Source organism: Anaerobacillus sp. QJM3NY_32, assembly GCF_056173645.1.
In genome coordinates, this window is record NZ_CM149684.1 from 2,934,363 (window position 1) to 3,049,705 (window position 115,343).

Consider the following 115,343-nt stretch of genomic DNA (forward strand, 5'->3'; position numbering starts at 1 on the left):
TACTTTCTCAATCGCTAAAAGCCGATCTTCTTTCAATGAGTAATTGAGCGTTCGTCCCTCCATTGTTTTCATACAGGCAAAATATACTCCCCCGTCTTCCTTAAGCCAATCGCCATCTGGAAATGGAATGAAAGTAATAAAAGAATCTGAACAGTGATGTGAGAGGTGTATTTGTTTTCTTAACGTTTCCTTTTTTACAGATCCTTTCATATAAACCGATACGCCAGTAATCAATCTGCCCTTCCAAACAAATGAATTAACACGTTCTAAATGAAGAAAAAAAGGACGTACCCTTTCCAGGATACCGTCCTCTTTTTCCTTAGCGTGATTCTGCATAGCTACTTTCCATGCCCATGTAATCATCCATCATTGGCGCTTTATTCGCTCCCTGAACAAATCCCGGATTCGCATATTGCGGCATTTGGTGATATGGTGAAACGTTCGGATTCCCACCACATCCACAGTCGTGCTGTTGATAAGGTGATACCATTGGCTGGTTCGGATAACCCGGAGGCATCATCATGCCTGCTACGTTCTCATTTGGATAGCCATAAGCTCCCATTACAGCTTCAGGATATTCTTCATTTCCTTTATGGCCATAAGGTGATGGCATACCATTCCCATTCATTGAAGCACCTGCGACGTTTGGGTAGCCCATATTCATTTGCGGATAACCGGAAGCTGCACCTGCTACAGCACCTGGGTATCCACCATTGTTCCCTTTGTGTCCGTAACCTTCATACGCACCCGCTACGTTTTGATTTGAATAACCCTGGTTCCCATCATATTGCATGCCACCTACTGAGCCTGGGTACCCACCATTGTTATCTTTGTGCCCATAACCATCATACGCACCCGCTACGTTTTGATTTGGATAACCCTGGTTCCCATCATATTGCATGCCACCTACTGAGCCTGGGTACCCACCATTGTTATCTTTGTGCCCATAACCATCATACGCACCCGCTACGTTTTGATTTGGATAACCCTGGTTCCCATCATATTGCATGCCACCTACAGAGCCTGGGTACCCACCATTGTTATCTTTGTGCCCATAACCATCATACGCACCCGCTACGTTTTGATTTGGATAACCCTGGTTCCCATCATATTGCATGCCACCTACTGAGCCTGGATAACCACCATTGTTCCCTTTGTGCCCGTAACCTTCATACACACCCGCTACGTTTTGATTTGGGTAACCCTGATTCCCATCATATTGCATGCCTCCTACTGAGCCTGGATAGCCTGACATTTGTTGATTGGCTTTATGACCGTAGCTTGCTCCTGCTACATCTGAACTTTCTTCGCCCATTCCATAATTACTTTTATTGGCCCCACCGACCGAACTTTTATTTCCATATTGATATGCGCCTGCTACATTCTGATTAGGATAGCCGTTACCTTGATTATACGCGCCTGCTACATTCCCAGAAGGCGCACCGAAATTCGGCTGACCATACCCTTCATAAGCCCCAGCTACTTCAGAGCTTTCCTCTCCTTTATGGCCGTAATTATTCATTTCTGCTCCTGCAACTGAACCTGGATAGCCACCTTTATTTCCATAGCCTTGATACATCCCAGCCACTTCTCCTGGAGAGCCATTTTGATTACTTTTGTTCCCATAACCATCATATACACCAGCAATATTCTGGTTGTTAGGGAAGCCCATATGCGCTCCGCCTACAGAAGTTGGATACCCCGGGTAACCTCCATTGTATTCTTTGTTCGCATAATTCGTTGCACCCGCTACATTATTAGGATAGCCCTGGTTCATTGGCGGTGGGGGCATTTCCATTGATGAGGATTCAAATTCGCTCAGCACTTCTTCGTCATTCATTGGATAGAATAAATTTTCTGCTTTCTTCGCTTTCTCAACAGGTTTCTTCGCAGCTGCCTTTTTCTCTTCTACTTTCTTCTCAGCCTTCTTTTCAATAGGCTTCATTTTCTTTTCAGGCTTTATTTCTTTTGGCTTAACCTTTTTAGGCTTCTCTTCTTGAGGCATCATGTTCATATTCATGTTCATGTTCATATTCAATTCATTGTTGATCGGCATTGTCATTGAAGGCTTCTCTTTCGGCTTCATCATTGGCTTTTCTTTTTTCTTAGGCATTTCTTTTTTCATTTCTTTAATCGGCATTTCCTTCTTCTTTACCGGAACACCGCCAGATGGTATTTTCACTTTCATACCAGGCATAATCATATTAGGATTGTTAAGCTGTGAATTAACAGCTTTTAGTTGTTCAAAATCAACACCATATTTTTTAGCGATTTTCCACAAAGTATCGCCTTTTTGAACGACATGTATTTTCAAGCTAAAAAACTCCCTCCTGTAATCAGTACAATGAAATTCAGTACAGTGTATGCGTGACTGGGCAGATTGCTACCTTTTTTAAAGGATAAGATCATCACATTAATATGCAGGAGTAAGTGTAGCTATGTATAGTGTCTCTCTCTTCAATAAAAAAAGGAATCAAACATCAAGTCTGATTCCTTATCCATCATGCTCGATCAAGCATTCGATTCAATGCTTTAATTGCGTAGAAAGATGTTTCTTGATCAACGATTATTTGATTCGTTTTCTTTCCACTTTGTACTTCTTCAAGCGCCCAAAGAAGGTGGGGCATATCGATTCGATTCATTGTAAGACAAGGACACATATTTGGGTTTAAAGAAACAATTCTTTTATCTGGATGTTGTTGAATGATCCGATTCACAAGATTCATTTCTGTTCCGATTGCCCATTTCGTACCTGGCTCTGCTTCCTCAATGGTTTCAATAATCATTTTAGTAGATCCTGATAAGTCAGAACGTTTAACAACGTCAAAACTGCATTCTGGATGAACAATGACGGACATATCAGGATCATTCTCTCGAATTTGTGCGATGTTTTGAACTGTAAACTTTTCATGGACGGAACAATGACCTTTCCAAAGAATCACCTTAATTGCATCATAATCTCCTTTATATTCAAGCGTATCCGTTATTGGATCCCACACTGCCATCGCTTCAAGTGGAACACCAAGGTCGTAAGCTGTATTCCGCCCAAGATGCTGATCAGGTAAAAATAGGATACGTTCTTTTTGAGTAAAACCCCACTCAACCATTGCTACAGCATTTGAAGATGTAACAGTTGCCCCTCCGTTTCTTCCAACAAATCCTTTAATAGCTGCCGTTGAATTTACATAAGTTAGGGGGAGAATGGTCTCTCCAAAAAGATTAATGAGATGGCTCCAAGCACGTTCAGTTTGATAAATATTCGCCATATCAGCCATCGAACACCCCGCTCGCATATCAGGTAAAATAACCGTTTGATCTTCTTCAGTTAAAATATCTGCTGTTTCGGCCATAAAATGAACACCACAAAAGACTATTGCTTCTGCCTTCTTATTCCGAGCGGCAAGCTGGGCAAGTTGAAGTGAATCTCCGGTATCATCTGCAAATTGAATGACTTCATCTTTTTGATAGTGATGGGCAGGTAAATACAAACGATCCCCCATCTCTGCTTTAATCGCTGTGATTTTTTCTACCATCTCTTGATCTGATAGTTCTTTGTATCGATCAGGAAGTCCGTTCGATCGCTTCAACGCATCTAAAATACTCATTTCTCTTCCCCTTTCATTCGTAAGCTAATATCAAGGCTTTTAACAGAGTGTGTTAAGCAGCCGAGTGAAATAAACTGAACACCTGAATCACGATAAGTTGCAAGGTTCTTAAGCGTGATGCCCCCAGAAGCTTCAGTTATAATGTGGTCAGGTACTAACTGCGCGTATGAAGAGACTTCTGTAGGAGAACAATTATCAAACATAATAATATCTGCTCCCGCATTCACCGCTTGACGAACTTCTATTTCAGATGACGTCTCAACTTCAATTTTGGTCATATGCCCTAAGCGACCTTTCACATGTGCTACAGCCTGTTCGATACTACCAAACTGGGCAATGTGATTATCTTTTAACATTACCCCGCTATCAAGTGTCATTCGATGATTAAATCCTCCTCCACTCCTTACTGCATACTTCTCATACATTCTTAACCCAGGCGTCGTTTTGCGTGTATCACAGATCCGAATCGATGAATCCCCCAAAATTTCCACAGCATGAGAAGTCATCGTTGCAATACCGCTCATTCGCTGTATCATATTTAAAACAACCCGTTCTCCCGTTAATATTGTGCGAACATTTCCTTTCACAGAAGCAATTACTTCACCAGTTTGAACGTGATCGCCATCTTCGACGTAAACCTCGACACAAATATCCCGATCAAGAAGTTCAAACCCGGTCTCGATTACCTGATGCCCACAAAAAACGCCAGCCTCTTTCATTACAAATAACGCCTCAGCTTGATCCTCTGAACGAAATAACAACTCACTTGATAAATCAACATTTCCAATGTCTTCAATAAAAAACTGTTCGAGATCTTTTTTGACTTTCAGCCCAATCATCGTAATATATCCCCCTGAGTATTCTTTTTTGCTTCCACTCTTGCTTCTGATCTGGATAATCTGCGCGATAATGCCCTCCTCTGCTTTCTTCACGAAGAAAAGCTGAAGTTGCCATTAACCACCCTACCTGAAACATATTGTATCGCTCGATTGACTCTATTTTTAAATCCTCAACTAGCCTCATTTCATCCAGCTGAAGCATTCTTAGCGAGTAAGCTAACCCATCACTTGTTCTCACCATTCCTACATGTTGCTCCATTATGTTTTTTAACTCATTTGTTGTTAACAAAGGTTCATGAAGTTGAAAATGTGAGCTCTCCAATTTACCTTCCGTAACGTTCCGTTTATTTTGAAGAATCCACTCCGACGCTTCACTAGCAAATACAATTCCCTCCAAAAGAGAATTGCTTGCAAGACGGTTAGCACCGTGCACACCTGTATGAGCGACCTCACCAAGAGCAAATAAACCTTCTATGGATGTTCTACCAACCTGGTCCGTCATTACTCCGCCCATAAGAAAATGGGCGCCTGGTTTCACGGGAATGAGTCCCTCAGCTAATCTTACGGCATGACTTTGACACTGCTTAGCGATTGTTGGAAATCGTTCTTCAAACTGTGAAACCTTTGATATGTCAAGGTATACAGTCGAAGCCTCTTGTTGAATCTCTCTCGCAACGACATCTCTTGGGGCGAGATCTAATTGGTCATGCTTACCTTCCATTAAACGCTTGCCTTCAGACGTTACTAAAATGCCGCCTTCTCCTCGGACAGCTTCTGAAATAAGGAACGATTGCTCGGTGTCTCCTGCATACATTGTAGGATGAAACTGCATAAATTCTAGGTCGGCTAGAACGGCTCCGGCACGATAAGCCATCGCAAGACCATCGCCCGTTATTGATAGTTCATTTGAAGTAACAGGGTAAAGTTGCCCCGCTCCTCCAGTAGCGAGAATAGTGTACGCTGCATTAATAAGCATTCTTTCACCTTCTTGATTGATCGCTTCAGCTCCAATACACTGCCCATCTTTCATTGTTAAGTCAACGATTTGATGATGCTCAATGATCGTACACTTTCTTTGAACACGCTTCATTAGCGTTAAAACAATTTCTCTCCCCGTCGCATCTCCCCCAGAATGATAAATACGTGAAACACTATGAGCTCCTTCTTTACACCTTTTATACTTTCCATCAGCTTCTTGATCAAAATGAACCCCTAAGTTTATGAGCTGATCGATTTGATCTGGTCCTTTTCTGACCAAAAGTTCCGTTAGTTCTTCATTATTATGAAAAACCCCGGCACGAATCGTATCAAAAAAATGATTTGTCCAGCTGTCTTCATCAGCTGTAGCTGCGGCAATTCCTCCTTGTGCAAGCATTGAATTGCTTTGTCCAAACTTAGACTTTGTGATAACAGTCACATTCTTTTGCGCCGAAAGAAGTTCGGCCACCATCAATCCACTCACGCCGCTTCCAATTACTAATACATCTGTTTTTAGCTGATTCATGAAATCCCTTCTCTCGCTGAACAATATGGAGATTACACCAAAGTAAATTAACATGTGTCTTGACACCTATATTTACATATATTTAAATAAATAACAAGACAGAATATAAGCGAGGAGATTAAAATGATTTATTTAGACTACGCAGCTTCAACACCGATGTCAGAAGCTGCAATTGAGGCATATACTCATGCCGCACAGCATTTCTATGCAAATACACAAAGTTCTCATGATGCTGGCACCAACGCTTCTCATTTACTAGAAGCTGCGCGTAGTTCAATCGCCTCTCACATAAATGGCGAACCATCAGGAGTTTATTTTACATCTGGTGGAACAGAATCAAATATACTTGCTCTTAGAAGTTTAGTAAAAATGTATGCTAAAGGACATTTGATTACTTGTGCTGCAGAGCATTCTTCCGTTTTGCATACATTCTCTCAGCTAGAACAGGAAGGATATGAGGTAACATATCTTTCTTATGATCATAATGGGCATGTATTACTTAGTGAATTGTTAAAGACTATTCGTGAAGACACGATTTTAGTATCGGTCGCCTTTGGCAATAGTGAAATAGGATCCGTTCAGTCAATGAAAGAAATCGGAGAAGAACTTGCGAAGCGTCACATTCTTTTCCATACAGATGCGGTACAGGCTTTCGGCAAAATCGCGATTAATGTCAAGGAGATGCATATCTCTGCATTATCCGTTTCATCCCATAAGGTATATGGACCAAAAGGTGTCGGTGCATGCTATATTGCACCGTCTTTAGCATGGAGGCAGAATTTACCCGGAACCGTTCATGAAAAAGGATTTCGCCCTGGTACCGTAAATGTTCCAGGTATAATGTCCTTTGCTGCAGCAGCAGAAGAAACGATTCATGCGTTGAACTCGAACCAAACAAAATATACAAACTTACGTGCCTACCTCGTGAATAAACTTACTCATCCGAATATTGTCATCGAGGGAGAGCAAGGACTACCACACATTATCGGACTTCGAATCAAAGGGATGGAAGGACAATATGTCATGCTAGAGCTGAATCGCAAAGGAATTGCTATTTCAACTGGATCAGCCTGTTCAGTTGGCCAACAACAGGCTTCAAAGACATTGCGAGCAATGGGGAGATCGGATGATGAAGCTAGAGAGTTAATTCGTATAAGCTTTGGAAAAAGAACTACACAGAAAGAAATCGAGAAAATAGCAGACGTATTTCATGAAATCCTTACACACACTTCCGTAACAAAGATATAATAAGGGTACACATCGTGGTCTTCGAAAGGGGTTTTCAATAGTGGGACAAGAAGGAGAAAAGATTCTAGGTGAGAACAGGAGGTTACTCATTCTTCAATGGCTAAAAGAGAGCGAAAAGCCTTTAACAGGAAGTGATTTATCAAAACGAACCAATGTCAGCAGACAAGTGATTGTCCAGGATATTTCTTTGTTAAAAGCAAGAAATGAACCGATTATCGCTACTTCCCAAGGATATGTCATGTTCTCTTCAGATCGGAAAGATACAAAGCAAGAACAAGTGATTGCATGCAAGCATTTACCAGAAGATACAAAAAATGAACTCTATACAATAGTTGATAACGGAGGGACTGTGAAAGACGTCACCGTTGAGCACCCTCTTTATGGACACTTAACAGCTTCACTTTACGTTGGAAATCGCTTTGAAGCAGATCAATTTCTTTCTAAGCTCTCTATGACAAATGCTTCTCTTTTGTCCGAGCTTACTTCTGGTGTTCATCTTCATACAATCGAAGCAAACTCTAAATCACAGCTTGAGGCTGTTATCAACGCATTAAAACACGAAGGGTTTCTTTTAGAACAGGACTAATTCTAAAAACTTTATTTTCCAATAAAAAAGAACGGCTCAGATGCCGTTCCTTTTTATTGCATTCCTATCGCTATTTATTCGTTACAACAAAGCAGGGGTACTCTCCTAATACAGAAATACCAATACCAAGCGCTTGAATTTCTTCCATTACACCTTTTAAGAGTACATCGCGGTTAGGACGTTCGACATCAATAATAAAGAAATAGTTACCAAGTCCTGTTTTCATTGGGCGAGACTCGATTTTCGTTAAATTGAGATTACGCCATGCAAATGCCGCAAGCACTTGATGGAGGGCTCCAGGATAATCTGAAGGAAGAATAATCTTGTAAGTGACGCGGTCTTCCCGAAATAGGTTAGTTCTCGGGAGTGGTTCAGCCGTTTGATGTAAAACAAGAAAGCGAGTATCATTATCTTCTGTATCATGTATGTCAGCCTGTGCAATGGTTAATCCGTATTTTTCTGCAGCAAGTTCATTACCAATTGCTGCCTCTTCGATCTTTCCGGTACTCTGCACATATTCCGCTGCAGCACTTGTAGACGCTGCATTACTAAGCTCAGCTTGAGCTAACTCCTTTTGGAGAAAAACATGGCATTGGGCTATCGCGTGCGGATGCGAAAGAACTCGAGTAATCTTTGTCCAATCGTTTTGATCAGGATGGATCAGTAAGTGCTGTCGAATTGGCAATACAAGCTCTCCTACGATTGGAAGTGAAACTTGCTGCGAAAGAAGATCAAGCGTCATATTAACGGAGCCTTCAATTGTATTCTCTAGAGGAACAACGCCATAGTCAACAGAACCATTTTCTACTGCTTCAAGGCATGCGCGAATCGTAGGAAAAGGTGTCCGATCCTCGTCTTGAAATAACGTTTTTGCTGCGATTTCTGTAAAAGTTCCTTCTGGTCCAAGAAAACCTATCTTCTTTTGATTATCCATTTTCTCCCCCTATGCTCCAGATCCAATAATTTCAGCATTGTTTACGGCTTCGATGTCTTTAATTTTCTCAAGCAAATTGCTTAAGCGTAAGTTTGTTTCACCAATTTCCATTGTTAAAATAACCGTAGCATAGCCCTGTAGGGGAATCGTCTGGTTAATCGTCAATAAATTGCAACCAAGTGAGGCTACTGTGCTAAGCACTCTAGAAAGCGCTCCTGAACGATCTTCCAAATGAACCGAGAGCGTTACGATCTGTTCAATGATCATCGTATGAAACGGTAAGATTGTGTCACGATATTTATAGAATGCACTCCGACTTACGCCAACTTCATCAATGGCTTCTCGAACTGATTCCACAGTGCCACTTTCAAGAAGAAGCTTGGCTTGCAGCGTTTTCAACATCGAATCAGATAGGACATCTTCCCGAACGAGATAAAAATTCTTATCGTCTTTGCTCATTCTTCCCCTCTCCTCTATCGCGGCCAGCTACGACCGATAATCGTCTACCATTTGGTTTGCTATGTTCATGTAGCTCTATGTAAAAAAAGACCGCCCTTCCATGAGGACAGTCTTCTCCGTTTATCAGTCTACGAACTCAAATTCGAACTCCAGAATTCGAACCGCATCTCCATCCTCAGCTCCACGCTCTCTTAGCGCATCATCAATTCCCATGCTACGCATTTGTTGCGCGAACCTGCGAACATTGTCTTCTCGGTTAAAGTCTGTCATCTTGAATAGCTTTTCAATTCGTGGTCCGTTAACAACGAATGTTCCGTCGCTATCACGCGTTACAAAGAACTCAGGTGCACCTTTTTCGTGACGGTACATCACGCGAGTCTCTTCTTCCTTCTCTTCATCAAGAGGGAACTCAGGTGTTGTCTCAAGCTTGTCTGCAATTTCAAACAATACTTCCTGGACACCTTGTCGCGTTACAGCAGAAATCGGATAAATCGGGAAATCTTCCTCAAGCTTTTCCTTGAAAATTTCAAGATTTTCTTCAGAATCTGGAAGATCCATTTTATTAGCGACAATGATTTGCGGACGTTCCATTAGACGCATTTTATATTGCTTTAACTCATCATTGATCTTCAAGTAGTCTTCATAAGGGTCTCGCCCTTCCATACCAGACATATCAATGACGTGAACGATAACTCGTGTTCGTTCAATGTGTCGAAGGAACTGATGGCCAAGGCCAACGCCTTCATGAGCGCCCTCAATTAATCCAGGTAAATCAGCCATAACGAAACTGCGTCCATCTTTTGTATCAACAACACCTAGATTGGGTGCAATCGTTGTAAAATGGTATGCTGCAATCTTGGGCTTCGCTGCTGATACTACGGATAGAAGCGTTGACTTACCTACACTAGGAAACCCAACAAGTCCAACATCAGCTAGAACCTTAAGCTCTAAAGTAACATCTTTTTCTTCCCCAGGTTCACCATTCTCTGAAAGCTCTGGTGCCGGGTTAGAAGGTGATGCAAAGCGTGAATTCCCACGTCCGCCTCGACCGCCACGCGCTACAGTTGCTCGTTGCCCATGCTCAGTTAGATCCGCAATAACTTCTCCCGTTTCCGCATTAGATACAATTGTACCAGGTGGGACCTTTACAACCATATCTTCTGAATTACGGCCATGCTGATTCTTCGAGCGACCATGCTCACCTGTTTTGGCTTTAAAATGACGATTGTAACGGAAATCCATAAGCGTACGAAGACCTTCTTCTACTTCGAAAATGACGCTTGCGCCTTTTCCTCCATCGCCTCCTGCTGGACCGCCATCCGGTACATATTTCTCTCGACGGAAGGCAACCATACCATTTCCGCCATCGCCTGCTTTAACAAATACTTTGACCTGATCTACAAACATACTTTCACCTCATTTAATCAAAAACGTGCTAACTAGCTCCTGACCCGTTTGCTCTAATTCAATCAATTTAGCGCTTTTCACCTCAGGATTTTCGAACGCCAGCTTGAGCTTGTTTTGATCGGAAACTTCACCTTGAAAATCAAAAACAAGATGAATTTCTTCGTGGTACAACTGAAGCGTTAATAACAAGTGATGATCTGATGGAACTTTTACATGAGAATCAAGCACTGTTGTACATCGAGAGATTAACTCGATAAGATCCGCTTCATAAACGCAAATATCATACTCGTCTCCGATCACTTCAAAATCCAACTGAAATAAATGGTTACACCAGTTAAACGTTAATATATATTCTGCAAGTTTCGGAGCATTTAAATTCGATAATTTTGCTTCCTGTCTCGACTGGATAATAATTTCTTCGATAATTTCCTTTGCCCTGTCTACATGATCCAGCGCAAGGTTTCCCTTGATCAGCTGCAAACGATTTAACCAATCATGACGAGAATGGCGCAGAACGTCAAAGGTATTCCAATTTTTAGACATAATTGCACTCCCAATGCTCTAACCATTTCCTTCATTATAACAATAGATCTTTTCTGTATGTTACTTTGGATTAAAAGAAAACAATCTTACGCGAATTCATTGTGCATCGTCACTTATCCATCTCATTTTCTCCATTATATCAAAAAACTCTAACCGTTCGGTTAGAGTTTTTCTTAAGTTGCTTATGCTTCCTTAGCAACTGGATATACACTTACTTGTTTACGGTCACGTCCAAGACGCTCGAATTTCACGACGCCGTCGATTTTCGCATATAGAGTGTCGTCTCCACCGCGGCCAACGTTTGTACCAGGGTAGATCTTAGTTCCGCGTTGACGGAAAAGAATCGAACCGCCGGATACGAACTCGCCGTCTGCGCTCTTCGCGCCAAGACGCTTGGAGATTGAATCACGGCCGTTTTTTGTACTACCTACACCCTTTTTCGATGCGAAAAACTGTAGATTCATTTTCAACATATTGTCCCACCTCCTATGTGTGAGTAATTTGGATGTGCTTGCCATATTCCTTGGCAATAGCAGAAATGGATACTTCCATTCCTTGAAGGAGAAGTTGAACATTCTCATCTATACGTTGTTCCAGATGATCCGGAACAGTACAGCTGAGGTAGCCGCCTTCATCCTCCATATCAACTATGAGAGTTACATCGCAAAGGGATTCAATCGCATTCACCGTCCCAATCGACACAGCAGAAACACCTGCACAAACTAAATCATAGCCATAAGGGCCAGAATCAGCGTGTCCAGAAAGGGAAAATGAAAGGATGCGATTGTTAGAATCTCGCTTCACCTTGAAACGTATCATCTTAGATATCCTTAAGCGTTAATTTTGTCGATAACTACTTTAGTGTAAGGTTGACGGTGTCCTTGCTTACGACGGTAGTTTTTCTTTGGCTTATATTTATAAACCGTGATCTTCTTACCTTTACCGTGCTTATCAACTTTACCAGTTACAGTAGCGCCATCTAGCATAGGAGAACCAACTTTAATGTCATCTCCACCTACCATTAGCACACAGTCAAAAGTAACCGTTTCACCAGCTTCAGTGTTTAGAAGCTCGATGTAGATTTCTTGACCTTCAGTAACCTTGATTTGTTTACCACCAGTTTCAATAATTGCGTACATACGTGCACCTCCTCTAATACTAAGACTCGCCATTGCAGGTGCTAGAAACTAGCTTAAAAACCTGTTCTTGAGCGGTTGTAGCTCTTTGGGTGCTTCCAAACGAACTAACCACTAAATCATACCACAGCTAAAATTGCCATGTCAATGCGATTAACGTGACTTATTTTACACAAACCGACTTAACGGAAGTCCGGACTTTTTACGTTGCATCTCAAATAGTCCTAGCTTTGTAAATCCTCCAACTTTTAAGCGTTTATCTGTTTCTTCTTTGCTTTTCATTAACGCATGAAGGTTCTGTTGCTCTTCTTTCTCGACTCGTAAAAAATCGACGACAATCAATCCACTAATGTTGCGAAGTCGAAGCTGTTTCGCAATTTCGTCCACCGCTAATCGATTCACTTCGAAATGAGTTTCATTTTTCGTCCCAAGCTTTACTCCTCCAGTATCGACGTCAATAGCTGTCAATGCATGCGTTTCTTCAATATGAAGATTCGCTTTCCCCATTTTAATGGTTTTCTTCATATTCAGAATGGTATCTTCAAGCTTATCAAGCTTTTTTTTCTTCTCATTCAATTCCATCAGGGTCGCATTCTTTGATAAAAGCGGAAAAAACGAGCTAACCGCTTCGGAGGAATTTGCCGCTAAACTACTCACCCGATGAAGGGGGTATAGTTTGCTCACTTCCTCCCCAAGGCCACTGTTTTTTTTCACCATACTAGGCGCTCGTTGTGAAGAGGATTGTTCGAGAATACGCAGCCATTCTTTACGATGAGACTGTAATTCCGCTAAAAGAGCTTCTTCCTTTATGTATCCTGCACTAGTTCTAAAGATAACACCTTCTTGCTCTATACAATATTTATCTGCAAATTGGAGTAGTTCTTCACGATTTGTAGTTAACTGCTTCGATACAGCTGAGTATCCTGCATAAGGCATGTAGACTAAGTGATCCAACGTCAGCTTAATTAGCTCTGTAACAATTGGGCCCTTCCGATCAACGCCTGGATGCTTTACTTGAACAAGAATAGCCTGTCCTTCTTGAACGCATTCAGAAACAGCCGGTAATGGTTCTCCAGCTGTCTTTTTCCCTTGCGCTAAAACAAATTCTTCTCCATTTAATAACCCGGGTTTTCCACTGCCTAAAGAGATAAAGGCGGCGTTTTTGCCATCTAATACGGAAGACACTTTTCCGAGAATAATATCTCCTTGAGAAGGCTTCCTATTCGTCAACGTTTCCGCCCATATATCTGTAAATTCATTATTTATTTCAATAGCTGCTGCCCGCCATTGATTTCTCTCAAGAACAATTAATCGCATAGCCGTTCTCCTTTAGTAGCTTTTCTTTAGTTTACCTAAATAGCGTTCCCACTGCACAGGCAATTTGATTTTTTTTGAAATAAGCCTCCAGTAAGAAATGTTCATCTGTTTCAATATTCAAATCTTGTATGAGGATATGGTAATGCTTCCCTCGTGAAAAGGTTGCTAGCAAGTCATTTAAGCGCATATCTGGAGCAATTGTAACAACCTGTTTTTTCCCATTAAACGATTTAGAATAGCGTTCAAGTAAAAATCTAAAATAAATATAAGGATGATGTTTCCATTCTTTAAATTGTGATACAGACAGAAACACAATCACCATCCACAAATTAAGATGAAAAGGAAATAATATCGCTGTTAAAATAATAAGAAGTGAAAAGCAAAACAACGAAGAATATAGCATCATTTTGTGAGCCGATTTAAAGGGAAGACGCAAAGAATAAAGAAGAAAGAGGAGCTTCCCGCCATCGAGTGGCCAAATCGGCAGCAAATTAAACAAAAGAATCATGATATTATGAAGCATAAAGAGATCGAACATGTCATTCCATATTCCCATATAATGGAGCGTCGCGCCAACCCCCATCATCCAAACATGCTGTAACGGCCCTGCGAGAATGACAATAAGCTCTTCTTTCAAGGGACGATTCCCATGTTCATCAACTACGGCTACGCCCCCAAATGGTAATAAAACGATCTCATTGATACGCCATCCTAAAATACGGGCTGCCCCCGCATGCCCTAACTCGTGAATGAGGACAACTAAGAAGAGCAGCAGCATCTCTCTAAACCTACCTGTTAAGATGGAAAGACCAATCGTCATCCAAAATAGTGGATGGATCGTTATCATTTTCACCATTATTTGATTGGCACAACTTGAAGCGGATCAATAAATGCTTCGTTCTTCTTAATGGCAAAATAGAACGTTCCTGTCTTCCCATCATCAGAATTCGACACGCTTCCAAGTTGATCCTTTGTTTGAACAAAATCATAGATCGATACATCCACCGAATCTAGCATCCCATACCATGATTCACTACCATCCGTATGCTGAATCACTACTGTTTGGCCAATTCCTTCTTTCTCACCTGCATATGTCACTACTCCTGCATCGATTGCTTCAACATCGGAGCTTAAAACCGTTTCAACCATGATTCCTTTGCCCGTCGATTCAAAGCTTTCAAGTACTTTTCCGCTCGCAGGAAGGGCATAGCTAGGTGCTTCCCCTACTGAATCAGTTTCAGGCGCTGTCGGGAACAATGCCACAGGATTCCCAAACTTTCCTTCATACCAACTTTTCACAGTGGCAAACTGAAATTCTTCTACCATCATGTCTGACACATACTCCTGAACAGGCGCAACCTTATCGCTCTCTGCTTTAAATAGTATTCCTGCAGCAAGAAACAAGCATGCCGCAACCATCGAGCGCATTAAAAAACTTTGCCTGTTAAAGAGAGGATGGATTTTGACCTCCGTGTTTTGAAAAGAAGATGAAGGGATAGCATCATGACGTCTTTCCATTTGGGGAACTGGTCGCCGCTGTCTTTTTCTTGAATGAAGTCGTTTCCTTACATCATCTAGGTCTCTCCGCATTCTTCACCCAACCTTCCTATAAGTAGTACTCAGTTTATGACTTGTCCTGTGGGGATATGTCATTGAGAATACTTTCTTTCACAAGGAATTGAATGAAATGAAGATCACACAACCGATCAAAAGCCGTCTTACTTTGATAAGGAAGAAGGAATAGCAAGAAACAAAAAAATCCCGGCCGCAGCCGAGATTTAGGAACGCATTCCAAAGAATTTCTTCACTTTACTAAACATCCCTCGTTCTTCCTGGAGAGAAAGAAGCGGAACAGATTCACCTAAAATTCGTCTCGCGATATTGCGATAGGCAATGGATGCTTTTGAACTAGGGTCGAGCGCAATGGGCTCTCCTTTGTTAGATGCTGTAATAACTGTATCGTCATCGCCAACAATGCCAAGTAGATCGATAGCAAGAATAGAAACGATTTCATCTACATCTAGCATTTCTCCACTTTCCATCATATGGTTTCGGATACGATTAACAACAAGTTTTGGTGCTTCAATACCTTCTTCTTTTTCAAGAAGGCCTATAATACGATCAGCATCTCGAACAGCCGACGTTTCGGGAGTTGTGACTACAACCGATTTATCCGCGCCTGCAATCGCATTCTTAAAGCCCTGCTCAATGCCAGCAGGACAGTCAATGAGAACATAGTCATAATCCTGCTTTAACTCACCAATAATCTTCTTCATTTGCTCTGGCTGCACAGCAGATTTATCTTTCGTTTGAGCTGCAGGTAGCATATAAAGCGCTTCAAAACGCTTATCTTTTATTAACGCTTGATGTAGTCGACATCGCTCTTCAGCAACATCGACAAGATCGTAAATAATACGATTTTCAAGTCCCATGACTACATCAAGATTTCGAAGACCTATATCTGTATCTACCAGACATACTTTTTTCCCCGATAGTGCAAGAGCTGTCCCAATGTTTGCTGTCGTTGTGGTCTTACCCACACCACCTTTTCCGGAAGTAATGACGATAGCGTCTCCCACACAACATTCCCCTTTCTGTCTACAACCTAGTCAAATTCGGTCGAACTTTAGTCAGTATTTGAACGCGATCAACGCTAATTTCAGATTGCCCGTCCTTAACAAAAGCACATTCTGCTTCATGAATACTTACTCCTGCTTGATCAGGTGGCCTGCTTATTAGTTCAGCGATTTTCAACTGAGATGGCTTCATAACAGATGCCGTAATCACGGCATTTATATCGCCATAAGCCCCTGCATGTGCGATGCCTCTAAGCGAACCCATTACGAATATATTCCCTGCAGCCATTACGGTGCCACCAGGATTAACGTCGCCAATCAAAAGAAGGTCTCCTTCTACTTCAAGTACCTGTCCGGAACGAACGGTTCTCGAAACAGATGTTACAGTTGTTCTTTTTCGCTCTGCTTCCGCTTCACTCCGAGAGATGACATTTGAATCAATCCGATCAACTTCAAGGTTTTGCTTAGATTGAATCATGGCACGAAGCTCTTCTTCTTGTTTGTCTGTTAAATATCGATTACCCAATTTAAGGGTAACAGTAATCGTATGACCTTCCGTCTGCTGTATATGACGAGCGGAAAGTTTTTCATCAAGTTCATTTATAACATCACGAAAAGCGCAAGAATCATCTAGAATCAGATTCAAGCCATCTTTCGTTCCTTTAATCGTGACAAAATGCTGTGTTTGCTTTTGTACCATAGACAATTTCATTCACCTCAACATAGAATAATTCAACGTTGCTAAAGGAAACTCCTTCTTTTGGCCTGATTTTCTTGTCTACGGTTTTCCGATAAATCATCCAGCAACCGTTTAACAGGATAGTAAACAATAAGCAAAAAGATTCCATTTAAAAGTAATGAAGGAAGATAGCGTTTGTAGAAAAAGGAAGAGAAAGAAAGATCCGTTACATTAATAAGTGAAAATAGTTCATACACATAGAATTCCACCAATGATACGCCCAGTAAACCGAGGATAAGCGTTGTAAACCAATTCAGGTGAAATACTTTCGATAAATAACCGATTATGTAGGCTGCAACAGACATTCCAAACATATAGACACCAACAAGATCCGTGTAGATCAAATCGTGCAATAGACCAAATACGACACCGTACACTACTCCATAAGCAGGGGAGAGAATCATTCCAATCATAATCACAATCACCGTAACAAAACGTGGGATTAATTGAAATTCAAATCCAAATTGCTCAGGGGCAAACACCTGAAAAACGGTACCTTCAAGAAGAAAAAGAACAAATAGCGTTCCAATTAGAAGAAAACGCCTCATTCCTCTTCACCTTCTCCGACATCAGGCGTAACATCCTGCGCTCCACGATCGATTACCATAACATTGTTAATATCATATAAATCGGCCGCTGGTTTCACATAAGCCGTCTGAGTCGTTCCAACGTTGTCTGTTTCAACATCTACAATTTCCCCGATGACAATACCTCGTGGAAAAATGCCTCCATTACCTGCCGTAATAACAGTTTGACCTTTTTCAACCTTTGTATCTACTGGAATTTTCGAGAACATAAGCACTTCTTTTTCAGTATCATAACCTTCTATTGTACCGAAAACGTTCTTATCTTCTTGAGTCATAGCAGCGATTCGATTCGTCCGGTCTACATCACTCACTAGCTGGACAGTCGATGAAAAAGGCTGAACGTTTTTCACTTTACCGATTAATCCATCCGGTGTGGCAACAGCCATATCCGCTTCTACCCCGTCCTGTTTACCTTTATCAATCGTTAATAAATCATTCCACCGATCTGGAGATCTTGCAATCATATTTGCGTGAAATGTTTGATAGCTAGCTAACCCAGTTGATGAATCGATGTTTAATTCGCTTTTTAAGTCTTCATTTTCCTTCTTCACTGTTTTGAGCTCTTCTGAGACAGCAACAAATTCATTAAGTCTCGATTTCAATAGCTCATTTTCTTCGTACATGTCCTTCATATCACCAATACTCTCAAATAAACCCGCTACTGAATTAGCGGGTTTATAGAAGATTGATTGAAGCCAGCCAACGGAATCTTTGAAAAATTGCTCCGGCATCGTGAGAGCATCACGTTCTTTCATAGACGTCCCAATTAACGCTACAAGAATAATGATACTAACAAGTAATACAATGAGTCGTTTATTCGAAAAAAATTGTGGCATGCCTTACACCTTCCAACTACTTCTGTTTTGAGCGGGAAGTAATACCAGCTCTAGATTTGAACAGATGAATATTTTCTAGCGCACGCCCAGTACCAATCGCTACGCACTCAAGCGGATTCTCAGCTACAATAACAGGCATTTTTGTTTCATCGCTAATCACCTGATCCAAGTTACGAAGCAATGCACCACCGCCTGTAAGAACAATTCCACGATCCATAATATCTGCTGCAAGTTCTGGCGGTGTTTTCTCAAGTGTTACTTTAACAGCTTCCATAATGCTATTAACCGTATCACGAAGAGCGCCCGACACTTCATCAGCGGATACGCTGATCGTCTTTGGAAGACCCGTTACAAGGTCACGTCCACGAATATCCATCGCTTCAATACCTTCTGTCGTTCCAGCAGATCCGATTTCAAGCTTAAGCTGTTCAGCTGTACGCTCACCAATCATTAAATTGTATGTTTTCTTCACATATTGAATGATAGACTCGTCCATCTCATCACCAGCAATGCGAATCGATTCACTTGTAACGATTCCACCTAATGAGATGATCGCAACTTCTGTTGTTCCTCCACCAATATCGACAACCATACTACCAGTTGGTTCCCAAACTGGTAGATCAGCTCCGATTGCGGCTGCAAACGGCTCTTCAATTGTATAAGGTTCACGTGCTCCAGCTTGACGAGTTGCATCTTCTACTGCTCTTTTTTCGACAGCAGTGATCCCTGAAGGTACACAAACCATCACGTTTGGCTTACGTGCGAACACAGAACGGTTTTTCTGTGCCTGTTGAATAAAATATTTTAGCATTGTAGCCGTTGTTTCAAAATCAGCAATAACGCCATCTTTCATTGGACGAAGTGCAACGATATTACCCGGTGTACGTCCAATCATGTTCTTTGCGTCGTTTCCGACTGCTTCAATAGAACCTGTATCTGTACGAAGTGCCACAACTGATGGCTCTCGAACAACAACGCCTTTTCCTTTTACATATGCCAGCGTATTAGCTGTACCTAAATCTATTCCCATATCTCTTGAAAATCCACCAAACATTTATGTTAAATCTCCCTTCAATTCAAGCAAAACTCATAAATATGATTATACTGCATCAGTATTGAAAACGGTAGTGGGAAAACGTGCTATCCCACGTCCGATTTATACATACCCTTTTTCTTTTAAACTAATAAACTTCTGATCTCCGATAATAATATGATCTAGCATATCAATACCAAGCATTTTACCACATTCTGCAAGACGTTTTGTCACTTCAATATCTTCTCTGCTCGGTGTTGGATCACCGCTCGGATGATTATGAAAACAAATTAATGAAGCTGCCGACCGCCTAAATGCTTCACGAAAGACCTCACGCGGATGAACAATCGATGCGTTTAGACTTCCAACAAAGACAGTTTGACGATGCAGTACCTGATTCTTCGTATTTAAGTATAAGCAAACAAAATGTTCTTGTGATAGGAAGCGCATGTCTTCCATCACATAATTCGCACCATCTTCAGGAGAACGAATCGTATAGCGCTCTTCTAATTGAAGGCGGCTAACTCTTCTACCGAGCTCCATCGCTGCGATTAGCTGAACCGCTTTAGCAGTTCCAACGCCGTTTAGAGACGTTAACTCTTCAATACTTGCATCTTTCAGAAGTCGAAGTCCTTCAAAGTTCTGGATAATGCGATAAGAAAGCTGAAGTACTGACTCCTGCTTTGTTCCTGTCCTGAGGATAATAGCTAATAATTCTTGATTGGATAAGGTCTCAGGACCATCCTTCATCAGACGCTCTCTCGGTCGCTCTTCTTCAGGATAATCTCGAATCATTAAAGGTGTTTTCAACAACACGCTTCCTCCCTGGATTCATCTTCATGACTGACTACCGCTGAATCTCCGGAACAATTCCAAACGCACGAAGCTCTCGTAGCGTTTTCGAAATAGGAAGCCCTACCACACTATAATAATCACCATGAATTCGCTTCACAAAGGCGGCACCGAAACCCTGTATGCCATAACCTCCCGCTTTATCAAAAGGCTCTCCTGTATCCAGATAGTTCTCAATCTCCTGATCTGTTAACTCCCAGAATTCTACTTCAGTTGCTTCAAAGAATTGAGAACTTCGTTCACTGGATAGAATGGCCACACCTGAATAAACGACGTGAGATCGTCCTGATAAGGCTTTAAGCATCTGCCTCGCATGCTCGCGGCTATCAGGCTTTCCAAGGACCTCATGGTCGAGTGTAACAACCGTATCTGCACCTAGCACGACAGCATCTGAAGTATTTGTATACACTTCATTTGCTTTCCCTAAGGCAAGCTGTTTCACAAGTTCTGAAGGTGGGACAGATTGAGAGAGATGCTCTTCAAAGCGGCTAACGATAATCTCAAATTGGAGATTCATTTGATCTAGAAGTTCTTTTCTTCGTGGAGACCCTGAGGCTAAGACGAGGCGCTTCATTTTACCACCCTTTTTGTAAGTGATTCATAAGTGGGAAAAGGGCTTGATAACAGCTTATCAAATCCCTTTTCTTTCCACAATTTAATTTTCTAACGTTCCTCTACATTTTTCGTTTTCTTTCGTTTCTGTATGTGCATACAGTTTAAATTTGTTTAATCTTATTTTAATTCGTTAAGAAAAAGTCGTTAGGGAGGGTCGCTCCCAATACTCATATCGTACCGTTAATTGAGAATCTCCGCAAATAACTGATTATTTCAACCTTTCCACTACATTTTGAAATGCTACCATCCCGTCTAATAAATGCTGCTGAGCAACCCATAAAGACGGTACTGTTTCGTCAGAAGCGTACATTTCAAGTTCCTCCAAAGCACTGTTCAGACTTTGTTCAAGCTCTTTCCCGCCGATTTTATCCCACTCTTTTCTCCCCGAGCCACTCTCATTCCAGGCTTCAACTTCTTTTTTTATGTCACTCATTTCAGCTTCTTTCAGCTTTCCATCAGATAATGCGACAAGATCTAGCGTCGTTAATTTTTCGAGCAACGCTTTGCCTTCCTTCATCTGACCCGCCATTTCGTCACTCACAGATGCTTTCTGACCATCAATCGACCACACCTTCTTATAGACATCCTGTCCTTTTCCTTCATAATAAGCTCCAAGTGCATCCTGTCCTTCAGCAGAAGGAGATACACCTATAAACAAATAGTATTTCTCTCCTTTAAAAATAGCTGCCGGAAATCCATTCTCTTTTAACTTGTCTTGAAACTCCTTCGCAGACTCCTCTGTTTCATAAGCTCCAGATTGAACTACGTGAAAATCTAATGATAAGTCCAAATCCGTGGTCGTTGTAGCTACTTCTTCATATCCATCATCTATCGTCGCCACGCTATCCCCACTGAATACCATTAATAAACCAAATCCAAATAAAATCCCAAGAATAATAGCAAAAGCAGCGGAAGCCACCACTTTCTTTTGTAGTGTAATAATAGGTTTCTTATTAACTAAGTGTTTTTTCTTTTTGCGTCCGACTGGGAGCCTTGGACTTTTCTTTTCATAAAAAGCTCCAGCTTTTTTTTGAATGTGCCTCTTTTTAAGTTCTACTATTTTCATCGAATCACGCCGTTCGGGTAAAATCCACTCAAATTCCTTCTCCTCAGCTGCTGCGCTTTCTTCTTTATGTGTTTCGGGAGGCTCGCTTTTCTCCTCATCATTTAATCGAATTGAAATCGTCCGTCTCTCCTTATCCATAATCATCCTCCTCGGTACCGGCTTGTACTACAGTCTATGAATTCTGACGAAATACTAGAACTGAAAATACTAGAGTAGATCAGGATAATTCAGACGATAAAAAGAAGCCTTTGTTAACCGACAAAGGCTTCCTCCACTTGCTATATCACTTGTGATTATAAAAACATCATTACTCCGAAGCTTCTTCTTTATCAACCTTTTCATACAATGGATTGTCTTTATCTGCAGGTTCTGGATAATCAATCGATGGCGTTTGCTCTGCTAGATCCGTTAAGGTGGAATGTAAAAAGTAGCTACATCAGCCGTATATATTAACTCATTTTTCTCAGCTTCATCTAGCAACACAGCATCCGTTTCACTAATCTACTTATAACCAAAACAAAATTCAGAAAAAGAAACGTTATGATCGCCTCAATTTAAAGTTACAAGTAGCCTCTAATGTCATCTTTAGAAATGGCCCGCCGAATCTTCTCATGTCAGAGAGCAAGATAGGCATCAGGCACAAGAAAAAAACCTGCTTCCCTTTAATACCCCACTCTTCTAAAATCACGAAGAGCGTATCACACTCCATAATTTTCCGTCCTTAACAAACCCTTCAGGTATAAATCGTTCCTGATAAGAACGAATCCCCATCGTAGAAGGCGCGAGCTCTACCACCCGAATCACATGATCATGCAGAATCAAACTAATCTGCTTTGTTTTTGGCTTGAAATTAAAAAGTCCTATCGTTTATTCCCTCCATCATGAAAGAAAACTAAAATACCAGCGCAAAATTTGTTCGCCATAAAAATACGTTAAGATCGCGCCAAGCGCTATCGATGGCCCAAACGGAATGTGCTGCTTTCGCTTTACTCTCCCAGTCGATAGCGCTGTTACGCCAATGATCGTGCCACATAAAGTAGAAAAGAAAAACACAAGAAGTAATTCCTGATAACCAAAAACGAGCCCAAGCACTGCGAACAATTTAATGTCACCGCCCCCCATTCCCCCTTTACTAATAACAGCAATGAGAAGGAGCAATAAAAATCCTCCAGCCGCTCCAATAAAAGGGCTATACCACGGATCCATTGGAACAAGGATTCGACCAACAATAAAGTAAGCAGCAAAAAAGAGAAGAATACGATCTGGAATAAGCATATAGGTGATATCTGAAACAAAAATAATCACAAGAAGCGAAATCAATCCATAAGAAATGATCAATTCTTTTGACCATCCCACTAAAAACGGTGCAATCGTAAAAAGAAGTGCCGTAGCGAATTCAACACTGGCGTAAATAGGTGAAATGCGTGACGCACAGCCTTTGCATTTCCCGCGCTGGAATAAATATGAGAAAACCGGCACAAGCTCAAGCGGTGAAAGCTCTCGTTCACATGTTGGACAGGATGAGCGAGGGGCCACAATCGATCGTTTGACAGGCACCCGCAGACCTACGACATTATAAAAAGACCCAAGCGCAAGCCCAACTAGAAATAAATAACTATGTAAAATGCCCCCCATATGTTCCCCCCTCTTCGAAAGAGTTTAGTAGGTTAAGAAAAACGGTATGTATATAAAGTGATTTCAGGATTAATAGTTGTTTTAATGCTATTAAAGTGAAACGAAAATCACCTTACCCATATATCAACAAATATTAGAAATGCGGTTATGGCTATTTCCAACAAAGAAATTTTCAAGAAAATGTACCCCCACCGACTACAAATCACTTACCAACCAACGATACTCAGAACATCTTCCTACTTCAAGACCGTACACCCCTGTGTTTTAAGTAAATTGTTGAACCCGTTCCAATTGAACGTTCCAAAAGGAATTCTTATAAAATCCCCGTTCTTCACAATTCGTGAAGAACGGGGATTTTCTTATTTATCCAACATAGCTCGCAACGCGGTTTCGCCCCTGCTGCTTTGCTCCAGTGTACATCGCTCGATCCGCGTTTCGTATCAACGTTTGCGCATCCTCTCCCTGATCAGGAGCCGTGGCCACACCAATACTAGCCGTTACGTAAATAACCTGGCGATTGCCGTTATCGAGATCATTATAAATTTCAAATGGACGATCCGCGATGGAACATCGTAAATCTTCTGCTACTTGAACACTCTTCTTATGAGAATGATTTTCTAGCAAAACGACAAACTCTTCTCCACCAAATCTTGCAACGGTGCCTCTGCCTCCAATTTCTTCTTCAAGTCGATTTGCTACCCCACAAAGCACTTCATTTCCACTATGATGACCAAACGTGTCATTCACTTTCTTGAAATGATCCAGGTCGAGCAGAATGATAGAGAACGGATCAGGCGTTTTGTCAAAACGCTTGTATTTCTCATCCAATAACTCCCCAAAAAACCTGAAGTTGTATAAATTCGTTAATGGACATCGTTCACTTCGCCTTTTCGTCTCTTCATAATGCCTAGCATTATCAACAGCAACGGCTAAATAGTTAGCTAGTATTTGCAGGACAAGAATGTGATGTTTCTCATAAGAACGGACGCGGTCTGAAGCAAGAGTAATGATGCCTACAACATTTTTATTCCGCTTCATTGGGACGGAGATTACTGAGTTGGCAGCATCAGAAAGCACACCTTCCGTAAGATTCTTCCACTGAGACCTCTTCGTATACAAGCGGCTTCGTCCGCTTCGCCACACCCTTGAACTGATACCTTCCTGGTATAGGTTACTTTCTTCTTTTGAAACGATGCCACGCTCATTCTCATATCGTTTAATAACCGTTAGTCGCTTCACATGTTCGGCATCCATAATATAAGCATAATCCACAAGAAACATATCTTTCACTTCATTTAAGAAGACATTTAATATTTCATCAGTATCGAGAGATTGTGTGATTTGCTGTCCTATTTCACTTGTCTGCTGAAGAAGATTATTTACTTTTTGGCTGGAATAATAGAGCCTGAGCATAAGAGAAGCCAGTATAAATGGTACGCCTACAAAGAAAATAGCGACTGTACCTAGATATGTATGTAGCATATATAGTAAGAAGCCAACAGGAAGAGTCACCCCAGTTGATATCGCTTCCCAGAGCATATCTTTACCAAAAAATTTAGTATCAGCTTCTTTGTAAATATAAATTTTTAAAAAATGTAGGAGAATTTGATTTACAACTATAAGCGATAAGATGTATGCAATTGAAGGAACGAGCTGCGTAATCGCATCACCAGAGAATTCACCTACTGAACCACCGAGTAAATAGAAAAGTCCTCCGGAAACGAGTGAAACAAGCATAAACATCAGCATGTTAACAGGATAACGATGACTATCTTTTTTTGTGACACGTAAGTTTAAAAGAAAAACGAGTATCGCTAACTGAGTTAAGATCATTTCGACAAATAGACCATACCTTAAGAACACAGCAAGCGAGATCCCCTGGATAAAAAAAAGGTCAGTCCCCTTTACATTAATTGGCATCATAGCAACAACAGCAAGAAGCACAAACAATGCAAGAACATCTGCCCAATTTCCTGATAATACAGGAGGAAAGAAATAGAACGTTGCAAAAATGAGTAGTGGCCAGAACAAAAGCCATACCAACCAAACTTTACGTTTCATTAATGCAGTCAATTGTTTCCCCCTCCATCTTCCAAACTCAGGAAGAATATTTTTCCATATTAATGTGGTTAAGTTCTATTTTAGCAAAAAATGGCGAAAAAGTCCTAGCTTTTTCTATAAAATTCTAATTTTTTAGAAAACGGCGAACTTCAGAGACAAAGTAAAGAGAGCCCGTTATCAGAAGCAGGTCATTTTCAATCATCTCATCCATCATCACCTGGATGGCTTTCCGCCAGTTTTCCTCATATCTCTTATTAGCAAAAGTCGCTTTATTCGACAACTCCTCACCTGATATAGCTCTTGGAAATTCAAAGGTAGTAAACGAAATAGTCTCAATTAGAGGATAAAGTGGTTTTAGCATCGATTCAATATCTTTATCACCAAGAGCACTAAAGATAACATGTATGCGTGTCTCAGGGTAATGCTGCTTAAGCGTGTTAGCAAGACTTTCGACACCTTCCGGATTGTGCGCACCGTCCACAACAATAGTCGGATTTGAACGAAGCTGTTCAAATCGACCTGGCCACGTTGCTCTCTCCAGTCCGCGCTGAATCATATCCTGTTCAATATGTAGACCATAGAAAACACGTAAATATTCAAGTGTCATAAGCGCTGCGCCTGCATTTTTTACCTGGTGCTCACCCTTCATCTGAATGTGTAGATCTTCTAGTTTACGGTAAGGTGATTGAAAAGAAAAACGCTCCCCTTCCTTATCACTCATTTGCTCCTTAACAGAAAACTCTTCATTCAATCGATAAATTTTCGTCTTTTTCGATTTGGTCGTTTCATGTAAAAGAGTGAGCACCTCTTCTTTTTCAGCAGTTGTCACAAGAGGAACCCCTGACTTAATGATCCCCGCTTTTTCATAAGCGATTTGCTTAATATCACTCCCAAGGATGTGCGTATGATCGTATCCGACATTTGTAATCACACTTACAAGCGGGTGAATAATATTGGTTGAATCAAATCGTCCGCCAAGACCAACTTCCATCAAAACAAGGTCTGGATAGGCAATTGTCCCAAAATATAAGAGAGCGATAACCGTAATCACTTCAAATTCAGTTGGTGACCCAAGCGGAGAGACAGCCGCCATCTCAACAAGAGGCTGAACACGATTGCATAGAGCAACTAAGTCTTCTTCATTAATCGGTTGTCCATTAATAGCGATTCGTTCGCTAAACGATTCAATATAAGGAGAAGTAAAGCTTCCTACTTCATATCCTGACTCTTCGAGCACCGTTCGCAAGTACGTAACGGTTGATCCTTTTCCGTTCGTTCCGCCAACGTGTACCGTTTTTAACCGTCTTTCTGGATGATCGAGCTGATCCAGCATCCATTCCATACGCTCTAAACCTGGTTTTATGCCATGATTTAATAAACTATGAATCCAACTCACCGCTTCGTCATATGAGTGAAACATGCGTCCCGCTCCTTCCTTAAAAGAAGACGAATCTCTAAAAGAGATTCGTCATTTTCTTATTTTTTTAGTTCGTTTATACGAGCTTCTACGTTGCTTCGTCTCTCAAGATAATCCTTTTCTTTCGCTCGTTCTTCTTCGACGACTTTCTCAGGAGCTTTGCTAATAAAGCGTTCATTAGCGAGCTTCTTCTGAACACGATCAACTTCAGAATCTAGCTTCTTCATTTCTCCTTTTAGACGCTCGATTTCTTCATCAATATTGATTAACCCTTCAAGCGGCAAGAATAATTCAGCTCCAGATACAACAGCCGTCATCGATTTTTCCGGTGCCTGAAGTTCCGCTGAAATAGTCAAGGTTTCTGGGTTACAGAAGCGTTCGATGTATTGACTATTTTGCTCAAGCTGTTTCTGAGTATCAGCTGATTTCGGCTTAATACGAAGTTCAATCGGCTTGCTTGGTGCCACATTCATTTCAGCTCGAATGTTACGTACTGAACGAATAACTTCCGTTAGAAGCGCCATATCAGCAGCAGCTTCTTGGAAGTGAAGTTCTTCGTTCTTTACTGGCCAGCTTGCAACGGTGATCGATTCACCTTCATGAGGAAGGTGTTGCCAGATTTCTTCAGTAAGATAAGGCATGAATGGATGCAGAAGACGCATCGTTTGATCAAGTACATAAGCTAGAACAGAACGAGTTGTTTTCTTAGCTACTTCGTCTTCACCATAGAGCGGTAGTTTAGCCATTTCAATATACCAATCACAGAAGTCATCCCAGATAAAGTTGTAAAGGTAGCGACCCACTTCACCAAACTCATAGTTATTAATCAGGCGCGTCACTTGTTCAATCGTATCGTTTAAGCGAGTTAAAATCCATTTATCAGCTGTCGATTTTTCACCTGTTAAATCAAGTTCTTCATACGTCATGCCATCCATATTCATTAAAGCAAAACGAGAAGCGTTCCAAATTTTATTAGCAAAGTTCCACGTAGACTCTACCTTTTCCCAATAGAAACGGAGATCCTGACCTGGTGATGAGCCAGTGGATAGGAAGAAACGAAGGGAATCAGCACCGTACTTCTCAATGACATCCATTGGATCGACACCGTTACCGAGCGATTTACTCATCTTACGTCCTTCAGAATCACGTACAAGTCCATGAATGAGGACGTCGTTAAACGGGCGCTGCTCTGTAAATTCAATACCCTGGAAGATCATACGAGCTACCCAGAAATAAATAATGTCATAACCCGTTACTAGAACGTTTGTTGGGTAGAAACGGTTAAAGTCTTCAGCGTCTTCGTTTGGCCATCCCATTGTAGAAAAAGGCCAAAGCGCTGAACTAAACCACGTATCTAGAACATCAACGTCTTGCTCCCAGTTCTCAATATCAGCTGGCTCTTCCAGTCCAACGTGGATCTCTCCAGTTTCTTTATGATGCCACGCCGGAATACGATGCCCCCACCAAAGCTGTCTTGAAATACACCAGTCACGAATGTTCTCAATCCAATTTAAATACGTTTTTTCAAAACGCTCAGGTACAAAGTTCACTTTGTCGTCTGACTTCTGAAGAGCAATCGCCTGCTCAGCAAGAGGCCCCATTTTAACAAACCACTGTGTTGAAAGATAAGGTTCGACAACAGCACCGCTTCGCTCAGAATGACCTACGGAATGAACGTGCTCTTCAATGTTGAATAAGATTCCTTTATCCTGTAAATCTTTCACAAGTTTCTTACGGCATTCAAATCGGTCCATGCCCTTGTACTCTCCGGCATTCTCATTCATTGACCCATCTTCATTCATTACGAGAATGCGCTCAAGGTTATGACGGTTACCAATTTCGAAGTCATTCGGATCGTGAGCTGGAGTGATTTTCACAGCGCCTGAACCAAATTCCATATCAACGTAATCATCCGCAACAATTTCAATTTCACAACCTACAATTGGCAAAATCGCTTTCTTGCCAACTAGGTGCTTGTAGCGCTCATCTTTTGGATGAACCGCAATACCTGAGTCACCTAGCATTGTTTCAGGACGCGTTGTTGCAATTTCGATATGTCCTGAGCCATCTGCAAGAGGATAGCGCATATGATAGAAGTGACCAGTTACTTCCTGGTGAATAACTTCAATATCTGAAAGGGCCGTTTTTGTTTGTGGGTCCCAGTTGATAATATATTCACCGCGATAAATTAAGCCCTTCTCATATAGCTTCACAAATACTTCACGTACTGCATCAGAAAGACCGTTATCAAGTGTAAAACGCTCTCTTGAATAATCTAGAGAAAGACCAAGCTTCGCCCACTGGCTACGAATAAAATCCGCATACTCTTCTTTCCATTCCCACGACTTCTCTAGGAACTTCTCTCGGCCAAGGTCATAGCGCGAGGTACCTTCTTCGCGGAGCTTCCCTTCAACTTTTGCCTGTGTCGCAATCCCAGCATGGTCCATTCCTGGAAGCCAGAGAACATCATATCCCTGCATACGCTTTACACGCGATAGAATATCTTGAAGCGTTGTATCCCAAGCATGCCCGAGGTGTAGTTTACCTGTAACGTTCGGCGGGGGGATTACAATTGTATAAGGTTCTTTATCTTTATCACCTGTTGCCTCAAAAAATTTGCCATCTACCCAATACGGGTACCATTTCTGCTCTGTTGCCTTCGGGTCGTACTTCGTCGGCATCGTTAGCTCTTTATTCGCCATTGTCACTCTTCCTTTCCATTCAATAAGTCTCAGGACATTTCTTCGGCTTTCCTTGTTCTCTTTCCACGAAGGTGTAAGCTTTTTAGACAACAAAAAAACTTCCTCCATCCTTAGGAAAAGGACGAAAGAAGTATTTTCGCGGTACCACCTTTATTTACAGCTAAATAAACGTTAGCTGTACGCTTCATTCGAATAACGGGATTACCGGATTCTCCTACTACTCGTTCAGAGAAACAGCTCAAGGGCGACTTCGAATGCTACGATCCTGAGAAATCTTTCAGCAAATGACTTCTCTCTCTGAAGGGTTCACATTCTACTACTCCCTATCTTTGCCTGTCGACTATTTGTATCACTAAGTTTACCTTTTTGATTCGAGATCGTCAAGATCATAAGAGCCCTTTTTCTTAGCTTAGCCAGTTCGCTCCCGCCTTAATCACCCAATTCCAACTTCCCACATAGTCTATTTGTAACAATAACTGAAAACAAAGGGGAATACCTGATATGAAAAAACGGTTTGGTGGAATGAATCGCTTTCAGATCCCACCCTCGTTATATAAGTTCAGAGATATTTGCGCTCAGTTCGTACCTCCGTTTATTGTGTTTCAAACGATCCGAACAATCCTTTTTCCAACATCTATAGATGTACTCATATTAATAATCCTTGTTGCCTTAGAAGTGTGCTTTTACTTTGAATGGATCTAGAAGCTTTCTAGAACGTTATTTATCCCATTCATCACTTCTATTTTTTTCGTAAATAGGCGGACATGCTTAATATGTGGCCATTGTTGTCGGTTTTCATTAAATAATGACACGCTATTAAAAACCGACTCTGGAAAATATAAATAGCTTGCAAGAAGCTCCTTTTCCTCATCATTAAGAGAAAATTGGGCTTCATATCTGGCAATATGAGCAGTTGTGGCAGCAGGGTTGAATTGAAAAGGTTGAATAGATGAGCGAATAAAATAAGCAACATCCCTTATAGGAGTATCGCTAACTGACTTTTCGAAATTAATGAAATACCCTCTCCCCCCGCTTGATACATAATGAGAAGGAGAGCATTTTCCGTGACAGAGAACACTTCGATACCGTTTTGTTTCCAGAATTTGCTCATACCAGTCATCTAATCTTCTTTTCGCGAGCTCACAATACCTCATCAGCATGTGAAAATGTGATACAAAGGTAAGCTCAAATGGCGAAAGATAAATGCGTTTTTCAATTTGACTTACGTATTTCTCCATTTCAAATTGTCTACTTTCTCTTAATAAAACCATTTTCTGATACGACTGTTTGATCACTTCTTCAGAAAAAGCTTGCTCTTTAGCAGTATAGCCATGTAATTCAGCTAGGTTATGAACGAGAAGCTCATCTTTCTGAGCAGGACTTGTTTCCCTTTCATCTACCCATGGCGTTAAATAAACGATGTTGTTCCCTTGATAAACGAAGGAATCCCCATACTTTGTTCGAACAAGCGGTACATAACCTTCGAATTTCAGCTGTTTAAACCGCTCCTCTAGATAAAGCATACGATCCATCTGTTCTTTACTAAGCTTCGTTTTTTTTAAAGCAAACGCGCCTCTCTCTGTTTCGATCTTTGTGATTTTCCCCATTTGTACAACCCGTTCAGGATATAAATCATATTGAAATAAGAGTGCTGGATCGCTCATTAGAAGGTAACCCTCCTATCTGAAAGGGAGAGCTCAAGTTCCCTTAACATATCTCTATTTGCTTCCCACTTATCAATAAACTCTTTCATGACCTGATCAGGGTCATTCATATTCGATTGCAATGCCTGAATACACTCCTGCCACTCCCATGGAGCAAAAATAGCCTGAATAAGTCTGTGTTTCATATCGTCTTCCACGCCATTCACTAACGCTTCAAAGCATTTTACAAAATGATGGGAGTTTTTAAGAGCATACCAGGATTGAACTTCTTCCCTAATAACTTCGGAAGCAGAAACAGGTGATTCGTCGCTACTTTCAAAGTAGATTTGGCCTAAAACCTCTTTTAAAACTTGGTGAGTAAATGGAATGAATGGAAGCGAATAACACACCTCAAAATTCAGACGCTTTTTCACTTCTGGAATAAGGTTAACAAGTAACAAGTATTGTTCCTTATACGTTAATTTTATAGATGATAACTCTTCTAACGTCTTACGATAAGGGAAATCTAATGTAAGAGTAGCCTTCTCATCTCCGGTACTTAGTAGTGTCGCAAGTAAATATCCTTTCATTTCAGGAACGACGTCCAATGGGTAAACTTCTTCTACATGATCATGTATAGTCAAATAATCGTTTTCTATTCGGATAAATCCTTTCCCTTCACTTGTTCGAATCATTCGATTACAAAGAAGTCCATGTTGAGAAAAAAGACGGTCACGGAAGTTGAGATGATACTCAAGCAAATCCCGATCCCGCCAGTATGATAGTTTTCTTTTACCTAAATGGGTCATGATCAATTGTGGTTTCTCTAACCATTGGACAACTTTTAGATCATACTTCTCTTCAATGATCGCTACGAGATCCATTTCAATTACCCCTTTATCCCCTACCTTATTTGCAACATTCCAAAAGGTAGGGGCAGCAAACAATTTAAGTTAACGATTGACAGGAATATATAAGATCTGTCCTTCCTTCACTTCATCTTCCTCAAGTCGATTAACGCGCGCAAGATGACTTGGTAGGACTCGATAGCGTTCCGCTATTTCGGTTAACGAATCCCCAGGCTGGATAATACACATCTTCATTCTCGAAAATTGTTCTTCTTCTTTTGTCAGCATACTTGTAAGATAGAGCGCATTTTCTTCGCGCGGTGCTTGATTCCGGTTTTCCTGACGCTCTTGTTCCTCCTCTTCATAGTTATAATGATCGTCTTGATATGACCTCGTTTCTTCTACGATTGGCTGGTTATTATATTCATTGGAACCATCCATTTGCCTAGCCATTCTCGTGAGAAAGTCATACGTGGGTTCCGGCTGCTCTTGATCATCGTTCTCTAGTTCATTTACTTCATATGAGTCTGACTTAGCTCTCATACCTACTTGTGGAGCGCGTAAATGATAGGCCTGTTCCAATGATTCTTCCTCATTGTCATCAACGTATTTAATATCATTCTCCCAGATTGCATCTTCCTCTGTTGTATAATCCTCTGTCCCTTCGTCCTCTTCTACAACGTATAGTTCAGCTTCGTCCTCTTCCACACGATTTTGATCCCCCTGAATGCCACTAATGGAAATATCTGCTTTCAACTGAAGGCAATTCTCTTCCACTAGAGAGTAATCAAACGTGTCAACCGTAACGAAAATTTCCTCGAGACTCCTTATACGGCTTGCTGGAATCGTAATATCAACAGGGAAACGATGCCCCATTGACGCTGTACCATCTTCTCTAACGTTCACCTCATGAATGGAACGATAAGGGGAAGCTTCGTTAATAACTTCCTCATCTGTTTGGTCACGCTGCAAATATTCACCCGTTAAATATAAACAGCCTTTCACAGCTACATAATCCTCATACTCTTCAATCGAAATTTCAGGGTCAAGTGAGATAGATAGAACCTCTTCAACTTCCTGTCCTTTCTTTAACCAGACCTGCTCCTCCACGGAGAAATGCAAATATGAGCCTTCAGGCATGCCTTCTCCTCCTTTCAAACATTATCCATACATTACACATGTATGAGTGATTCACAGGATTATGTCTAAATTGAAAAAGAATGAAGAAGTTTTCAATTTCTTATCATAGAAAAAGCTACCGGCAAATGCCGGTAGCTTTAGGTTAGACTAGTTTAGAGAAAGCCGCTTCTGCAGCCGCAATCGTTTCATCAATATCGTGATCTGTATGGGCGGTTGACAAGAACATTCCTTCAAATTGAGAAGGGGGAAGTGAAATCCCTTGTTCAAGCATTTCTTTAAAATAGTTTGTAAAATGTTCAAGATTTGAAGAGGATGCTGTTTCAAAATTAATCACATCTTCATTAGTAAAGAAGAAACCAACCATCGATCCTGCACGATTTACTGTATGAGGGATATTGTATTTTGCAGCAGCTTTTGAAAGTCCTTCTCCAAGTCGCTCTGCTTTCCGTTCAAATTCCTCATAACTTTCTGGTGTGAGTTGCGATAAGGTTTCATACCCAGCCGTCATAGCTAGCGGATTTCCACTTAACGTTCCCGCTTGATAAATCGGACCGCTTGGTGCGATTTGGTCCATGATTTCTTTCTTACCGCCGTAAGCGCCAACAGGGAGCCCACCGCCAATAACTTTACCTAGACACGTAAGATCGGGTGTAACATTGTAATATCCTTGAGCGCAATTATACCCAACGCGGAAGCCTGTCATAACTTCATCAAAAATAAGAAGTGTGCCATTCTCTTCCGTTATCTTACGAATTTCTTCAAGATAGCCCAGCTGTGGTGGGACGACCCCCATGTTACCTGCTACAGGTTCAATAATGACGCCGGCAATGTCATCTCCAAATTCTTTGAATGCGTAACGTAAGCTTTCAAGATCATTATATGGAACCGTAATCGTGTTTTTCGCAATTCCCTCAGGTACGCCAGGACTGTCAGGTAGCCCAAGCGTTGCAACACCTGAACCTGCTTTTATTAATAACGAATCCCCATGACCATGATAGCAGCCTTCAAACTTAAGGATTTTATTACGGCCAGTATATCCTCTAGCTAAACGTAAAGCACTCATAGTGGCTTCCGTTCCTGAATTCACCATACGAACAATTTCAATAGATGGGACTCGATCAATCACTAGTTCAGCTAGTTTCGTTTCATACTTACTTGGTGCACCAAAGCTCGTTCCAAGCTCTGTCACAGCTTTAAGGCGATCAACAACCTGTTCATCAGCATGACCGAGAATAAGTGGTCCGTACGAAAGGACGTAATCAATATACTCATTTTGGTCGATATCATAAATTTTAGATCCTTTTCCTTTTTCCATAAAAATAGGATCCATACCAACTGATTTAAACGCCCTAACTGGACTGTTCACACCACCTGGCATTACTTTAGATGCTTCTTGAAAAGCTTCCTTAGAACGATCAAAATTACCCATTTTTACAACCCCTCTCTTTCAGTTCTATTGATCTAGCCAGCGAGCAGCATCTTTCGCAAAATATGTGATAATTAAATCTGCTCCTGCGCGCTTCATGCTTGTTAATTTCTCAAGGACAACCTCTTGTTCATTTAGCCACCCGTTCTGACTCGCAGCCTTTATCATGGAATATTCCCCACTTACATTATAGGCAACCATCGGTAGAGGATAACGATCTTTCAGTTCACGAATGATATCAAGATAAGAAAGAGCCGGTTTAACCATTAAGAAATCTGCCCCTTCTGCGATATCGCTCTCTGCTTCTCGAATAGCTTCGAGTCGATTAGCAGGATCCATTTGATACGTTTTACGATCTCCGAACTGCGGAGTACTATGAGCCGCATCGCGGAAAGGACCATAGAAAGCAGATGAGAATTTCACAGCATAGCTCATCACCGGGACGTCAACAAAGCCCGCTTCATCAAGACCCTTGCGAATAGCTGATACAAACCCATCCATCATATTCGACGGTGCAATCATATCTGCTCCAGCTTTCGCTTGAGAAACCGCTGTTTTAGTAAGTAACTCTAGAGACTGGTCATTTTGTACATACCCGTTTTCGATCACACCACAATGGCCATGATCCGTATATTGACAAAGACATGTATCTGCAATAACAGTTAGTTCAGGAAACGCTTCTTTAATTTGTGCAATAGCTCTTTGCACGATTCCAGTATCACAGTATGCTTCTGATCCAACCGCATCCTTGTGATTTGGTACACCAAACATCATAATTGACTTTATGCCAAGGTCAACAACTTCCTGTACCTCTTCATTCAAACGGTCTAATGAATAGTGATAAACACCAGGCATAGAAGGAATTTCGCGTTTTACATTCTCTTCTTCAACTGCAAATATGGGATAGATGAAATCCTCTTTATGTAAATAGGTTTCTCTCACGAGTGATCTCATTGATTCAGATCGTCTTAAACGACGATGACGATGAAAGTTTCCTGTTTCCATTATACTTTCCTCCTATTTTTCAAAGAAATGCTCAAGGCTATCAAGCATTCCTTCAATTGTATATTGATCAGGGACTACCTGAGGTACGATCCCATAAGACAGTAGCGTCTTTTCAGTAATAGGTCCGATTACCACTATTGTGATCCCTTTAAGCTTATCTTTCAAATTCTCGGCTTGAAGAAGTTGATTAAAATGGTGGACCGTTGACGAAGAAGTGAACGTAATCACATCACACTCCCGCTCTTCAATCACTCTTTTCAATGCTGCCCTGGACTCGTAAGGAATGACTGTGTCATAGATAGGTAAGTCAGTTACGTTAAATCCAAGATCCCTTAATTGCCCCGGCAATACTGCTCGACCAAGATTCCCTCTTGGTAATAGTATCTTCTCATTTGGGTCAGCCTTGCGAGACAAAGCAGCTACAAGCCCTTCTGCTATAAAATCCTTTGGCATAAGATTGATTTCAATCCCATATCGCTTTAGGGCCTTAGCTGTTTTACTTCCAACCGCTGCAACCTTTACACCTATTGGAACCTTCGCTTGCTTCAAGAAAAACCGCACACCATTCGCACTTGTAAACACAATCCAGCTATATTCACTCAACGTGATCGAATTCAACAATTGATTCCGAGATTCGAATGAAATAAGAGGGATTTCAATAGAAATCCCCTCTTTTTCTTCAATTAATTTCGTAAATGATGTTGCCTGCTCCCGAGCTCTCGTGACCAATACACGCTTTCCTGAGAGCGGCGAGATCATTGGTCTAATTCTTCTTTCACACGGTCGAGGATATCCTTAGCTCCCTGTTCTTTCATTCTATTTGCAAGTGTGTTCCCTACCTGGATAGGATCATCACCAATTTCCATTTCCTTAATAATGATCGAACCATCAGGTTCTCCCACTAATCCAGTAACCGTAAGCGTCTCATCCTTAAGCGTCGCATGACCGGCAATCGGCACCTGACATCCACCTTCGAGGGTATGAAGAAAAGCTCGCTCCGCTAATACTGTTTTCGTCGTTTCATAATCACTGAATTGATTTAAAATAGCTCGTAGCTCATCATCACTTTCTCGACATTCAATCGATAAAGCGCCTTGTCCAACAGCCGGTACACACAAATCAGGATCAAGGTATTCTGTAACAATCTCCTTTGACCACCCCATACGATGTAGACCCGCTGCAGCTAGTACAATGGCGTCATAATCTTCATCTGTAAGCTTACGTATACGCGTGTCAATATTTCCGCGAATCCACTTAATCTCCACATCCGGACGAATGGCTTTCAACTGTGCACCACGTCTCAAACTGCTAGTTCCTATTACGGCACCTTCTGGAAGCTCTCTGAACGTCTTCTTCGATTCAGAAATAATCACATCTCGATGATCTTCACGTTCAGGTATACACCCAATCATTAATCCTTCAGGCAAAACAGAAGGCATATCCTTCATACTATGAACCGCCATATCAATATCTCCTCTTAACATGGCGTCTTCAATTTCCTTCACAAATAGTCCTTTTCCCCCAACTTTTGAGAGCGTAACATCAAGAATTTTATCACCACGAGTGACAATCTCTTTGATTTCAAAATCAACATCCGGATTTAATTCCTTTAGTTTACTGATCACCCATTTTGTTTGAGTGATCGCTAATTTACTTCTTCTTGAACCAACTACGATTTTACGCATTATTTATCCTCCAAACTTTCAGTGCTCCCCTTATACATACCAGAAATGGAATTCTGAAAATGTTCCAGAAAGGAAGACATTAATTAAAACGATAAGAAACGCCGCTACGTTCCATAAAGCAAGAGATTTCCCTTCCATATCTCTAGCTACCTTTTGATATAAATACGTACTATATGCGCCAAGAACAAAGAAAGAGATAATAACCTTTGCATCCAGTAAGCTGAATGTATCTACTTTCAAGATCGCCCATACGATTCCTAAAATCAGGCTCAGTAACAAAAGCGGCACACCCAGAACGCTACATAAATAAGCCAATTTTTCAAGCTGTGACAAATCCCCAAATCTTCTCAGTCGTTTGCTCCACTTCTTGCCTTTTAACATTTGATAGAGAGTTAAATACATAATCGAGAAAATAAAGGAAAGTGAAAATGCTCCATATGATAAGAAAGCCATCGTAATATGAATAATCGAAAGCTCAGACATAAGCTGTTCTGTGAGTAAACTCGATGCCTGCTCTCGAGTAGCAAATAAGTTGATGGCCATGATACTGAAACCGAGTACATTTGCAAAAAAGACAAAGAAATCGACTCGAAAAAACCAATTAATTAAGAGTGATAGTGAGACAATCACCCACGCATAAAAAAATAACCCCTCAAAAGGTGTTAAAATCGGGAATCCGCCAATTTCAATAATCTGCGTTACAAGAAACGCACTTTGCAGGATCCAGACAATAGAAAGCAACCAGAAAGCAAACTGATTTACTTTCCGGTTGTTCTGCAAGAAATCAATAAAATACCCAAGTACACTAAGTGCATAAAGTAATATCGTTATATCATAAAGCCAGCTGGCGTTCGTCACAAATCATGTCTCCTCTCCTAGGAGCGCAACTGCGATACCTGTAATAAAGGGGAGTAGTCAACGGATTCATGCTGTCTTTTTTCTTCGTTTTCTTTCACTCTTTGCTTATGGAGTTCTCTCTCAATCTCTTCTTCAATCGCAAATATTTTAGTGAAGATCTCAAGCGACTCTTCTGCATTTGGCTCTGCAGCCATCTCCTTCACTCGCACTATAGGATCACGTAGCAGCTGGTTCACTATACTTTTCGTATGCTTACTCAATACTTTTCGTTCCCGATCTGTTAAATTAGGCAGTTTGCGTTCAATACTATTCATTGTTTCTGCTTGAATCGCAAGTGCCTTCGTACGTAATGCTGTAATCATCGGTACAACTCCAAGTGTATTGAGCCACTCTCTAAATTGAACTAGATCTTCTTCAATCATAAGTTCAATTTTCTCTGCTTCCTTCTTACGCTCTGCAATGTTTGTTTCGACAATCCCTTCTAGATCGTCAATATCGTATAAGAAAACAGAGTCAATATTATTAAGTGATGGATCTAGATCTCTTGGAACAGCAATATCAACCATAAACAATGGACGACCTCTTCGCTTTTTAAGTAGAGGTTTGACATTTTGTTCTGTTAGAACATAACTTGTTGAGCCTGTTGAACTGATTAGAATGTCTGCATCAGCAAGCGCAGTTTCTACTTCATCCATAGAACGAGCCTGTCCTTTAAAACGCGAAGCAAGCTCTGTCGCTTTCTCAAGCGTTCGATTTACGACCGTCACTTGGTCTACACCGTTGCTTTGCAAATTCTTAGCAGTGAGTTCCCCCATTTTGCCTGCGCCAAGAATGACAACGTGTTTATTTTGAAGTCCACCAAAGATCTTCTTGGCTAATTCGACCGCAGCATAGCTCACCGAAACGGCATTTTCTCCAATTTCGGTTTCGGAATGTGATCGTTTAGCAAGAGTAATCGCTTGTTTAAAAAGCTGGTTAAAAATCGTTCCAGTTGTCTCTGAATCCTGAGCAAGCAAGAAAGCATCACGAACTTGTCCAAGGATTTGCGTCTCCCCGATGACAAGCGAATCAAGTCCAGCGGCTACACGATAAAGATGTTCTGTTGCCGCATCGTTTTCGCGAATCACTAGATATGGTGAAAATTCTTCTTTCTCAATTCCAAACCATTCAGATAGAAAAGCTTTTGAATAATATCTCCCTGTATGAAGCTGATCAGCAACAACATATAACTCTGTACGGTTACATGTTGATAAGATCACCGCTTCTAGAATACTTTTAGAGTGACGCAACTTATCTAGCGCTTCAGGCAATTCGTTCTCCTGAAAGGAAAGTTTCTCTCGTATTTCAACAGGGGCTGTTTTGTGGTTCAACCCTACGACCAGGATGTGCATCGTTCCACCCCCAAAAAATTGTTAGCTAAAACTAATCTTTTGCTATCATACCGTCTCTAATTATTGTAACATGTGACAAAACTCACAGAGTTATGAAATGTGAACAGACTATGAAAGCAATTATGATATGATGAAGAAAGTATTATCTCTGCATATTATTAGTAGTCATACAACTATTAATGTACCAGAAAATCAATTGTATAGCAAAAAATGCGTATTTCTGACAATAGGAGGATTTTCATTGAAACGTCAAAGTATTTTTCCGGGTGTTTTATTTATTGGAATCGGCCTTTATTATCTCTCACAAACGTTAAATCTGCCTTTTTCTGAACGACTAATGAATTGGCAAATAATCCTAATCGTTATCGGTGTAGCGATGATGATTCAAGGCTTCATTGCGAGAGAAGGAAACATGCTTTTTCCTGGAGTACTCCTACTTGGCCTTGGTGTCCATTTCTACTTCGTCAATAAACTCACTATCTGGCCAGACAGCTGGGGCATGTATACCCTTATATTAAGTGCTGCCTATCTCGTTACATATTATAAGACCAAGAAAACAGGCCTCATTCCAGGTTTAATTCTACTTGCCATATCCATTATTGAACTTCTATACACCGGGTTAGAAATTTGGCTTACGACTACTTTTTCTTTCGTAGGAAAATTCTGGCCTCTTGCTTTAATTGCAATCGGTATCTATCTTGTAACAAAAAAAAAGTAAGGAGCAGCAGCTCCTTACTTTTTTATAGAATTGAACTTAAAAAGTCTTGTGTTCTCTGTTCTTTTGGATCGTTGAACAGTTCGTTCGGGGGACCCTTCTCTACAATTTTACCGTCGTGCATGTATACGACCCAGTCTCCCACTTCTCGTGCAAAGCCCATTTCATGTGTGACCACCACCATGGTCATTCCCTCTTTCGCTAATTCCTTCATAGTTGAAAGAACCTCTCCTACAAGTTCAGGATCTAGCGCCGAAGTCGGCTCATCAAAAAGCATAATGTCTGGCTTCATCGCGAGTGAACGTGCTATTGCAACTCGCTGCTTTTGCCCACCTGAAAGTTTGTTCGGATACACATTTGCTTTATCAGCTAGCCCTACTTTCGCAAGAAGTTCTTTGCCTTCTTTCTCAGCCTCAGCACGCTTCAATTTCTTAACCATTAACGGTGCTTCGATAACGTTTTCTAAAACGGATTTATGGGGGAATAAGTTGAAATGTTGAAATACCATTCCAACACGCTGCCTTACTTTATTTAGATCATTTCTTTTAGGATCGATTGTTTCACCCTCAATGATGACATTCCCGCTATTCTTGATTTCAAGAAAATTCATACAGCGTAGCAATGTGCTTTTACCTGAACCACTAGCTCCAATCAGAACAACAACGTCACTTTCATTAACTTCAAGATCAATATCCTTAAGGACATGAAGGTCACCAAAGGATTTGTTCAATTTCTCTACTCGAATCATTTCAGCTTTTTCGGCCATTTCTAACACCTCTCTGGTTTCTTAATCACTAGCTGATAGTCGTTTCTCAAGAAGGTTAACTAAGAACGTAAAGATTAGAACCAACACAAGATAATATACAGCAACTATAAGTAAATACGTCATTTCATCAAACGTTCTTGCTCCCTGCGTAGTCGCAACGCTAAACAATTCTGGTAGAGCAATAAAGGCTGCTAGAGAGGAATCTTTCAAACCAATGATAAATTGGTTACCCAGTGGCGGAAGTGCTCGTCTGAATGCTTGTGGAAGGATAATCCGTCTCATAGCAAGAGTATGACTCATTCCAAGAGAGCGTCCTGCTTCCATCTGACCTTTGTCGATTGATTGAATCGAACCTCGAAAGATCTCTGCAATATAAGCCCCATTATGGAGAGCAAGTCCGATCGAAGCAGCCCAGAATTTCGGAATGTTGAATTCAGTTAAACCAAAATAGAAAATAAAGATTTGCACAATAAGTGGTGTACCTCGAATGACAGCGATATACACATTCGCAATCCAATTAAGTATTTTTGATTGAGATATTTTAAAAAGTGCAAAAAACAGTCCAATAAAAACAGCTATCAAAACAGATACAAATGTAACTCGAATCGTTAGCCATAAACCTTCAAAGAAAACAGGGTAGCTTTCTAATAATGTTTCAAAAAAATGAGCAAAAGTTGGCAAGTGCGATCAGCTCCTTAGAATTCGGTAACGTAACAGGTTAAAAAAAGGAATGTGCGCACATCGCACACATTCCTTTTCCTTACTCACTGTCAGGACTCTGGGTGATGTCTACTCCGATGTATTCCTCACTTAGCTTTGTTAGTGTTCCATCTTCTTTTAACTCTTCTAAAGCTTTGTTAACGGCTTCAAGAAGATTTGAGTTCTCTTTCTTAATGGCAACAGCTTGTTCACTTGTACCAAGTTGCTCAACCTTCTCAATCTTGAAACCTTCTTCGATTGCTTGTTTACCTGTAATGTCATCTGTAATAACTGCATCATGCTTTCCTTCACTTAATGCACGCAGTGCAGTTTGATCACTATCGTAATTTGAAATCTTATCAGTGTACTCTTCGGCTGATTTTTCGTAAGTGGAACCTTTAGATACAGCGACATCTTTGCCACTTAGATCTTCTACACTCTTAATATCGCTCCCAGGCTGAACATAAAGTACAGGTCCCGAATAGTAGTATGGTTCACTAAAATTAACTGCTTCTTTACGCTCATCCGTAATCGTATGACTAGCTACTGCCGCATCATAACGACCTGACTGAATGGCCGATACCATACCGCTAAATTTAAATTTCTCTACAGCGGGTTCAAGATCTAACTTTTCTGCGATGGCTTTACCAACTGCTACGTCAAAGCCATCAAGATCTCCATTCTTATCTACTGTACTAAACGGTGGGAATTCACCCGAAACGACGTAGCTGAATTTACCGTCTTCTGTTAATTCTAGACCGTCGTCTCCTTCAGAACCAGATGATCCACTTTCTTCTTCGTTCCCTCCACAAGCGGCTAAAACAAGCACAAACAATAACATTATTGCGGTTAGAAAACTCCATTTTCTTTTCATCATCACGTGTCCCCCTTGAACGACTTTTCAAACTTGCAGTTATGATTATGTAAACTGCGATACTTTTATAATACCAATTTTTAGACATTTCTATCAATTCTGACTTGTGGCTTGTACACCTCCTAATTCCTCCTAAGAGTGGATAATAGAAAACCAGCCTCTATATCCTTCTGTTTGCTTCATTTTATTTCCATTCCCTTTCTATTTGAATTAAAAACCTTAAATTTCTAATTATCTGAAAAATAATCATAAAGAAAAACCCGATCTATTGACCGGGCTTGATAACTACAAATAAGATTTAATTGCACCCCATACATTTTCTTTACCTTGTCCAGTATGAGAAGAAAACGTGACGAGCTTGTCGGATGGTTCAATTTTCAGCGTCTGGTTAACAACTTTTAAATGTTTATCCCATTTTCCTTTAGGGATTTTATCCGATTTCGTCGCTACAACAATTACTGGTATTTCATAGTGCTTTAACCAGTCGTACATCACGACATCATCATTAGATGGAGAGTGACGTAAATCAACAATTTGAATGACCGCTTTAAGCTGATCTCGATCAGTTAAATAAGTCTCAATCATACGCCCCCAGGCATCTCTTTCTTTCTTGGATACTTTAGCAAAGCCATAACCAGGAACATCCACAAAATACAAAAGCTCATTAATCAAATAAAAATTAAGCGTTTGGGTTTTACCAGGTCTTTGTGATGTTCTAGCAAGATTCTTTCGATTAATTAGCGTGTTAATAAGAGAAGATTTCCCTACGTTAGATCGGCCAGCTAAGCCAATCTCAGGTAAACCATCTACAGGATATTGCTCTGGCTTAACAGCACTAATTATAAAATCTGATTTCGTTACTTTCATTTATTCTCCCCCACAAGTGCGGTTTTTAACACTTCATCCAAATGTGAGACTGGAAGGAATGTTAAATCTTTGCGAATGCTTTCTGGAATATCATCCAGATCTTTTTCATTTTCCTTTGGCATGATGATAGTGGTTAAACCAGCTCGATGCGCACTAAGCGATTTTTCTTTAAGTCCACCAATCGGCAGAACACGTCCACGTAACGTAATCTCACCGGTCATCCCTACATCTCTTCGAACAGCCTTGCCTGTTAATGCGGATACAAGAGCCGTGGCAATTGTAATCCCTGCTGATGGACCATCTTTTGGAGTAGCCCCTTCTGGTACGTGAATATGAATGTCGTTCGACTCATGGAACGACGGGTCAATGGATAGCTCTTCTGACTTAGAGCGAATATAACTAAACGCAGCTTGAGCTGATTCTTTCATCACATCGCCAAGTTTCCCTGTTAAAATGAGCTTACCTTTACCAGGTGATAGGGAAACTTCAATAGCAAGGGTGTCTCCACCAGCCGTCGTATAAGCTAGACCCGTGGCCGTTCCAATTTGATCTTCCTTCTCAGCTTCACCATAACGAAATTTCGGATGTCCAAGCAGCTCTTCAAGCATAGTTTCAGTAACAATAACGCGTTTTTTCTTACCTGAAACAATTAATTTCGTTGCTTTTCGACAAACCGTAGCAATTTGGCGCTCAAGATTACGAACACCAGCTTCTCTCGTATAGTGACGCACAAGCTTATAAAGACTCTCTTCTCTGAGCTGAAGATTTCCTTTTTTCAATCCGTGCTCTTCAAGCTGTCTTGGTACAAGATAATTCTTAGCAATATTCACTTTTTCAATTTCAGTGTACCCTGCAATTTGAATGACTTCCATACGATCAAGAAGTGGTTCCGGTATCGTTGCAAGATTATTAGCTGTTGTTACGAACATCACTTTCGACAGATCATACGGCTCTTCAATATAATGATCACTAAATGTGTTGTTTTGTTGCGGATCAAGCACTTCCAATAAGGCAGATGATGGATCACCACGGAAGTCATTAGACATTTTATCGATTTCATCTAATAGAAAAACAGGGTTAACAGTGCCTGCTTTTTTCATCCCTCTGATGATTCGACCTGGCATAGCTCCAACATAGGTTCTACGATGACCTCGTATTTCAGCCTCGTCACGCACACCACCAAGAGAAATTCGCACAAACTCTCGTCCAATGGAACGAGCGACAGATCTTGCAAGTGATGTTTTACCTACACCAGGTGGTCCAACAAGACAAAGAATTGGTCCTTTGAGCGATTTGGTGAGTTGCTGAACAGCAAGATATTCTAGCACACGTTCTTTTACTTTCTCAAGACCGTAATGATCTTCATCAAGAATCTTTTCTGCATGATTAATATCTAGGTTATCCGTCGTTTCTTTTGACCAGGGTACTTGAATTAACCAATCAATATAATTACGAATAACAGAACTTTCAGCAGAGCTTTGCGGAATTTTCTCATACCGATCAAGCTCTTTATACGCCATTTCTTGAACGGATTCGGGCATATCCGCTTCTTCAATTTTCTCTTTCAGTGTTGCGATCTCACCAGTTTTACCTTCTTTTTCACCCAGTTCGTTTTGAATCGCCTTCATTTGTTCGCGAAGATAATACTCTTTTTGTGTTTTCTCCATCGACCGTTTTACACGCTGACCAATTTTCTTTTCAAGATCGATTACATCTTTTTCATTTTGAAGAATTTCAATCAGCTTATTTAATCGTTCTTGTGAACTATAGGTTTCTAGAATTTCTTGCTTTTGGCGAATCTTTAATGAAAGATGAGAAGCAATAATATCAGCAAGCCGTCCGGGTTGCTCGATATCACTTACAGAAGCAAATGTTTCCGCGGTCACTTTCTTCGAAACTTTAATGTATTGTTCAAATAAATCAAGAACTGTTCGCATTAATGCCTCTTCTTCAACATTCTTATCTGCGCTTTCATTAATTTGCTCTACTTCAACCTCATAAAACTCTTCTGTATCTTTAAATTCTACAATTTTTCCTCGTTGGAGCCCTTCAACAAGCACTCTTATTGTGCCATTTGGCAATTTCAGCATTTGCTTAACCGTTGCAAGTGTTCCAATTTCGTAGATATCTTTTACTTCAGGTGTTTCAATTTCCACCTCTTTTTGTGTAGATAGAAAAATTTTCTGGTCATCCATCATAACCTTCTCAAGTGCTTGTACAGACTTCTCACGTCCTACATCAAGATGTAAAACCATTGATGGGTATACAAGCAAACCTCTTAAAGGCAGCAATGGCAATGTTTTATGTTCATTCTTCAATCACGGCACCTCCAGACAACAAACTAAAAAACGTTATGATTCGTAATTATCCGAGCTTATTCTATTGATAAGTTGTACTTCATTGTATCCTAAGTTTCTTCTACTTGTCTAATCATCCCTGCTCAAACTCCAAAAAAACTTACTTACAATAGAAAAACGCGCCTGGCAGTCTTTTTTAGCTATGTTAGCTGATCTAATTTATTTCACCTTTTTCTTTGACTTTTCTTCAATGCACAAAGAAAATCCCCGCCCCCTAACTTCCGGGCTGGGATTTTCCTATTACAATGGAAGGAAATTCTTGCGCTTTTTCAATCATAAAGGCTGCGTCAAATACTTCTGACAGATGTTTTACCGGTACTACAGTAATACCTTTTATGACTTTCAGCATTTCTTCATTATTCTCATATGGGATGAGGACTAATTCAGCACCAGCATCCCGTGCAGCTGTTACTTTGGCAAAAACGCCCCCGACAGGTTTAACAAACCCATGAATGCTAATTTCACCAGTCATTGCAACTTTATGATTAACAGGACTTCCCTTAACAGCAGAGTATATACCTGTCGCAATAGCAACCCCTGCTGAGGGACCATCTACAGGAACACCTCCAGGAAAGTTAATATGTAGATGATAAGCCCCCACTGGTATCCCCATCGACTTTAATACGGTCATAACGTTTTCAACAGAAGATTTCGCAAGGCTCTTTCTTCGAATCGACTTTGACTGATTCCCGATGCTTTCTTCCTCAACAATACCTGTAATAGTAACAGAGCCTTCTTTTTCTAGTTTCCCTTTAACGGCTGTCACTTCAATTTCAAGTAAAGCTCCCATGTTTGGTCCATAAACTGCGAGCCCATTAACAACACCTGTTGCTGGGGAAAGAGGGATTTTTCTTTCTGGTCTTGGCGTAAGTCGACTGGCATGGATGACCCATTCCATATCTGCCGCAGTAATGCTTCCTCTATTTTCTGTAATCGCCAGTCCTGCCGCAATTTGCATTAAGTTAACCGCTTCACGACCATTTCTAGCATAGCGACTAACCCGCTCAATACCATCGTTATCGAGCGTAAGGTTTAATTTCTTCGCTGCTCTAGTCGCTATACGAGCGATTTCTTCCTGGCTCAGCTCACGGAAATAAACTTCCATACATCTAGAACGAATGGCCGGCGGAATATCTTCTGGAGTTCTCGTAGTCGCTCCAATCATTCTAAAATCTGCTGGTAATCCATTTTGGAAAATATCGTGTATATGGTTAGGAATATTTGTATTTTCTTCATTATAATAAGCACTCTCAAGATACACTTTTCGATCCTCTAGAACTTTTAGCAGCTTGTTCATTTGAATGGGATGAAGCTCTCCAATTTCATCAATAAAGAGGATCCCTCCATGCGCATTCGTAACAGCTCCTTGCTTTGGCTGAGGAATGCCTGCCTGCCCCATAGCTCCCGCACCTTGATAAATAGGGTCGTGAACAGAACCAATTAAAGGATCAGCAATTCCTCTTTCATCAAAGCGTGCCGTAGTAGCATCTAGTTCTACAAAAACGGCTGAATTTTTGAAAGGCGTTCCACGGTTTCGCTTAGCTTCCTCTAGAACGAGGCGGGCGGCCGCTGTCTTGCCTACCCCAGGCGGTCCATATATAATCACGTGCTGCGGATTAGGTCCACAGATGGCGGCTCTTAACGTACGAATCCCTTCTTCTTGACCAACAATTTCAGAAAACCCAGTTGGCCGAATACGTTCTGATAGCGGTTCGCTTAGCGAAATACTTCTTAATCGACGTAAATGCTCCATTTCTTTTCGCGATTCTTTATCTATTGAAACTTTCTGGGTTCGCTGATTTCGAAGCAAATTCCAGAAATACAATCCGATCACTATTCCAAAAAATAATTGTATCGCAAGTGCTATCCCTGTCCAATTCATACTCCTACCTCCTGAAGATTGATCAATAGAACTAGTATCTCCTGAGGTTTCGTTCCATAAACCGGCAATCCACAAATTGGATAGGGCATCTCACAAAAAAGCCAATCACCCGCAGGCGATTGGCTTTGAAATTATGCACTTTCTTTAGGTGATTTCTTATCTTCGTCGATAACAGAACCATCTTCAAGAATCAATTTAGGCGTAGTCTTCTCACTTACTGTAGAAGCTGACAAAACGCACTTCTTAATCTCTTCACGAGCAGGAAGGTCATACATAACATCAAGCATAATTCCTTCAATAATCGATCGAAGTCCACGTGCACCAGTTTTTCTTTCAATTGCTTGTTTCGCAATTTCTACTAGTGCATCATCTTCAAACTCCAGTTCAACATCGTCAAGTTCAAGAAGTTTTTGATATTGCTTCACTAATGCATTTTTAGGTTTTGTAAGAATTTCTACTAGTGCTTCTTCATCTAGAGGCTCAAGGCTTCCAATAACCGGAAGACGGCCAATAAATTCAGGAATCAGTCCAAAACGAAGGAGGTCTTCAGGAAGAACCTTACCTAGGTATTCACCTGGTTTAAGATCTTCTTGTTTTGCTTCGCCACTAAATCCAATAATTTTCTTACCAAGACGACGCTTGATAATTTGTTCAATTCCATCAAACGCTCCCCCGCAAATGAAGAGAATGTTTGTTGTATCAATTTGAATAAATTCTTGATGAGGATGCTTACGTCCACCTTGCGGAGGCACACTAGCAGTTGTACCTTCAAGAATTTTGAGTAGCGCTTGCTGAACACCTTCACCAGAAACATCACGTGTAATAGAAGGATTCTCAGATTTACGAGCTACCTTATCAATTTCATCAATGTAGATGATCCCTTTTTCAGCTTTTTCTACATCGTAATCTGCAGCTTGAATGAGTTTAAGAAGAATATTCTCAACATCTTCCCCAACATACCCAGCTTCAGTTAATGAAGTAGCATCCGCAATAGCAAAAGGCACATTCAGAATTCTAGCTAGCGTTTGTGCGAGAAGCGTTTTACCACTCCCTGTTGGTCCAATTAGTGCAATATTACTTTTCGCAAGCTCAACATCATCAGGTTTAGATGATGCATTAATACGCTTATAGTGATTATAAACGGCTACTGAAAGTGATTTTTTCGCCTTTTCCTGCCCAATGACATAGTCATCAAGAATTTGGCAAATTTCATGAGGTTTCGGTACTTCTTTGAAGTCCACCTCTTCTTCAGTTCCAAGTTCTTCTTCAACGATCTCAGTGCATAATTCAATACACTCATCACAGATATAAACACCTGGTCCTGCTACTAACTTACGGACTTGATCCTGCGTTTTACCACAGAAAGAACATTTAAGTTGTCCTTTTTCATCGTTAAATTTAAACATGAATTCACCCCTAACCTTTGATCTCGATGAAATCCGAGTAGGTCTATCTGCAAAGGAACTCCGTCAGTCCAATTGAACTTTAATTACTCATGAAGTAATCTTAACGGGCATCCACCACTGGTTTCTCATCCTATTTATGTAATGAAATTGTATCATATAACGCAAAAGGATACGAAATAAAACGACTCTTTAAAGCTTATTATGTATCAAGTTCTTTGTCTTACTACTATGTTTAGCAAATTTGTTACATTTCATTACTACTTCTTTTTGTAAAAACAAGGCGCGATTAAGCGCCTTGTTTTAAATAAGCCAATCTAATAGCTTGTATTAAGCTTTTTTACTGTTGTCTACAAGAACATCGATTGCTTTACGGATGCGTAGGTCACCTTTAAGTGCATCAGTGCCACCCTGCATAGTAAGCATTGAACGAATTTGTTCTTCTTCCATGTTGTACATTGCAGCCATTTTAGAAAGTTCTTCATTCACTTCTTCTTCAGAAACTTCCACATTTTCAGCTTCAGCAATTGCTTCAAGAGTTAGGTTAGTACGCACGCGCTTTTCACCGTCTTCTTGCATTTGCTCACGAAGTGCTTTTTCATCCTGACCAGAGAACTGGTAGTACATTTCAAGGTTCATACCTTGTTGTTGAAGACGCTGTTCAAATTCTTGAAGCATGCGGTCAACTTCTGCATCTACCATAGCGGATGGAAGGTCAATCTCGCTGTTTTCAGTAGCTTTTTCAATCAACGTGTCTTTCTTTTGAACATCAGCATCTTCTGCTTTTTGTTTCTCAAGATTTTCTTTCGTTGTTTTCTTAAGCTCATCAAGTGATTCTACTTCTTCGTTTACATCTTTAGCGAACTCATCATCAAGCTCAGGAAGTTCTTTACGCTTAATGTCGTGAATTTTAACTTTGAATGTCGCTTCTTGACCAGCAAGATTCTCAGCATGATACTCTTCAGGGAAAGTAACTGTTACTTCCTTCTCAGCACCAGCTTTCTCACCAATTAGTTGCTCTTCAAAGCCAGGAATGAAAGTGTTTGAACCAATTTCTAATGAATAGTTGTCGCCTTGTCCACCTTCAAATGGTTCTTCACCAAGGAAACCTTCGAAGTCGATTACTGCTGTATCGCCTTCTTGAAGTTCTCCATCTTCAACAACAACAAGCTCAGCTTGCTTTTCTTGAAGTGACTTAAGCTCTGCTTCCACTTCTTCATCTGTAACGCTTGTCTCTTGTTCTTCAACTTCAAGACCTTTGTATTCGCCAAGTTTTACTTCAGGCTTAACAGTTACTGTTGCTTTGAAGATCAAGTTTTGACCTTTTTCCATTTGCTCCACGTCTACTTCCGGACGATCAACTGGCTCGATACCAGATTCATCGATAGCTTCTGAATAAGCTTTAGGAAGAATAATATCAAGAGCATCTTGATAAAGAGATTCTACACCAAAACGCTTTTCGAAAAGAGAGCGTGGCATTTTACCTTTACGGAATCCAGGTACATTAACCTGTTTCACGACTTTTTTGAACGCTTCGTCCAGCGCACTATTAACCTCAGTAGCGTCTACTTCTACTGTAAGAACGCCCTGATTACCTTCAAGCTTTTCCCAATTTGCAGTCATTTACACATTACCTCCAACAATAAATATATTTCCACTAATCGAGCGTTTAAAAAAGATGACGCCTTTTGGAGTATAAAAGCGTCTGCTGTCTTTTAAACGGTCTCTTTTACTAGTAAATATGGGTTTGCAACCATTTTATTATAACATAGAACAGTTACTTTTCAACACATACGGTATGATTGTAAACCGCGTAACCATAGTACAGCTTACCTATGTTCCCGAATGATCGCAAGGCAAAACATTCTATTTCCATGTATTTCTACTCAAACGGGCGATAAAATGGCTGATTTTCAATGTTCATGATCCGATTTGCAGCCACCTCAAATTCAGAAGACTTAACTTCATAATAATCGCTAAGCTCCTCATTTAACAAGTCTTCACCATTCATTTCAGAAGCCACTTTATGAACAGCTGCCGCCCAAACAGCACTGTTCGATGGTTCGGCTTCAAATGGCGAAATGGCGAACAAATAATGCCACCAAATTTGCATACACATCTCAAAAAGAGCTGGGTTTTTCTGTTCCACCACATGAGAAAGTTTCGATTTAACGCTTAAAGAAAAGTCCTGCAGAAAAATATCCTTCAATTCGGAAGGATTTACAGTAATCTCTCTTCCAAACTTATGTACGATAACTTCTTGATTCAACTCTTTTTCTCTTAAAACCTGTAACACCAGGCTTTTAAGGAGGGGATCCTTATCTGTTGCATTTAAATATGTAAGATAAACTGGAATAGACTTTTTCTCATTAACAGCGCTCAGTTTCTGTATAGCCAACCACTGTTTTTCCGTCTTATTGCTTTCTAAATAAGCAATTAGCTTGTCTGCATCTTCCTCTTGGACAGTTTCAAACTCATCGTCAGAATCGATATCATAACTCGTCATTTGCCTGCTGAAATGCAATAGCTGATAGAGTGATTCCGCTATATTTGACGGAAGTTGATTTTCTTGCAATACCGCTTCGATCATCGTAACTACATTCTGATACTTTCCAAGCTGAACTAATATTGATATGTATACTTGAAAAATGTCGTAATAGTCCCCGATACCCTGCTGCATCATTGTTTCACAGCGTTCAGATGCTTCTTTTAAATCGCCCATTTCAACCAGGCTTAGGACCATTCCAAAATTCCCTTGAGGATGATCTGGTTCGATTTCAAGTAGCTGACTAAAATGTTTATGTGCCTCTTTAATTTCTTTAGCTTTAAGTGCTGCCATTCCTTTTTCGACAAGCTTGCCTGCCACGTTTGGAAAATAAACTATTTTCCTCTCATGCTTTTCTTTATCCATGACGTAATCGCTCCACTCTCTTATATTCTCTATTAAAAGAGTTTACAGCAGGAAAGGCGCAGCTACGATTAGGTATCAGTTTATCAGTATCCACCTGTAAACTCAAGTTGAAGCACGTTACAGGTTCTATTCCCGCTTGTTTATTGTTTCACACGCTCTATTAGTAAAGCGCTACGATAAGTGATTGTTCCCCTGAAAGCAAGTCACAGTACAGCACCGTTTCTGAACGTACTCATTAATGTGTAAGCTATGTTAGGTTATATTGATGAAATGTCGTTTTGGGCTCATTCAAGTGAAACCTTATTTTCACATCGTGAAAATAAGCCAAAAATCAACAACGTTCATTCACACAGCTCAAAGTATAAAAAAAAAGCCATCTTATCACAATGATAAATGCCTTTACGTTATAGATATGGTGTCCCAGGAGAGATTCGAACTCCCGACCCACAGCTTAGAAGGCTGTTGCTCTATCCTACTGAGCTACTGGGACATTGTTTAGTTTGTAGCGACATTTATTAATATAACGAATATCAAAAATAATGTCAATAGAAAAACTAGAAAAACACAGCCTTCGCTGTGTTTTTTCTTAAGTGAGAGAAAATATTTTTGAAAGATCTTCTACTATTTCCCCAGTTTCATCACGATACGTCACGCTAACATCATTTTCAGACCATTCTACAATCGCATAAGTTTGAATCGGCGGTTTTCTCGGAAGTTTGACACTACCAGGATTAAGAAACAGTGTTCCTTCCTCATATACAGATAGGACCTCATGAGAATGACCAAAACAAACAAGATCCGCTTGTACTTCTTCAGCTTTATACTGCAATTTCATTAACGTCATTTTCACATTATATAAATGTCCATGGGTCGTAAAAACAGTTTTGTCCCCTACTTTATCGACCGATTCATCTGGATAACGATGGTCGTAATCACAGTTTCCACTCACTCTCACCTGAAAAGGTAGCATTTCAGATGCATCATAATCAAATTCTGAATCTCCACAGTGGATCATACATTCGACTTCATTTTGATGTCTCTCTACAAGATTCTGCAATTCTTCCTTAGAACTATGATTATCACTTACAACTAGAACTTTCATCTCACGTCACCTCTTCAATTTAGAGTCGAGTCATGAATGCTATTAATGTTAACTCAGGCAAAGAAGCCGTATATTCAACGAATTCAAATCATTAGTTATCCATATGTTTTAAAATAAATCCTTAAATCCCTTTTCTAAACGATCAAGAGCTTGTCCTCTATGTGAGATAGCATTTTTTTCTTCAGGAGAAAGTTCAGCCATCGTTTTACCGTATGAAGGCAGGTAGAAAATCGGATCATATCCGAACCCGTAGTTTCCAGAACGTTCAAAAGCAATTGTCCCCTTGCATGAACCCGAAAAAACTTCCGTGTTTTGACCAGGGATGGCGACCGCTAGAATACATTGAAAAGAAGCTCCACGATCTTCTTCAGGTACATTCTTCATTTCTTCGAGAACTTTGTCCATGTTTGCTTCATCATTTTTATCGAGTCCTGCATATCTAGCCGAATAAACCCCGGGATCACCATCAAGTGCATCTATGACAAGCCCAGAATCATCCGCAATAACCGGTTGGTTTGTTAATTTCATAATGGCTTCGGCTTTTAGTACGGCATTCTCCGCAAAAGTATGACCAGTTTCTGCCACGTCAGGCGCTTCTTCGAGATCCAATAAAGAAATTACAGTAAGCTCTTCTGACTCGAACCTTCTCTTAAATTCTCTTACTTTACCTTCATTCTTTGTTGCAATAAGAAGTTTACGCATCGTCCGTAGATTCCTCCTTTATTTTTGAAGCAAACTCACCGATCACTTCTGTTTGCTTCTGAATCAATTTCTCAACACCATCTTTACCTAGCGCAAGCATTTCATTTAATTGATTCATATTAAACGTTGCTTCTTCACCTGTTCCCTGTAGTTCCACGAATTCCCCACTACCAGTCATAACAATATTCATATCCACATGAGCAGAGGAATCTTCCTTATAACAAAGGTCCAATAAAGCCGTTCCACCTTGATCAATTCCTACCGAAGTGGCTGCAAGAAAATCAGTTAATGGCATTTTCTTAATTTGCTTTCGATTCATACCTTTTTCTACAGCCAGTGCAAGTGCTACAAATGCGCCAGTAATAGAAGCAGTTCGAGTGCCGCCATCTGCCTGAATTACATCACAATCAATCCAAATCGTGCGTTCTCCAAGTGCTTCAAGGTCAACTACCGTCCGAAGTGCTCTTCCAATTAGTCGCTGAATCTCCATTGTTCGACCAGCAACTTTTCCTTTACTTGATTCACGAATGTTTCTTTGTTCAGTAGCTCTTGGCAACATAGCATACTCGGCTGCAATCCACCCTTTCCCCTGTCCTCGCATAAAAGGTGGTACGCGATCCTCTATTGATGCAGAGCAAATCACTTTTGTATCTCCTACAGTAATTAATACAGAACCTTCCGGATGCTTTATATAATCTCTTTCAATATGTATCACTCTAAGCTCATCTTCCTTACGTCCATCAATTCTCATACTCTTCCTCCTGTTCCCCATCTCTTTCATTACTAAATCGTAACCATTTAATGAAACTACCTTTTATCTTTTCTAGACTATGTTAATAAACGTTACTGAATTCTAGATGACCCATGAATTTAAACGTAATAAGCCTAACTAACCTTCATTTAAATAGAAAAAGAGGCAGTACACCTGCCTCTTAATCGTATCATATTCTATTTTAAAAACCCACTTTGTTAACGTCTTCTGGCCTTGAAACTGGTTCTGACAAAGCATTACCAGCTTCATCAATGACTTCTGGGTGACCATCAACAGTAATAGCTACTTCACTAATGCTTTCCTTCTCGGTTAACGAAAGAACCAGACTATTTATAATATCTTTCTGAATAACCATCTCTTCTGATCCAGTTAAGATCGCTTCATTAAAATCTAGCGTTAATAAACCATCTTCCTCTTTAGCCTTCAATAATTTTACGTCTTTAGATAGTTGACTAAATAAGCCGGAATGAACTGCCGGTCCTTCCATTAGTCCTTTCAATACGCCTCGCACATCATCCGAGACGCCTTCCATCCGTTTTGTAACTGGGACGTAGTATGCATAGTCTTCACTTTGAGCCATGAAATAGACGGTTACATCTTCGCTATTGGAAACATCAACCACATTACCCATCTCATGGTTAATCCCATTTGCCCTGCTAACACTCTCACCGATTGGCGTCCCATTCACAGGCATTTCCTGTTGATCATAGCCATTGATTTGAATTTTCACCTTCTCAATTCCGTCAAATTGAGTTAATGTCCAAGTGACAGCCTCAAGAATTTGTTTCTCATTTTCTGCAGCATAATCTTTAAACTCATTTGAGAAATCCACAACCACCGTTTCATCAACTTGATCAACGCCCTGGATAACAGTTCCAGCAGGCAACACAGCTTTAAAACCGTTAGGAAGCATTTCTGTCACTGGACCATCAACAACAAGGTATTCTAACGCTTGCTTTGCAGCACCTTCTACGGCAGGAAGTTGAACGCTCTGTGGCACAACCATTCCATTGGCATCAAGTAAATAGAGTTGACGAGTCGTCATTCCATTAGCTTCATCAGCCGCCTCTTCACCCGTCGCTTCTTCTACTTCACCTTCTTTTGTAGCACCTGTCTCATTATCCTCCATCTGTTCTCCATCTTTTACATAATCGACTTTAGGAGGATCGATTTCCTTTAATGATTTTTCAAAACCGAAACCGCAACCAGATATTGTTAATATACATGAAAGCAACAATAGCGCGAACCCAATTCCGCGTAAACGCATAGCTATCCCTCCCCGGATGGTTTGTACTACCATTTATACGAGTTATATTTCAATTTATACCTGAGTAATTTGAATAACTTGTTTTATCATTTATTAGGAGAGATACGAGCTTCAAAAATTGGCTACGATATTGAACCTTGGTGATTTCTAGAAATTTTTTGAGAAAGACTAATTTTTTGATAACTAAAAAACTCTAATCTTTGATAGATTAGAGTTCGATACGTTCAACATTAGCTACAGGATAATCGAGCCAATGGCTCGCAATCCTAGCGAAGTTGTCAATTGATCCAGTTGTAAGAAATGTATGCGATGGACGTTCATCACCTGTATATAAAAGTGAACTGTACTCTAGAATACCACTCACTTCATATGCTGTTTCATCGCCTGAACAAATAATGGCTGTATCGTCTCCCATGACTGATTGAATCACTGATTCTAATAATGGATAATGTGTACATCCTAATATCAGGGTATCGATTCCTTTATCCATCAATGGGGCAAGCGTGCTTCTGACAGTCTGATACGTTTCTTCACTGTTCAGATTTCCGGTTTCGACCAGCGGCACAAAGGGAGGGCACGCAAGACTTTCCACTTTAATATCATTATCAATAGCTTTAAGGGAGTACTCGTAAGCTCGACTTTTTACAGTACCAGTCGTTCCAATTACTCCAACATACTTATTTGTCGTTTCTTTCAAAGCACTTCTTGCTCCAGGATGAATAACACCTCTTACGGGGATAGATAGTTCATCTTGAATCTCTTTAAGAACGACAGCGGTCGCAGTATTACAAGCAATAATGAGCATTTTAATATGGTATTGCTCTAATAGGTAATTCGTCATTTCCCAGGTGAACTGCCTCACCTCAGAAACCGTTCTTGGCCCATAAGGACATCTTGCTGTATCACCTAAATAAACAATTTCTTCTTTTGGTAGCTGTCGCATAATCTCTCTTGCTACCGTTAGTCCGCCAACACCTGAATCAATAACCCCGATTGGTTTCTTCAAAATATTTCGCCTCTCTACTTACCGGTCCAGTTAGTTCTTTTTCATTTCGTCATAAAGTAAATGCAAACTTTCTTCAAGTGCTTTTACTTGATCCCCCGAGAATTTCTGGGTAATGTTTTCCAAATAGACCTGTCTTTTATGAATCACTTTTTTAATTATTTCATTTCCCTTATCTAATATATGAATTCGTACGACTCGTCGATCGTGTGGGTCTTTCACTCGTTTTACTAGCTCCGTTTTTTCCATACGATCCACGAGATCCGTCGTCGTACTACAGGCAAGATACATTTTATTAGACAGTTCTCCAATAGTTAAATCACCGTATTCAGAAAGCCATTGGAGCGCAAGAAATTGAGGAGGTGTAATGGAAAATTCACTCAAAAGTTCCCGTCCATGTTGTTTAATAATACCAGCAACCATACGAAGTGATTTCTCTATATCAACAATTGACGCTGGTTCTCTTGTTAATTCTTCAGACATCTAGTCTCCCCCTTATAATATCTTACATTCTATTTTGATTGTAACCGATATGAATTGCAAGAGATGACTCCTCCTAACTTCTTATTCATATGCCCATGTATAAGAAGTAGCGTAAAAGACTTACGGAATTCATCATTGCCCAAAAACGAATCATGAACATATGTAAATAAAAAAAGAAGAGCTATAGTTTCCTATAGCTCTTCCGTTGCGAAATGTTCTTGTACATAGGCAACCACTTCTTCATTTGTTGCAAGTGAAAGAATGTGATCGATATGAGAAGAAATCTCTTCTTTAGATAGCTTCGTCATTTGACTTCTAGCAGGCAAAATCGAAGTAGCACTCATGCTGAATTCATCGAGTCCAAGACCAAGAAGGATTGGGATCGCAATCTGATCTCCCGCCATTTCACCACACATACCAGCCCACTTGCCTTCTTTATGAGCTGCATCAATGACCATTTTAACAAGCCTAAGAATTGCAGGATTATATGGTTGGTAAAGGTAAGATACCTTTTGATTCATACGATCAGCAGCCATCGTATATTGAATAAGATCGTTAGTTCCAACACTAAAGAAATCAACTTCTTTAGCAAAAACGTCAGCCATTGCCGCCGTTGCAGGAATTTCAACCATCATACCAATTTCAATATCTTCTGATACCTGAATACCTTCCCCGATTAGCTCCTCTTTAACAGAAAGAAGCATCTCTTTAGCCTGAAGGAATTCACCGACAGTTGCAATCATAGGGAACATTACTTTCAAGTTACCGAAAACACTTGCGCGAAGAAGTGCACGCAGCTGAGTACGGAAAATTTCCGTCTCTTCCAGGCAAAGACGAATCGCACGGAACCCAAGGAATGGATTCATTTCTTTCGGAAGATTTAAGTAAGGTAGCTCTTTATCTCCACCGATATCAAGTGTACGGATTACGACAGGCTTACCATCCATTTTTTCAAGAACTTCTTTGTAAGCCTTGAACTGCTCTTCTTCTGATGGCAATTCGTTACGGCCCATATATAGAAATTCAGTACGATAAAGGCCGACGCCTTCTCCACCGTTTTCAAGGACACCTTTTACATCTTCAGGAGTTCCGATGTTTGCTGCAAGCTCAACATGTTTCTCATCTTTCGTTGTTGTTGGCTCATTAACAAGCTTCGCCCACTCTTGTTTTTTAGCTTCAAAGTGTTCCTTTTTCTTTGTATATTCCGCAATTTCTTCTTCAGAAGGATCAACGATCACATTACCATCGATACCATCAATAATAACTAGTTTACCTTCCACATCTTCAGAAGTAATGGTTTTCGTTCCAACGACAGCTGGAATTTCCATTGAACGCGCCATGATAGCAGAGTGAGATGTTCTACCACCAATATCCGTCGCAAACCCTTTAACAAACTGCTTATTTAATTGAGCAGTGTCAGAAGGAGTGAGATCTTCAGCTAGAACAATAACTTCATCGGTGATTGCTCCTGGAGATGTAAACGTAACGCCAAGTAAATGAGCCAGTACACGTTTAGATACGTCTCGAATATCAGCAGCACGTTCTTTCATATACTCATTATCCATGTTCTCAAACATGCTAATAAACATATTGGAAACTTCACTCATTGCACTTTCAGCATTTACTTTTTCATTATTAACTTTATCTTTCACTGCATTCAACAACTCTGGATCAGATAAAACGAGAAGATGAGCAGCAAAAATCGCTGCTTTATCTTCTCCGAGCTGTTCATTGGCGTGATTCTTAATGACTTCTAGTTCTTCTTTAGCACGATGAACGGCCGCTTCAAAACGTTCAATTTCAGCACCAGCATCAGTAATTGACTTTTGTTCAATTTCAAGTGCCGGATTTTCAAGTACGAACGCTTTAGCGATAGCAATTCCCGCAGAAGCGCCAATTCCAGTCAGTTGGTTAGACATTACTTGCCTAGACCTTCGTTTTCCATAACTTCAGTTAGTCCTGCAATCGCATCGTCAGCATCTGATCCTTCTGCTTTGATAGTGATTTCAGAATTTTGTTGGATACCAAGACTCATAACACCCATGATGGATTTCAAGTTTACAGACTTCCCGTTGTAATCAAGCGTTACGTCAGAGCTGTATTGACCTGCTTTGTTTACTAGTGCTGTCGCTGGGCGTGCGTGGATTCCTGATTCGCTTGTTACTGTGAAATTTTTCTCTGCCATTTTCAATTCCCTCTTTCAAATGTTATATTTTTTTATTTTGATATTGTAATAATATCTTTGTCTTCCCGAGAAACAGTTCCTTCTTTCGAAAGATCAATTGTTTCTCCCTCTTCAAGGTTAGTAAATACAATAGGCGTAATAGTTGATGTTGCATTCTCTTTAATAAATGAGAGATCAACCTTCATAAGCTTCTGTCCTTGCTTAATCTCATCGCCTTCGCTAATGAATACTTCAAAACCTTCACCTTTGAGGTTAACCGTATCAATTCCAACGTGAATTAGAATCTCACGTCCATTAACAGACTCAATACCAATTGCATGCTTCGTTGGGAACACATTCATTATTTTGCCATCAACCGGTGCGACAATCAAGCCATCAGTTGGTTCAATCGCAAAACCGTCTCCCATCATCTTACCAGAAAAGACCTGATCAGGCACTTCCGTGATTGGCATAATCTTACCCTCTAGAGGAGAAATAAGATGATCAGCACCCTTCACTCCAGAAGTTTGCTCACTCTTTTCTTCTTTTTTCTCATCTTGAAGTGGCTTTGGTGTTTTTCCACTCATGATATCTCTGATTTGTCCTTTCAAACCATCGGACTGCGTTCCAAAAATAGCCTGAATGTTATTTCCTACTTCCATAACACCTGATGCACCAAGACGTTTCAAACGCTTCTTATCCACTTCGCCTTTATCTGAAACAGAAACACGAAGTCGTGTAATACAAGCGTCAAGACTTGTAATATTGCTTTCACCGCCAAGAGCTTGAAGCACATTGTAAGCAAGCGCTGTATTATCCTGACCATCGTCAGCAATTTCATCCTCTTCATCTTCTTCTCGTCCAGGAGTCATTAAGTTAAACTTACGAATCGCAAAACGGAAGCCGAAGTAATAGATTAATGCGAATACTAACCCTACTGGAATAACAAGCCACCAGGCAGTTCTACCTTGAAGTACTCCGAATAGAAGGAAATCAATGACACCACCAGAGAAAGTCATACCAATTTTAACATCAAGTAAAGCCATTGTCATAAAAGAAAGACCTGCAAAAATCGCATGAATTCCAAAAAGGACTGGAGCTACGAATAAGAAAGAAAATTCAAGCGGCTCAGTTATCCCCGTTAAGAATGAAGTAAGTGCAGCCGAGCCCATGATTCCTGCTACAACCGCTTTCTTTTCTGGTCTAGCTTCATGATACATAGCAAGCGCTGCTGCAGGAAGACCAAACATCATAAACGGGAATTTACCAGTCATGAATGTACCAGCAGTTAACTCAGCACCATCTTTCAACTGTTCGAAGAAAATCTTTTGATCTCCTCGAATGATTTCACCAGCAGCATTTGTATATTGTCCAAACTCAAACCAGAATGGTGAGTAGAAAATATGGTGTAGTCCAAATGGAATTAACGACCGTTCAATAACACCGAATACAAATGCAGCAAGAGCTGGATTAGCATCAAGCATGTTGTGTGAGAAAGCATTTAGGCCAGATTGTACAGGTGGCCAAACGAAAATCATAATTACACCAAGAATCAAAGCTGAAACCGCCGTAGCAATTGGAACAAATCGTTTCCCAGCAAAGAAACCAAGATATTGAGGAAGTTGAATATTATAATACCGTTTATACATATAGGAGGCAAGAATACCGACAATAATTCCTCCGAAAACCCCTGTTTGTAATGTAGGTATACCCAGCACATTAGCATATGATGCGCTTTCAGCAACTTGATCAGCTGATACACCTTCAAGTACACCCATTGTAATATTCATAACAAGGAAACCTACAATTGCTGCAATACCCGCAACGCCGTCTCCATCAGATAATCCAATTGCTACACCAACCGCAAATAGTAGTGCAAGGTTAGCAAATACTATCCCACCAGACTCCTCCATGACAGTAGCAAGAAGCTGGAACCATTCAGCTGACAAGAACGGTAGTTTTTCAAGTAAAGTTGGATTTTGAAATGCATTACCAAAACCTAGTAATAGTCCAGCAGCAGGTAAAATTGCAACTGGAAGCATTAGCGCTTTACCAACGCGCTGTAAAACCCCGAAAGCCTGTTTAAACATGTGTTTTCCTCCTTTTATTTTTCCCCCAAAAAATTCGAATATAAAAAAGGCATGAGTGGACGGTATGACAACTCAATCAGGATATACTATACCCCAATCAGTTTTTGTCATTCCGGCTTCACTCATGCCTGATCGTATCAGTAACACGTTACCGTTAAGTATGAAATTATTTAGGAGAAAGCCTTTGCAAGTGCATCGTTAAGTAGACCGCTTCTGCATCAGGAAAATTCGTACGAAGTTCCTTCTGCATAATTTTAATCAACTTCCATGACAGATTATAGCACACTGGATATTCTTCTTTCAACACTTTTTCTAATCGTTCATGCGCTTCCACGGGTTGATTTAACTCACTACGTTCAATCGCATGTCTCAGATGACGTACAAGACGCAAATAATCAATTCCTGTCCGACTAATTTCAATTCGAAGAGATTCTTCAATTACTTTAACGAGTTGACTAATTAAAGCGGAATATTTGTTAAGTTTACCTACGCTTCTATTGGTAATGGCACTGTGAATGTGTAACGCAACAAACCCAATCTCTCCATCAGGAAGAGCCACATCAAGCTTATGATTAATTAACTGTATCACTTCTTCAGCAATTGTATACTCTTTTGGATACATTGTTTGCGTTTCGACTAGAAAAGGATTCTTTACATCCAATCCTTGACGAAGGCGTTTAATCGCAAAGGAAAGGTGATCCGTTAAGGAAACGTGGATATGCTCGTCTAACTCCGCATCCAGCTTATCTCCGATTAGCGAAATAGTATCATTCATCATGCCGATAAAAGATTCTGGGACATGTGGAACTAATAACTTATATTGTTCCTGCTCATGCTTATCTATAAGAACAAAATACTTGTCTACTTTGGATTCATCGAGTCTTTCGCCTTGTTTCTGATTGAAGCCAATCCCTTTTCCCGTTAAAACGACTTCATTATTATTCTCCGAAACGGCAATTACGACATTATTATTTAGAATTTTCTTTATTTCAAATTCACCATTCATGTTCAATTTCCCCTCATTAAACCGGTTTCATTTGTGATTATGAACGTACTAATGATAGTAAATAACAGATCGAACGTCAATGAGAAAACGTTCCAATAGGTTGCCCCTTACTCATGTAATATAGTTGATATCATAATCTATTGCTTCATTTATAACAACCCGAAGATATTTTTCTATCTTCCATTCATTTCATATGCCGATATTTTATTATGTCATTATCATACAAAAGAAAATCTACTAATAAGCTACGCTTTTTGTATAAGTGTCTCTTCTTCGCATGAAACCATCTTGTTACATGCCTTTTTGTTATCTTAACATACTATTCATTCTTTTTTATTTTAACCTACTCACTTCATAGACTCATCTCTATAAATTTCTCTTCCTTACCCTTTATCATGAAGTTTAAGTTCCTATGTATCTCATTGATTCTTTTTCACAGAATGACATTTAACTCGAATGAGGAAATAATCTAGAATTAACAGTATAAGCAAACATGACGTTTCACAAAAGAAAAAACCGGCTTTTAAGCCGGCACAGTTTTATATTTCTAATTCTCCCAGTCGAAGCAATTCGACAACAGCCTGAGAACGCCCCTTTACCCCCAGCTTTTGCATCGTGTTTGAAATATGGTTCCGAACTGTTTTTTCGCTAATAAACAATTCTTCTGCTATTTCTCTTGTCGTTTTGTCTTGAACAAGCAATTCGAAAACTTCTCTTTCTCTTTTGGTTAATAGTGGCTTTGGTCGGTAGTGGTTCCCTTTCAACATTCCACCCTCCTCGATAGGGCAACAAAGCAACTTCGATTGAAATTATATAGTCCATACAATATATGAATTTCTATCTTACGTGTTACATTAATTCACACATTGCATAAAAACAGTTTAGAGAATTTATTATGACAACCTTCGTTCTTCTTCATCATTTCCTGAGAAATATCGTAATAAGGTTTTATTCTTTTCTTAAGACTTGGCTCTTTTAAAGAAGCTGTAGATCTTAGAATCAATTAAGTTCTGTCATGATCAATCGCTTCGCAGAAAAAATCGAGAACCCACGGTATAAGCTAACATAGCTTAAGAATTATCTGAAACTAAAAAAAGACCCCCTTGTAGGGGATCTTTTCCTAGTGATCACTTCCAAAAAAGTTTTTGAACGTTTGAAGTGACGTTGCTCTATTCATTGCAGCAATAGAAGTTGTTAGTGGAATTCCTTTCGGACAAGATTGCACACAGTTCTGTGAGTTACCACAGTTCCCAAGTCCACCCTCTCCCATTAAGCCTTCCAGACGCTCCTCTTTGTTCATCTCACCTGTTGGATGTGAGTTGAATAATCGAACCTGTGAAATAGCAGCTGGTCCAATAAACTCCGAGCGACTATTTACATTCGGACACGCTTCAAGACAAACACCACATGTCATACATTTTGATAGTTCATATGCCCACTGTCGCTTATTCTCAGGCATTCTCGGACCAGGTCCAAGATCATAGGTACCATCGATCGGAATCCATGCTTTCACTTTCTTAAGTGCATCAAACATTCTGCTTCGATCTACAGCAAGATCTCGCACAACCGGGAATGTGGTCATTGGCTCTAAGCGAATTGGTTGCTCAAGTTGATCTAGTAAAGCAGTACAAGATTGACGTGGTTTTCCGTTAATGACCATCGAACAAGCTCCGCATACTTCTTCTAGACAACCCATTTCCCAAATAACAGGTGTAGTTTTCTCACCGTTTGCATTAACTGGATTACGACGAATTTCCATTAAAGCAGAAATAACGTTCATATTTTGACGATATGGAATCGTAAACGTTTCTTCATATGAATTAGATTCAGGTCCATCCTGCCTTTTTATCTTAAGTGTGACAGTTTTATTCTCACTCATCATTTATCCCCCGCTTTCTTCTTAGAATAATCGCGTTTACGAGGTGGAATTAATGATGTATCTACTTCTTCATAGTAGAATTCTGGTTTGTTGTTGACTGCATCGTATTTAGCCATTGTTGTTTTAAGAAATTCTTCATCATTACGCTCAGGGAATTCAGGCTTGTAGTGAGCACCGCGACTTTCGTTACGGTTTAAGGCCCCGATTGTAATTACCCGTGCCAACTGAAGCATGTTAGATAATTGTCGAGTAAATGAAGCCCCCTGATTACTCCACTTGGATGTATCATTAATATTGATGTTCTCGTAACGCTCCATCAACTCTTGAATTTTCTCATCTGTTTCCTTTAACTTGTCGTTGTTTCTTACAACCGTTACGTTAGCTGTCATCCATTCGCCAAGCTCTTTATGAATTTGATAAGCATTCTCTGTTCCATTCATCTTCATGATTTCGTCCTGCTTTGCCTGCTCTTCTTGTTGATGCTTTTCAAATAATGAAGAAGAGAGATCCTCAACCGTTGCTTCTAATCCATTAATATAGTCAACCGCATTTGGACCAGCAACCATGCCACCATAAATAGAAGATAATAGCGAGTTTGCTCCAAGACGATTGCCACCGTGTTGAGAATAATCACATTCACCAGCAGCAAATAGCCCAGGAATATTAGTCTGCTGGTTAAAATCAACCCATAAACCACCCATTGAATAGTGTACAGCAGGGAAAATTTTCATAGGGACTTTACGAGGATCGTCACCCATGAATTTCTCATAAATTTCAATAATACCGCCAAGCTTAACATCAAGCTCTTTTGAATCTTTATGTGAGAGGTCAAGGTAAACCATGTTCTCTCCATTAATACCAAGCTTTTGACTAACACACACATCAAAAATTTCTCTCGTAGCAATATCACGCGGTACAAGGTTTCCATATGCTGGGTATTTTTCCTCAAGGAAATACCATGGTTTACCGTCTTTATACGTCCAAACGCGGCCACCTTCGCCACGTGCAGATTCACTCATAAGACGAAGCTTGTCATCACCAGGGATTGCTGTTGGGTGAATTTGAATAAATTCCCCATTAGAATAAATAGCCCCTTGCTGATAAAGCGCACCAGCAGCAGAACCTGTATTAATAACAGAGTTTGTACTCTTACCGAAGATAATACCTGGTCCACCAGTCGCCATAATAACCGCATCTGCTTCAAAACTTCTTATTTCAGAAGTTGTTAAGTTTTCACCAACAACTCCTCGGCATACACCTTCATCATCTAAAATAGCGGAGAGAAATTCCCATCCTTCATATTTTGTAACGAGGCCTGCTACTTCATGGCGACGAACTTGCTCATCAAGCGCATATAGAAGCTGTTGCCCGGTTGTTGCACCGGCAAAAGCAGTGCGATGATGTTGTGTTCCACCAAAGCGTCTAAAATCTAGTAGACCTTCTGGTGTTCTGTTAAACATTACGCCCATACGATCCATTAAGTGAATGATACCAGGTGCTGCATCACACATTGCTTTTACTGGAGGTTGATTTGCAAGGAAATCTCCTCCATAAACTGTATCATCAAAGTGCTCCCAAGGAGAATCTCCTTCTCCTTTTGTATTAACAGCCCCGTTAATTCCCCCCTGCGCACATACAGAGTGAGAACGTTTTACCGGAACGATGGAAAGAAGATCTACTTGCATTCCAGCTTCCGCAGCTTTGATGGTAGCCATCAAACCTGCAAGGCCGCCTCCAACTATCACTAATTTACCTTTACTCATAAGAACAGTTCCCCCTTAAATGCTGGCTCTGTCTGAAAGTTATGTATCAGACGTGGTGAAGACAGTTCACTTTCTTAAACGAATGCAAATAATGCGCGCATGCCAACAACTGAAAGTGCAACGAAAATGACCATTGTTACGTATGTCATCGTACGCTGTGATTTTGGTGTTACTGTGAAGCCCCAGCTTACAAAGAAAGACCATAAGCCATTTGCGAAGTGGAAGACAGTACCAAGTACACCAACGATGTAAAAGATCATCATTCCTGGATTAGACAAGATATCAGCCATCATTTGGAAGTTTACTTCTGCTCCCATCGCAGCTTGTATTCTCGTTTGCCAGACGTGCCAAGTTACAAATATTAATACGATAACGCCAGAAATCCGCTGCAAATAAAACATCCAGTTACGTAAATAGCCATATCGACTTACGTTGTTTTTGGATTGAAATGCGATATAAACACCGTAAATCGCATGGAATAAGAGCGGTAAGAAAATGACGAAAATTTCAAGCAAATACCTGTAAGGAAGGCTCTCCATAAAATGAGCTGCGTCATTAAACGCCTCGGGCCCTCTTGTTGCAAAATAGTTAACAGTGAGATGCTGAGTAACATAAAGTCCGAGCGGAATTACTCCTAGAAGCGAATGCAATTTTCGGCTTACAAAGTCTCGACTTGCGGCCATGTTTTGTGTGTCCCCCTTTTAAGTTGTTAAGCTACCATCTGCCAGTGCATTTTTTTCTAATAAAGAAGTCTTTGCATGCACAGAAATCATCGCTTTCTGTCGATTATATTGTGACATACCCATTGTACTCCCATCATTTAGGACCGTCAAGAAAACGTGTACATTTAGATTTTTCAAAATTCCCTTGCAACACCTGCGTATATCTCAATTGAATACGCTTTCTATATATATAAATTCTATCTATGGTGCTATGGAGGATTTGTCGATAAAACGTTATAATTATTTTGTAGAAAAGCTGGGAGGAATTTATGTTTAAGAAGCGCACAAACTCGATTGATTATAGTCATGAAATAGAAACAACTGCTTTTGGATATGAATTTTATAGAGAAGTTCTTATTCCTGAACTTCTTGGTAGTGAACAGCCGGCTGTTTTATATTGGACTGGAAAAGAAATGGCTAGGCAATTCCCGCTCTCCACTCGAGAAGAGATCGAGGATTTTTTTCAGCGTGCTGGATGGGGTAAATTATCAATTGCACAAGAAAAAAAGAATGAAGTAACGTTTGATCTTCAGTCAGCTCTTATCACTGAGCGAAGAAATACTAGTCGAAATGCTTGTTATCAACTAGAAGCAGGTTTTCTTGCTGAACAATATCAAAATATGCTTCGTTGCATCGCTGAATCCTATGAAACTGATAAAAAGAATGAAATTCAATTCACAGTAAAATGGGACCCAAAAGATCAGATTGAATAGAAAGGAGACCACATGTGGTCTCCTTTTTGATTACATTTGTTTAACAGGGGTTCTTTCATCTAGTTGAAATTTATCGTGTAGCGACTCAATAGCATAAATCATTTTATCTTCTGGAACGATCGTTGACACTTTGATTTCTGATGTACTCACCATCTTCATTTCTACCCCGTGTTCAGCAAGTACTTCAAACATTTGTGCCGCAACACCAGGGTTAGAAATCATACCTGATCCTACTATGGATACCTTAGCAAGTTCTGATTCGTGATAAATATGTTCGTAGGGAAGTTTCACTTTAATGCGACGGAGCACATCAAGAGTTAATTCAAGAGAGGCTGTTTCAATTGAGAATGAGATACTCGTTGTATTTTTCTCTCCTGTACTTTGAATGATCACATCTACATTAATACCATTTGCCGCAAGAGATGAGAACAAGGAAGGAAGTGTTGTAATCTCATTCGGCAAACCTGAAATTGTTATTTTTGTTACATTACTTTCAAAAGCCAGACCTCTAACCACCAAATTTTGTTCCATTGATACGACCTCCTCAATTAGCGTTCCAGGTTCATTCGTAAAGCTCGAGCGGACCTCAAGCAAGATGTTATAGTTTTTTGCAAACTCAACCGCTCTAGGATGTAAGACACCAGCCCCAAGGTTAGCAAGTTCAAGCATTTCATCATAAGAAATCGTAGAAAGCTTTCTTGCACCTTTCACATATCGAGGATCTGTCGTATACACGCCATCCACATCTGTATATATCTCACAACGATCCGCTTTAAGAGCTGCTGCAATCGCCACAGCTGTTGTATCGGAACCACCACGCCCTAGCGTCGCGATGTCAGACGTATCAGTTAGCCCCTGGAATCCTGCTACTATCACAATTTTCCCTTCAGCAAGGTGTTGATTCATACGTGATGCATCAATATCGAGGATTCTGGCATTGCCGTGAAGCGACTCTGTTTTAATTCCTGCTTGCCAGCCAGTTAATGAAATAGCATCGTACCCTTCTTCATTTAATGCCATCGAAAGAAGCGCTGTTGTTACTTGTTCTCCAGTCGTTAGAAGCATATCAAGCTCTCTTGCAGACGGTGTAGCTGTTATCCCTTTTGATAATCCTAAAAGCTCATCCGTTGTTTTGCCCATCGCTGAAACAACCGCAACAACCTCATCTCCATTATTTACAGCTTCCATAAGCCTTTTGGAAACATTTTTGATTTTCTCTACATCTCCAACAGACGTACCTCCGAATTTCAATACGCGTAGTCCCACTCTCTCCATCCTTTCTTTCATGCAGCTCGTTATCCCTCATAGTGCGTAATCATCGCACGTTACAAACACTCACTAACTAAGAGTCGAAATGGATATTAAAAAACTCGGCCACTCACCAGATTGAAATAGCGATAGCCTTCATTTTTTATACTTTAAACTTGTAAAGTGTTTATTAAAGTATAAAAAAACAACAATGAGAAAAACCTCACTGTTGTTTTCATAACAAATCCAAGAAAACGTCCCTTTGTGAGATAGTTCTCCATCCAATTCCCGGGTAGGTATTGGATGACAGCTCTGCACTTATTCAATACAGATCCAGCTTCAGACGGATAAGCGTCTTTCCACTTCGGCAAATCCCCCTTTCAGCTCCTATCACTGAGTCTTAACACTCTTCAGTAAGCTTACTATTGGTTTTTGCGCCTCTACCATCACTTCAACTTTCGAAGTGTGGAACTATTAAATTTCACTCATTATAACGAACTTACGTGAATGCCGCAACATGTTCTTACAAATTAATTTGATTGACTTTCAAATCGAGCGACTACTTCCTCTGCAACATTCATTGGTAGTCCTGCGTTGTGTAAGTCTTCAACGCTTGCTTCTTTCATCTTTTTGATCGATCCAAAATGATTTAGCAGCTTCTTTTTTCTCTTCTCTCCGATACCGGGAATATCATCAAGACTTGACTTAAGCATCGATTTTCCTCGAAGCTGTCGATGAAACGTAATCGCAAATCGGTGTACTTCATCTTGAATCCTTTGCAACAGGTAGAATTCCTGACTATTTCTTGGTAGATAAACAGCTTCAGGAGGATCACCAATAAGAAGATGAGACGTTTTATGTTTCTCATCTTTCGTCAGCGAGCAAACCGGTATGTCCAGACCAAGCTCATTCTCGAGCACATCCTGTGACGCCTGTATTTGAGCTATTCCGCCGTCAATAATAATTAAGTCAGGAAGCGGACCATTTTCCTTAAGCATTCTTGAATATCTTCTTCTCACAACCTCTTTCATAGAACCTACATCGTTTGGTCCTTCCACTGTTTTGATTTTGTACTTGCGATACTCATTTTTCTTTGGCTTTCCATCAAGAAAAACAACCATAGCGGATACAGGGTTCGTGCCCTGAATGTTCGAGTTATCAAAAGCTTCAATTCTGAGCGGAGCTTCTATATTAAGCTTTTCTCCCAAGTTTTCAACAGCATCAATCGTTCTTTTCTCGTCGCGTTCAATTAATGAAAATTTCTCATTAATGGCAATGGTCGCATTCTTCATTGTAAGCTCGACAAGCTCTTTTTTCTTGCCTCTTTTTGGCTGGTGAACTGGAATTTGTAGCAGTTCTTCTACCATTTGAGCATTAACCTGCTGAGGAAGCAATACTTCTTTTGGCTTAGGATGATTTTGTTGAAGATAGAACTGACCGATATAAGTTAAGAAATCTTCTTCAGCATCATTATAGAAAGGGAAAAGTGAAACATCTCTCTCAATTAACTTCCCTTGTCGTACAAAGAAAACTTGAACACACATCCATCCTTTGTCGAAACTATATCCAAAAATATCCCGATCAATACCATCGTTAGATTGGATCTTTTGCACTTCCATAACTTTATCAATATGAAACATTAAATCACGAAACTCTTTTGCTCGCTCGAAATCCATATTCTCAGATGCTGTGGTCATCTTTCTTTCTATGTCTTCTTTAACTTCCTGGTGACCTCCGTTTAGAAAACGCGTAATCCCGTCAATCATCTCTTTATTTTGCTCTTTAGAGACGTCGTTGACACATGGAGCCAAACACTGGCCTATATGATAATAAAGACAGACGCGATCAGGCATTTTACGACATTTACGTAAAGGATATAGTCGGTCCAAAAGCTTCTTTGTTGCACTAGCTGCATAAGCATTCGGATATGGACCAAAATACTTACCTTTATCTTTTTTTATTTTACGTGTCGTAATTAAGCGGGGCTGTTCTTCTGCCGTTATTTTTATATAAGGATAGCTTTTATCATCTTTAAGCATCACATTATATTTCGGATCATGTTTTTTGATTAAATTAAGTTCAAGAATAAGAGCTTCAAGATTTGTGGAGGTTACGATATACTCAAAATCACGTATTTCACTTACAAGCCGCTGCGTTTTTCCATCGTGTGATCCACTAAAATAAGATCTGACTCTATTTTTTAGCACCTTTGCCTTCCCAACATAAATAATCGTTCCCTGGCGATCTTTCATTAAATAACACCCGGGCTGGTCAGGAAGGATTGCTAGCTTATTTTTAAGATGTTGTTCCATGCTGCCTCACCTCACTACTCCTTTTCAAGGCGTATCTATGTTCCCCTCTCATTGTAACACATTACCTCAATTTTCTATTATCTTAAGAACTCATATAAAACAATGTCATGATAGACAGGATCATACAATGTGGAGGATTGGAATTCTTTGACCTTTTTGATCTGACCATCCATCGATATATTCTGTTTCTTAAATCCATCGAGAACCTGTCCTGTTAAAAATACGCGATGCTCATCATAATATTGAAGATCAGATAGAAAGGTTGAATACGTATAAATTTGTTCGTGTTCAAATGACACCTTGTTATAGGACATTACCCTAGTTTCTTCCCAAGTATACACAATGACCGGCTCGTTAATTTGCTCTACATAATCCATCAATTGATAAACAGCTGCTGGATCGTTTGCTTCTTTCATTGTTGAATAGGAAAAAAGTGATTGTATGCTAATCATTACGGCTAAACCAAGCATTATTTTCGTTGAGTTATTACCCTGTCTTCCTAACCCTATCCAGAGAAATCCTAGCATTATTATCCCAGGTAGAGGCAGGATATGTCTTGGCTTATCAATGTTTTGTGCCAAAAGGGCCCATAGAAAATAGCTAAATGCCATAGCGACAAATGCCCATCCAAACCATGAAATTTCTCGCAATGTTCTCCCACTATTTTTCACCCCTTGGAAGATCATGAACGTAAAAAAGGTTAGATATAGTAGTAAAATCATTAGCGATTGACCGCTAAGACCTGTCCAAACTATATTATTCAATATCAGATGTGATATTCGTTCCAAAAGTGGGGCTGAGGCTGAAACCGCAGTTCCACCCCACTCTTCAAAGTGACCTTCAGAGAACCCAAAGGCTAGCTGTAAAAATGCAGCTACGCCACCTTCAGAAGCAGCAAGACCCCCTACCCAAATTAATTGAAAGATGACGGCTATACCGACCTGGGTGAGTAAAAATAAACTGTAGGATTTAATGGACTTATGCTGCTTTTTTCTCTGTATTAATAGTAGTAGAAGGCCGACACCAAAAGGTAAATAAGATAAACGAACTCCTAAAAGTAAACTAAACAACAAAGAAGCGACAACGATGCTCGTGAATGAATGTTCGCGATGAAATGCTTTTTGCAAACTCCATAAGTACCACCATAGAATAGCCACCGCTGCCGCCTCGCTCATCGGTTGAATGGTTAACACGTTGACAAATACCATTGATTGAATAAGAGCTACTGATGCCATACTAAGTGTTTTTGAAAGAAAAGAGCGACTAACTGCATATGCTGGATACATAGAAAGCGACATTAATAGTCCATTCCATAACGTTAAAGCCTCAACGGGATTTCCTATCCATTTATTTAACAACATCCCACCTAGAATAAAATAGGGATATCCGGGAAAGTGAGGTTGCATGGCAAATAAATCAAATCGATTTAGGGCTAGTGAGAAATCGACTTGATCCCAAGAACGTGGTAACTCAGTTGCATAGGCGGTTCTCCACCAAATAATCAACAAGATACTGCTCATTGAAATCAGCCAGATGAGTATTTTAATGCTTCTAGCTCGTATAAGGTATCTACCTGATCGATCCAATCCTAATCATCCTTTATAATTTTTGGTATGGGTCATACGTTAATCTATCCTTTTTAAATACCTCCGATGAAAAAAAGTACAAGACGAAGAAATTCGCCTTGCACTTTGGAAATTTATTTAACTGTCGATTGCTTCATTTCGTTTGTCGCTTTAAAAATCGCTTTACTCGGTTCTTTCACTTCTGATTTTACAGGTTCATTCTTTGAGTTCACAAGAAGATAAATCACTGCAAAATAACCAACGTACGCGATGATTTCTTCAATGGAAGGCATTGAAGAGTAACCGAACAACGCTTTAAAGAAAATTCCAATGTCTCCTGAGAGAAGAGGTGCCACACCATGATCACGAACATAATGCGCGTAGTCAATCGGATGTTCTGGCAAGAACCATGTAAGATCGTATACATGAGGCATTACGCTACCAATTAGTTTAATATCCTGCATCATCGAAATTCCCTGTACAAATAAGCCACCGGCAATAAGTACAATAAAGATTCCAGTAATCTTAAAGAACGATTTAAGCGGAATGCGCATCGTGCCCTTAAAGAAAAAGTACGATACAGCGGAAGCAATCAAGATTCCAGTAATCGCTCCCCATCCTTCAAATCCTTTACCAATATCGCCACCAGTAATTGCAGCAAAGAAAAATACGGTTTCTACACCTTCACGAAGGACAACGAGAAAAGAATGAATGACCATACCTACCACGTTACCCGTTGTAATGTATTCCGTCATTTTCCCTTCTGTCTTTCCTTTAAGATTGCGACTATGTGAAGCCATCCAAAATACCATTTGAGTTAATAATACGGCGGAGATTAGCATAATGGAAATTTTCAGGTAAATCTCGCTTCCCATCGCTGCGAACCCGGTGAAAACAACCTGGAACAACATGGCTACGCCTACACTTGCAACTACAGCAAGCCCAGCACCTAACCAGACATATTTATTATACTGGCACTGTCCCATTCGTTTCATATAGGTAGTTATGATTCCAATTATGAGAAGCGCTTCAAGTACTTCTCTGAACATGATCAGTAATGCCTGAATTTCCATTAAACTTTCCCCTTTCCGTAAACAAAGATTTTAGGAGCGTCGCCGTTTTCTTGTTGTGTAAATTACTACTCCTGCAATCACAACGATGAGAATAACGATTGGCACCCAATTCGATAGCTGACCGAGATCAGTCCAATCCGTTTTTTCACTACCAGCGCTTTCATCCTCTGTTGCACTTTCTCCAAAGTGACCAATTTCAACTGATTTCATATCAAAATGATTTTTTAGTCCATCAAGTATAACTTTCTTACTTTCAGCGTATTTCTCTTCATCTGAATCTTTCTCCCCCACTCCAAAAAGGCCAGGGTTACCAAGCGAATCAAGCAATACCTCAAATTCATTCTTTATCTTTTCATCAAGTTCGGGATTCGTTTGTTTTACCACGGGAGAGAGCGTTTTATATGTGGCATCTGCTTTGCCAACTAGCTTTCTTGTTGTATCATATTCTTCAAAATCTGTTTCAGCGTTTTCAAGTCGACGTGAAATATTTAAGACCAGGACTTGCTGCATATTCGTTATAACAGCTTCCTTGTCTTCGTTGTCTAGCTCCTTTTGAACAGCTTGAACCGCATCTTCACCCATATGTAATTGAATTTCGTCTTTAACGGAAGCAAAAATTTTATTCGCTTCTGCAAAATTCGGAGGAGATTCATTAAGTTTTGCAGACATCTCACTGTATGCTTCAGCTACTTTCTCTTCGGTTGGGTCACCATAAGAGTATGCACTGGCAAGATCAGGAACTGCTAGTATACAAATTAGTGTCATTATTAATGCTGATGACAGAATACGTTTTATCATTTGAAATATCCTCCTCATTGATAATGATAATGATTATCACCATTGAAGTCAATAACAGATCTGCAATTAGTGTGACTTTTCTGCCACCATACTTGTCATGTGTCCAGGCAAGATTTTATGCGCACTATAGTCAATCGACACCTTTTGAACTGGTCGCATCATTTCTTTCAAAATAGCCGGTAAAACAGATGTTAAATACGCTTTAAACTTAATATATGATTCACCAGTAGATCGAACCTGGTACGTAATTGGAACTTCTTTAACTCTAAATCCTTTTCGAACAAGGTTTAATGTAATGACTTGTGCATAGTTGTAGTCATGAATGATTTCTCCATGCTCCATAGCTTGTCTAGAGAAAACTCTCATCCCAGACTGACCATCATAAATCCACCTTTGTAAAAGAAGGGACTGAATAAATGTAAAACAATAATTGCCTAAACGACGATGAAGTCGCATCCCATCAATCGTACCTTTAAAACGAGAACCCATCACATAGTCTGCCTCCCCTTTGAATAGAGGTTCGAGAAGGTCAGCTAATTGCCAGGCAGGGTATTCATTATCCGCGTCAAGCATCACACCTATGTCAGCACCTAATTCTACAGAATAGGAAAGCCCCTTTCGAACTGCGGCACCAAGACCCTGATTGTTATCAAAAGAATAAATATAGTTAGCTCCAGCCTTTTTAGCTACTTCTACTGTCCGATCTGTTGAGCCATCATCGATCACGAGAACGCTCACCTGAACAGAAGGATGAATACTTCTGGGAATTTGCTTAATCACTTCTCCAATGGCATGCTCTTCATTATGCGCGGGTAAAAAAACAATCACATGCTGTTTCATTTGATAATGTCTTCCTTCCTATCATGAAGCGCTTCTTCTAGTATCGCTCCTCTACTATGTGAAGGGATAGGGGCACCTAATAAATGAGCAACGGTTGGCGCTACTGAAGTAAGACTATGCCTTTCTTCTACAATTTTCCCCTTTTCGATAAATGGCCCATTCATAAAGAATGGAACAAATCGTTCTCCTTCATCTAGATGACCATGTCCCCCAATGCCATCTGCTTGTCCATGATCGGCACAAACAATGAGTGTTGTATTTTCCATAAACCCATTCACTTCAAGAAAACCAACGTAATCTTCCACTAATTTATCAGCTTCTTCAATTTTTTGAATGTAATCATCATACAAGACTCCTCTCGCATGACCAGTTTGGTCGGTCCCAATAAGCTGTACAGTGAAAAAGTCAGGGTTTTTATCTAACATAATCTGACGAGCGCCCTCCATAATTTTCGTATCAGCCACATCGTTATTCATAACTGCCGTTACAGTATCTACGTCATCTCCCATAGCGTCAACAAGGTGGGCAATACCGAGTAACCTTCCTGTTTTCCCAACTTTTCTTAACGAATCAAAGATCGTCTCTACTTTCACGCCAAGATTCCAAACCATATTGGACTTAATACCATGCTCAAGAGGATATGTACCTGTCATCATCGAGGAGAAGCAAACAACTGTACGCGCAGGGTATACCGTCTCCATTTGACTGTATTCTGTCCCATTTTTCTTTAATGAATCAAGAAAAGGCGTATTGGCTTCCTGGAATCGTTCTTTTCGCATTCCATCGATTACAATCATAATGACACGCTCATTAGTCGACGTAGGTGGCACAGCTTTCGTATAATCTGATTTAATTGCGGGCTTCCAGTCAAATAAGTAATGGTGAAGAATAAAACTAAATAACCAAATTCCTGCATAAAAGAAAACAAGAGTCGTCCATTCAAAAGTCATTTCATTCTTTACTGAAGAGTCAATAACCATCACCCATAATGGTAGAATTAATAAAAACTTCGGAAGTTGTTCTTGCGCGTTACCACTAGTAGAATCACTATTCTTAAGCACTAACTTCCAAAAACGAGTGAAGTTAAGCCAGCTCGTTCCAATTCGAAGATGGTAATAGAATGTTCCCCAGAAAAAGACAGTAAAGAAAAAATAGAGACCTATACCTAGCATGGCTACTTGAAGTGAAAATGAATCAAAAATCAGCAGGTACCCAATTAGAGGCATCCATAAATAATTTCGTAAAAATAATGGGTAATCATAAACGTAGTAGAGTACTAAAAGAGGCAATACGACGCCTAGTCCAACAAAGAAAGCCCCCCAGAACTCTATAGAAGTCCATTGTGAAATGTAAAATAACAAAATTGTCCCTGTAACAAAGATTGGTGTAAATGGCTTACCTTCATTTAACAGATTCCAGCATCTTGCTGCTATCTTTTCAAAGCCTGACGCTTGTTTCATGATGTTTCTCCTTTCTTATTCATAAACGACTTCAACTCCTGTAATCGAAGAGGATAAAGATAGAACGCCACTAATCCAGCGCCAAAAGAATAAATATACTTAAATGCATGCGTGACAATCGCAATTGAAAGGGCTTCTTCCCATCCGAAACCTACCCGATTAAGTGAAAAGCTCATCACACTTTCGTAAGTCGCAAAGCCACCTGGAGCTAATTGAAAGACACCAGATCCGACTGATAATGATGTAACCCACATGGCATCTGAATATGTAAACAGATGTCCAATAAGACTCGCTACGCTAAATACGACGATTCCTTCAGCTACCCAGCTTATACAAGATAGCGTTAGAACAAGCACCATATGTGGTGAACTTACAAGAGTCTGCATGGTAGTTATCTGCTTATTAAAAAAAGAAGCAGCGTGATGTTTTTTTAGATAGATAATCACCCCACTCACGGTAACACCAAAAATAACAAGCGCTGTTATGAAAAAAGTCAGGTTGATATCAATCCCAATAAGGTCCGCCCCAATAACTGAAAAAACCCCCAACCAGAAGAGATCAATTAACCTGAGAACGAGCACGGATTGAATAGCCATTCCCCATCGCCCTTTTTGTTTCTGCGCAAGCACTCCCATACGCACAGCCTCTCCGCCCTTGAAAGGAAGTAGATGGTTAAAAAAGAGACTATAAAAAACCCCTGCTAAATAAACCCTAATTGATATATTCTTATCAACAAGTAATCGCCAGCACCAACTACGCAGTAAAAAAGAACATGTGTATCCAGTTATCATAGCGATTAACCACCATGGTTCACTTAGCAATTCAGAGGTAAGAGCTAAAAGACTCGACAGATTAAACTCTTGAAAAAGAAGGAATCCAAATGAAATGAATAGGCCAATTCCAAATGACCACTTTAATAAGCGTGATATTTTTTTGCCCATTCGATTGTCCTTCTTAATCCTTCCTCAAACTTCACCTTCGGAGTATATCCCAATTCTTCCCTAGCCTTACTAATACCGCTCCATGTATGCCTTACATCCCCTGGACGAAATGTTCCATCAAGTATTTTCGCATCAGGAAAATAGACACCAAGCGAAGTAATAAGTTCATTAAGCTGAATCGGCGTACCCGAACCGAGATTATAAATCTCTGATATTCCTTTTTGTTCGAATGCTAATGTTATACCTGTAACAATGTCATCAATATACGTAAAGTCCCTAGACTGGTCACGATCATAAACAATGATTTCCTCCCCCTTTATTAACTTATTAATAAATAGAGGAATCGCCATATCGGGACGGCCCCATGGCCCATACACTGTAAAAAATCGTAAAACCGTTAACTTAAAGTCGTAAAGCGATTGATACGCATGGCAAAAAGATTCTGCTCCAGCTTTAGCAGCTGCATACGGAGACTTCACTTTGCCATTTGCCTCATCTTCTAACACCGGGCCATTCTCACGATTACCGTATACTGATGAAGAAGAACCAAATAAAACATGGGGGACTCCCGCATCACCCGCAGCTTTTAATACATTTACCACTACTTTGATATCTTGATCAATATAGTCATGTGGATGTGTTAATGAATATTGAACTCCTGGAAGTGCAGCAAGATGAACCACCTTATCGTAAGAATGCTCTTTGAAGTGAGCATCCGTTTTTTCATGATCTAATAAATCAAAAACGTGAACTTTAATTGACCCAGCTTTTTTCACTTCTTCTAGATGTTCTTCTTTTCGATTAATATCATAATAGGAAGAGAAATGGTCAATGATTGAGACATCGTGACCAGCTGTTAAAAGCGACTTTGCAAGGCTACTTCCTATAAAACCTGCCCCGCCAGTAATGAGTATTTTCATCTCAGGCACTCCTATATTTTTCAGTGTTTCAAATTAATCCGTCCTACAAGAGAAATGGCCGCATTTAGCGGCCATTTCAATCTAAAGCTATTCTACTACACTTTCTAGTTCGGTCAAAATGCGATCACTTAGCTTTTGCACTTCATCTGCATTCTCACTAGCAACTGCATCAAACCAGTTTTGTGCGTCTTCATAGACTGCATCCGTTTCCTCTTCACCGATTGCCTCCATTAATGGCATTTCAATCGCTTTTAAGAATACATTGGCTTCCATTGCAGCTTCTTTACCTTCAGAAAGCTTGTCTTCTTTAGCTAGCTCAGCTACTTTCTCGTGATATCCTTTGATTTTTCCTGTAAACGCTTTTGCGAACAAACCGTTTACTTCATCAGCTTTGATTGCCTCTGGATCGTTACTTATATCGAATAATTCACTTAACTTCTCAGCCGCTTCTTCATCGCCGCCTGAGAGTGATCCTTTTATTGCTTGATAAAAACCGAGAGCTTCTGTTTGCATCACTTGTAACTCATCTGTTTCACCAGTCTTTACCGCTTCTTCAATCTTTTCTGCATAGGAATTAGAAGCTAAGTAGTAGCTCTTATAAATGGACTTATCCGTTACTTGCTTCGTCACAGCAAAATCTTCCATATTCCCTTCAGAAAGCGCCTGTTCCTGCGCTGATAGGCCATTGTTAATATTCTCAACAATACTTGAATCTCCATCAAGTTCATAGTAGGAGTCGCGTTTTTCGGCTGTAGGAACAAATACTTTTTCTGCTAGTAACTGTATTTCTTCAAAATGAAGCATAGCCTCATCTTCTTTGTTAGCATCCTTCGCATCAATCACTGCCTGTTGAAGGGATTTTTGCTTTTGATAAAAGTATGACTGTGTCCCTTTATCAATGATCTGACGAGCTACATTCTTATCAAGCTCTCCAGATTTTCCAGCTTGAATTCCAGTAGAGATAAATGTATCAAACTCATTATCAATTTCATTCACAGCGCTCTTTAAGTCACTAGTGTAGGTAGTTTCAACTAACTCCCAATCTACTTCTTGATCTTCCTTCATTTTGTTTAGTTCATTAGTAATCGTCTGATAAGCTTCTACTTGTTTCGTAGTAGCAGCGCTTTCAATTGACATCTCACTAGACTTATCATCAGAATTCGTTTGTTCTTGCTTAGAACTGTTATTTTCTGTGTTTGTAGCATTTTCAGAATCATTACCACAAGCAGCAAGAACCGTAGCTGCAAGCGTAATAGAAGTGAATAGCATAGCCGATTTCTTCATTATGTAAAACTCCTTTTCGTCAGGTCTTATATCCATGATGATTATATCGAGAACGATTATCAGTGTCAATACCGTTTCATTTGAAGATAACAAAAAAAAACACCCTGATCCTAAAACAGATCAGGGTGTTTGAAACTTAACTAATTATTGATGCTTAGAAAGCGTCTGTGCAAGTGCTTCTTTTGGTTGGAAGCCGACAACCTGGTCAACTACCTCACCATTTTTGAATACAAGTAGTGTTGGGATACTCATTACCCCAAATTTACTTGCTGTTTCCTGATTTTCGTCAACGTCAAGCTTTACAACTTTTACATCGCTCATCTCAGAATCAAGCTCTTCTAGTACTGGAGCAATCATTTTACAAGGACCACACCATGGTGCCCAGAAGTCTGCAAGAACGAGACCTTCACTTGTTTCTTGTGCGAAACTTTGATCTGTTGCGTGTACGATAGCCATACTGTATCTTCCTCCTTAAACATTATCACTTGAGTTTACCAGGTTAAGGCCGGTTGCCTCAGTGTGCTCTGCCAATTTGATTTCATATCAATAGGCACAAAATGAGTATATCATTAATACTCTTTCTGATTCCATTCTTTTGACTTAATTTCATTGTTCCCTATCTCTTCATTAATAAAACGAGCCTGAAATAATGAAATAAGATCGTAATGATCTCTATACAAAAAGCGAGCTAGATAAGCTCGCTTTTTTTCTTAGCTTGTTTGCAATACTTTCTTAAACTCCTGTGTAAGTAATGGTACAACCTCAAAGAGATCACCAACAATACCATAATCTGCAACATTAAAAATGCTTGCTTCAGGGTCTTTATTAATTGCTACTATCACTTTCGAGTTAGACATTCCTGCTAAGTGTTGAATAGCACCAGAAATACCGCAAGCAATATAGAGGTCAGGTGTAACTACTTTCCCTGTTTGCCCAATCTGAAGGGAGTAATCACAATAGTCAGCGTCACAAGCACCGCGGGACGCGCCTACAGCAGCACCGAGAAGATCCGCAAGTTCTTGAAGTGGTTCAAATCCTTCTTCACTTTTAACGCCTCGGCCGCCGGCTACAATCACTTTTGCTTCTGAAAGGTCAACACCTGATGTAGATTTACGGACCACTTCTTTCACGATCGTACGAAGGTCCTTTATTTCTACGGTTTCTTCAAAGACTTCACCAGAGCGTGATTCATCGATTTCAAGAGCAGAAATATTATTTGGACGAATCGTTGCAAGAACAACGCCTTCTTTTACTTTTTTCTTCTCAAAAGCTTTACCAGAGTAAATTGGACGTGTAAATACGACATCTTCACCATCAAGTTCAATACCCGTAGCATCGGAGACAAGTCCAGCGTCAAGCTTACTTGCAAGACGTGGTGCTAAATCTTTGCCCATTGACGTATGGGGCATTAAAATAGCATCCGGATCGACGCTCTGAACGATTTGCAAAAATGCCTGACCATATCCATCACTTGTATAGTTTTTAAGCTTTTCATCTTCTACTTTAATCACACGGTCTGCTCCGTAGTGAAATAGTTGGTCTGTTAAAGAACTAATACTTTCACCAGCAATTGCTGCAATCACTTCACCACCGGCTGCGATTTCTTTCCCAGCACCAATTGCTTCAAATGATACATTTCGTAATTCATTGTCACGAGCTTCTGCGAATACAAGTACTTTTTTGGCCATGTTGATTCCCTCCTATATAACTTTCGCTTCCTGGCGAAGTAATTTCACTAATTCTTCCACTTGATCTCCAATTTCACCTTCAAGTACTTTGCCAGCTTCTTTCTTTGGTGGCAAATAAACTTCAATTGTTTCCGTTTTAGCTTCGATCTCGTCTTCATCTATATCAAGATCGTCGTAGTCTATTTCTTCAAGTGGCTTTTTCTTAGCCTTCATAATCCCTGGAAGTGATGGATAACGAGGTTCGTTAAGTCCCTGCTGTGCTGTTACAAGTAACGGAAGCTGTGCTTCAACAACTTCCATATCACCTTCAACATCACGTTCCATTGTCGCTGTTGTTCCATCAATATCAAGCTTCGTAATCGTTGTTACGTAAGCGATTCCAAGTTTTTCAGCAAGACGCGGTCCAATCTGACCAGTGCTGTTATCATTAGAAACATTCCCGCCAAGGATAATGTCATATTCCTTATCTTCAAAATAAGCAGCAAGAAGGGCAGTCGTCGTATACTGATCACTCTCATCAATGTCTTCATTGTTAATGAGAACTGCCTTGTCTGCGCCCATCGCTAGAGCTGTTCTTAACTCTTTTTCAACTTCTTCGTCACCAATGCTTACAACCGTTACTTCTCCGCCATGATCGTCGCGAAGTTGGATCGCTTCTTCAATGGCATACTCATCGTATGGATTAATAATAAATTCAACGCCTTCTTCACTAATTCTCCCATTTTCAATTACGATTTTTTCTTCAGTATCAAACGTTCTTTTCATAATGACATAAATGTTCATATCTTTATCCCTCCCTGAAATAGTTCACCTTATTTATCTTGAAAGTTTGGCTGACGCTTCTCGATGAAGGCTCGAATGCCTTCTTGACCATCTTCTGAAGCAAATGCCTTTCCAAAATACTCTTTTTCTTTTTGAACGCCTTCATCAAACTTTTCTGATTTAGAATAAGTAAGAAGTTTAAGTGCATAACCAACTGCCACAGAGCTCTTCATAGCAATCTTCTCAGCAAGCTCTTTCGCTTTCGGAAGAAGCTCTTCTTCGCTATACATCTGATTCGCTAAACCAGTTGCAACAGCTTCACGTCCTGAGATTGGCTCGCTCGTTAGCAGCATCTCTGTTGCTTTTGCTTTTCCCACTAATGCTGGCAACCTTTGAGTACCTGCAAATCCCGGTACTAAACCCAGCTGTAGTTCGGGAAGACCTAGCTTTGCATCTTCAGTTACAAGACGAATATGACATGCCATTGCAAGTTCTAGTCCACCACCAAGCGCAGCACCATGAATAGCAGCGATGATCGGTTTTGGGAACGCTTCCATTTTGTCGAATAATTGTTGACCGAAGCTCCCCAAATCAGCAAATCCCTCTTCAGTGCTAACCGTTGTAAACTCTTTAATATCAGCTCCTGCTGAGAAAAACCTTCCTTCTCCAGAGAGCAATATAACCTTTGTTGCTGGATCGTTTTCAATTTGAGTGAATGCTTCTGACAATTCTCGCAATACGTCCGATGCCACTGCATTAGCTGGTGGACGGTTCAGCGTAATTTGTGCCACTTTGTTTTCAGTTGAAATGTTAATGAATTCCACTTCTCCACTCCTCTCAAAACTTTGTGACCCCAGTCAAAGCCGGGGTCTCTATTTATTTGCTTAAGCCATTGATCAAAAGATTATGAAGTGGCTTAGCAAGTGGTTCTAATTCAAATTTGTGGTCTTTCATAACCCAATTCGTTACGGTTTCATCGAGTGTCCCAAAGATCATTTGTCTTGCGAGACGAATATCTAGTTCCTCAATAAACAATCCTGATTTAATTCCCTCATGCAATATGTGATCAACGAGCGTAAGGTATTTCTTAAGTACTTCGCCAATTTGTGCTCGAAGGGCTTTATTTGTTTGTCTTAGTTCCAATTGCGTGACGATAGCAAGCTCATGATCAGAACCTAGATGTTTAAAGTGCATATCAATAAGCGTGAACAATTTATCCATTGCATTATCTTTCTTTACAATTTGTTCCTCTGTCTTATCGATAAAACTTCCCATTTTTTTCTGAAACAACGAAATTAACAAATCCTCTTTATTCTTAAAATAAAGGTAGATCGTACCGTCTGCCACGCCTGCTTCACGCGCAATTTTGGATACTTGCGCTTGATGATAACCATTTTGAGCAATGACAACAACAGCCGCATCAATGATTTTGTCGTATTTCGGACCCCTTTTTTTCCCCTTTTCAACCATATGAAGCTCTCCCTTATTCTTTATCCGGCACTCATTCAAAATGAATGAGCATTCATTCATAATCTTATTGTAGCGATACGACTATGCTATTGTCAACATAAGATTTCTGAACGAGCGCTCGGTTGGAATCGAGAGTTATTTTGCAAATTCATCATATCATAATAAGCAGAAATGTGCGAATCTTTACGGAATTTTAATTGGAATTTTTTATTTAATACGTATTGATTTAACTGAAACCAAAAAACAAAACCAATCGCTACATCGATTGGTTTTGTTTAACTTTCTCTTCGTCGACTAGAACACGACGTAGAATTTTACCAACGGTTGTTTTAGGAAGTTCCTCCCGAAATTCATATAATCGAGGTACCTTATAAGCAGCAAGGTAACGTCGACAATGTTGATCTAAATCATCTTCTGTTATTTCAACGTTACTTTTTAGCACAACGAATGCTTTCACTGTTTCTCCTCTATAAGCATCAGGTACACCAATAATAACGGCTTCTTGAACTGCTGGGTGTTCATATAAAACTTCTTCAACTTCGCGTGGATAAATGTTATATCCGCCTGCTATAATCATATCCTTTTTCCGATCAACGACATAAAAGTAGCCCTTCTCATCTCGGTAAGCCATGTCACCAGTATAAAGCCAGTCATCCTTCAATACGGCAGCGGTTTCATCTGGTAGATTCCAATACCCCTTCATCACCTGAGGACCTTTTACAATTAATTCGCCGATTTCCTTCACTTCAGCTTCTTCATTTGCAGCGTTCACAATTTTTGCATCTGTGTCTGGCCAAGGTAAACCAATACTACCAACGACAGTACCATCTGATAAAGGATTGGAATGGGTTACAGGAGATGACTCAGTTAAACCATAACCTTCCACTAAACGACCGCTAATCTTCTCTTGAAATTTTTGTTGGATTTCAATTGGAAGTGGAGCTGAACCGCTAATACAAGCCTTAATAGACGAGAGATCATAGCGATCGATATTCGGATCATTCAATAAAGAGATATAAATAGTTGGTGCACCTGGAAATAAGGTTGGCTTTTGTTTTTGAATCGTTTTCAATGTATCTTTAGGTTCAAACTTTGGAAGTATGATCATTTTGGCAGCATACATAATCGATAAGTTCATCACACAAGTCATTCCGTAAACGTGGAAAAAAGGGAGAATTCCCATCACACTCTCTTCGCCATATTTAGCATCACGAATCCAGTTCTTACATTGCATCGTATTAACAACGAGGTTATAGTGTGTCAGCATAACTCCTTTTGCGAGACCTGTAGTTCCCCCAGTGTATTGAAGAAGAGCCAAATCTTCTTTGGAATCCACATTAACATGTATATCATCGTTACTACCGTTTGCCACCCATTGCAAAAAGCTATGAATTTGGTCTGTTGAAGGCATTTCAACAAGTAATCCCTGCTTCTTTTGCTTTTGCACGAGTGGATACAAAACATTTTTAGGAAAAGGTAAATACTCCTGAATCTTCGTTACAACAATGTGCTTTAGTACTGTTTTATCTTTTACTTTTAATACTTTCGGTAAAACAAGATCAAGACAGATCATCATATCCGCCTTAGAATCTCTTAATTGATGTTCTAGTTCCCTCTCCATGTATAGTGGATTCGTCTGAACGACCACTCCCCCAGCCATCAATACAGCGTAATAACTAATCACAGCTTGAGGGCAATTAGGAAGCATGATTGATACTCTTCCGCCCTTGCTCAGACCGTGATCCCGCAATGAATTCGCAAGTCGTCTTGAGCGATGAAATAATTCCTGAAATGTAAGTTCTTTTCCCAGAAAGTGAACTGCCTTTTTGTTAGGATGTTTTGTAGCTGCATCAACAAGATACGCATGAAGGGGCTTTTCCTCATACTCTATTGAAGTCGGTACTCCTTCTTGATAATAATCAAACCATTCGTTTGCGCCATTGTTTGTCAATTTTCATCAACCTCCCTTTCACGACTCCTTCCAAACCAAAACTCTCTCTATATGATAATTATAATGAAAACGCTTCAAATATCCTATCTTTTTTTAATTTTTTGAATACATTGGCATTTTAGGTCGTAAAAAACAGACGAGCATACGACATTATTCTATCCATATTTAGGTTAAGTTGTGATAAGAGCGCACAGAATTTTGAAGAAAAAAAAGAACAGGTAAAGTACCTGCTCTTCTTGAACCATCATACAAAATAAAATAAATAAACAATGCCCGCAATAAAGAATATCCCTGATACAACCATAAGAACTTTCCATAAAGTCTCCATATGTGCTCCCCTTACGAAATTCCTGCCCCTATAACAAAGGACAAACCAATCGAAATAACCATAGAAATGAATCCTACCGCTCGATTGTCTGCTGTAATTTCTTTATCAATCCTAAATTTAGGTGTTAAAAACTCAAAGGTGAAGTAACCAATTAATAGAAGGACAAATCCAAAGACTCCCCACCCCATCATGGTCACTAGTGAATCATTATGCTCAATTGAAAAACGAAAGATATTCGCAATACCAAATATTTTACCTCCAGTAGCCATCGCTACTGCAAGATTACCTTTTTGGATTTCTTCCCAGTTACGATAGGACGTTACAAATTCAAATGCTGAAAGAAACACAATCATACAAACAATCACTACGCTATAATTCGCTGCAGTTTGAAATGCGATACTCTCCCATAATTGATCCATTGTGTAAATTCCTTTCTCTACTTCAATTCAACGACAGTTACACCACCGCCGCCTTCATTCATTCCACCCATGCGAAGATTTTTCACTCGGGAATGACGTTTCAACCATTCATGGACACCTTTTCTAAGTGCACCTGTTCCTTTACCATGAATGATTGAGACCTGGTTATACCCTGCAAGTAAGGCATCGTCGATATAGCGTTCAACTTCCATTTGAGCATCTTCATACCTCTTACCTCGTAAATCAAGTTCAGTTTTCACTCGACTATCACTTCCACGAACTGTCACAAACGGCTTTCGCTCAACGACCGGTTTTGATTTAATCGCTTCAAGATCGTTTGCCTTCACATTCATTTTCATTATCCCAAGTTGAACCTGGTATTCGTTCTTCCCGACTTGCTCAACAATGTGCCCCTTTTGGTTAAAGCTAATCACTTTCACTTCATCACCTGGTTGATATGATTTAGTTTGGGCTTTTTTAGGTTTTGGTTTTGAAGATTTTAATTCGGGTTTGGCATCTTCAAGCTGCTTTTGAGCATCAATCAATTGGTGTTCTTTAACAGATCCGTTTTGGAATGTACGCAGTTCCTGAATGATTTTTTTGGCTTGTTCTTGTGCTTTTTCTACTTCTTCAGCAGCTTTCTGTTCCGCTTCCTCAAAAAGTCGCTCTCGCTGTTTTTCAAATTTCTCAAGTTGCTTTTCCAGGTCATTCTTAAGTGACTCTGCTTCTTTTCTAAGTTCAGAAGCTCCTTCTCGATCTAATTCGGCTTGCTTCTGGCTATCTTCAAGCGATGAAATCATCCGATCAACTTTGTTACTTTCGCTTGATATTTGAGATCGTGCATCCTCAATAATATCATCCATCAGCCCGAGGCGTCTTGAAATCTCAAATGCATTACTGCGGCCTGGCACTCCAATTAATAGGCGATACGTTGGGCGTAGTGTCTCAACATCAAATTCTACACTAGCATTCATCACGCCTTCTCGATTATACGCATAGGCTTTTAATTCACTGTAATGTGTCGTCGCAATAACTCTTGATCCACGTTTATATACATAATCAAGTATGGATATGGCAAGTGCAGCACCTTCCTGAGGGTCGGTCCCAGCGCCAAGCTCATCAAAAAGCACAAGACTATTGTGGTCAATGTTCTTGAGAATATGAACGATATTCGTCATATGCGATGAAAAAGTACTTAAGCTTTGCTCGATAGACTGCTCGTCCCCGATGTCTGCAAAGATATTTTGAAAGACCGCCATAGTAGATCCTTCATCAGCTGGTATATGAAGTCCAGATTGAGCCATTAGAGTAAGAAGTCCTGCCGTTTTTAATGTAACTGTTTTCCCGCCTGTGTTTGGTCCAGTAATAACAAGTGACGAATAGTCTTTCCCGAGAAATAGGGAAGAAGGGACGACCTCATCTTGAGGTAGAAGGGGATGTCTCCCCTGTCTTATTTCTAATTCCCCCTCATCATTCATGGAAGGATTCGTTGCTTTTAATTCGTTAGCATATAGGGCACGAGCAAAAATAAAATCAATATCCGCAAGTACATCAACATTATGTCTAAGCGTTTCAGAAGCTTCCGCAACATGTCCAGTCAATTCTGTTAGGATCCGCTCAATCTCAAGTTTTTCCTTAACTTTTACTTCTTTTAGCTGGTTGTTAATTGATACGACCGATTGTGGTTCAATAAACAACGTCGCACCAGAAGAGGATTGGTCGTGGACCATTCCACCAAATGAACCTCTATATTCCTGCTTAACGGGGATAACGTACCGTTCATTCCGAATGGTAATGAGCGCATCTGAAAGCATTTTCCTTGTGCTTGAAGATCGAATGAGACTTTCTAATTTCTCACGAACGCGAGATTCAAAGCTACGAAGCTGGGTTCTAAGTCGACGAAGTGCATCACTTGCAGAATCAAGCAAATCCCCGTCCTCATCTATGCAGGCGTTAATCTCATTCTCCAGCTCATTTTCAGGCATAATTTGACTAACTAAATCTCCGAGAAGAGGAAGCTCTACACCATCTTCAATCATATTATCAAGAAATGTTTTAAATCGACGACCGCCATAAATTGTACTCGAGATGTCGAGTAATTCAGATGGGTTTAGCATCCCTCCAATCTCTGCTCGCTTCACGCTTTGTCTAATATCTCGAATGCCACCAAGCGGAGCTTGACCACGAAGACGGATCACTTTTCTTCCTTCTTCTGTTCCTGCTAACTGTTGGTTAACATCTACTAAAGAATACAAAGGGGTTAACTGTTCTACTTTTTGTTTTCCTAATGAGGATGAAACGTGTTTTCCTAATCGTTCTTTCACTTTATTATATTCGAGTAGCCGTAACACTCTTTTTTGCAATTGTCGTTCCTCCTAATAAAACGGGATTTGTTTATGAGTGACGGTTAAAGAATGCTTCAAGATCTTTAGCCGTAAATGTGTTTAAGACAGTCTCTTTTCGCAGCCAGCCTCTTCTCCCAGCTGCTACGCCGATTTCCATATGCTCAAGCATGTCCATATGGTGAGCATCTGTATTAATCATTATTTTAACATGATTTTCTTGTGCTTTTTGAAGCCATTCCGCTGCAAGATCTAATCGGTTTGGATTTGCATTTAATTCAAGAGCCGTATCCGTTTCTTTCGCAAGCTTTATTAACTTATCATGGCTTAAAGCATACCCTTTCCTTTTTCCAAGTAACCTTCCTGATGGATGAGCAATGAGGTCAACATGGTGACTCCGAAGTGCTGTTTCAAGACGTGCCATTATCGTATCCTCATCTTGGGAAAAGGATGAATGAATTGAAGCAATAACAAAATCCATTTCCGACAGCATCTTATCGTCATAATCAAGTGTTCCATCAGGTAAAATATCCATTTCTACCCCTGCAAATATTCTAAAATCATTCCATTTTTGATTGAGACGATCAATCTCTTCTCTTTGATCTCGTAGCCTTTCTGGTGTCAAGCCATTCGCTACTTTAAGGTACTGAGAGTGATCTGTTATCGCGATATACGAATATCCTTTTGCTCTTGCTCGTTCGGCCATTTCTTCAATCGTATAAGCACCATCACTCCAGGTGGAGTGCATATGTAGATCTCCTTTTATATCGTTCAACTGGACTAATTCAATCTCATCTTTCTCAGCTTCTTCAATTTCACCTTTATCTTCGCGAATTTCAGGCGGAATATAGGCTAAACCAAAATGCTGGTAGAAATCCTTTTCATCTTCAAATGTAAGAACTTCCCCCGTTTCTAAAGACTCTACACCGTACTCACTAATTTTTTCGCCTTTCTTTTTTGCGATTTGCCTCATTTTCACATTATGAGCCTGTGAACCAGTAAAATGATGGAGTGTAGAAGCAAATTCTTCAGGCATTACAATTCTAAAATCTACTGAAACGCCATATTCATCGTCAAGTTCAAGTGTAATCTTCGTCTCTCCCTTTACGACTACTTTAGAAACACCTTCTAATTCAAGTAAGCTCGCTGACACATCAGCAGCAGCAGTTGTCGCTATAATAAAGTCAAGGTCTTTGATCGTTTCCCTTACCCTTCGCAAGCTCCCCGCTCTTGCAAATTTGTCAATGCTCTGGATTTCTTTTAATTGGCTTTCAATGTTTTCAGCAAGTGGTAGCATGTAGGCAATGGATAAGCGTTCAGGTCTTTTACCTGCTTCCTCAATCGCTTCAAGAATTTTATCCTCACTCTTCTTCCCAAAACCAGGGAGTTCTTGAATCTGATGAGCTTCACAAGCTTTTTGTAATGTCGCCATATCAATAACATCAAGTTCCTTGTATAGCTTAGCAAGCTTTTTACCACCAAGTCCCGGTAATTTAAGTAACGGCACAAGACCAGATGGGACTTCCTTCTTTAATGATTCAAGCGTTTCTGATTCTCCTTTTTCGAGGATTTCATTTATTACCGCTGCCGTCCCTTTTCCGATGCCATTTAGCTCAGCAGGATCTTCAATTTGCTTCATACTCCGATCATCTGTTTCGAGTGCTCGGGCCGCTTTACGAAAAGCGGATATTTTAAAAGGGTTTTCCCCTTTCAACTCCATATAAACTGCTATCTCTTCAAGGAAATGAATAACCTGTTTTTTATTCATCTTTTTCTCACCCTTCTTCATAAGATCATTACTACTATCCTATCCATATTCAAACCCAAATCCAATTAATTTATCTTAAAATAAGCGGTAGCGCTCGATTAGATCCGACAAGCGCTACCAATTTAACCAATCGTACTTATGCTAATACAAATAAATAACCCTTCTAATTGAAGGGTTATGCTACGTGTGTACTCCAGAGGTCTTTAATTTGTTCTGTCAACACAGGGGTATGCTTGACGATGCTTTCCGCAAGAAACGAATTTGATATGGCTGTTTGAACGGTTTCATTTGGAAGAAGCGCTGCAATAAATAGAAATAAAAACACGATAATGTATACTTCTACAAATCCAAGCACTCCGCCAAGCCATCCATTTACAGTTCTCAATATAGGTAAATCTGCAAGAAAGTCGAGCATAGAACCAACTATTTGCATGATAATTTTGGTACCAAAGAACAATAGCGCAAACGCAATTCCACTATAGTATGTGGCCTCTAAGTTTATAGCGTCAAACACCATTGCCGTTGAAGATGCCTCGTTGCCGAAGGACGGGTATGGAATCCATAGCTTCAAATGTGGAGCGAGATCCTTAAAATACATGTACGCAACAACAAATGAAACGATAAATCCTGCTAAATGAACAACTTGAAGGATCAAGCCTCTTCGAAGTCCAATTAGGAACCCTCCAACTAATATAATAAAAAGAATTAGATCAACCATCTTACGTTATTCCTCTTCTCTCAGTTTTTTCTTTAACTCTTCAAGTTCTTTTTTAATCATCACATAATCATTTACAATATTAACTGCTGTTAGCACAGCAAGTCGCTTCGTATCTAAATAGGTATTCATTCCTTTAATCTCATTCATCTTCTCATCCACTAAAGTTGAGACTTCACGAATATGTTGATGACTTTTATCACCGATTATTGTATATTGTTCACCATAGATTTCCACGGTTGTACGTATTTTTCCATGACTGTCTGTCACCCCATAAGCCTCCTATCAAGAGAGAGAATCCTATTTTACATCATAGCATGAAAATTGGTATTTTTGAAACACAGCACTCCTGAACCATTCTTGTTCATCTTCAGATTCTGCTATAATAGGATGCAAGCCTAGTTCACAAAAGGAGTTTTGTTATGTCACAGGTTGTTTTAACTGTATCACCTTCCATTATGAATGAAATTAAAAAGAAATACAACAGCCACTTAAGCGATAAACAGCCACCGGGGAGCGTTTTTGTAGCGAAAACTTCTACCTGTACTATTACAGGCTATAAATCTGGAAAAATAATGTTCCAGGGCCCAGGGGCAGAAGGAGAAGCAAGACCATGGCAATCTAGCGGAACAGCGAGTTCTAAAAAGGCAACGAAATCTAAAAAGAAAACAGTGGGCGATCATCAATACTCTCCACCTGGTAATATCTCAACTCTTTCCGCCATCGGAAGTGATGAAGTTGGGACAGGAGATTTCTTTGGTCCAATGACAGTTGTTGCTGCATATGTCGACCAGAAGCAAATTCCACTCTTAAAGGAACTCGGTGTAAGAGATTCTAAAGGAATGAAGGATCCAGAAATTATTGAAATAGCTAGAAATTTGATTAAAACCATTCCTTATAGCCTGCTTATCCTACCAAATGAAAAATACAATACTATGCAGAAAAAGGGAACGAATCAGGGGAAAATGAAGGCTCTACTACATAATCAGGCCATCCAGAATGTGATGCGCAAAGTCCAGGGATATGATGCCATACTCATTGATCAATTCGCTAAACCTGAAGTTTATTTCAACTACCTAAAAGGTCAATCAACAATCGTAAAAGAAAATGTATATTTCGCAACTAAAGCCGAAGAAATTCACCTGGCTGTAGCAGCAGCATCCATTATTGCGAGGTACTCTTTTGTAATGGAAATGGATCGACTTGGAAAAGAATATAATGTAAAGCTTCCTAAAGGGGCTGGACCTGCTGTAGACATAGCAGCTGCAAAGCTTATTCAAAAACATGGAGATCAGATTCTTGGGAATTTAGCTAAGCTACATTTTGCTAATAGCTTAAAAGCTCAAAAAATAGCTGATCAATCACGTCGTTAAAGGAACTCTACGAAAAAAGCTGACTCGAGTGAGTCAGCTTTTTTGATGTTCATTTTATTAATAAAGGTGAGAAGCTTCTAATTGATCTTCTGCTTTCAGCATGACGGAAGTGAAATAGTTAAAGAACATGTCACGATCCACGTCATCTACTACAATCACTTCACGACCTGTTTCATCAAGAACGGTTCTCCCTTGACTTACTCCATCTACATCAACACGACATTTTACTTTTCTTGAATGGATAAAGGATTTTGGTGTCACAGAAACTGTAGTCAGAACATCCCATAAATAGTAAGTCGAATTGGTCTCAACGTGTACAAGTGGAGGACACATGGCGTAGCATTGTCCAATAAAGTCTACACCAATTTCCTTTCGTTTAGCTGCCCACATGTTTCTTACATCATTGGTTAACGGGACTTGATTCGTGCTTTCAAGTGCGACCATTTCGATCTTAATAGAAGTTTTGAAAACAGTAGATACTGCTTCGGGATCCCAAAAAGCATTCCATTCTGCTGTACCATCATGTTCTGGTTCTTCCACATTTCCTACTTCTAGGAAAGTGCCACCCATCCATACTAACTTTTCAATACTCTGTTCAATATGTGGAGCTGTTTCTAACGCTCTAGCAAGATCTGTTAATGGTCCAGTAAAAAGAAGAGTTAGCGGTTCAGAGCTTCGTTCAAGAGTATCAATCAGATGCAAATGAGCAGGTAGTTCTGACATAGGTGTATTCACTTTATTTGATTCATTTAGAATAGGTAAAGCATCGACATAAAAAGCATGCATGCGCCAGTCTTTAGGGAATGGATTAATCCCTCTTGAATTAGAAGCTGCAACATTTAATCCAGTGGCTTTTCCAAATCGATCTATTATTTTTCTGCTTGCAGAAACAGCTGGTTCTAGATAACAATCTGCCGGAATAACCGATACGCCAGCAAGCTCGATCTCTTCCATGTTTAATAATAGAAACAGTGATGCTAAATCATCAACGCCACCATCATGATTGAAATATACCTTCTTTTTTTCCATCCTATATCCCCCTGGTGGATAACTCGCATGTCGCTAACCATCGTTTCCTGAAAGTGAACCTTTTCTATTTATAGCGTTGAGGTACGTTTAAGGTCTTCTCAACTTTTTATTCACTCATAGTCCTGTCATTTCAGGTAACAGGGTAGAAACGTTCAGGCCAATTCCCGACATATATGAGCTTCCATTATTCTAATCACTTTGTACTCTATCAGAGCGTGAATAAGGAAGCAATAAGCAAAAAAATGTCGTACGTTTACATTTTTCATTCGAATATTCCAAACATTCCTACTTTCTTAATAGGTCTTGCTACCTATTCTATCTTCTGCTAGATTGATGAATACAACTTCACATTTATCTCTATATAATTTTGGAAATAGGGTCCAAAGAGTTTCTACCCGGCAACCGAGAATTGCTGGACTATAGGGAAGGCATGGCATCGTCACTTAGACAGGCATATTCTGTTTATTTGTGTGCCACTTTTCTTCCTGTAAACTCGGACTTTTTTCTACAAAGTACGGGTTTTTTTGTATTCATCCGATTTAGATTTGTGAAGAAACAACTAGTTTTCAGGGGGAATTGACATCATGAATATTTTCACAGGACTACTCTCGATTATTGGCGTACTTGCTATCGCCTGGTTAATGAGCAACAAGAAAAAATCAGTCAAATGGAGAACGATCGGGGTTGGCGTTTTAATTGAAGGGCTATTTGTTTTATTTGTTCTAAAAGTAAATGCAGGAAAGGTTATGCTCGAAAAAGCTTCTGCAGCTGTACAAAACGTTATTAACTATAGTAACGAAGGCATTCAATTCGTATTTGGCGGCCTCTATGAAGAAACAGGCTTAACATTTGTATTTGCTATAAATGTTTTAGCTGTCATCATCTTCATTTCTGCTCTTGTCTCAGCACTTTATTACATGCGCATTATCCCACTTATCGTTCAAGTGATTGGCATTACGATTGGTAAGCTAATGGGAACGACGAAAGTTGAAACATTTAACGCTGTCGGAAACTCCTTTTTAGGTCTAGCCGAAGCGCCTTTACTCGTAAAACCTTATTTGAAATTGCTCACCAGATCTGAGATATTTGCCATCATGGTAGGAGGTACTGCTTCTGCTAGTGGAGCCATCCTCGTCGGTTATTCACTTATGGGTATTGAACTTAAGTATTTATTGATATCTGTCTTTAGCGTTCCTTTCGTTTCACTTGTTATTGCAAAAGTGATGGAACCAGAAACTGAAGTTTCACAAACTAATGATAAAGTAAAAATGAAAAAAACCGATCATGCCAATATTTTTAAGGCAATCGCCGACGGAACAGTCAGCGGTGTGATGCTTGCGTTAAATATTGGAGGTCTTTTGATAGCATTCATCAGTATTCTAGCAGTTGTAAACGGCATGTTAGGTTTCGTTGGAACTGACCTGAGCTCAATTCTAGGATATATCTTCTATCCATTTGCCCTATTAGTAGGTATTCCAACGGATGAAGCTTTTCGAGCAGCATCCATCATTGGTACGAAAATGTCAATTAATGAATTTGTGGCTTTCCAAAACTTAACCGCCATTCAAGCACAGCTATCTGACAAAACCGTTGCCATTCTTTCTGTCGCACTATGTAACTTTGCTAACTTCTCATCCATCGGGCAGCTTATTATTGGACTAGGGTCACTCGAGCCCACTAAACGTTCTCAAGTTTCTAAATTAGGATTAAAGGCTATTATCGGTGGTACACTAGCCTCCTTTATTACGGCTATATTTGTAGGAATGTTTATGTAAAAAATAGTATAAATAAAAATCCTCCCTATACACGTAGGGAGGATTTTCTATAGTTATCGACGAAGGGCAGCTCCAAATTGTTCTTCTACCGCTGTAAGAACACGGTCATGCGCCTTCTTCACTTCTTCTTCTGTTAAAGTTTGTTCTGGATTGTAATATCTAAGAGAAAAGGCTAGTGACTTTTGACCTTCATCAAGATGTTCACCCTGGTAAACATCAAATAGTTGAATGTCAACAAGCTTAGATCCACCAGCTTCTTTAATGACTTTCTTCACTTCTCCAGCTTCAAGCGACTCACTGACAACAAGAGCCACATCTCTAGTAACAGACGGGAATCGTGGAAGCTTTTTGTATTGAAGGTGAGCAACTTCTGCATTCAGTAACTTCTCCAGATTGATTTCAAAAACGTATGTTTCACTCAAATCAAGATCTTTCTCAACTTCTGGATGAAGTTGACCGATATATCCGATGAGCTCATCATCGAGATAAACCGATGCTGTACGACCTGGGTGAAGCTTTGGCTCTTCTGCACGAGCGAACGAAAGACGATCCTCTAAACCAAATTCAACCGCTATTTCTTCGAGGATTCCTTTTACAACAAAGAAATCAGCGACTTTCTTTTCTTTTTGCCATAGGTGCTCTTGCCATAATCCTGACACTACGCCAGCAAGGTGTTCCTGTTCTACCGGAAGCTCATCACCTGGTAAGAACACAGAAGCCGTTTCATAGAAAGCAACATTATCTAGCTGACGGTTGCGGTTATACTGCGCTATCTCTAGAAGATGCGGAATCAGGCTCGTTCTAAGTTCACTTCTTTCTTCACTCATTGGCATCGCAAGACGAACTGCTTCGGCTGATTCATCAGAGAAGAAAAGACGTTTAGAAGGCGACGTAAGAGAATACGTTACTGTTTGGAAAAGACCAGCGCCTTCAAGCGTACGGCGAACATGGCGACGCTTCACTTGATATTCTGACAGCTGTCCTGGCGTACTTTCTGTAAGAGGTAGCGTTGCAGGAACATTATCATATCCGTAGAGGCGTCCTACTTCTTCAATTAAATCTTCAGAAATCGTTATATCCGGGCGGCGCGGCGGTACCTGAACGGTAAATGTGCCACCAAAGTTCTGATAAGAGAATTGCAGACGCTCAAAAATAGCAGCAACTTCTGTTTCAGAAATTTCTGTCCCAAGAACTTGATTAATTCGGTTCACTTCAATACTAACGTCAAGAGCTTCGATGGTTCGAGATCCCTGTTCAGCAATACCTTTTAACACTGTTCCACCGGCAATTTCTTGAATGAGCTGAGCAGCGCGTTCGCTTGCACCAACAACGCGGTTTCGATCAATTCCTTTTTCAAAACGCGCACTTGAGTCACTACGTAACCCTAGATCTTTCGATGCTTTCCGAACAAGCTTGCTGTTAAAGTAAGCTGCTTCAAGCAAAATCGTTGTTGTGTCTTCTTGTACTTCAGAATCAGCACCACCCATAACACCAGCCACGGCAACGGGTTTTGAACCATTCGTGATGACAAGATGCTCATTCGAAAGCGTGCGTTCAGCATCATCGAGAGTGACAATTTTTTCTCCTTCAGTTGCGCGACGTATCACAACTTCCTTCGATCCAAACCGATTATAATCAAAAGCATGAAGCGGCTGTCCGTATTCCAAAAGAACATAGTTCGTAATATCCACTACGTTGTTAATTGGACGAATACCAGCAGAAACGAGGCGATTTACAAGCCACTGCGGTGATGATTTGATCGTTACGTCTTTAATAATGGAAGCTCCATAATAAGGATTATCTTCTTCATTCTCTACACGAACTGACACATACTCTTCAACGTCTTCATCCGAGCGAACAAGCTCTGGAGACGGAAGTTCAATTGATCGATTCAATACTGCCCCAACTTCATAAGCGACGCCGATCATGTTCATCGCATCAGCTCTGTTTGGAGTAAGACCTAGCTCAAGAACTTCATCATTTAGATTCAAGTATTCAAGCGCATCTTCACCAGGTGTCACGTCTTCACTAAATACAAAGATTCCGTCTGCATACTCTTTCGATACAAGTTTACTTTCAATTCCAAGCTCCTGAAGTGAGCAGATCATACCATGAGAAGCTTCACCGCGAAGTTTTGCTTTCTTAATCTTAAAATTGCCTGGAAGTACAGCCCCAACTTTTGCTACTGCTACGTACTGTCCTTGAGCAATATTTGGTGCTCCACAAATAATTTGGACCGGCTCTTCTTCACCAACATTCACCTGACAAATATTTAACTTATCAGCATCAGGGTGTTGCTGACATTCAAGAACGTGACCAATAACCACGCCGGTAATTCCTTTATTAAGCTTTTCGACTGTTTCAACCTCAATACCACCCTTAGTAATCAGGTCTGCCAGTTCATCAGCTGAGTAACTATCTAAATCTACATACTGCTGTAGCCAATTCATTGATACGAGCATGTTTTATCCTCCTAACTTCCAATCATATTATAGTGAATTAAATTGTTTAATAAATCTGCTGTCATTCGTGTAGAAATGACGTATGTCATCAATACCATATTTCAGCATAGCGATCCGTTCTGGTCCCATACCAAATGCAAACCCAGTGACTTTCTCAGGATCGAAGCCGGACATGCGAAGTACATTCGGATGTACCATACCGCCTCCAAGAATTTCTATCCATCCGGTTCCTTTACATACAGAGCAGCCATTCCCGCCGCAATTAAAGCAAGAAATATCCATCTCCACAGAAGGCTCAGTAAATGGGAAGAAGCTTGGGCGAAGACGGATTTCACGTTCTTCTCCAAACATTTTTTTCGCAAATGATTGGAGCACACCTTTTAGATCACTCATGCGAACATTCTCACCAACCATTAGTCCTTCAATTTGCATAAACTGATGGGAGTGTGTTGCATCATCTGTATCACGGCGATAAACTTTACCGGGCACGATGATTTTAACAGGACCTTCTCCATTTAACTTCTCCATCGTTCTAGCTTGCATTGGAGAGGTATGCGTTCTTAATAGCGTTTCTTCAGTTATATAGAATGAATCCTGCATATCTCGAGCCGGATGATCCTTAGGAAGATTTAACGCTTCGAAATTATAATAATCGGTTTCAACTTCTGGTCCTTCCGCAATCGAGAATCCCATACCAAGAAATAGGTCTTCAATTTCTTCGATTACCCTCGTTAGTGGGTGATGATTTCCTCTCTTAATTGGACGACCCGGCAGAGAAATATCGATCGTTTCTTTCTTTAATCGTTCTTCTACGGCTGCTTTTTCTAAACGAGTCACTTTCTCCTCTAATTGATCCGAAATCGCTGAGCGAATTTCATTAACGAGCTGCCCCATTTTCGGACGTTCTTCTTTAGACAATTTCCCCATACCTTTGGAAATTTCTGTAATTGGACCTTTTTTCCCAAGGTATTTCACTTTGATATCCTGCACTTCTTTCATTGAAGAAGCTTGCTGAATTTCTGATAGTGCTTCTTCTTTCAACGTTTGTAAACACTCTTGCATCTTTTCAACCTCCACTTCATTTTCGTGTTTGCTTCTTTTTGCAATAAAAAAATCCTCGCTCCCCAGAAAGGGGCGAAGATTTGATTTCGCGGTACCACCCTAATTCACCGATAGAGTACACCTATCAGCCTTAAGCAAAAAATAACGGCTTGTAAACCGATCCGCTTTCGAACGAACAAAGCGGCAACTCCAGAGCGAATTCGGCAGCGTCCCAATAGAAATGCTTTCAGTCTCGGCATTTCCTCCCTGCAAAGGCAGCGGCAGCTTACTACTCTCCATCATTGTTTTTAACATATATAAGTTGCTTTTAATTATAGAAAAAAATCGCTATATCCGCAAGCCTTATTATGAAGGTAACAATCCATACATCAGAATTCCTGCTGCAACGGCGACATTTAACGACTCTGCTTTACCATATATCGGAATATACACGTTCTCGTCTGCTAAACGTTGAAGCTCGTCTGATACACCGTTTGCTTCGTTTCCAAGAATGACAGCAAACTGAGAAGATGAATCAAGCTCTTGATATGGCGTTCCTCCACTCACTTCTGTTGCGTATATAAGCATGCCAGCTTCTTTTAATTTCTGAACTTCTGTCACCAAGTCCCCTTTTATTACAGGAAGATGATAAATAGATCCCTGGGTGGATCGAAGCACCTTACTGTTATAAGCATCAACGGTTCCATGTCCAAGTAGAAGGCCGTCGTATCCAGCACTATCTGCAGTTCGAATAATCGTTCCCAAATTACCGGGATCCTGAATGGCGTCCAGTAATAATAGTTTGCCATGACGAGGTAGTTCAGGCTCAACCATTTTACAAACGGCCATAATCCCCTGTGGTGTTTCTGTATCCGTTAGTTCTTGCATCACTTTCTCCGTAACAGTATAGACAACAGGAAGCACTTTAAACGGATAAGCAGATAAGTCAGTGCCTTCTGTCACAATCAATTCTGTGATTGAAGCTTCAGCCTTTGCAGCTTCTTCTACAATATGTGGACCTTCAATGATATAAGAGAAAGCTTTCTCTCTACCCTTTCGCGTCTGAAGTTTTTTCCAATCTTTCACTTTTTGATTTTTAGCGGATTCGATAATCATTATGCTCTCCTTCAGTTTTCAATGTTTCCATTATAAAGGGTTGAAAGGGAAGATTCCAATAAAACTCATGAAATTTCTTCAATTCGCTCATACTAATGAGGCTTGAACCAACAAGCGAATGAGAAAGGTGAGGTGGAAAGTATGGACCTTAACTTACGCAAAGCGATTCTCGCTAATATTAATGGCAACAACGAGGAGCAACTCGAAGCGACAATCCTCGACGCCATGCAAAGCGGAGAAGAGAAAATGCTCCCTGGGCTTGGTGTTCTTTTCGAAATTCTTTGGAAAGAAGCACCAGAAAATGAGCGAGAGCAAATGCTCTCTTATATGGCACAGGGTGTAAATTAACAAGCAAAATCCGGTGGCAAGAGCCACCGGATTTTGTGTTCTAGTTAAAGATAATTTCTTTCACAGTATCAGCATCAAGCTTTTTAATCACTTCAACAATCAAATTAACTGCATTCTCAAAATCGTCACGATGAAGAATCGCTGCGTGAGTATGAATATAGCGTGTGGCAATTGTGATGGAAAGTGCAGGTACTCCATTTGCTGTTAAATGAATTTTACCTGAATCTGTCCCACCGCCTGCAATAGAGTCAAACTGATAAGGAATATTGTTCTCATCAGCTGTATCTGTTACAAAGTCACGAAGACCTTTGTGACCGACCATTGAAGCATCATACATAATAATTTGAGGACCTTTCCCCATTTTGGATTGAGCGTCCTTATCACTTACTCCAGGAGTATCACCAGCGATACCAACGTCAACCGCAAAGCCGATATCAGGCTTAATCATGTTTGTAGCCGTAGTCGCTCCGCGAAGACCTACTTCCTCTTGTACCGTACCAACGCCGTAGACAGTATTAGGATGCTCTTCTCCTTTTAGCTTACGAAGTACTTCGATCGCAATAGCACAGCCAATACGGTTATCCCATGCTTTCGCCATAAGCATTTTTTCGTTATTCATAACAGTAAATTCACAAACTGGAACAACAGAATCTCCCGGCTTAACGCCCCATTCCATAGCCTCTTCTCGGCTTGAAGCACCAATATCAATGAACATATCCTTCTTGTCGACCGATTTCTTACGCTGTTCAGGAGGAAGAATATGTGGTGGTTTAGAACCGATGACGCCCATAATGTTACCATTACGAGTCATGACGTTAACACGCTGTGCAAGCATAACCTGCTCCCACCAGCCGCCAACTGTTTGGAAATAAAGAAAGCCTTTATCATCAATACGCGTTACCATAAAGCCAATCTCATCGAGGTGACCTGCAACCATAATTTTTGGGCCTTCTGCTTTACCTTTTTTAACCGCAATTAAGCTGCCTAGATTATCATACATGATTTCATCTGAAAGAGATTCAATGTGCTTCTTCATCACTTCACGAGGTTCACGTTCGTTACCTGGTACGCCATTCGCATCAGTGAGTTCTTTCAGCATCTGCAACGTTTCGTCTAGCTTAGCCATATGTATTGCCTCCTTGATATGTATTCTCTGTTCATTATAACGGTTTCCGAAATATTTCACAATTCAGAGGACTCTTGAATCTAATATCCCTGATCCTGTCGAGTATGATTCACTTTATTTTTTTTCAAATACGCTTCATTCATTTCTTCAAACCGTAGCCCGATAAGTTGTCCAAGTAAAAGATAACTTTCCATTAAATCGTTAAATGCTTCCTCATTTTTTTCACTTGCCACTTGATCAATCGCTTTGTAGACACGATGGAAAGCATGTACTTCAGAGCCAGCGGGATCGCCTTTTGACACCGCTTCATACGTTGTAATGCCCAATTCAATCCCTAATGAGAGAATAAAATGAATACCATCCACATACTCCTCTAGAATCGTTTCTTTAGGGGAAGGAGCTTTTTTACTCCAATATTTAAAACAACGTGTTTCATTCGCTAGTTCTCCAATCTCGACTTTAAGAGCAAGTAGTTTATTCTCGAATAAATCTTCATGCTCCAAATTGTGTTCCTTTACAATCCGAGTATCAAGTTGTCTTTGTAATGTAAATAATTGTTCGAATTTCAATGAACTCTTCCTTTCTTAAATCTTTTCTTTTTATGAAACCTTTCTTTATCATATACGTATAGAGAATAGAAGCATAGTGAAAATGAGGTGCTGACTAATGATTATTATTCTTTTTCGTCTTGTCATTCTCGTAGCCATGGTATTAATCGCTTATTCTGTCATCCGCTTTTTTATGGATCCAAAACGAAAGCTGGAAAAAGCTCACGATCATAAAGAATACTATTTTTTTGATGACTCGTCCAATGTAAGAAAGAATTTTCTCGTCACCTACAAAGGTGCCTTATTCGAAGGTGAAAAGTACCTTGGCACTACTGAAAATTCGTTCGATATTATTACACTTTCAGTAGGGGTAAAAAATGCATCAGAACTATATTTACTTGAGAAAGAAGATTTCTATTTTCTTGAAAAGGAAATGGACATCCGCTATCCTAGTGCAAAAATTGAATGGAAGAGCCCAGTCAAAGAATTTTTACGCCATCGCGAAAATACTTAACAAACAAAACCCCTCCGATCTGGAGGGGTTTTGTTTGTTTACGATCAAATTAAAAAGCTTTTTTATCTCACAGGCTGAAAGAAATCCTCCCACTTCATAATCCACTCTCTTCTTCTTAGTAAATAGAAAAGGATGACAAGTCCACACAACATAAGTACGATGACGACCGGATCGAACCTACTAATCGCCGTTCCAAAGAAAGAATACAACAAAGCGAGAGGTACATTTGAAATGAGGGATGACCGCAAATAATCTCTAAAGTCTTTAGATACCTCAATTAAACAAAGGGAAATGAAATGAAAATGAACGAAAGGCACTAATCGAAGAATGGCAATTTGCCCAACTGACATTGGCATATGTTTACGTGTCCATCGTTCTTTCATTCGAATAATTTTCTTAAACAAACCCGGCGTCCGCTTAACAACTAAATAAAAAACCGTACTTACAACAGTAATCCCAATCAATGAGTAAATCGTGCCATATATTGCGCCAAACATCACTCCACCAGCAACACAAACAACGCTAACGGGAACAAATACAAACTGACGAATAAAATGAAAAATAATGAAATAGAACGGGGCGTAAATTCCGCTATTTGATACAACCTCCACAAGCGGTAGGACGAGCTCATTCATGATGTTCCCCCCTTCCTTTAACCTTTATGACAAGAGACGAGCTGTTATGTCAAAAAGCGAAGAATCTCGATTAGAATATTATTTGGAAATACGTGGACAATAAGGGGAGATTTAATCAGTTCGGTAATTGGAGGGGATAAATTATGGATGAACTTGTTATTGCTCGTTCATTATTTGGAATGACAATGGGCGTACATATTATTTATGCAACACTCGGTGTAGGCTTACCTTTAATGGTTCTTGTAGCAGAGCTCATGTATCAAAAAACAAAAGATAGAGATTATGCGATAATGGCCAATCGATGGACGAAAGGGTTTGCTGTTTTACTAGGGGTGGCGATTCCTACAGGAACCATTGCAGGTGTACAGCTTTCTCTCTTATGGCCAGGATTTATGGAAGTCGTTGGACGAGTGATTGCATTGCCCTTTCAAATTGAAATATATGCTTTCTTCCTAGAAGCTCTCTTTATGTCAATCTATGTTTATGCTGCAGATCGCCTTTCTCCAATCATGCGAATTGTGAGCGTAACGCTTGTTGCATTCGGTGCGAGCGCATCAGCTATCTTAATTACAAATGTCCACGCTTTTGAAGGTACACCAGCTGGATTTGAGATAGTAGACGGAAAGTTCGTTAACGTTGATCCATGGGAGGCATTCTTCAATCCTTCCTTCCTAGTTACAGCTGGACACGTAACTGTTTCTGCTTTAATGACAGGGGCATTTGTTATCGCATCGATTGCGGCATATAAAATGATTCGTCAACGAGGTAATACGAGAGAATATAAATTTCATCATAAAGCATTAATGATGGGGCTCGTTATCGGAGGGGTTTTTTCAATCTTGACCGCCTTAAATGGACATGAATCTGCTCAACAACTGTATCAATATCAACCTGAGAAACTCGCGGCGGCGGAAGGTTTGTTTGAAACACAAACTTATGCACCACTTGCTATTGGCGGCTACACCGATAAAGAAGAACGTGAGGTAAAGTGGGCAATTGAAGTTCCGTGGGCACTTAGTTTTCTATCCGACGACGCATTTGATACTGAAGTACTCGGTCTTGAAGAATGGCCTGAAGAAGAGTGGCCACCACTATTTGTCCATACCTTGTTCAATTCAATGGTCGGGATTGGTTCCCTACTCATGCTATTGTCTATTGTTGGATTTACTTGGTACAAAATCCTTAAACGAAAAGAATTTCCACGCTGGCTCATGTGGGCATTTATTGCTGCAGGTCCGCTCGCCATTACCGCAATTGAATTCGGATGGATATTCGCCTGTACTGGCAGACAGCCCTGGATTATCTATCACGTTATGAAGACAGAAGAAGCGGTCACTACTTCAGGAAATATCGGGCTGCTCTTTGTTCTCTTTCTCATTGTGTATATCATTTTAATGATCTCAACAGTCCTCGTCCTTCGCTACTATTTCAATCGTAACCCAATTAGCGAGGAACTCGATCAGTAGGCACCTGTCTATACCGTTAAAAAAGAATAAGAGGTGAACCACATGTCAGAAGCATTTTACGCTATCACATTAATATGGGGTCTTGTATTTATTTATGCGGTGATGGCCACAATCGATTTCGGTGCTGGGTTTTGGTCCATGATCTATTTAAATAAAAACAACACGAAAGCGACAAATATTGCGAATCGCTATTTATCTCCATCTTGGGAAGTAACAAATGTATTTATCGTTGCCATTGTCGTAGCTCTTTTCAGCTTTTTCCCTGGAGCAACGTTTACCCTTGGTACTGTCCTTCTCATTCCAGGGAGTTTGATTATACTATTACTTGCCCTTAGGAGTGCGTTTCTTGTATTTTCTCATTCCGCTTCTTCAAATTACAAACGCCTCTTAACCTTGATATCAGGAATAACTGGTTTTCTTATTCCAGCTCTCTTGATTTGCGTGTTGCCTATTACGCATGGCGGATTTATACAAACATCAAACGGGATAGAACGTCTTTTATTGGGTGAATTATTTACAAGTCCAAGTGTTTATGCTTTCATGGCCTTCGCCATCTCAAGCACGCTCTTTCTATCATCTCTGCTGCTTTCTGATTACTCTAACGTATCAGGAGATGAAGAAGCTTATCAAACTTATAGAAGGGATGCTATTCTTGTCGGTCCAATCTCACTAGCGATGGCGGGTTTACTCGTTCTCACTATTCGAACGGAAGCTCCATGGCTTTATGACAATTTAATGGACTATGTACCGTGGTTAATTGGTTCTATCACAACCTTTGCAATCGGATATCTCGCTCTCTTTATTCCTAGAAAAACAGGTGTCGGTATTCCGAGGCTTGCTATGGTTAGTATCGTTACACAATATTTACTTGCTAGTTATGCTTATGGTTCAGCTCATTTACCTTATATCGTATATCCAAATGTAACGATTGAAACTGGATTCACAGACCCCGCTACATTTAGAGCATTAATCGTCACCTACATTGTAGCCTTCTTTATTTTAACCCCAGGATTCATCTACTTCTGGCGCCTATTTCTGAAAGACAAAAGGTACCTTAAACAAAATGAATCCTAATTGAAAACAAGTTCGTCTTATGAAAAAAAGAACAATACACTAAATAAAAAAACGCCCATTCGGCGTTTTTTCTACATATAGATGTATGCATAGTTAACAAAGAGCACGAGATGAAGAGCTAATAGAGCGGGGATGCCATACACAAATTGCTTGTGTTTTGTTTTATGCCTAAAATTCTTCATTCCAGTTAAACCACCGAAGCTTCCTCCGAAGATAAATAAAAACCATAGCGTCTTTTCAGGAATTCTTCGCTTTCGATTTTGCGCTCTACGCTTATCGATCCCCATAGCTATGAAACTCCAACTATTGATGATCGCCAAATATATTCCTAATACAATTAAACCATCCAACACTTACTCTCTCCTCTATTATAACTTTTTTCAAAAAGGCTATGTTAATGAACGCTGTTGATTTTGACTCATTTACGCTCTGTGAGACAAAATTGAGAATCAACGATATAAGTAACATAGCTTACAAAAAAACCACCCTCAACATGTGAGGATGGTTTTAAAGAACTTATTTCAAGTTTTCTTTTGCTTTTGAAGCTAGTTCAGTAAATGCTTTTTCGTCATTTACTGCTAGTTCTGCAAGCATTTTACGGTTGATGTCGATACCAGCTGTTTTAAGACCAAACATCAAACGGCTGTAAGAAAGTCCGTTCAAACGAGCTGCCGCGTTGATACGAGTGATCCAAAGCTTACGGAAGTCGCGTTTTTTCTGACGACGGTCACGGTAAGCGTACATGTTTGATTTCATAACTTGCTGATTAGCAACTTTGAAAAGCAAAGACTTAGATCCGTAATATCCTTTTGCGAGTTTTAACGTTCTTTTACGTCTACGACGTGTTACGTAGCCACCTTTTACTCTTGGCATACTAAACCCCTCCTAATTTCTGTGTCTCAATAATATAATAACCGATTACTTCTTGTTGTAGATTAAAGTCTTAATGCGCTTGAAGTCACCTGCGGAAACAAGAGAAGCTTTACGAAGCTTACGCTTCTGCTTTTGAGACTTGTTACCGAACATATGGCTAGTGTAAGCACGGCTGCGCTTAAGTTTACCTGATCCAGTTTTCTTAAACCGTTTTGAAGCTCCACGGTGAGATTTCATTTTTGGCATGAGTGAGTTCCTCCTTCAAGAATTACTTTTCTGCGATAGGTGCCAAGATTAGGAACATGCTGCGTCCTTCCATTTTTGGTTTGGACTCAACAGTTGCAATATCTTTGCAATCTTCTGCTAGGTGCTCAAGCACCTTTTTACCGATATCAGAGTGTGTAATCATACGTCCGCGGAAACGGATCGATGCTTTCACTTTGTCGCCTTTTTCAAGAAACTTACGTGCATTACGAAGCTTCGTATTGAAGTCGTGTTCTTCAATGTTCGGGCTCAAGCGAACTTCTTTAACGGTAATGATCTTTTGTTTCTTACGCGCTTCTTTCTCTTTCTTCTGCTGCTCATAGCGGAACTTTCCGTAGTCCATAATGCGACAAACAGGAGGTTTCGCGTTTGGAGCAACCATTACAAGATCAAGATTTGCATTACGAGCCATATCTAATGCCTCAGTTTTGGATTTCACACCAATTTGGTTTCCGTCTGCACCAACTAGACGTACTTCCCGAGCACGAATGCCCTCATTGACGTTCATATCTCTACTAATAATCAGCCACCTCCATGGTTATTGTTCGATGATGATCATCTAACATGATGTCATTAAATGGTTTATATCCGGTTCAAAGCATAAAAAAAGCGTCGGCGCATACGGCACCCACACATTACACAATTATAAGAACAGTGTACCTGCAAACTACCAGTTACGGCGTCAATCAGGTGAGAAGCGGGCGCTTCTGCTTGCTTTGTTTCCGATATTTAATTACCTAAGACAGTATACCATGCTGACCAAATGTATGTCAAGGTGATAAGATTCGTTCGAAGTGCACTTGATTATCATAACGAATCTTTCCCTTTGTGACAAGTGTTTTTTGTAAATTTCTTTTCTATATTAATAAAAGACCGGCAATTATGCCGGTCTTACATTACTTCTTCTGTTTAATTTCTTCTTCAATTCTAGCTGTGAAATCATTCAATGAAACAGTCTCAGAATCCTGCTGGCTGTAGCGGCGTACGTTAACCGCTTCACCTTCAACCTCTTTATCACCTACTACGAGCATGTAAGGAATTTTCTGCATTTGAGCTTCACGAATTTTGTAACCAATCTTTTCATTGCGTTCGTCAACCTCGACACGAATTCCTGCACGCTGAAGTTTTTTCTGAACGTTCTTTGCATATTCTAAGTGAACTTCTGATACCGGAATAATCTCCGCCTGGATAGGTGAAAGCCAAGTTGGAAATGCTCCTTTGTATTCTTCAATTAAGAATGCTACGAAGCGTTCCATTGTAGAAACAACGCCGCGATGAATAACAACTGGACGATGGTGGTTGCCATCTTCACCAATATAAGATAGATCAAATCGCTCTGGAAGTAGGAAGTCAAGTTGAACAGTCGAAAGAGTTTCCTCTTTACCTAGAGCTGTTTTCACCTGAACATCCAATTTCGGACCATAAAACGCAGCTTCGCCTTCAGCTTCCACATATTCGACGTTTAGGTCATCCATTGCTTCTTTAAGCATTCTTTGTGCTTTTTCCCACATTTCATCATTGTCGATATATTTTTTCTTATCTGCTGGATCGCGATAAGAAAGACGGAATGAGTAGTCACTGATGTTAAAGTCTTTATAAACTTCCTGGATAAGCTCGACAACTTCAATAAATTCTTGCTTGATTTGATCAGGACGACAGAAGATGTGAGCGTCATTTAGCGTCATCGAACGTACGCGCTGAAGACCTGCTAGCGCTCCAGACATTTCATATCGATGCATTGTTCCAAGCTCCGCAACGCGGTATGGAAGACTACGATAGCTTTTCAGATCGTTTTTATAAATCATCATATGATGCGGGCAATTCATTGGACGAAGAACAAGTTCTTCTGTTTCATCCATTTTCATCGGAGGGTACATATCATCCTGATAGTGATCCCAGTGACCACTTGTTTTATATAGATCAACATTTGCAAGGTGAGGTGTATATACATGGTTATACCCAAGACGTTCCTCAAGATCTACAATATATCGTTCAATCGTCCGACGAATAGTCGCCCCTCTTGGCAACCAAATCGGAAGTCCCTGTCCTACCTCTTGGGAAATAGTAAATAGCTTAAGTTCTTTACCGAGTTTGCGGTGATCACGTTCTTTAGCTTCTTCTAAAAGATGAAGGTATTCTTCAACTTGAGATTGCTTTGGAAAAGCTGTTCCATAAATGCGTTGAAGCATCTGGTTTTCGCTATCTCCACGCCAATAAGCGCCTGCAATCGAAAGTAATTTAAAGGCTTTTATCTTACTAGTAGATGGAACGTGTGGTCCACGACAAAGGTCAAAGAATTCACCCTGTTCATAAATTGTCACTTGTTCGTCAGCAGGAATAGCTTCTAATAGCTCTAATTTGAGCTCATCGCCAATCTCTTTAAACATTTTCTCTGCTTCACTGCGACTTACAACGATACGCTTCACTTCAAGATTTTCATTAATGATTTTCTTCATTTCTTTCTCAATCTTAGGCAGGTCCTCAGGCGTAATAGATACAGGGCAGTCAATATCATAGTAGAAACCACTATCAATAACCGGCCCTACTCCTAGTTTTACATCACTGTAGAGGCGTTTAATTGCCTGTGCCATAAGGTGCGCTGTACTATGACGAAGCACTTCAAGACCGTCCTCACTTTCAGGTGTTACAATTTCAATAGAAGCATCTTCTTCAATTTCGCGTCTCAAATCAAAAAGAACACCATTCACTTTTCCTGCAAGAGCCTTTTTCTTTAGGCCCGGGCTGATTGAGCTTGCAATCTCTTCCGTTGTTGTCCCTTTATTAAATTCCTTTACAGAACCGTCAGGAAACGTTATTTTTACCATTTCAGCCATGCTTCTTCACTCCTTTTTTTGCATATAAAAAACACCCATCCCAAAAGGGACGAGTGTTGATCTCGTGGTTCCACCCTGCTTCCCGCATAAGATAATAACCTATACGGCTCAGACTGCTGTAACGTAGCAGAAACGCCACCCCATTTCCAGGGCAGAGTTCAAAGGTGGTAAGTATGCTCGTCTCGCTAGGAAGTTCGCACCAATCCTTCCCTCTCTGAAAGCTAACAACACATCTCATGTCCTTATCGTAACAATTACGTATATGCGTGTATGTAGGTATTATAAGTAGTGTACATATGAAAATCAAGCTTATTTTAAGGATTGCCTGAAAAAAATAGTTTAGACATACGATACGGAAAAAAACTTAACCTTTCTTCAAACACATTTCGGATTGTTTGAACGAGCCCCTCATCGGAATCATCCGTGTAAATACAAACTTCTTCTGGAGCAAGCAGCAGAAGGGGAAATAGAATTTCAGAATCTATCTCATCTATGGTTAGCCCAACAGGAAGATCTTCCAACTTCCCCTCTATACCAGTTAATAGTGACCCATTCATATCAAATAATTGATATGTTTTATCATAAACAAGAACTACTTTTTTCTGAAGAGATTGCCTGGATCGCAATAGAATTCTTAAACCTTCAACGAAGTTTTGATATTCTTGTTCAAGTTTATATTCGTCAATCGCTTCTCCAATCAATTCATTTAGCAAAGCACGATAAGGACCCGTTCGAAATCTTAAAAAAGAATCAAACAAAATGGTTCCACCCTGTTCAATACACGATAATGTTGACTGAAGCAGTACGTCCCTTCGATTAGCATAGCGATGAGCACCTGGATAGTCTTCTTTATCCCCATCTCCAATACTTCGAGCAATGGATGTAATTTCACCAATTTCATCTTTATCTTGATAATAATACGTTGAAGTTAATAGCTGTTCCATCCAACGCTTCTCATAGAAGGTACTCACACAGTTAGCAATGCATTGAGAAATCTGATAACACAGTTTTGTATCATATGGGCCTATCGCAACAGAAAGACTTAACTCTTCTTCATTTACAATGACTGAGTCACCGATTTTAATGAACTTGTTCAATTGATCGAATACAAATTGGAAGTCATCTATATCAGTAAATGTTATCGAAACCAACGCATTCCCTCCTGTCCACTACCTTCTCATTAGAATCTATATGGCAGAATATGCGAAATGATGTATAGAACCAAAAAAAAGCCTTCCGTAATGGAAGACTTTAAACTCGTCTATTTTTACCCTCTAAAAATACAGGCGTGGTAAAGTGCTTAATTCGCTCCATAATCCGCTTAGCTTTCGTTTCTTCAATTCCACTTTTATGGGAATAAGCTAAATGATCTTCAAGCAAAGCATAGTCCAGGTTAGATGAATACAGAGTTGGTAACCCCTCAGTCATACGATATTGTAATAAAGCTCCAAGAATATCATCTCGTACCCAACTTGAGATATTTTCCGCTCCAATATCATCAAGTATCAAGAGCGGTGTTTCTTTTAAATAATCAAGCTTTTCATCAATAGATTGATCTTGAATGGCGCTTTTCATTTGACGGAAGAAATCCGGAGTATAAATAAACTGAGAACGAACCCCTTTTTCTTTCGCCAGCTGGTTTGCAATAGCCCCGAGAATAAACGTTTTCCCTACCCCAAAACCTCCATGAATATAAAGCCCTTTAGTGGTTTCACCAGGAACGAAATCTTCTACATATTGAATCGCCGTCCCAATCGCTTCAATTCTAACAGGATCTTCATCATCCAAATCCGCGAAGGTAGCCTGAAGAATTTCTTTCGGAATATAGTAGCTTTGAATCATCTGATTACGCTTTTTGTTCTTATCATCTTCAATTCTTGTTGGACAACGGTTGTAGCGAATATCAATCACCGAACGATTAATAAATAGCTCAGGCTCGTACCCCTCCATCATATTAATGCAGTTCGAGAGACCAGGGCATCCTTCACATCGCTTTGCTTGTGTTGTATATTCATATAGTCTTGCAAGACTTCTATCAATTATTTTGTCATCGACCTCGTCATGCTCTTCAATAAATGCACGAATATCTTCATCGGCCATAATAGCCTTCTTCATCTCTTGGTACTGTTCCTGGAATTTCTTATTGCCTGGCATCTTGTTAAATGATTCCTGGATTGATTCCATTCTTGTTCACCCCGCTTATTTCTTATATTTACTTAGCATCTTTTTAAGCTGATCCTGTTTCTCAGATCGCTCCTCATGAGACATATCCGGTTCTTTTTGATCTGAAATCCATTCAGGCACTTTGTCTTTTCTAGCGGCAGGTTTCCCACGATTGGAAGAGCCTGTTTTTTTCTTGGCCGGTTGCTGAAGCTCTTTAATGGCAAGGTTCATTGCTTCTCTTACTGTCTTTACCCTTGCCCTTGCCCAGTGACTCGCAAACTTTTCTACATAATTCTTCGATAACTTCTTATCCTGCGTTTCTAGAATGAAATCAAGTAAGACATTCATAACACCAGGAGTCAGCTTTTGTTCATCCATTATTCGCTCCACAAGCTTCATATCTGCTTCAGAAGGTTTTCCCCCTTCAGCTGCCCGCTGAAGAATATCATATGGCGTCATCTGTTCATATCTCTGCGCCGCTTTCTCTTCTTCTGTCTCAGGTTCTTTCTTATGAAACTCTTGTAAAGAAACAGGTTGACTTCTATATTGGAGAGCAGGCACTTTGCCACGATTTTCAAGCGCGAACCAACTGCTTACTTCCTTGCGCAGTAGATCATCAGAAAGTTCGTCATGGTGAATTGCAGCTTGTTCCACAATCCGGCCCATTTCATATGGTTCAATTTTATACACAAAAGCAAGTCGCTCAATCGTTTTCTTAACAGACTCTGTAAACATTTTCTCAGTGACAATCATATCAGAAATGTGCTGCTTCATCATATCGAAGTCGAATTGCGAAGAAGTAAAAACAAGGCCTTTATTTTCATCACGTTTCTCTATCGTTACTTCCTCTTCTACTTCGCTCATACCAGTCATTTCAGACGGGTGAAGAGAATCGTATACTTCATTAAATGATGCAGTCACGTCACTATACTCAGCTAGATCTGCCTTTTCCACTGTGAAGTGCTTTTTTAGATCATTGTATCGATTACGTCCTAATCGATTGAATAAATAAATATTCAGTACGCCATCATTGAAGAAGCGTTCCGGTGTGAGAGGAGCTTGCAATTCATAAGTAAAATGTCTAGGATCTCCACTGTCTTTTACATATGTTTTCAACAGGCCAATTCCTTCTAATTTACGTCTCTCTTCAAGTACTCTCTTCAAATCCCATCTCATCATAAGTAGCAAATTATGATGAGTCATTGTTGTAACAAAATGATTCTGCTGCTCATGAGCACTCCAGAGAGTCATATAAAGACTGTAGGCCGGAGCCCCGATTAAAGGTTGATATAACAATGTTAGTACTCTTCGATCATACTCGTGCAAAAGTCCGGATGCTTCAATCTGAAGCGTATCAACAGGAAGAAGTTCTTTCCAATGCATATGCTTCACCTTTGTATTCCTCATAATTTTTGAAACCGTACAAAAAAAGAGCTTACGCGAAGCTCCCCCTTTGTTATTCTGCTCTGTTAATTAATTCTTTTAATTCGCGGATAAAGACATTAATATCTTTAAATTGACGATAGACAGAAGCAAATCGAACATAAGCAACTTCATCAACCTTTGCCAGCTGATCCATAACAAGCTCTCCCACAACATCACTACTGATCTCGGAAGCTCCCTGATTACGAAGATCACGTTCGATTTCATTAACAATTGTTTCTAGAGTTTCAAGTGGAACAGGCCTTTTTTCACAGGCTTTAATTAAACCTCTAAGAATTTTATCCCTGCTAAACTCTTCTCTAGTTCCTTCTTTTTTCACTACAATAAGCGGTATTTCTTCAACTGTTTCAAATGTCGTAAATCGATACGTACACGATTCACACTCACGGCGCCTACGAATCGAACGGCCCTCGTGAACCGGCCGAGAATCAAGCACCCTTGTACCATTGTGATTGCAGTTGGGACAACGCATAAGATCATCTCCACTAAACGAACAAGATTTCTACTACTATTTTAGCATAAAATGTGTCATGACACACCTACCCTTAAAACTGCTCAGAAATCCCTGTTCCGATTAACGTAAGTTTCTTTTTTAAATCATTATAAATGGTTGCAATGACTTTCTTACTGTATCCGAAATCAACTGGAAGTGGCGTCTCTGTTGAAACAGAGAAATCAACGGCAGTTCTATAAGCACGAACCGTGACAACTGTTACAACAATAAGGGCCTTTTTAGGACCTTTCACTTGAAAAACAAATTCTCCACGCTCCGGAGAATTCGTAACGATTTCACCTTTATAGTGTTGTTGAAGGACGGCTTTCGCTTCTGTAAAAGCCTGTTCCTTTGTCGCTTTAAAATAATGGGTTTTAAGAGCATCATTCGGATGTCTTTCCCCAGTTTCAGAACGGTTGCTAAAAAATTCTTTTATTCCCACCCCAGGTCCTCCTCTATTTTTTTTAAGAATAGCAATAAATGACTGATAAATCAATCACATTGAAAGGAATAGGACCGATAGGAAAAGCGAGATGTCTTCTTAGTGAATATAAAAAAAGAGTGCACTGAGCACCCTTTTCAATCATTGTATTATTATGAAGTAAACGCTGACTGTTCTTCTCTAACTTTAGGTTTGACCGGACCCATGCCTCGAGGAAGTTCAATGTTTTCTCGTGAATCTGCACCGAGAGCATCAGCAATATAGTTAGCCGCAACGTTCGGATCAAGATCTCCACAAGTATATACATCAATACTTGCATAACCATGTTCAGGAAAACTGTGAATCGTTAAGTGTGATTCAGAAATAATAACAACACCACTAACGCCTTGTGGAGCGAATTTATGAAATGCAACTTCACGAACCTCAGCACCGGACTTAAGAGCAGCTTCAACAAATGTTTCTTCAATAAATTTCATGTTGTTTAATTTTTCAATGTCACAGCCCCATAGTTCAGCAATGACGTGACGACCCATTGTATCCATAGCAAAATTCCCCCTTTAAATTTACTCATGCATTGATTAGCATGCGGTATCGAAAATCCACCACG

General features: G+C 40.1%; 108 protein-coding genes, 1 tRNA gene, 3 riboswitches and 5 other annotated features (1 of these 117 only partly in view). Of the genes, 10 read left to right on the plus strand and 99 right to left on the minus strand.

The window, feature by feature from the left end; translation table 11 throughout:
• The 5 genes from AC0VYH_RS15460 to nadB form a co-directional block, all read right to left on the minus strand.
• On the minus strand, window positions 1-336 hold the start of the coding sequence (locus AC0VYH_RS15460) for a phosphotransferase (protein ID WP_475372723.1). 576 nt of this gene lie to the left of the window's left edge; only the first 336 of its 912 coding nucleotides appear in the window; the start codon lies at window positions 334-336; its stop codon lies off the left edge, out of view.
• Window positions 320-2,314: a SafA/ExsA family spore coat assembly protein gene (gene safA / locus AC0VYH_RS15465; protein ID WP_475372724.1), complete on the minus strand. Its 1,995-nt coding sequence runs from the start codon at window positions 2,312-2,314 to the stop codon at window positions 320-322. Before safA ends, AC0VYH_RS15460 begins: the two co-directional genes overlap by 17 nt.
• Before the next feature lie 187 nt (window positions 2,315-2,501).
• A complete protein-coding gene (gene nadA / locus AC0VYH_RS15470) occupies window positions 2,502-3,605 on the minus strand; it encodes a quinolinate synthase NadA (protein ID WP_430244049.1) in 1,104 nt (367 codons plus the stop codon).
• Entirely contained in the window at window positions 3,602-4,444 is an 843-nt protein-coding gene (gene nadC, locus AC0VYH_RS15475) for a carboxylating nicotinate-nucleotide diphosphorylase (protein WP_430244046.1), read from the minus strand. The genes nadA and nadC overlap by 4 nt, the downstream gene beginning before the upstream one ends.
• Window positions 4,398-5,948: an L-aspartate oxidase gene (gene nadB, locus AC0VYH_RS15480; RefSeq protein WP_475372725.1), complete on the minus strand. Its 1,551-nt coding sequence runs from the start codon at window positions 5,946-5,948 to the stop codon at window positions 4,398-4,400. Before nadB ends, nadC begins: the two co-directional genes overlap by 47 nt.
• A 123-nt stretch (window positions 5,949-6,071) precedes the next feature.
• Here nadB and AC0VYH_RS15485 point away from each other — a divergent pair, with 123 nt between their 5' ends.
• Complete coding sequence (locus AC0VYH_RS15485) at window positions 6,072-7,196, plus strand: IscS subfamily cysteine desulfurase (RefSeq protein WP_475372726.1); 1,125 nt, start codon at window positions 6,072-6,074, stop codon at window positions 7,194-7,196.
• 40 nt (window positions 7,197-7,236) lie between these two features.
• Window positions 7,237-7,782 carry a transcription repressor NadR gene (locus AC0VYH_RS15490; RefSeq protein ID WP_370314245.1) on the plus strand — a complete coding sequence of 182 codons (546 nt, stop codon included), beginning with the start codon at window positions 7,237-7,239 and terminating at the stop codon, window positions 7,780-7,782.
• Between the two features lie 70 nt (window positions 7,783-7,852).
• Here the strand turns inward: AC0VYH_RS15490 and pheA are convergent, their stop codons facing one another.
• The 31 genes from pheA to hemA form a co-directional block, all read right to left on the minus strand.
• The gene (gene pheA, locus AC0VYH_RS15495; RefSeq protein ID WP_194219405.1) at window positions 7,853-8,716 is read right to left on the minus strand and encodes a prephenate dehydratase; all 864 of its coding nucleotides are present in this window, start codon (window positions 8,714-8,716) and stop codon (window positions 7,853-7,855) included.
• Window positions 8,717-8,725: 9 nt separating this feature from the next.
• On the minus strand, window positions 8,726-9,175 hold the full coding sequence (locus tag AC0VYH_RS15500) for an ACT domain-containing protein (RefSeq protein ID WP_194219404.1): 450 nt from the start codon (window positions 9,173-9,175) through the stop codon (window positions 8,726-8,728).
• Window positions 9,176-9,298: 123 nt separating this feature from the next.
• Window positions 9,299-10,582 (minus strand): GTPase ObgE, encoded by a 1,284-nt coding sequence (gene obgE, locus AC0VYH_RS15505; protein ID WP_194219403.1) that lies wholly within the window; start codon window positions 10,580-10,582, stop codon window positions 9,299-9,301.
• Between the two features lie 9 nt (window positions 10,583-10,591).
• Complete coding sequence (locus AC0VYH_RS15510) at window positions 10,592-11,125, minus strand: Spo0B C-terminal domain-containing protein (RefSeq protein ID WP_226614537.1); 534 nt, start codon at window positions 11,123-11,125, stop codon at window positions 10,592-10,594.
• Between the two features lie 182 nt (window positions 11,126-11,307).
• Window positions 11,308-11,598, minus strand: a complete 291-nt coding sequence (rpmA, locus tag AC0VYH_RS15515) for a 50S ribosomal protein L27 (protein ID WP_098444403.1) — start codon at window positions 11,596-11,598, stop codon at window positions 11,308-11,310.
• Window positions 11,599-11,611: 13 nt separating this feature from the next.
• Window positions 11,612-11,944 (minus strand): ribosomal-processing cysteine protease Prp, encoded by a 333-nt coding sequence (locus AC0VYH_RS15520; protein ID WP_475372727.1) that lies wholly within the window; start codon window positions 11,942-11,944, stop codon window positions 11,612-11,614.
• Between the two features lie 11 nt (window positions 11,945-11,955).
• Window positions 11,956-12,264: a 50S ribosomal protein L21 gene (rplU, locus tag AC0VYH_RS15525; protein ID WP_475372728.1), complete on the minus strand. Its 309-nt coding sequence runs from the start codon at window positions 12,262-12,264 to the stop codon at window positions 11,956-11,958.
• Window positions 12,265-12,276: 12 nt separating this feature from the next.
• Window positions 12,277-12,351 (minus strand) — a sequence feature (ribosomal protein L21 leader region).
• Between the two features lie 78 nt (window positions 12,352-12,429).
• Window positions 12,430-13,578, minus strand: a complete 1,149-nt coding sequence (locus AC0VYH_RS15530; RefSeq protein ID WP_475372729.1) for a ribonuclease E/G — start codon at window positions 13,576-13,578, stop codon at window positions 12,430-12,432.
• Window positions 13,579-13,609: 31 nt separating this feature from the next.
• A complete protein-coding gene (locus tag AC0VYH_RS15535; protein ID WP_475367775.1) occupies window positions 13,610-14,434 on the minus strand; it encodes a M50 family metallopeptidase in 825 nt (274 codons plus the stop codon).
• Window positions 14,434-15,168, minus strand: coding sequence for a peptidoglycan DD-metalloendopeptidase family protein (locus tag AC0VYH_RS15540; protein WP_430244029.1), 735 nt, complete (start codon window positions 15,166-15,168; stop codon window positions 14,434-14,436). Before AC0VYH_RS15540 ends, AC0VYH_RS15535 begins: the two co-directional genes overlap by 1 nt.
• Window positions 15,169-15,356: 188 nt before the next feature.
• The gene (minD, locus tag AC0VYH_RS15545; RefSeq protein WP_194219398.1) at window positions 15,357-16,157 is read right to left on the minus strand and encodes a septum site-determining protein MinD; all 801 of its coding nucleotides are present in this window, start codon (window positions 16,155-16,157) and stop codon (window positions 15,357-15,359) included.
• Window positions 16,158-16,176: 19 nt separating this feature from the next.
• Window positions 16,177-16,854 (minus strand): septum site-determining protein MinC, encoded by a 678-nt coding sequence (gene minC / locus AC0VYH_RS15550; RefSeq protein WP_430244350.1) that lies wholly within the window; start codon window positions 16,852-16,854, stop codon window positions 16,177-16,179.
• Between the two features lie 41 nt (window positions 16,855-16,895).
• The gene (gene mreD, locus AC0VYH_RS15555; protein WP_430244027.1) at window positions 16,896-17,441 is read right to left on the minus strand and encodes a rod shape-determining protein MreD; all 546 of its coding nucleotides are present in this window, start codon (window positions 17,439-17,441) and stop codon (window positions 16,896-16,898) included.
• Entirely contained in the window at window positions 17,438-18,316 is an 879-nt protein-coding gene (gene mreC / locus AC0VYH_RS15560) for a rod shape-determining protein MreC (RefSeq protein ID WP_475372730.1), read from the minus strand. Before mreC ends, mreD begins: the two co-directional genes overlap by 4 nt.
• Before the next feature lie 16 nt (window positions 18,317-18,332).
• Window positions 18,333-19,370 (minus strand): rod shape-determining protein, encoded by a 1,038-nt coding sequence (locus AC0VYH_RS15565; RefSeq protein WP_194219395.1) that lies wholly within the window; start codon window positions 19,368-19,370, stop codon window positions 18,333-18,335.
• Window positions 19,371-19,472: 102 nt separating this feature from the next.
• A complete protein-coding gene (gene radC, locus AC0VYH_RS15570; RefSeq protein ID WP_194219641.1) occupies window positions 19,473-20,144 on the minus strand; it encodes a RadC family protein in 672 nt (223 codons plus the stop codon).
• Window positions 20,145-20,196: 52 nt separating this feature from the next.
• Window positions 20,197-20,775: a Maf family protein gene (locus tag AC0VYH_RS15575; protein ID WP_430244024.1), complete on the minus strand. Its 579-nt coding sequence runs from the start codon at window positions 20,773-20,775 to the stop codon at window positions 20,197-20,199.
• 249 nt (window positions 20,776-21,024) lie between these two features.
• Window positions 21,025-22,020, minus strand: coding sequence for an SPOR domain-containing protein (locus AC0VYH_RS15580; protein ID WP_475372731.1), 996 nt, complete (start codon window positions 22,018-22,020; stop codon window positions 21,025-21,027).
• Window positions 22,021-22,761: 741 nt separating this feature from the next.
• Window positions 22,762-23,517, minus strand: coding sequence for a prepilin peptidase (locus tag AC0VYH_RS15585; RefSeq protein WP_475372732.1), 756 nt, complete (start codon window positions 23,515-23,517; stop codon window positions 22,762-22,764).
• A gap of 363 nt (window positions 23,518-23,880) precedes the next feature.
• Complete coding sequence (locus AC0VYH_RS15590) at window positions 23,881-25,590, minus strand: sensor domain-containing diguanylate cyclase (protein WP_475367776.1); 1,710 nt, start codon at window positions 25,588-25,590, stop codon at window positions 23,881-23,883.
• A 112-nt stretch (window positions 25,591-25,702) separates the two neighbouring features.
• The gene (locus AC0VYH_RS15595) at window positions 25,703-26,998 is read right to left on the minus strand and encodes a bifunctional folylpolyglutamate synthase/dihydrofolate synthase (protein ID WP_430244013.1); all 1,296 of its coding nucleotides are present in this window, start codon (window positions 26,996-26,998) and stop codon (window positions 25,703-25,705) included.
• Between the two features lie 56 nt (window positions 26,999-27,054).
• Window positions 27,055-29,697 (minus strand): valine--tRNA ligase, encoded by a 2,643-nt coding sequence (locus AC0VYH_RS15600; RefSeq protein ID WP_475372733.1) that lies wholly within the window; start codon window positions 29,695-29,697, stop codon window positions 27,055-27,057.
• Window positions 29,698-29,811: 114 nt separating this feature from the next.
• Window positions 29,812-30,036 (minus strand) — a binding site (T-box leader).
• A 359-nt stretch (window positions 30,037-30,395) separates the two neighbouring features.
• Window positions 30,396-31,361, minus strand: coding sequence for a phosphotransferase (locus AC0VYH_RS15605; protein ID WP_475372734.1), 966 nt, complete (start codon window positions 31,359-31,361; stop codon window positions 30,396-30,398).
• The gene (locus AC0VYH_RS15610; protein ID WP_475372735.1) at window positions 31,361-32,224 is read right to left on the minus strand and encodes a hypothetical protein; all 864 of its coding nucleotides are present in this window, start codon (window positions 32,222-32,224) and stop codon (window positions 31,361-31,363) included. The genes AC0VYH_RS15605 and AC0VYH_RS15610 overlap by 1 nt, the downstream gene beginning before the upstream one ends.
• 69 nt (window positions 32,225-32,293) lie before the next feature.
• Window positions 32,294-33,328 carry a stage VI sporulation protein D gene (spoVID, locus tag AC0VYH_RS15615; protein WP_475365560.1) on the minus strand — a complete coding sequence of 345 codons (1,035 nt, stop codon included), beginning with the start codon at window positions 33,326-33,328 and terminating at the stop codon, window positions 32,294-32,296.
• A 142-nt stretch (window positions 33,329-33,470) separates the two neighbouring features.
• Window positions 33,471-34,757 carry a glutamate-1-semialdehyde 2,1-aminomutase gene (hemL, locus tag AC0VYH_RS15620; protein WP_475372736.1) on the minus strand — a complete coding sequence of 429 codons (1,287 nt, stop codon included), beginning with the start codon at window positions 34,755-34,757 and terminating at the stop codon, window positions 33,471-33,473.
• Between the two features lie 24 nt (window positions 34,758-34,781).
• Complete coding sequence (gene hemB / locus AC0VYH_RS15625; protein WP_430244006.1) at window positions 34,782-35,759, minus strand: porphobilinogen synthase; 978 nt, start codon at window positions 35,757-35,759, stop codon at window positions 34,782-34,784.
• Window positions 35,760-35,771: 12 nt separating this feature from the next.
• Window positions 35,772-36,488 (minus strand): uroporphyrinogen-III synthase, encoded by a 717-nt coding sequence (locus tag AC0VYH_RS15630; RefSeq protein WP_475372737.1) that lies wholly within the window; start codon window positions 36,486-36,488, stop codon window positions 35,772-35,774.
• A 26-nt stretch (window positions 36,489-36,514) separates the two neighbouring features.
• Window positions 36,515-37,444, minus strand: coding sequence for a hydroxymethylbilane synthase (hemC, locus tag AC0VYH_RS15635; protein ID WP_430244002.1), 930 nt, complete (start codon window positions 37,442-37,444; stop codon window positions 36,515-36,517).
• A gap of 30 nt (window positions 37,445-37,474) precedes the next feature.
• Window positions 37,475-38,302, minus strand: a complete 828-nt coding sequence (ccsA, locus tag AC0VYH_RS15640) for a cytochrome c biogenesis protein CcsA (protein ID WP_430243999.1) — start codon at window positions 38,300-38,302, stop codon at window positions 37,475-37,477.
• 17 nt (window positions 38,303-38,319) lie between these two features.
• Window positions 38,320-39,693, minus strand: coding sequence for a glutamyl-tRNA reductase (gene hemA, locus AC0VYH_RS15645; protein ID WP_475372738.1), 1,374 nt, complete (start codon window positions 39,691-39,693; stop codon window positions 38,320-38,322).
• Between the two features lie 241 nt (window positions 39,694-39,934).
• Here hemA and AC0VYH_RS15650 point away from each other — a divergent pair, with 241 nt between their 5' ends.
• Window positions 39,935-40,411 carry a LiaI-LiaF-like domain-containing protein gene (locus tag AC0VYH_RS15650; RefSeq protein ID WP_475372739.1) on the plus strand — a complete coding sequence of 159 codons (477 nt, stop codon included), beginning with the start codon at window positions 39,935-39,937 and terminating at the stop codon, window positions 40,409-40,411.
• A 22-nt stretch (window positions 40,412-40,433) separates the two neighbouring features.
• On the opposite strand, the gene AC0VYH_RS15655 is transcribed toward AC0VYH_RS15650, so the two are convergent.
• The 24 genes from AC0VYH_RS15655 to AC0VYH_RS15770 form a co-directional block, all read right to left on the minus strand.
• Window positions 40,434-41,174: an amino acid ABC transporter ATP-binding protein gene (locus tag AC0VYH_RS15655; RefSeq protein ID WP_475367780.1), complete on the minus strand. Its 741-nt coding sequence runs from the start codon at window positions 41,172-41,174 to the stop codon at window positions 40,434-40,436.
• A gap of 21 nt (window positions 41,175-41,195) precedes the next feature.
• Complete coding sequence (locus tag AC0VYH_RS15660; RefSeq protein WP_160918640.1) at window positions 41,196-41,855, minus strand: amino acid ABC transporter permease; 660 nt, start codon at window positions 41,853-41,855, stop codon at window positions 41,196-41,198.
• 79 nt (window positions 41,856-41,934) lie between these two features.
• Complete coding sequence (locus AC0VYH_RS15665) at window positions 41,935-42,750, minus strand: transporter substrate-binding domain-containing protein (protein ID WP_430243993.1); 816 nt, start codon at window positions 42,748-42,750, stop codon at window positions 41,935-41,937.
• A gap of 282 nt (window positions 42,751-43,032) precedes the next feature.
• Window positions 43,033-43,614 carry a ribosome biogenesis GTP-binding protein YihA/YsxC gene (gene yihA / locus AC0VYH_RS15670; RefSeq protein ID WP_194219377.1) on the minus strand — a complete coding sequence of 194 codons (582 nt, stop codon included), beginning with the start codon at window positions 43,612-43,614 and terminating at the stop codon, window positions 43,033-43,035.
• Complete coding sequence (lon, locus tag AC0VYH_RS15675) at window positions 43,611-45,932, minus strand: endopeptidase La (RefSeq protein ID WP_194219376.1); 2,322 nt, start codon at window positions 45,930-45,932, stop codon at window positions 43,611-43,613. Before lon ends, yihA begins: the two co-directional genes overlap by 4 nt.
• Before the next feature lie 253 nt (window positions 45,933-46,185).
• Entirely contained in the window at window positions 46,186-47,853 is a 1,668-nt protein-coding gene (gene lonB / locus AC0VYH_RS15680) for an ATP-dependent protease LonB (protein ID WP_430243990.1), read from the minus strand.
• Window positions 47,854-47,984: 131 nt separating this feature from the next.
• Window positions 47,985-49,259, minus strand: coding sequence for an ATP-dependent protease ATP-binding subunit ClpX (gene clpX, locus AC0VYH_RS15685; RefSeq protein WP_194219374.1), 1,275 nt, complete (start codon window positions 49,257-49,259; stop codon window positions 47,985-47,987).
• 327 nt (window positions 49,260-49,586) lie between these two features.
• Window positions 49,587-50,879, minus strand: coding sequence for a trigger factor (gene tig / locus AC0VYH_RS15690; RefSeq protein WP_194219373.1), 1,293 nt, complete (start codon window positions 50,877-50,879; stop codon window positions 49,587-49,589).
• A 259-nt stretch (window positions 50,880-51,138) separates the two neighbouring features.
• Window positions 51,139-52,167 (minus strand): tetratricopeptide repeat protein, encoded by a 1,029-nt coding sequence (locus tag AC0VYH_RS15695; RefSeq protein WP_475365566.1) that lies wholly within the window; start codon window positions 52,165-52,167, stop codon window positions 51,139-51,141.
• A gap of 413 nt (window positions 52,168-52,580) precedes the next feature.
• Window positions 52,581-52,657 (minus strand) — tRNA-Arg (locus AC0VYH_RS15700).
• A 96-nt stretch (window positions 52,658-52,753) separates the two neighbouring features.
• Entirely contained in the window at window positions 52,754-53,269 is a 516-nt protein-coding gene (locus AC0VYH_RS15705) for a metallophosphoesterase (RefSeq protein ID WP_475365567.1), read from the minus strand.
• Between the two features lie 108 nt (window positions 53,270-53,377).
• Window positions 53,378-53,971: an XTP/dITP diphosphatase gene (locus tag AC0VYH_RS15710; RefSeq protein ID WP_194219370.1), complete on the minus strand. Its 594-nt coding sequence runs from the start codon at window positions 53,969-53,971 to the stop codon at window positions 53,378-53,380.
• Complete coding sequence (rph, locus tag AC0VYH_RS15715; RefSeq protein WP_430243984.1) at window positions 53,964-54,722, minus strand: ribonuclease PH; 759 nt, start codon at window positions 54,720-54,722, stop codon at window positions 53,964-53,966. Before rph ends, AC0VYH_RS15710 begins: the two co-directional genes overlap by 8 nt.
• Window positions 54,723-54,924: 202 nt before the next feature.
• Window positions 54,925-56,010, minus strand: a complete 1,086-nt coding sequence (locus AC0VYH_RS15720) for a GerMN domain-containing protein (RefSeq protein ID WP_430243982.1) — start codon at window positions 56,008-56,010, stop codon at window positions 54,925-54,927.
• A 208-nt stretch (window positions 56,011-56,218) separates the two neighbouring features.
• Complete coding sequence (racE, locus tag AC0VYH_RS15725; RefSeq protein WP_430243980.1) at window positions 56,219-57,016, minus strand: glutamate racemase; 798 nt, start codon at window positions 57,014-57,016, stop codon at window positions 56,219-56,221.
• A 30-nt stretch (window positions 57,017-57,046) separates the two neighbouring features.
• Window positions 57,047-57,496 carry a MarR family winged helix-turn-helix transcriptional regulator gene (locus AC0VYH_RS15730; protein WP_194219366.1) on the minus strand — a complete coding sequence of 150 codons (450 nt, stop codon included), beginning with the start codon at window positions 57,494-57,496 and terminating at the stop codon, window positions 57,047-57,049.
• Between the two features lie 191 nt (window positions 57,497-57,687).
• Complete coding sequence (gene ptsP, locus AC0VYH_RS15735; protein ID WP_475372740.1) at window positions 57,688-59,415, minus strand: phosphoenolpyruvate--protein phosphotransferase; 1,728 nt, start codon at window positions 59,413-59,415, stop codon at window positions 57,688-57,690.
• Window positions 59,415-59,681, minus strand: a complete 267-nt coding sequence (locus tag AC0VYH_RS15740; protein ID WP_136947743.1) for a phosphocarrier protein HPr — start codon at window positions 59,679-59,681, stop codon at window positions 59,415-59,417. The genes ptsP and AC0VYH_RS15740 overlap by 1 nt, the downstream gene beginning before the upstream one ends.
• A 32-nt stretch (window positions 59,682-59,713) precedes the next feature.
• Window positions 59,714-61,750 (minus strand): glucose-specific PTS transporter subunit IIBC, encoded by a 2,037-nt coding sequence (gene ptsG, locus AC0VYH_RS15745; RefSeq protein ID WP_194219364.1) that lies wholly within the window; start codon window positions 61,748-61,750, stop codon window positions 59,714-59,716.
• A gap of 166 nt (window positions 61,751-61,916) precedes the next feature.
• Complete coding sequence (glcT, locus tag AC0VYH_RS15750; protein WP_194219363.1) at window positions 61,917-62,756, minus strand: glucose PTS transporter transcription antiterminator GlcT; 840 nt, start codon at window positions 62,754-62,756, stop codon at window positions 61,917-61,919.
• Between the two features lie 539 nt (window positions 62,757-63,295).
• Window positions 63,296-63,523 carry a helix-turn-helix domain-containing protein gene (locus tag AC0VYH_RS15755; RefSeq protein ID WP_369810531.1) on the minus strand — a complete coding sequence of 76 codons (228 nt, stop codon included), beginning with the start codon at window positions 63,521-63,523 and terminating at the stop codon, window positions 63,296-63,298.
• Between the two features lie 353 nt (window positions 63,524-63,876).
• Window positions 63,877-64,635, minus strand: coding sequence for a succinate dehydrogenase iron-sulfur subunit (gene sdhB, locus AC0VYH_RS15760; protein WP_194219362.1), 759 nt, complete (start codon window positions 64,633-64,635; stop codon window positions 63,877-63,879).
• A complete protein-coding gene (sdhA, locus tag AC0VYH_RS15765; protein ID WP_475365572.1) occupies window positions 64,635-66,398 on the minus strand; it encodes a succinate dehydrogenase flavoprotein subunit in 1,764 nt (587 codons plus the stop codon). Before sdhA ends, sdhB begins: the two co-directional genes overlap by 1 nt.
• A gap of 74 nt (window positions 66,399-66,472) precedes the next feature.
• The gene (locus AC0VYH_RS15770) at window positions 66,473-67,081 is read right to left on the minus strand and encodes a succinate dehydrogenase cytochrome b558 subunit (RefSeq protein WP_194219360.1); all 609 of its coding nucleotides are present in this window, start codon (window positions 67,079-67,081) and stop codon (window positions 66,473-66,475) included.
• Window positions 67,082-67,389: 308 nt separating this feature from the next.
• On the opposite strand from AC0VYH_RS15770, the gene AC0VYH_RS15775 reads away from it, so the two are divergent.
• Window positions 67,390-67,833, plus strand: a complete 444-nt coding sequence (locus tag AC0VYH_RS15775) for a YslB family protein (RefSeq protein WP_475372741.1) — start codon at window positions 67,390-67,392, stop codon at window positions 67,831-67,833.
• A 30-nt stretch (window positions 67,834-67,863) separates the two neighbouring features.
• Here the strand turns inward: AC0VYH_RS15775 and AC0VYH_RS15780 are convergent, their stop codons facing one another.
• The 21 genes from AC0VYH_RS15780 to zapA form a co-directional block, all read right to left on the minus strand.
• Window positions 67,864-69,099 (minus strand): aspartate kinase, encoded by a 1,236-nt coding sequence (locus AC0VYH_RS15780; RefSeq protein WP_194219358.1) that lies wholly within the window; start codon window positions 69,097-69,099, stop codon window positions 67,864-67,866.
• 244 nt (window positions 69,100-69,343) lie between these two features.
• Window positions 69,344-69,532: riboswitch (Lysine riboswitch) on the minus strand.
• 79 nt (window positions 69,533-69,611) lie between these two features.
• A complete protein-coding gene (gene uvrC / locus AC0VYH_RS15785) occupies window positions 69,612-71,393 on the minus strand; it encodes an excinuclease ABC subunit UvrC (RefSeq protein WP_475365575.1) in 1,782 nt (593 codons plus the stop codon).
• A 77-nt stretch (window positions 71,394-71,470) separates the two neighbouring features.
• Complete coding sequence (locus AC0VYH_RS15790) at window positions 71,471-72,979, minus strand: hypothetical protein (RefSeq protein ID WP_475372742.1); 1,509 nt, start codon at window positions 72,977-72,979, stop codon at window positions 71,471-71,473.
• A gap of 113 nt (window positions 72,980-73,092) precedes the next feature.
• Window positions 73,093-74,031, minus strand: coding sequence for an FTR1 family iron permease (locus tag AC0VYH_RS15795; protein WP_404681417.1), 939 nt, complete (start codon window positions 74,029-74,031; stop codon window positions 73,093-73,095).
• A 30-nt stretch (window positions 74,032-74,061) separates the two neighbouring features.
• Window positions 74,062-74,829: a hypothetical protein gene (locus tag AC0VYH_RS15800; RefSeq protein ID WP_430243961.1), complete on the minus strand. Its 768-nt coding sequence runs from the start codon at window positions 74,827-74,829 to the stop codon at window positions 74,062-74,064.
• A gap of 66 nt (window positions 74,830-74,895) precedes the next feature.
• Window positions 74,896-75,669, minus strand: coding sequence for a glycosyltransferase family 2 protein (locus AC0VYH_RS15805; RefSeq protein WP_430243959.1), 774 nt, complete (start codon window positions 75,667-75,669; stop codon window positions 74,896-74,898).
• Entirely contained in the window at window positions 75,666-77,129 is a 1,464-nt protein-coding gene (locus AC0VYH_RS15810) for an alkaline phosphatase family protein (protein WP_475372743.1), read from the minus strand. The genes AC0VYH_RS15805 and AC0VYH_RS15810 overlap by 4 nt, the downstream gene beginning before the upstream one ends.
• Window positions 77,126-78,070, minus strand: a complete 945-nt coding sequence (locus tag AC0VYH_RS15815; protein ID WP_430243955.1) for a lysylphosphatidylglycerol synthase transmembrane domain-containing protein — start codon at window positions 78,068-78,070, stop codon at window positions 77,126-77,128. Before AC0VYH_RS15815 ends, AC0VYH_RS15810 begins: the two co-directional genes overlap by 4 nt.
• Window positions 78,043-78,990 (minus strand): NAD-dependent epimerase/dehydratase family protein, encoded by a 948-nt coding sequence (locus tag AC0VYH_RS15820; protein WP_430243954.1) that lies wholly within the window; start codon window positions 78,988-78,990, stop codon window positions 78,043-78,045. The genes AC0VYH_RS15815 and AC0VYH_RS15820 overlap by 28 nt, the downstream gene beginning before the upstream one ends.
• Before the next feature lie 87 nt (window positions 78,991-79,077).
• The gene (locus AC0VYH_RS15825) at window positions 79,078-80,274 is read right to left on the minus strand and encodes a hypothetical protein (protein ID WP_430243952.1); all 1,197 of its coding nucleotides are present in this window, start codon (window positions 80,272-80,274) and stop codon (window positions 79,078-79,080) included.
• Window positions 80,275-80,418: 144 nt separating this feature from the next.
• Window positions 80,419-80,730: a thioredoxin gene (trxA, locus tag AC0VYH_RS15830; protein WP_194219347.1), complete on the minus strand. Its 312-nt coding sequence runs from the start codon at window positions 80,728-80,730 to the stop codon at window positions 80,419-80,421.
• A 254-nt stretch (window positions 80,731-80,984) separates the two neighbouring features.
• Window positions 80,985-81,962, minus strand: coding sequence for an electron transfer flavoprotein subunit alpha/FixB family protein (locus tag AC0VYH_RS15835; RefSeq protein WP_194219346.1), 978 nt, complete (start codon window positions 81,960-81,962; stop codon window positions 80,985-80,987).
• A gap of 12 nt (window positions 81,963-81,974) precedes the next feature.
• A complete protein-coding gene (locus tag AC0VYH_RS15840) occupies window positions 81,975-82,745 on the minus strand; it encodes an electron transfer flavoprotein subunit beta/FixA family protein (protein ID WP_194219345.1) in 771 nt (256 codons plus the stop codon).
• Between the two features lie 29 nt (window positions 82,746-82,774).
• A complete protein-coding gene (locus AC0VYH_RS15845) occupies window positions 82,775-83,548 on the minus strand; it encodes an enoyl-CoA hydratase (protein ID WP_430243948.1) in 774 nt (257 codons plus the stop codon).
• Between the two features lie 52 nt (window positions 83,549-83,600).
• Window positions 83,601-84,194 (minus strand): TetR/AcrR family transcriptional regulator, encoded by a 594-nt coding sequence (locus AC0VYH_RS15850; RefSeq protein WP_430243946.1) that lies wholly within the window; start codon window positions 84,192-84,194, stop codon window positions 83,601-83,603.
• Between the two features lie 256 nt (window positions 84,195-84,450).
• The gene (locus AC0VYH_RS15855) at window positions 84,451-86,145 is read right to left on the minus strand and encodes an AMP-binding protein (protein WP_475372744.1); all 1,695 of its coding nucleotides are present in this window, start codon (window positions 86,143-86,145) and stop codon (window positions 84,451-84,453) included.
• A gap of 339 nt (window positions 86,146-86,484) precedes the next feature.
• On the minus strand, window positions 86,485-86,892 hold the full coding sequence (locus AC0VYH_RS15860; protein ID WP_430243942.1) for a DUF350 domain-containing protein: 408 nt from the start codon (window positions 86,890-86,892) through the stop codon (window positions 86,485-86,487).
• Window positions 86,893-86,909: 17 nt separating this feature from the next.
• A complete protein-coding gene (locus tag AC0VYH_RS15865) occupies window positions 86,910-89,255 on the minus strand; it encodes an endonuclease MutS2 (protein ID WP_430243939.1) in 2,346 nt (781 codons plus the stop codon).
• Window positions 89,256-89,286: 31 nt separating this feature from the next.
• Window positions 89,287-91,002 (minus strand): DNA polymerase/3'-5' exonuclease PolX, encoded by a 1,716-nt coding sequence (gene polX, locus AC0VYH_RS15870; RefSeq protein ID WP_475372745.1) that lies wholly within the window; start codon window positions 91,000-91,002, stop codon window positions 89,287-89,289.
• Window positions 91,003-91,177: 175 nt separating this feature from the next.
• On the minus strand, window positions 91,178-91,720 hold the full coding sequence (locus AC0VYH_RS15875; RefSeq protein ID WP_226614603.1) for a CvpA family protein: 543 nt from the start codon (window positions 91,718-91,720) through the stop codon (window positions 91,178-91,180).
• A 6-nt stretch (window positions 91,721-91,726) separates the two neighbouring features.
• Complete coding sequence (gene zapA, locus AC0VYH_RS15880) at window positions 91,727-91,987, minus strand: cell division protein ZapA (protein WP_194219337.1); 261 nt, start codon at window positions 91,985-91,987, stop codon at window positions 91,727-91,729.
• A 152-nt stretch (window positions 91,988-92,139) separates the two neighbouring features.
• On the opposite strand from zapA, the gene rnhC reads away from it, so the two are divergent.
• Window positions 92,140-93,090, plus strand: coding sequence for a ribonuclease HIII (gene rnhC, locus AC0VYH_RS15885; protein WP_475365585.1), 951 nt, complete (start codon window positions 92,140-92,142; stop codon window positions 93,088-93,090).
• Window positions 93,091-93,147: 57 nt separating this feature from the next.
• Here the strand turns inward: rnhC and AC0VYH_RS15890 are convergent, their stop codons facing one another.
• Window positions 93,148-94,119 carry a nucleoside hydrolase gene (locus AC0VYH_RS15890; RefSeq protein ID WP_475372746.1) on the minus strand — a complete coding sequence of 324 codons (972 nt, stop codon included), beginning with the start codon at window positions 94,117-94,119 and terminating at the stop codon, window positions 93,148-93,150.
• A 97-nt stretch (window positions 94,120-94,216) separates the two neighbouring features.
• Window positions 94,217-94,316: riboswitch (purine riboswitch) on the minus strand.
• 140 nt (window positions 94,317-94,456) lie between these two features.
• A riboswitch (purine riboswitch) is annotated at window positions 94,457-94,559 on the plus strand.
• A 144-nt stretch (window positions 94,560-94,703) separates the two neighbouring features.
• Here AC0VYH_RS15890 and AC0VYH_RS15895 point away from each other — a divergent pair.
• A complete protein-coding gene (locus AC0VYH_RS15895; RefSeq protein WP_475372747.1) occupies window positions 94,704-95,894 on the plus strand; it encodes a NupC/NupG family nucleoside CNT transporter in 1,191 nt (396 codons plus the stop codon).
• Between the two features lie 53 nt (window positions 95,895-95,947).
• Here AC0VYH_RS15895 and pheT read toward each other — a convergent pair whose 3' ends face one another.
• The 3 genes from pheT to AC0VYH_RS15910 form a co-directional block, all read right to left on the minus strand.
• Window positions 95,948-98,356, minus strand: coding sequence for a phenylalanine--tRNA ligase subunit beta (pheT, locus tag AC0VYH_RS15900; protein ID WP_475372748.1), 2,409 nt, complete (start codon window positions 98,354-98,356; stop codon window positions 95,948-95,950).
• Between the two features lie 27 nt (window positions 98,357-98,383).
• On the minus strand, window positions 98,384-99,418 hold the full coding sequence (gene pheS / locus AC0VYH_RS15905) for a phenylalanine--tRNA ligase subunit alpha (protein WP_475372749.1): 1,035 nt from the start codon (window positions 99,416-99,418) through the stop codon (window positions 98,384-98,386).
• A 65-nt stretch (window positions 99,419-99,483) separates the two neighbouring features.
• Window positions 99,484-99,709 (minus strand) — a binding site (T-box leader).
• Window positions 99,710-99,763: 54 nt separating this feature from the next.
• On the minus strand, window positions 99,764-100,516 hold the full coding sequence (locus tag AC0VYH_RS15910) for a TrmH family RNA methyltransferase (RefSeq protein ID WP_475373798.1): 753 nt from the start codon (window positions 100,514-100,516) through the stop codon (window positions 99,764-99,766).
• A gap of 138 nt (window positions 100,517-100,654) precedes the next feature.
• Here AC0VYH_RS15910 and sspI point away from each other — a divergent pair, with 138 nt between their 5' ends.
• Window positions 100,655-100,861, plus strand: coding sequence for a small acid-soluble spore protein SspI (gene sspI, locus AC0VYH_RS15915; protein WP_194219331.1), 207 nt, complete (start codon window positions 100,655-100,657; stop codon window positions 100,859-100,861).
• Between the two features lie 40 nt (window positions 100,862-100,901).
• Here sspI and AC0VYH_RS15920 read toward each other — a convergent pair whose 3' ends face one another.
• Window positions 100,902-101,987 carry a M42 family metallopeptidase gene (locus AC0VYH_RS15920; RefSeq protein ID WP_283153904.1) on the minus strand — a complete coding sequence of 362 codons (1,086 nt, stop codon included), beginning with the start codon at window positions 101,985-101,987 and terminating at the stop codon, window positions 100,902-100,904.
• An 80-nt stretch (window positions 101,988-102,067) separates the two neighbouring features.
• Window positions 102,068-102,556: a dUTP diphosphatase gene (locus AC0VYH_RS15925; RefSeq protein ID WP_475365588.1), complete on the minus strand. Its 489-nt coding sequence runs from the start codon at window positions 102,554-102,556 to the stop codon at window positions 102,068-102,070.
• Window positions 102,557-102,653: 97 nt separating this feature from the next.
• Here AC0VYH_RS15925 and AC0VYH_RS15930 point away from each other — a divergent pair, with 97 nt between their 5' ends.
• Complete coding sequence (locus AC0VYH_RS15930; protein ID WP_430243921.1) at window positions 102,654-103,049, plus strand: sigma-w pathway protein ysdB; 396 nt, start codon at window positions 102,654-102,656, stop codon at window positions 103,047-103,049.
• Between the two features lie 62 nt (window positions 103,050-103,111).
• Here the strand turns inward: AC0VYH_RS15930 and AC0VYH_RS15935 are convergent, their stop codons facing one another.
• Complete coding sequence (locus AC0VYH_RS15935) at window positions 103,112-103,684, minus strand: TVP38/TMEM64 family protein (protein ID WP_194219327.1); 573 nt, start codon at window positions 103,682-103,684, stop codon at window positions 103,112-103,114.
• Window positions 103,685-103,827: 143 nt separating this feature from the next.
• Here AC0VYH_RS15935 and AC0VYH_RS15940 point away from each other — a divergent pair, with 143 nt between their 5' ends.
• Both AC0VYH_RS15940 and AC0VYH_RS15945 read left to right on the plus strand, forming a co-directional pair.
• Entirely contained in the window at window positions 103,828-105,150 is a 1,323-nt protein-coding gene (locus AC0VYH_RS15940) for a cytochrome ubiquinol oxidase subunit I (RefSeq protein ID WP_475365589.1), read from the plus strand.
• A gap of 33 nt (window positions 105,151-105,183) precedes the next feature.
• Window positions 105,184-106,224: a cytochrome d ubiquinol oxidase subunit II gene (locus AC0VYH_RS15945; RefSeq protein WP_408962569.1), complete on the plus strand. Its 1,041-nt coding sequence runs from the start codon at window positions 105,184-105,186 to the stop codon at window positions 106,222-106,224.
• Window positions 106,225-106,295: 71 nt separating this feature from the next.
• Here AC0VYH_RS15945 and AC0VYH_RS15950 read toward each other — a convergent pair whose 3' ends face one another.
• The 11 genes from AC0VYH_RS15950 to speD all read right to left on the minus strand — a co-directional run bounded on the left by AC0VYH_RS15950 (window position 106,296) and on the right by speD (window position 115,278).
• Complete coding sequence (locus tag AC0VYH_RS15950) at window positions 106,296-106,577, minus strand: DUF1294 domain-containing protein (protein WP_475372750.1); 282 nt, start codon at window positions 106,575-106,577, stop codon at window positions 106,296-106,298.
• A 163-nt stretch (window positions 106,578-106,740) separates the two neighbouring features.
• Entirely contained in the window at window positions 106,741-107,097 is a 357-nt protein-coding gene (gene rplT / locus AC0VYH_RS15955; RefSeq protein ID WP_048312405.1) for a 50S ribosomal protein L20, read from the minus strand.
• 45 nt (window positions 107,098-107,142) lie between these two features.
• Window positions 107,143-107,343 (minus strand): 50S ribosomal protein L35, encoded by a 201-nt coding sequence (gene rpmI / locus AC0VYH_RS15960; protein ID WP_048312400.1) that lies wholly within the window; start codon window positions 107,341-107,343, stop codon window positions 107,143-107,145.
• A 22-nt stretch (window positions 107,344-107,365) separates the two neighbouring features.
• Entirely contained in the window at window positions 107,366-107,869 is a 504-nt protein-coding gene (gene infC, locus AC0VYH_RS15965) for a translation initiation factor IF-3 (protein WP_194219324.1), read from the minus strand.
• A gap of 89 nt (window positions 107,870-107,958) precedes the next feature.
• Window positions 107,959-108,080: a sequence feature (ribosomal protein L20 leader region), on the minus strand.
• 177 nt (window positions 108,081-108,257) lie between these two features.
• On the minus strand, window positions 108,258-110,195 hold the full coding sequence (gene thrS, locus AC0VYH_RS15970; RefSeq protein WP_194219323.1) for a threonine--tRNA ligase: 1,938 nt from the start codon (window positions 110,193-110,195) through the stop codon (window positions 108,258-108,260).
• Between the two features lie 42 nt (window positions 110,196-110,237).
• Window positions 110,238-110,453 (minus strand) — a binding site (T-box leader).
• Window positions 110,454-110,509: 56 nt separating this feature from the next.
• Complete coding sequence (locus AC0VYH_RS15975; RefSeq protein ID WP_475365592.1) at window positions 110,510-111,346, minus strand: putative sporulation protein YtxC; 837 nt, start codon at window positions 111,344-111,346, stop codon at window positions 110,510-110,512.
• Window positions 111,347-111,446: 100 nt separating this feature from the next.
• Window positions 111,447-112,379, minus strand: a complete 933-nt coding sequence (gene dnaI / locus AC0VYH_RS15980) for a primosomal protein DnaI (protein WP_194219321.1) — start codon at window positions 112,377-112,379, stop codon at window positions 111,447-111,449.
• 15 nt (window positions 112,380-112,394) lie between these two features.
• Complete coding sequence (locus tag AC0VYH_RS15985) at window positions 112,395-113,741, minus strand: replication initiation and membrane attachment family protein (protein WP_283154270.1); 1,347 nt, start codon at window positions 113,739-113,741, stop codon at window positions 112,395-112,397.
• Between the two features lie 73 nt (window positions 113,742-113,814).
• On the minus strand, window positions 113,815-114,273 hold the full coding sequence (gene nrdR, locus AC0VYH_RS15990) for a transcriptional regulator NrdR (protein ID WP_404681390.1): 459 nt from the start codon (window positions 114,271-114,273) through the stop codon (window positions 113,815-113,817).
• Window positions 114,274-114,346: 73 nt separating this feature from the next.
• On the minus strand, window positions 114,347-114,736 hold the full coding sequence (locus AC0VYH_RS15995) for a cytosolic protein (RefSeq protein WP_475365594.1): 390 nt from the start codon (window positions 114,734-114,736) through the stop codon (window positions 114,347-114,349).
• A gap of 152 nt (window positions 114,737-114,888) precedes the next feature.
• Window positions 114,889-115,278: an adenosylmethionine decarboxylase gene (gene speD, locus AC0VYH_RS16000; RefSeq protein ID WP_194219317.1), complete on the minus strand. Its 390-nt coding sequence runs from the start codon at window positions 115,276-115,278 to the stop codon at window positions 114,889-114,891.
• Window positions 115,279-115,343: the final 65 nt, after the last annotated feature.

Excerpts from the sequence above, each read along its gene's own strand:
- nadA (WP_430244049.1), bottom strand. The coding sequence starts at position 3,605 with ATGAGTATTTTAGATGCGTTGAAGCGATCGAACGGACTTCCTGATCGA.
- nadC (WP_430244046.1), bottom strand. The coding sequence starts at position 4,444 with ATGATTGGGCTGAAAGTCAAAAAAGATCTCGAACAGTTTTTTATTGAA.
- nadB (WP_475372725.1), bottom strand. The coding sequence starts at position 5,948 with ATGAATCAGCTAAAAACAGATGTATTAGTAATTGGAAGCGGCGTGAGT.
- AC0VYH_RS15485 (WP_475372726.1), top strand. The coding sequence starts at position 6,072 with ATGATTTATTTAGACTACGCAGCTTCAACACCGATGTCAGAAGCTGCA.
- pheA (WP_194219405.1), bottom strand. The coding sequence starts at position 8,716 with ATGGATAATCAAAAGAAGATAGGTTTTCTTGGACCAGAAGGAACTTTT.
- AC0VYH_RS15500 (WP_194219404.1), bottom strand. The coding sequence starts at position 9,175 with ATGAGCAAAGACGATAAGAATTTTTATCTCGTTCGGGAAGATGTCCTA.
- obgE (WP_194219403.1), bottom strand. The coding sequence starts at position 10,582 with ATGTTTGTAGATCAGGTCAAAGTATTTGTTAAAGCAGGCGATGGCGGA.
- AC0VYH_RS15510 (WP_226614537.1), bottom strand. The coding sequence starts at position 11,125 with ATGTCTAAAAATTGGAATACCTTTGACGTTCTGCGCCATTCTCGTCAT.
- rpmA (WP_098444403.1), bottom strand. The coding sequence starts at position 11,598 with ATGTTGAAAATGAATCTACAGTTTTTCGCATCGAAAAAGGGTGTAGGT.
- AC0VYH_RS15520 (WP_475372727.1), bottom strand. The coding sequence starts at position 11,944 with ATGATACGTTTCAAGGTGAAGCGAGATTCTAACAATCGCATCCTTTCA.
- rplU (WP_475372728.1), bottom strand. The coding sequence starts at position 12,264 with ATGTACGCAATTATTGAAACTGGTGGTAAACAAATCAAGGTTACTGAA.
- AC0VYH_RS15530 (WP_475372729.1), bottom strand. The coding sequence starts at position 13,578 with ATGCGATTAATTGTTCTTGAGAGAAATCAATGGCGGGCAGCAGCTATT.
- AC0VYH_RS15535 (WP_475367775.1), bottom strand. The coding sequence starts at position 14,434 with ATGGTGAAAATGATAACGATCCATCCACTATTTTGGATGACGATTGGT.
- AC0VYH_RS15540 (WP_430244029.1), bottom strand. The coding sequence starts at position 15,168 with ATGCGGAGAGACCTAGATGATGTAAGGAAACGACTTCATTCAAGAAAA.
- minC (WP_430244350.1), bottom strand. The coding sequence starts at position 16,854 with ATGGTACAAAAGCAAACACAGCATTTTGTCACGATTAAAGGAACGAAA.
- mreD (WP_430244027.1), bottom strand. The coding sequence starts at position 17,441 with ATGAGGCGTTTTCTTCTAATTGGAACGCTATTTGTTCTTTTTCTTCTT.
- mreC (WP_475372730.1), bottom strand. The coding sequence starts at position 18,316 with ATGCCACAATTTTTTTCGAATAAACGACTCATTGTATTACTTGTTAGT.
- AC0VYH_RS15565 (WP_194219395.1), bottom strand. The coding sequence starts at position 19,370 with ATGTTTGGTGGATTTTCAAGAGATATGGGAATAGATTTAGGTACAGCT.
- radC (WP_194219641.1), bottom strand. The coding sequence starts at position 20,144 with ATGATTCGAGATTATCCTGAAGAAGAGCGACCGAGAGAGCGTCTGATG.
- AC0VYH_RS15575 (WP_430244024.1), bottom strand. The coding sequence starts at position 20,775 with ATGAAGCGCCTCGTCTTAGCCTCAGGGTCTCCACGAAGAAAAGAACTT.
- AC0VYH_RS15580 (WP_475372731.1), bottom strand. The coding sequence starts at position 22,020 with ATGGATAAGGAGAGACGGACGATTTCAATTCGATTAAATGATGAGGAG.
- AC0VYH_RS15585 (WP_475372732.1), bottom strand. The coding sequence starts at position 23,517 with ATGGGGGGCATTTTACATAGTTATTTATTTCTAGTTGGGCTTGCGCTT.
- AC0VYH_RS15595 (WP_430244013.1), bottom strand. The coding sequence starts at position 26,998 with ATGTTTCACTCATATGACGAAGCGGTGAGTTGGATTCATAGTTTATTA.
- AC0VYH_RS15600 (WP_475372733.1), bottom strand. The coding sequence starts at position 29,697 with ATGGCGAATAAAGAGCTAACGATGCCGACGAAGTACGACCCGAAGGCA.
- AC0VYH_RS15605 (WP_475372734.1), bottom strand. The coding sequence starts at position 31,361 with ATGAGCGATCCAGCACTCTTATTTCAATATGATTTATATCCTGAACGG.
- AC0VYH_RS15610 (WP_475372735.1), bottom strand. The coding sequence starts at position 32,224 with ATGGATCTCGTAGCGATCATTGAAGAGAAGTATGATCTAAAAGTTGTC.
- spoVID (WP_475365560.1), bottom strand. The coding sequence starts at position 33,328 with ATGCCTGAAGGCTCATATTTGCATTTCTCCGTGGAGGAGCAGGTCTGG.
- hemL (WP_475372736.1), bottom strand. The coding sequence starts at position 34,757 with ATGGGTAATTTTGATCGTTCTAAGGAAGCTTTTCAAGAAGCATCTAAA.
- hemB (WP_430244006.1), bottom strand. The coding sequence starts at position 35,759 with ATGGAAACAGGAAACTTTCATCGTCATCGTCGTTTAAGACGATCTGAA.
- hemC (WP_430244002.1), bottom strand. The coding sequence starts at position 37,444 with ATGCGTAAAATCGTAGTTGGTTCAAGAAGAAGTAAATTAGCGATCACT.
- hemA (WP_475372738.1), bottom strand. The coding sequence starts at position 39,693 with ATGCACATCCTGGTCGTAGGGTTGAACCACAAAACAGCCCCTGTTGAA.
- AC0VYH_RS15655 (WP_475367780.1), bottom strand. The coding sequence starts at position 41,174 with ATGGCCGAAAAAGCTGAAATGATTCGAGTAGAGAAATTGAACAAATCC.
- AC0VYH_RS15665 (WP_430243993.1), bottom strand. The coding sequence starts at position 42,750 with ATGATGAAAAGAAAATGGAGTTTTCTAACCGCAATAATGTTATTGTTT.
- yihA (WP_194219377.1), bottom strand. The coding sequence starts at position 43,614 with ATGAAAGTAACGAAATCAGATTTTATAATTAGTGCTGTTAAGCCAGAG.
- lonB (WP_430243990.1), bottom strand. The coding sequence starts at position 47,853 with ATGAATTGGACAGGGATAGCACTTGCGATACAATTATTTTTTGGAATA.
- clpX (WP_194219374.1), bottom strand. The coding sequence starts at position 49,259 with ATGTTTAAATTTAACGATGAAAAAGGACAACTTAAATGTTCTTTCTGT.
- tig (WP_194219373.1), bottom strand. The coding sequence starts at position 50,879 with ATGACTGCAAATTGGGAAAAGCTTGAAGGTAATCAGGGCGTTCTTACA.
- AC0VYH_RS15695 (WP_475365566.1), bottom strand. The coding sequence starts at position 52,167 with ATGGATAAAGAAAAGCATGAGAGGAAAATAGTTTATTTTCCAAACGTG.
- AC0VYH_RS15705 (WP_475365567.1), bottom strand. The coding sequence starts at position 53,269 with ATGAAAGTTCTAGTTGTAAGTGATAATCATAGTTCTAAGGAAGAATTG.
- AC0VYH_RS15710 (WP_194219370.1), bottom strand. The coding sequence starts at position 53,971 with ATGCGTAAACTTCTTATTGCAACAAAGAATGAAGGTAAAGTAAGAGAA.
- rph (WP_430243984.1), bottom strand. The coding sequence starts at position 54,722 with ATGAGAATTGATGGACGTAAGGAAGATGAGCTTAGAGTGATACATATT.
- AC0VYH_RS15720 (WP_430243982.1), bottom strand. The coding sequence starts at position 56,010 with ATGCGTTTACGCGGAATTGGGTTCGCGCTATTGTTGCTTTCATGTATA.
- AC0VYH_RS15730 (WP_194219366.1), bottom strand. The coding sequence starts at position 57,496 with ATGTCTGAAGAATTAACAAGAGAACCAGCGTCAATTGTTGATATAGAG.
- ptsP (WP_475372740.1), bottom strand. The coding sequence starts at position 59,415 with ATGTCTAACCAACTGACTGGAATTGGCGCTTCTGCGGGAATTGCTATC.
- AC0VYH_RS15740 (WP_136947743.1), bottom strand. The coding sequence starts at position 59,681 with ATGGCAGAGAAAAATTTCACAGTAACAAGCGAATCAGGAATCCACGCA.
- ptsG (WP_194219364.1), bottom strand. The coding sequence starts at position 61,750 with ATGTTTAAACAGGCTTTCGGGGTTTTACAGCGCGTTGGTAAAGCGCTA.
- glcT (WP_194219363.1), bottom strand. The coding sequence starts at position 62,756 with ATGAATGGTGAATTTGAAATAAAGAAAATTCTAAATAATAATGTCGTA.
- AC0VYH_RS15755 (WP_369810531.1), bottom strand. The coding sequence starts at position 63,523 with ATGTTGAAAGGGAACCACTACCGACCAAAGCCACTATTAACCAAAAGA.
- sdhB (WP_194219362.1), bottom strand. The coding sequence starts at position 64,635 with ATGAGTGAGAATAAAACTGTCACACTTAAGATAAAAAGGCAGGATGGA.
- sdhA (WP_475365572.1), bottom strand. The coding sequence starts at position 66,398 with ATGAGTAAAGGTAAATTAGTGATAGTTGGAGGCGGCCTTGCAGGTTTG.
- AC0VYH_RS15770 (WP_194219360.1), bottom strand. The coding sequence starts at position 67,081 with ATGGCCGCAAGTCGAGACTTTGTAAGCCGAAAATTGCATTCGCTTCTA.
- AC0VYH_RS15775 (WP_475372741.1), top strand. The coding sequence starts at position 67,390 with ATGTTTAAGAAGCGCACAAACTCGATTGATTATAGTCATGAAATAGAA.
- uvrC (WP_475365575.1), bottom strand. The coding sequence starts at position 71,393 with ATGGAACAACATCTTAAAAATAAGCTAGCAATCCTTCCTGACCAGCCC.
- AC0VYH_RS15795 (WP_404681417.1), bottom strand. The coding sequence starts at position 74,031 with ATGGAAATTCAGGCATTACTGATCATGTTCAGAGAAGTACTTGAAGCG.
- AC0VYH_RS15800 (WP_430243961.1), bottom strand. The coding sequence starts at position 74,829 with ATGATAAAACGTATTCTGTCATCAGCATTAATAATGACACTAATTTGT.
- AC0VYH_RS15805 (WP_430243959.1), bottom strand. The coding sequence starts at position 75,669 with ATGAAACAGCATGTGATTGTTTTTTTACCCGCGCATAATGAAGAGCAT.
- AC0VYH_RS15810 (WP_475372743.1), bottom strand. The coding sequence starts at position 77,129 with ATGAAACAAGCGTCAGGCTTTGAAAAGATAGCAGCAAGATGCTGGAAT.
- AC0VYH_RS15815 (WP_430243955.1), bottom strand. The coding sequence starts at position 78,070 with ATGGGCAAAAAAATATCACGCTTATTAAAGTGGTCATTTGGAATTGGC.
- AC0VYH_RS15820 (WP_430243954.1), bottom strand. The coding sequence starts at position 78,990 with ATGAAAATACTCATTACTGGCGGGGCAGGTTTTATAGGAAGTAGCCTT.
- AC0VYH_RS15825 (WP_430243952.1), bottom strand. The coding sequence starts at position 80,274 with ATGAAGAAATCGGCTATGCTATTCACTTCTATTACGCTTGCAGCTACG.
- trxA (WP_194219347.1), bottom strand. The coding sequence starts at position 80,730 with ATGGCTATCGTACACGCAACAGATCAAAGTTTCGCACAAGAAACAAGT.
- AC0VYH_RS15835 (WP_194219346.1), bottom strand. The coding sequence starts at position 81,962 with ATGGCCAAAAAAGTACTTGTATTCGCAGAAGCTCGTGACAATGAATTA.
- AC0VYH_RS15840 (WP_194219345.1), bottom strand. The coding sequence starts at position 82,745 with ATGAACATTTATGTCATTATGAAAAGAACGTTTGATACTGAAGAAAAA.
- AC0VYH_RS15850 (WP_430243946.1), bottom strand. The coding sequence starts at position 84,194 with ATGGTTGAAAAGGGGAAAAAAAGGGGTCCGAAATACGACAAAATCATT.
- AC0VYH_RS15860 (WP_430243942.1), bottom strand. The coding sequence starts at position 86,892 with ATGGATCAATTATGGGAGAGTATCGCATTTCAAACTGCAGCGAATTAT.
- polX (WP_475372745.1), bottom strand. The coding sequence starts at position 91,002 with ATGAATAAAAAACAGGTTATTCATTTCCTTGAAGAGATAGCAGTTTAT.
- AC0VYH_RS15875 (WP_226614603.1), bottom strand. The coding sequence starts at position 91,720 with ATGGTTGATCTAATTCTTTTTATTATATTAGTTGGAGGGTTCCTAATT.
- rnhC (WP_475365585.1), top strand. The coding sequence starts at position 92,140 with ATGTCACAGGTTGTTTTAACTGTATCACCTTCCATTATGAATGAAATT.
- AC0VYH_RS15890 (WP_475372746.1), bottom strand. The coding sequence starts at position 94,119 with ATGGAAAAAAAGAAGGTATATTTCAATCATGATGGTGGCGTTGATGAT.
- AC0VYH_RS15895 (WP_475372747.1), top strand. The coding sequence starts at position 94,704 with ATGAATATTTTCACAGGACTACTCTCGATTATTGGCGTACTTGCTATC.
- pheT (WP_475372748.1), bottom strand. The coding sequence starts at position 98,356 with ATGCTCGTATCAATGAATTGGCTACAGCAGTATGTAGATTTAGATAGT.
- pheS (WP_475372749.1), bottom strand. The coding sequence starts at position 99,418 with ATGCAAGAGTGTTTACAAACGTTGAAAGAAGAAGCACTATCAGAAATT.
- sspI (WP_194219331.1), top strand. The coding sequence starts at position 100,655 with ATGGACCTTAACTTACGCAAAGCGATTCTCGCTAATATTAATGGCAAC.
- AC0VYH_RS15920 (WP_283153904.1), bottom strand. The coding sequence starts at position 101,987 with ATGGCTAAGCTAGACGAAACGTTGCAGATGCTGAAAGAACTCACTGAT.
- AC0VYH_RS15930 (WP_430243921.1), top strand. The coding sequence starts at position 102,654 with ATGATTATTATTCTTTTTCGTCTTGTCATTCTCGTAGCCATGGTATTA.
- AC0VYH_RS15935 (WP_194219327.1), bottom strand. The coding sequence starts at position 103,684 with ATGAATGAGCTCGTCCTACCGCTTGTGGAGGTTGTATCAAATAGCGGA.
- AC0VYH_RS15940 (WP_475365589.1), top strand. The coding sequence starts at position 103,828 with ATGGATGAACTTGTTATTGCTCGTTCATTATTTGGAATGACAATGGGC.
- rplT (WP_048312405.1), bottom strand. The coding sequence starts at position 107,097 with ATGCCAAGAGTAAAAGGTGGCTACGTAACACGTCGTAGACGTAAAAGA.
- rpmI (WP_048312400.1), bottom strand. The coding sequence starts at position 107,343 with ATGCCAAAAATGAAATCTCACCGTGGAGCTTCAAAACGGTTTAAGAAA.
- infC (WP_194219324.1), bottom strand. The coding sequence starts at position 107,869 with ATGAACGTCAATGAGGGCATTCGTGCTCGGGAAGTACGTCTAGTTGGT.
- thrS (WP_194219323.1), bottom strand. The coding sequence starts at position 110,195 with ATGGCTGAAATGGTAAAAATAACGTTTCCTGACGGTTCTGTAAAGGAA.
- dnaI (WP_194219321.1), bottom strand. The coding sequence starts at position 112,379 with ATGGAATCAATCCAGGAATCATTTAACAAGATGCCAGGCAATAAGAAA.
- AC0VYH_RS15985 (WP_283154270.1), bottom strand. The coding sequence starts at position 113,741 with ATGCATTGGAAAGAACTTCTTCCTGTTGATACGCTTCAGATTGAAGCA.
- nrdR (WP_404681390.1), bottom strand. The coding sequence starts at position 114,273 with ATGCGTTGTCCCAACTGCAATCACAATGGTACAAGGGTGCTTGATTCT.
- speD (WP_194219317.1), bottom strand. The coding sequence starts at position 115,278 with ATGGATACAATGGGTCGTCACGTCATTGCTGAACTATGGGGCTGTGAC.